Genomic DNA, 112,291 nt, shown 5'->3' with positions numbered 1-112,291 from the left:
ACATCCTGGACACGAACATGGGGGCGGTGTACCAGGCGACCGGGCAGACCGCGCGGGCCCTGGCGTGCTTCCAGCGGGCGTTGACGTCCCACCGAGGCCACGGTGACGCCCTGGGGGAGGCCAACGCGCTGATCAGCATGGGGACGTTGTACGCGGAGACGGGACGTACCGGCGATGCGCTCACCCACTTCCGGACGGCCGGGGAGGTGGCCCGCCGGATCGACAGCGGTTACGAGTACATGCGGGCCCTGCTCGGTGCGGCGGACGCCCTTCGCGTGTCGGGGCAGTTCGCCGCGGCCGGCGCGAGTTTTGAGCTGGGCCTGGCGGAGGCCAGACGCATCGGGTCACTGCTCGGTGCGGCGCAGTCCCTCGCGGGTCTGGCCCGCGCGGCGCTGGGCGCACACCACTGGGGCCCGGTCCGGCGCTACGGCACCCGGGCGGTGGCGCTGTACCGGAGGCTGGAGGCATGGGAGGAGGCGGACGACCTGCGCCGCCTGCTCCTCGAACACCCCGAGGTGGCCGGCTCCTGAGCACCTCGTGCTCAGGAGCCGGCCATCGTCAGGCATCTACCACATCCACTGCTGCGCCCACATCCACTGTCCCGGCTCCGCGCGCGCCGTCACGACGAACGCGTCTTCGGTCCTCGGCTGTTCGGCCACGGACCGGAGACCGGACATCGCGTCGCCCTGCGCATGGGTGAGGCCGAAGGTGACGGCGGCTACGGCGGTGACAGACACCGCGAGGGCACGGAACCGGCTCTGCTTCATTGCAGTAACGTCCTTGGTGTTTACATGAGTTGAAGGCTTCCCAGCCGTTTTGACCGGGATGCGGTTCGAGACGTTACCGCGATCACGGCGGGACACACCAATACATTTGTTTGGGCTTTCAGTACGTGCTAGCGAATGCCGTCCCTGAGGGACGTCACTCCACCGGCAGCCCCGGCGCCGGGTACCTGTCCATCAGCTCCTTCACCTCTGCGCGCACTTGCGCGATCGCGGACTCGCCCCTGGTGCGGGCGCCTCGACGGCCCGGGTGATCCACTGTGCGACCGCTGCCATCTCCGGCCGGCGTGCAGGCGTTGGTGACCACCTGGTGGGCATAGGTGCGGAACTCGGGGCTCGCGGCTTCCTTGAGCGCGACGGCGATCGCGGCCGTGGTCTGGTTGTGCGGGTCGCCCTGGAGGCCGGGGAAGACGGCCCGGTCGATGGCGCGGGCGCGTTCCGCCCGGCTCAGCAGCATCGCGCCGCGCGGTCCGCGCAGGGTCTCGCGGGTGGCGGTGGAGACGACGTCGGCGTACGTGGCGGGCGAGGGGTGTGCGCCGCCCGCGATCAGGCCGACGATATGGGCGACGTCGGCGACCAGCACCGCACCGACCTCGCGGGCGATCTCGGCGAAGCCCGCGAAGTCGACGGTCCTGGGCACGGCCGTGCCGCCGCAGAAGATCAGCCGGGGGCGCTCCGCACAGGCCAGGTCGCGCACCTCGTCCAGGTCGACCCGGCCGGTGTCGCGGCGTACGCCGTACCGCACGCCGCGGAACCAGGTGCCCGTCGCGGAGACGCCCCAGCCATGCGTGAGGTGTCCGCCTGGAGCTGCTCCTCGGCGGCCGCCAGGGCGGCGTGGCGGGGGTGCGTGCTTGCGGGTGCGGTCACGGGATCCTTCCGGGTCGGTCGCATCGCTGCGACGTGGACCCGGATGCCCAGGCGGACGGCCCTCCGGCGATGACGCCCTCGGGTGGGCCCGGGGGCGTGCCGTTCCCTGGTGGCCGATTCCACGGAGCACCCGTTGCCGGGTACGCGCCAGTCGCGGCACCGGTCACTTCATCGGGTGCGGGATCGCCCCGATGAAGGCTCGGCAACGGCGCATTTCGTGGGTTTCCCGGCGAACTGCCCCGAGCATTGGTCCACTTGGTCGATTCTTGGTCAGTACATGCCCCCTACATGAGGCGTTCCTCGCCAGAGTGGCGCATTACATGTGCACATCATCCGGCACGTGTAATCCACACGCGTAGACCCACATCGCAGGGGGTTGTATGAGAACCAGCCGCGCGAGAAGTCGCGCCGCGCTGAGCATGGCAGCGACGCTGCCGCTGCTGGCCGGCGCGCTCGCCCTCGGGATACCGAACGCCAGCGCCGACTCCGCGCCGGGCGGGCGGGACGCGCTGCAGGGCACCAAGCCCGCCTGGGCCACCGCCGGGGCGGATCTGGGAGCCACGTCCGACAGCGGCAAGGTAAGCGTCCGGGTCCATCTGGCCGGACGGGACGCGAAGGGGCTGGCCGCCTACGCCGCCGCCGTCTCCGACCCGCAGTCCGCTTCGTACGGCAAGTATCTGAGCGCCGGTCAGGCACAGGCCCGGTTCGGGGCGACGCAGCAGCAGATCGACCAGGTCAGCCAGTGGCTGAAGTCGAACGGGCTGACCGTCACCGGCACCAACCGGCACTACGTCTCGGCCACCGGTGAGGTCGCCGCCGCCGAGAAGGCGTTCGGCACCCAGCTGCGCAACTACCGCAAGGGCAGCCGCACCTACCGCGCCCCGGCCTCCACCGCCTCCGTGCCCGCCGCGCTGAGCGACGCCGTGCTCGCCGTCTCCGGCCTGGACAACGCGCCGCACAAGTCGAGCCACGACGAGGCCCTGCCGCCGCCGGACGGGGTGTTCCGCAACTCCGGTCCCTTCTCCACGTACTACGGCTCGAAGACCGCGTCGTCGCTGCCCGACGCCTACGGGTCCAAGGCGCCGTACGCCGTGAAGGGGTACACCGGCAAGCAGCTGCGCGCCGCCTACGGTGCGGGACGCTGGACCGGCAAGGGCGTCACCGTCGCGATCACCGACGCGTACGCTTCGCCGACCATCGCGAAGGACGCCGCCGAGTACGCCGAGCGCAACGGCGACGCGCCCTACCGTCGCGGCCAGCTCACCCAGGTGCTGCCGGACGACTACACGAGGACCGAGGAGTGCGGGGCCTCCGGCTGGTACGGCGAGGAGACCCTCGACGTGGAGGCCGTGCACGCGGTCGCACCCGCCGCCGACATCGTCTACGTGGGCGGCGCCTCCTGCTACGACGCCGATCTGCTGGACTCATTGAACAAGATCGTCGACAACCGGCTCGCCGACATCGTCTCCAACTCCTGGGGCGACATCGAGGCCAACGAGACGCCGGACGTCGCCGCCGCGTACGACCAGGTCTTCAAGATGGGCGCGGTCGAGGGCATCGGCTTCTACTTCTCCTCCGGCGACGACGGCGACAACGTCGCGTCGACGGGCACGAAGCAGATCGACGTGCCGTCCAACTCCGCCTGGGTGACCTCCGTCGGCGGAACCGCGCTGGCGGTCGGCAAGAACGACACGTACCAGTGGGAGACCGGCTGGGGCACTCTCAAGTCGAGCCTCTCCGACGACGGGAAGAGCTGGGCCGGCTTCCCCGGCGCGTACACCTCCGGCGCGGGCGGCGGCACCAGCTCGTCCGTGAAGCAGCCGTTCTACCAGCGCGGCATCGTGCCCGACTCGCTCGCGCAGGCCAACGGCAGGCAGCGGATGCGCACGGCCCCGGACATCGCGGCCGTCGCCGACCCGAACACCGGCTTCCTCGTCGGCCAGACCCAGACGATGCCCGACGGCTCGCTCGGCTACGACGAGTACCGCATCGGCGGTACGTCGCTGGCCGCGCCGGTCATCGCCGGTGTCCAGGCGCTCGCGCAGCAGGCCCGGCACGGGCTGCCGATCGGCTTCGCCAACCCGTCGATCTACGCCCGGTACGGCTCGAAGGCGTACCACGACGTCACGGACCACCCGCTGGGCCCGAACCGCGATCTCGCGGTGGTCCGGGTCGACTACGCCAACGGCGTGGACGCGGCGGACGGTCTGCTGACCTCGGTGCGCAGCCTCGGCAAGGACGCCTCGCTGAAGGCGGTCGGGGGATACGACGACGTGACGGGGGTCGGGACTCCGGCGGCCGGTTACGTGGACTCGTACCGCTTCCCGTTCCGCAGGCGCTGAGCCACCACCGGTCCGGTGCCGACGGCACCGGACCGGTACCCGCGGCCGCGTACGCGAAGGGGGTTCAGGCCGAGGCCCGTTTGCGGGGGGCCGCCTTCTTCGCCGCCGGTTTCGGGTCCGACTTCGCGGTGGCCTTCTTCGCCGTCGACTTGGCGGTCTTCTTCGCCGTCGACCGCGCGGCGGTCTTCTTGGCGGGCGCCCTGCCCGACGCGGACTTCTTCTTCGTGGTCGCGGCCGTCTTCTTGGTGGCGGCCGCGGCCTTCTTCTTCGCCCCGGTGCCGCCGGACTTCCTGCGGCCGCTGAGGGAGGTGACCTCGGCGACGGGGCCGTCCGCCTTCTCCTCCCCTGCTTCCGGCTCCTCGCCGCGGGCCTCCTTCGCCGCCCGGACGCTGCTCTCCAGGGCCGCGATCAGGTCGATGACCTTGCCGCCCGAGTCCTCCGCCGGTGCGGGCTCCAGGGCCCGGCCCTCGGCCTTCGCGGCGATGAGCTCCTCGACCGCCTCGCGGTAGTCGTCGTGGAGCGAGTCCATGTCGACCTCGCCGAGGGTGTCCATCAGCGCGTCGGCCAGATCGAGTTCGGCGTCCCGGACCGTGACGTCGATCTCCGGGGCGACGCCTTCCGGGCTGCGGATCTCGTCCGGCCAGAGCAGGCCGTGCATGGCGATCACGTCGTCGACCACGCGCAGCATGCCCAGCCGCTCGCGGCCGCGCAGCGCGTACTTGGCCAGGGCCACCTTCTGGCTCCGCTTCAGCGCCTCGCGGAGCAGGGTGTACGGCTTGGCCGCCGGAACCCCGTTGGCGGAGAGGTAGTACGCCGCGTCCATCTGGAGCGGGTCGATCGAGGCGGCCGGTACGAAGGCCACGATCTCGATCGTCCTGGCCGTGGGCAGGGGCAGCGAGCCGAGGTCCTCGTCGGTGATCGGGATCATCGAACCGTCGGGCTCCTCGTACGCCTTCCCGATCTCGGCGGCGGTGACCTCCTCCTCGTCGATCTCGCAGACCTTCCGGTAGCGGATCCGGCCACCGTCGGCGAGGTGGATCTGACGGAAGGAGATCGAGTGGCTCTCTGTGGCGTTGACCAGCTTGATGGGGATGCTGACCAGCCCGAAGGAGATGGCGCCGTTCCAGATGGACCTCACCGTTCACCCCTTGCGTCCGCATGGATACGGGTACGTTCCTAAATCATGTGATTCTTATCGTATGACGCCGATCACAGAGGTGGAGGGGCGACGGCTGGCGCTCAGCAATCTCGACAAGGTGTTGTATCCGGCCACCGGGACCACCAAGGGCGAGGTGCTGCACTACTACGCGGCCACCGTCCCGGGGGCCCTGCTCGCCCAGCTGCGTGACCGGCCCGTCTCCTTCCTGCGCTACCCGGACGGGCCGGACGGGCAGCGCTTCTTCACCAAGAATCCGCCGCCCGGTACGCCGTCCTGGGTACGGACCGCTCCGGTGCCGCACCGCGAGGACAAGAGGGCCCGACAGGTGGTCGTGGAGGATCTGGCCTCGCTGATGTGGGCGGCCAATCTGGTGGTGGAGTTCCACACCCCGCAGTGGCGGGCCGGGGCTCCGGGGATCGCCGACCGGATGGTGTTCGACCTGGACCCGGGCCCGCCCGCGACGGTCGTGGAGTGCTGTGCGGTCGCGCTGTGGCTGCGCGAGCGGCTGGCGGCGGACGGGCTGTGCGCGTACGGGAAGACGTCCGGGTCGAAGGGGCTGCATCTGCTCGTACCGCTGGAGCCGACGCCCTCCGACCGGGTGTCCGCGTACGCGAAGGGGCTGGCCCTGCGCGCGGAGCGGGAGCTCGGGGACCTGGTCGTGCACCGGATGAAGCGGGCACTGCGGCCGGGGAAGGTCTTCGTCGACTTCAGCCAGAACGCGGCGGCGAAGACCACCGCCACCCCCTACACGCTGCGGGCCCGGCCCGAACCGACCGTGTCCGCGCCCGTCACCTGGGCGGAGATCGAGCAGTGCCGGACCCCCGGGGAGCTGGTCTTCCTGCTGGACGGGATGGGGGCGCGGCTGGAGCGGTACGGGGATCTGCTCGGCCCCCTGGCCGACCCGGACCGGGCCGGCCGCCTGCCTGTCGCCCCGTAGCCGTCCCCCGGCCCGACGCCCCGTAGCCGTCCCCCGGCCCGACGCCCCGTGGCCTTCCCGGCCGGCCTGTCGCCCCGGCACCCGAAGCGGCCGGTTCTCGCCGGTCCGCCGATAGCGCATGGCACAGACCTTTGTCATGCTCGCCAGGAAAAGACCGCATGTGGAGGGCGGATCGTCCGACCCGTGGTGCACACTCCTCGCAGACACTGCTTCGTTGAAATGCGTGGGGAGGCGATGGGGTGTTCGCAGGGATCGACGAGGTCGACTGGGCCTCGATGGAGCATGCCTATGGGCCGGCCGGTGATGTGCCTGCGATGCTGCGGGGTCTCGCGTCCACCGATCCGGCGGAGCGCGAGGCGGCCCTGGACGGGATGTACGGGGCGGTTCACCACCAGGGTGACGTCTACGCCTGCACGCTGGCCAGTATTCCGTTCCTCTTCGAACTGGTCGTGGATCCGGGCATCCAGGACCGGGGCAGCATCGTCGAACTGCTCACCAGCATCGGCGGTATCGATCTGGACGAGGACGACGAGGACGAGATCGACGAGGACGAGATCGAGGGCGCGGCCAACTACGCGATGGCGGCGACCGCCGTCACCGCCGGCGCCGGGGTCTTCTTCGAGCTGATGGCCGACGAGGACCCGGGGGTACGGCTCAGCGCGCCCCTGGCACTCGCCGCGCTCCACGGCCATCCGGACAGGGTTCTCGCGTTACTGCGGGAACGCCTGCCGATCGAGCCGGACGAGGAGGTGCGGCTCGCCCTGGTCGAGGCCGCGGGACGGGTCGCCCTGCGCCACCGGCTGCTGGCCGCGGAGGCGGCGGCCTGGCTGAGCCGGCTGACCGGCGAGGGATTCCCGCCGGGGCTGCGGCTGGCCGCGCTGGCCCAGCTGGCCCGGTGCGCACCGGACGCGCTGCCCGGCGATGTCGTACGGGTGGTCACGGGGCTGCTGCGGCAGCTGCGCTCGGTGCCCGGACGCCGGTCCGGGACGGCCCCCGTCCTCGACGCCCCGGCCGGTGCGGCTGCCGCCGCCGAGGCGGTCGCGGCCGTCGACGCGTACCCGGACGCGGCCGGGGAGCCGCCCGCCGAGGAGCGGGTCCAGCCGGTGGCCCGGCTGGGCCAGTTGCGGGCGCTGTCCGACGAGGAGGCGCCGGTGCGCCCCGGGCCCTGGACGGGTGACCTGCTGCGCACGCTGCACGTCGGGCTCGACGACCGGGTCGCCGAGCGGACGGCGCTGCTGACGGACCAGCTGCGCAGCCCGGACCACTGCCAGCGGCTCGAAGCGCTGCGGATGTGCGGCGGGCTGATCCGGACCTGGCGGGGATCGTACGAGGAGCTCGTCCGGCTGGTCGGTGAGCAGCTCGCCACCCCCGACCCACGGCTGGCCGAGGCCGCCGCGCACGTACTGGAGGAGCTCTTCGGGCTCGCCGCGCCCGCCGCGGACGCGCTGGCGGCCCGGGTGGCGGCGGATCCCGGGGCCTGGGTGCGGGACTGGCCGAGCGGGCCGCCGGCGCTGGGCAGTGCGGTGAAGGCGCTGGCCAGGCTGGGCGACGCCCGTGCCGTGCCCGCGCTGGCCGCCGCGCTGGAGCGGCCCGAGGTGCCGCACGACGTGGGGTTCGCGATCGGCTGCCTGGGGGCGGCGGCGGCCCCGCTGGCCGGGGTACTGCGCCGCCGGCTCGGCGAGGTCCCGCTCGACGAGCGGGTGCACGACCGGGCGGGCCCGCTGCTCACCGGCCTGGCCGCGCTGCGGGCGGACGAGGCGCTGCCCGAGGTGCTGCGGGTGCTGCACGGCGCGCCGGAGTACCGGGGCGAGTGGGTGCGTACCGAGGCGCTGCGGGCGCTCGGCTCGTTCGGGCCGGCGGCGCGCGGCGTCCTGCCGGAGCTGCGTGCGCTGCTGCGGAGCCCCGGGGCAACTTCGGCGACCGAGGCCGCGAAGGCCCTGTGGGCGGTGGAGGGGGACGCCGGGGCCGTGCTGCCGGTACTCATCGAGGGCCTGCGGGCCGAGCGCGTGCACGAGCTGCGGTCGGCGGTCGAGGCGCTGGGCGGGCTCGGGGCGCGGGCCTCGGTGGTCGCGCCGAGGCTGCGCGCGCTGCTGGCCCACGACGAGCTGTGGCTGCGGGTGGACGCGGCGATCGCGCTGTGGGAGGTGTCCGGGCGGGCCGACGAGTGCGTGCCGGTGCTCCTGGCGGCCTGGGAGCAGAACCGTCATGCGCGCGTCCGGGTGGCGGAAGGCCTGGCGCGGATGGGTGCCGCTGGTGCAGGGTCGGACGCGGCACATGCGCTGCGCGCCGAACTCACCTCCGTACGCCGTCACAACGCGATGGACGGCGGGTACGGCAGCCATGACACATACGAGGACGAGAAGCTGCTGGCGCTCTGCCGGCGCGCGCTTCAGGGACATACGGGGAAGGGACCCGCAACGTGATCATTTTCGGTACGCGAGGCTATCTGTACCAATTGGCGATACTGACGCTGGTCTGCGGGTGGTGCGGCAACCCGGCCGCGCACACGCTGCGCAAGAGGGTCACGAAGTTCACGCTGTTCTTCGTGCCGCTCTTCCCGTTCTCGACGAAGTACGCGACCCAGTGCACGTTCTGCGGCGGTGAGCAGCAGATCCCCAAGGAGCAGGCCGAGCAGCTGCTGGCCCAGCACGCGGCCTCGCAGCAGGGCAATCCGTACGGGCAGCAGCAGGGGCAGCTCGGGTACGCACCGAACGGGCAGGGTCAGAACCCGTACCAGAGCTGACCGGAGCCGATACGCCCCTTGCCCGTACGAAAACGCACGCTCTTTGCCCGTATTAAATAGGCATTACGGACTTCCTTCCGAATAAGGTCTTGAGACCTGGGTCTCGGGAAGGGAGGGAGTCATGCGTCCGCGTCACGGGGTGCGGTGCCGCACGGCGGCGGCCCTCGGGGCCGTCGCCGGTATGGCGCTGCTGACCGGCTGCGGCAACGGCGGCGGGCTGCGGAGTGCCGGACCGACCCCGACCGCCGTCGGCCCCGCCCGGCTCTGGCCCGAACTGCCGCCCGCCTCCGCCGCGCCGTACGACTACGGCGAGGGCGAGACCGCGCGCATCCCCGGGATCCGGGTGCCGGACGGCGATGTGCACCGGCTGGATCCGGTGGCGGTGGTGCGGGCCGGTCTGCAGGCCCGGCCCAACCGGTCCAGCGGCACGGCCGACCTGCCCGCCGACACCGTACGGAAGATCAACGCCTGCCGGACCGAACCGGCCTCCTGTCCCGTGCTCCGGCCCTACTACCGCGATCTGACGGGCGACGGCAGGGACGAGCTGGTGCTCGGCATCCGGCTGGCCGACCACCAGCTCTCGGTGCGGGTCTACATGCCGGAGGCGGGCGGGCTGACCCGCATCCTGTCGACCTCGGACGCCGTGATCAGCGTCGAGCTGGCCGGGCGGGACCTGATCATGCGGGCGCCGTCGGCGATCACCGGGTACGAGTACCGCACCGCCTGGTCCTGGGACGCCCGGCAGCGGGCGATGCTGCCGACGCAGGACGAGATCCTGCGGATCCCGCCGTCCCGGGCGCCGCGCCCGCAGCTCACGACCGCCCCGCCCAGCGCCGCGCCCGTCGCGCCCACCGGCCCCGCCAGCCCCGCCAGCCCTGTCGGCCCCACCGCGACGCCTTCCGACGGTGTCTCCGCGGAGCGCCGGTGAGCCGGCCCGGCGCGGACGGGCCGCACACGCGGCGGCGTCCGCGTCCGCATCGCCTCCGGGTGCCTTCCTGGGCCGCGACGCTCACCTGGAAATCGACCGTCTTCCTCACCGTGATGTGCTGTGCGCTCGCCGCGCTGCTGGGCACGCTGGTCCACACCGAGGTGACCCGGCAGACCGTCGGCGGGGCCCGCGAGAAGGCCCTGTCCCGGCTGGCGGACGTCACCGCCGCGTACGAGACCGGCGAGGCGCTGCCGCCGGGTGCCGGGATCGACCCCCCGGGACTGCCCGCCGAGCTGCGCACCCTGGCCGCCGGCGGCGATCGCGGCACGCTCGTCGGCGAGCACGACGGGCGTCCGGCCATGTGGGCGGCGGGCCCGGCGGACGGCCGCGCGCTGGCCACGCAGGTGGACTACACCCAGAGCGCCCGCACCATCGACAGCCTCGACGGGGCGATCCTCGGCTCCTCCCTGCTGGCCATCGGCGCCACCCTGCTGGTCGGCGCCTTCTCGGTCACCCGGGTCACCCGGCGGCTGCACCAGACGGCCCGGGTGGCCCGCCGGATCAGCGCCGGCGACCTGGACGCCCGCGTCGGCGACCCGCGCACGGCGGACCCCTCACGCCCGCAGGACGAGGTCGCGATCGTCGCCGGGGCACTGGACACGATGGCGTCCACGCTCCAGCGCAAGCTCCAGACCGAGCAGCGGTTCACCGCCGATGTGGCGCACGAGCTGCGCACCCCGCTGACCGGTCTCTCGGCCGCCGCCGAACTGCTGCCGCCGGGGCGGCCGTCCGAGCTGGTGCGGGACCGGGTCCGGGCGATGCGGGCGCTGACGGAGGATCTGCTGGAGATCTCCCGGCTCGACGCCCGCACGGAAGCCGTCGATCTCGACGTGTACGAACTGGTGCCGCTCGTGGAGCGGGTGGTGCACGCGTCCGGAACGGCGACCGCGATCCGCGTCGAACACCCGGAGGGCTCCGCGCACCTGCGCACCGTGACCGACCGGCGGCGCCTGGAACGGGTGCTGGGCAACCTGATCGCCAACGCGCACAAGCACGGCCGACCCCCGGTGGTGCTGACGGTCGACGGACCGGTGGTGACCGTACGCGATCACGGCCCGGGTTTCCCGGACTATCTGCCCGCCGACGGCCCGCAGCGGTTCCGCACCGAGGCCGGCGGCAAGGGGCACGGCCTCGGGCTGACCATCGCCGCCGGGCAGGCCGCGGTGATCGGCGCCGGCCTGGAGTTCCGCAACGCCCCGGACGGCGGGGCGGTGGCCCGGGTGACACTGCCCGAGTACACCGGACCGGACGACGGGACACCGGACGAGGGGACCGGCACGAAGTCCGCGCCCCGTCGCGAGGAATGACCGCCACCGCCCGCCGAGCGGCCGTCCACCACTGCACCTTCGGACATACCTACTACGACATAAGGGAAATACTCACCAGCTCTTGCTACGTTGCCTGGCATGACCGCAACGACGGCGGACGCACCCCCGCCCGATCTACGGCTGCCCAAGCGGCGCGGAGTCGAGCTGCTGCTCCTCATCGGGGCCGTCCTCATCTCCGTCTACGGCTACGCCGCCGTCGGCCTGGCCAAGAACGGCGCGGTCCCGCCCGATGTGGCCGGTTACGGCGCGGGGCTGGGGCTGCTCGCCCTCCTCGCCCATCTCGCGGTCCGCTTCCGTGCCCCGTACGCCGATCCGCTGCTGCTGCCCATCGCCGTGCTGCTCAACGGGCTCGGCCTGGTGCTGATCTACCGGCTCGACCTGGAGACGCCGAAGGACCAGGCGGCCCCCACCCAGCTGATCTGGTCCACGCTCGGGGTGGCGCTGTTCATCGCGGTGGTCGTCCTGCTGCGCGACCACCGGGTGCTCCAGCGATACGCGTACCTCTCGGTCGCCACCGCGCTGGTCCTGATGATCGTGCCGATCTTCTTCCCCGCGGTGAACGGTGCCAAGATCTGGATCCGGGTCGGCGGACTCTCCTTCCAGCCGGGCGAGTTCGCCAAGATCCTGCTCGCGGTGTTCTTCGCCGCGTACCTCGCCGCGAACCGCAACGCGCTCGCCTACACCGGCCGCCGGATCTGGAAGCTCCAGCTCCCCACCGGCCGGGTGCTCGGCCCGATCGTGGCGATCTGGCTGCTGAGCGTCGGCGTGCTGGTCCTGGAACGCGACCTGGGCACCTCGCTGCTCTTCTTCGGCCTCTTCGTGATCATGCTGTACGTGGCCACCGGCCGGACCGGGTGGATCGCGGTGGGTCTGCTGCTCGCCGCGGTCGGCGCGTTCGTCGTCGGCTCCTTCGAGCCGCACGTGCACAGCCGGGTCCAGGACTGGCTCGACCCGTTCGCCTCCATCGACGCCGGCCAGGGGCCCGGCCAGCTGGCCCAGTCGCTGTTCGCGTTCGCCGCGGGCGGGATGCTGGGCACCGGGCTCGGCCTCGGCCACTCCATCCTGATCGGCTTCGCCGCCAAGTCCGACTTCATCCTGGCGACCGCGGGCGAGGAGCTCGGACTGACCGGGCTGACCGCGATCTTCCTGCTGTACGCGCTGCTGGTGGCGCGCGGTTACCGGGCCGGCCTCGCCCTGCGCGACCCCTTCGGGCGCCTGCTCGCGATCGGTCTCGCCTCGATCCTGGCGCTCCAGGTGTTCGTGATCGCGGGCGGGGTGATGGGGCTGATCCCGCTGACCGGCATGGCGATGCCGTTCCTCGCCCAGGGCGGTTCGTCCGTCGTCACCAACTGGATCATCGTGGCGCTGCTGATCCGGCTCAGCGATCAGGCCCGCAGACCCCAGCCCGGCCGGACGGAGACCGGGATCATCGCACCGGTCGCGCGGGACGAGCGGTGATCCGCTACATCCGGCGGGCCGCCGGACTCCTTCTGCTGCTGCTCGTGGCGCTGCTGCTGAACGCCGCCCGCATCCAGGTCCTCGACGCCGACAGCCTGGACAACAACCCCGCCAACCGCCGTCTCACCATCGCCCGTTACGCCCAGCCGCGCGGCAACATCCTGATCGGCGGCAGGTCCGTGACCGGCTCGAAGAACACCGGCGAACAGCTCAAGTACGAGCGCACCTACGTCGACGGCCCGCTGTACGCGCCGGTGACGGGCTACGCCTCGCAGACGTACGGCACGACCCTGATCGAGAACGCCGAGGACTCCGTCCTCTCCGGCACCGACTCGATGCTCGCCCCGTTCCCGCTGTGGAACGAGATCACCCGCAGCCAGCAGCCCGGCGGAAACGTCGTCACGACCATCAAGGACTCGATGCAGCGCGCCGCGTACCAGGGGCTCGGCGGCCGGCGGGGCGCGGTCGCCGCCGTCGAGCCGTCCACCGGGAGGATCCTGGCGCTGGTCTCGACCCCCTCGTACGATCCCGGGCAGATCTCGGGCACCGGTTCGTCCGTCACCGACGCCTGGGCGCGGCTGAACTCGGCGAAGAGCCTGCCGATGCTCAACCGGGCGATCCGGCAGACCTATCCGCCGGGCTCCACCTTCAAGATCGTGACCGCGGCGGCGGCGCTCGACGCGGAGGTCGTCACCGATCCGGACGCGGACACCGGCACCCCGTCCCCGTATGTCCTGCCGGGTACGTCGACCACGCTGCCCAACGAGGCACGGGGCTGCGAGAACGCCTCGCTCGCCGAGGCGATCCGGGTCTCCTGCAACACCGTGATGGCGGACCTGGGGGTGCGGGTCGGGCTCGACGGCATGGTGGACGCGGTACGGAAGTTCGGCTTCAACGACACCGGGCTGAGGATCCCCTCGGGCGTGGCGAAGAGCAACTTCGACACCGACATGACCAAGGACCAGCTGGCGCTGTCGTCGATCGGGCAGTTCGACACGACGGCGACCCCGCTCCAGATGGCGATGGTGGCCTCCGCCGTGGCCAACGGCGGTGATCTCAGGTACCCCTACCTGGTCGACCGTACGACCACCCGCAGCGGATCGACCGTCCACCAGAACGGTCCGCGCACCTACCACCGGGCGATGAACCCGCGCACGTCCATGCAGCTGCGGGAGATGATGGTGGACGTCGTGGAGAACGGCACCGGGTCCAACGCCGCGATCGACGGGGTGACGGTCGGCGGCAAGACCGGCACCGCACAGCACGGCGTCGACAACTCGGGCCTGCCGTACGCCTGGTTCATCTCCTGGGCGCAGGCGCCGGATTCCTCGCAGCCCGCCGTCGCGGTCGCGGTGGTCGTCGAGGACGCGGCGGCGAACCGGGCGGACATCAGCGGCGGCGGCAGCGCGGCCCCGATCGCCCGTTCCGTCATGGAGGCGGCCCTGCGAGACTGACCGGATGGACGATGCCGGGGCCGTGGGCCGGGCGCTGGAGCGCATCGCGCGGGAGGATCCCCGCCTGAGCGCCTTCATCGAGGTGTGGCCCGAGCGGGCGCTCGCCGACGCCGGGCGGGCCCGTGAACTGCCGCTGGCCGGGATGCCGTTCGCGGTCAAGGGGCGCACCGGCATCCGGTCGTACGCGGCCCGGCGGCTGATCGCGGCCGGTGCGGTGCCGGTCGGCGCGACGTCGGTGCCCGGACCCGGCACGGCCTGGCAGACCTGGGGCCTGGGCGCCCACGGCCGTACGGTCAACCCCTGGCGCCCCGACCGCACCCCCGGCGGCTCGTCGGCGGGTTCGGCGGTCGCGGTCGCGGCGGGCCTCGTGGGGCTGGCGACCGGCAGCGACGGGGCGGGCTCGGTGCGGATCCCGGCGGCGTGGTGCGGGGTGTTCGGCCTGAAGACGACGAACGGCCTGCTGCCCTCCCCCGACCGCACCGGGCTGGCCTCCGCCGGGGTGCTGACCCGGTCGGTGGCCGGGGCCCGGACCTATCTGCGCACCGTCCTGGACGAGTACGAGCCGGTGCCGCCGCCCGACCTCCCCGTACCGGCGGTCTTCAGCCCCGGTCTGGGGTTCGCGGAGGTCGACCCGCAGGTCGCGGCGGTCGTCCGGGGGGCGGTGGAGCGGCTGGTGGCGGCCGGGGTGGTGCGGCTGGTGGACCGTACGTGCGAGCTGCTCGACCCGTGCGAGGCGTGGCTGTCGGTCCGGGGCGGGGCGCCGTCCCCGCGCGGCGAGGAGATCAGGCACGCGAACGACACGGTGCTGGACGCCCTGTTCGCCCGTACGCCGCTGCTGCTCACGCCGGCCACGCCCAACCGCCCGCACGGCCACGATGGTCCGGGCGAGCTCTACTCGACCGCGCTGACCTGGGCGTTCAACCTGAGCGGCCACCCGGCGGCCAGTGTGCCCGCCGGGTTCACCGCGGACGGCTGCCCGGTCGGGCTCCAGCTGGTCGCGGAGCGCGGGGCCGATGTCCGGCTGCTGGGGGTGGCCGGTGCGGTGGAGGACGCGCTGGCCGCGAAGGGCTGAGCGGGGCGTGCGCGGGGGCGCGGCCTCAGTCCAGCGGTTCGCGGCGCTTCAGCCACGACTCGGGCACCCCGTCGACCCCGGTGGCCGCGCCGACGACGCCGCCGGTGATGGCGCAGGTGGTGTCGACGTCGCCGAGGCCCTCGGCCGTCGCCCAGAGCGCCGCCTCCAGGCCGTCCGGGTGCCGGGCCGCCGTCCACAGGGCGAACGGGACGGTGTCGTCGGCGCGGATCCGCTGCCCGTTGCCCAGCAGATCGGCCGCCTTCCACGGCTCGGTGGCGAAGGGCACGTCCACGGCCCGGCGCAGCCCGTCCCGTACCGGCCCTTCCGGGGTCCGGTCGGCGACGGCGGCCAGGTTGAACTCGCCGCGCACCGAGAGCGCCGCCGCCACGGCGACCGCCACCGCGCCCGCGATCCCCTCCGGGTGCGCGTGGGTGACGGCCGCCTGGAGTGCGGCCTGCGCGGCGGCGAGTCGGACGTCCTGGTGGAAGTGGGCGCCGAGCGGTGCGACCCGCATCGCCGCGCCGTTGCCGAGGCTGCCGCCCTCGAAGAGCTCGGGCGCCAGGGTGCGCCAGTCGGCCGGCGAGGTCAGCAGTTCGGGCAGCAGGATGTGCATGCCGTGGCCGTAGCCGCGGGCCGGGTCCGCCTCGAAGGCGAGCGCGAAGCAGAGCGCGAGGCGGTCCTGCTCGACCCGGCCGTGCTCCGCTACGACGCGCATCAGGGCCCGTGCCAGCGCGGTGTCGTCGGTCCAGTGCCAGACCGGCTCCTCGGGGGTGCGGCGCGCCTTGATCTCATTGAACGCCCGGCGGGGCTCGCGGAAGAGCGGGAACCACCGCTCGCCGAACGCGTCGCCCAGGGACAGTCCTTCGAGGCTCCGGCGGGCGGCCGCGGGGCCGGCGGCGGGAGGCGGGGTCGAGGTCGTCATGCCCGCCATGCTCCCCCGCACCGGCCGCCGGCGTACATGCGTTTTACCCCCTGGCGGCGCTGTTTCCGGTCACTCGCCGGGTGCGCCCTGGGCTATCGCCTCCTCGACCTCGGCGACCCTGGCCTGCTCCTCCGCCGCGAAGCGGTCCCGGTCCAGCTGCTCGGCTATCTCCTCGTCCTGGGCCATCAGCAGGTCCAGGTTGGAGTCGCCGAGGTCGAAGACGCCCATGTCGACGTACGCCTTCTGGAGCCGTTCGCCCCAGAGGCCGATGTCCTTGACGCACGGCACTATCCGGCTGAACAGCAGCTTCCGGAAGAGCTGGAGGAACTCCGAGTGCTCGGAGAGGTCCTTGGCCTCCTGCTTGGCGATGCCGAAGTTCTCCAGCACCTCGACGCCGCTGAGCCGGTCCCGCATCAGGTAGCAGCCCTCGATGACGAACTCCTCGCGCTCGCGCAGTTCGGCGTCGCTCAGCTGCTTGTAGTAGTCGCGCAGCGCCATCCGCCCGAACGCGACGTGCCGGGCCTCGTCCTGCATGACGTACGCGAGGATCTGCTTGGGCAGCGGCTTGGTCGTGGTGTCACGGATCATGCCGAACGCGGCCAGCGCCAGGCCCTCGATGAGGACCTGCATGCCGAGGTAGGGCATGTCCCAGCGGGAGTCGCGCAGGGTGTCGCCGAGCAGGCCCTGGAGGTTGTCGTTGATCGGGTAGAGCATCCCGACCTTCTCGTGCAGGAACCGGCCGTATATCTCCGCGTGCCGCGCCTCGTCCATGGTCTGGGTCGCGGAGTAGAACTTCGCGTCCATGTCGGGGACGGACTCCACGATCCTGGCCGCGCAGATCATGGCGCCCTGCTCGCCGTGGAGGAACTGGCTGAACTGCCAGGAGGTGTAGTGCTTGCGCAGCTCGCCCCGGTCCTTCTCGGTCATCTTCGCCCAGTGCGGGGTGCCGTACAGGGTGAGGACCTCGTCGGGGGTGCCGAGCGGGTCGGTGGGGTCGACCTCCAGGGACCAGTCGATGCGCTTGTTGCCGTCCCACTGCTTGTCCTTGCCCTTCTGGTAGAGGGCGAGCAGGCGTTCGCGGCCGTCGTCGTAGTCCCAGCTGAAGCGGGCGGCGCCGGAGGCGGGCACCTGCCACGACGGTGTTGCGGGGGCGGTGGTGTAGAGGTCGTGTGTCGACACGGACGGCTCCTTCGCCTGGCGTGTTCCGGTAATTCCCTTGGCGGTTGCGTCAGTTGGCAGGTTCACACGTTGGTAGACACCGGGTCAACAAGTCGCGCGCAAGGGATTGACGGCCCTGCTGACGAGGAGTCTCATAAGGAGTGACCGCCGGTAACCCATGTGCGAGGTGCCCCCAGCATGACCACAGTGAGCGAACGCGACGTCCAGCTGCTTCGCGACGCACTCGGCCCGCTCCGGGACCGCGAACAGATCGCCGAACGGCTGCTCGACTCCTCGGCCAAGCACTCCTTCGACCCGGACAAGGAACTCGACTGGGACGCGCCGGTCGAGGACGGCAAGTGGTTCTGGCCGCCCGAGCTGGTCTCGCTCTACGACACCCCGCTGTGGCGGAAGATGTCCGAGGAGCAGCGGATGGAGCTGTCCCGGCACGAGGCGGCCTCGCTCGCCTCGCTGGGCATCTGGTTCGAGATCATCCTCATGCAGCTGCTGGTCCGGCACATCTACGACCGGCCGGTGACCAGCAATCACGTCCGCTACGCGCTCACCGAGATCGCCGACGAGTGCCGGCACTCGATGATGTTCGGCCGCATGATCAAGTGGGGCGGTTCGCCCGACTACCCGGTGCCGCGCGTCTATCACAACCTCGCGCGGGTGCTGAAGACCATCTCCACCACCCCCGGTTCGTTCGCCGCGACCCTGCTCGGCGAGGAGATCCTGGACTGGATGCAGCGGCTGACCTTCCCGGACGAGCGTGTCCAGACGCTGATCCGCGGCGTCACCCGCATCCATGTGGTCGAGGAGGCGCGGCACGTCCGCTACGCCCGCGAGGAGCTGCGCCGCCAGATGGTGACCGCCCCGCGCTGGGAGCGCGAGCTGACCCGGCTGAGCTGCGGCGAGGCGGCCCGCGTCTTCTCCGTCTGCTTCGTCAACCCCCGGGTGTACGAGAACGTCGGCCTGGACCGCCACGAGGCGGTCGCCCAGGTGAAGGCGAGCGGCCACCGGGCGGAGGTCATGCAGTCCGGCGCGAAGCGGCTGACGGACTTCTTCGACGACATCGGGGTGCTGAACGGGGTGGGACGCAGGCTGTGGAAGAGCTCCGGTCTGCTGGCCTGACCCGGTCCGGTACGAGGGAAAGGGCCTAGGCTTCGGCATATGACCCCTGCTGCCGCCACCGCGCCGCCGGCCCGCGCGTACCGAAGGCTCGGCGTCGAGGAGCGCCGCGCCCAGCTCCTCGGCGCGGCCCTCACCCTCTTCGCCCACCGGGCCCCCGACGAGGTCTCGCTCGACGAGGTCGCGACGGTCGCCGGGGTGTCCCGCCCACTCGTCTACCGCTACTTCCCGGGCGGACGGCAGCAGTTGTACGAGGCGGCGCTGAGGTCCGCCGCCGAGCAGCTGATCCTGTGCTTCACCGAGCCGCCGGTGGGTCCGCCCACCGAGCGGGTGACCCGGGTGCTCGACCGCTACCTCGCCTTCGTCGACGAGCACGACACCGGTTTCAGCGCGCTGCTGCGCGGCGGCTGCGTCGTCGAGACCTCCCGTACGTCGGCGATCGTCGACGAGGTGCGGCGGGCGGCGGCCGAGCAGATCCTGCTGCACCTGGGCAGCGGCGAGGCGGCCGGCCCGAGGCTGCGGATGATGGTGCGCACCTGGATCGCGGCCGTCGAGGCGGCTTCGCTGATCTGGCTCGACGAGGGGAAGCAGCCCGCCGCGGCCGAGCTGCGCGACTGGCTGGTCGACCAGTTGATGGTGCTGCTGGCGGCCACCTCGGCGACGGACCCGGAGACCGCGTCGGCGGTGGCGACGCTGCTGCCGCTGGAGACCGCCGCGGGCCCGGCCGGACGGCTGGCCCAGCGACTGGTACCGGTCCTCGGCGAGGCCGCCCATCTGCTGCCCTGAGGGCTGATCGGTCAGACTGGAGCGGTGCGAAGCGAGAACACCGCCTTCACGGGCGGCCCCCTGGACGGCCGGGTACTGCCCGTGCTCGTCGGCCCGACCGGCCATCCGCCCAAGTGGTACGAGGTCCCGGTGCCGGCCGCCGACGGCGGTCCCGCCACCGTGTACGCGTACCGCAGGGTGCCGGCCGGTCACAGCAGGCGGCTGGGGCTGCCGCGCGGCTGGGTGTACGAGTACGCCCCCGGCGGCCGTGAGCGGCACAGCCCCAAGTGGCCCTGGTCCAAGCCGGACTGAGGGCATGCGGCCCGTCGGGGCACCGGTCGCTCGGTCTAAGATCGACGCTCTGGTGCCCAGGCACGGTCAGCGAGGGGGTGCGCCATGGAGGCGCTGCGTCAGGACGATCCACGCCGCTTCGGCCCGTACACCGTGCTTGCGCGGGTACGCGAGACCGCGAGCGCCGTGCAGTACCTAGCGCATGTCGCGGCGTCGCAGGACGCGGTGGTGATCACCGCCGCACGCCCCGGACTCGCCGCGCTGCCCGCCTTCCGGCGCCGTTTCCAGGCGGAGGCCCGCACCGCGGACCGGCTGACCGGCGGCTGGGTCCAGCCCCAGCTGGGCCCGGAGGACGCCACGGACCACGCCGCGGACGGGGACCTGCTGTGGACGGCGGGACCGTACGTGCCCGCGCTGACGCTCGCCGAGGCGATCGAGGCCACCGGGCCGCTTCCCGAGCGTGCCGTGCGGATACTGGGCGCGGGGATCGCCGAGACCCTCTCCCGGGTGCACGCCACCGGAGCCGTGCTCCAGGGCCTGGCCCCCCGGACGGTGCTGCTGGCCGGGGACGGGCCGCGTCTCACCGCGTTCGGCCCGCTGGGCGCGGCGGCCGCCGCCGAGGCCCGGTCCGGCGGCCAGCTGTCCGTACGGCTCGGTTATCTGACCCCGGAACAGGTCGCGGGCGAGGAGCCCGGACCGGCTTCCGACCTGTTCGTACTGGGCCTGCTGCTGGCGTACGCGGCGACCGGCACGACCCCGCTCGCCGACGGCCCGGCCGCCGAGGGCGCCGAGCGGATCGCCCGCACCGCACCCGAACTCGGCGCGGTTCCGGAGGAGTTGCGCGACCTGATCGCCCGCTGCCTGGAGAAGGACCCGGCCGACCGGCCGAGCGCCGGGACGGTGGCGGCCGAACTCGCCCTGGAGGGGGCGGCGGGCCTGGCGAAGGGCGGCTGGCTGCCGGACGTGCTGGCGGCCGCGGTGGCGGAGCAGGGAGCGTGGGCCCGGGAGACCGTCGCGGCCGGCCAAGCGGTGGACGGACCGGCGGCCGGACCGGCAGCCGAATCGGCCGAAGGCCCCGTGGACACCCCGGTCGACGCCCCGGTCGACGCCCCGCCCCGCGAGCCGGTCGACACCCCGCCGGGCGCACCGGCCGACGGGGCCGAGGCCGTCGAGCCGCTCCCGCTGCCGGACACGCGGACCGCCCAGTTCGGGAACCTCGCGCGCCGGGCCCCCGAGGCCGACCGGCCCACGACCCAGCTCTCCGTCCCGCCCGAGCTCACCGGCCGCCCGGCCACCCCCGCCCCGGCACCCCTCCCCTCGGGACCCTCCGGATCCGCCGGACCCTCCGGACCTGCCCCGGCGCTCCCCGGCGGGGTGCCCGCCGTACCCCCGCCGATGGCCGCCGCACCGGCCCCGCTTCCGATCCCCGCAGGCCGCTCCACGCCCTCCGCCGCACGGCCTTCCTCCCCCGCCGCCGACCGGCGCACCCTGCTCATCGGGCTCGCCGCCGGGGCCGCCGGACTGGTCGTCGGCACAGGCGGCGCCCTCGCCCTGGGCGGCGGCGACGGGACGAGCGACGACCCCAAGCCCGCGCCGAGCCACAGCGGCCCCACCGTCGCGGGCCTGCCGCCGCGGCCCCGCTGGGTGTACACGCACCCGACGGCGGAACCGGCCCCGCTCACCGCCGCCGTCTGGAACGACCGGCTGCTCGTGCTGACCGGCAAGAACGGCGCGACCGCCGTCGACCTGCGCACCGGACGCCGTGCCTGGCAGAACGCGGACGCCGCCGACGGGCAGGCCGCCCTCCCCGCCGGCAAGGACCTCTGCTTCGTCGCCACCCCCTCCGGCTTCCTCTGGCTGTCGCCGAAGGACGGGAGGACCGCGCACCGGGTGGAGCATGCGGCGCTGTCCCCCGAGATGCCGAAGCTGTCCGCCCCGGCGTTCGTCGGCGCGTCCGGGCCGGTGATCTGGTTCACCGGATCCGAGACGGTCACCGTCAAGGCCCCGCCGCCGAAGAAGGGCAAGAAGCGCGGCAAGGACAAGCAGGTGGTCAGGGCCTACCTCTTCGCGTACGACATCGTGCGGCGCGAGCAGTTGTGGCGGGCCCCGGTGCCCGCCGGACGAGCCCCCGGCACCCCCGTCCACCGGCTGATCGCGGTCGGCCGGAACGAAGTGGTGGTACGCCAGAGCCCGGCCAGCCTCACGCCCGGCGACGTCAGGGCCGCCAAGGGCAAGGCCGTCTTCCGGAGCTTCGACCGCAGCACCGGCAAGGCGCTGTGGACCAAGCAGTTCGGCGCCGTCGCCCCGGACGCGGCGGCCATGGGCGACGAGCAGGGCCTCCTGTACGCGGCGGTGGGCGACGACCTCCAGGCGTTCGAGACCCCGGCCGGCAAGCCGAAGTGGACGCTGAACGGCGCCGGCGGGACCCCGTACGGCACCCCCGTCGCCACCGGCACCGTGCTGCACACCACCAACCGCAACCAGGAAGTGGGCACGGTCGAGCGCGAGACCGGGCGGCTGCGCTGGCGCCGCTCCACGGAGGCCGCGATCGGCACCGCCGCGCCCGCCGTCACCCTCAGCACGACCGGCCGCACGCTGCTGGCCGCGGACGGCTCCCAGGTCACCGCGTTCGCGGCCGAGGACGGCCGGCGGCTGTGGAAGTTCCAGGACATCGGCACCCAGGACCCGAAGGGCCCCACGGTCACCGCCCCGTACCGGGTACTGGCCTCCGGTCCGACCGCCGTCGTACAACGCGACCGGATCTTCTACGCGTTCCCGGTCGCCTGACGGCTGTCCCGGTGCGGCATCCGGGCGAACCCGGCCGCCGCCACGCCACGCGGTTCTTGCATTTCCCGACATCGAGTGAACGTATTGTCCCGTTGCGCTCACTTATGGGGTAGTCCCATGATCGCCCCGTCATCGGAGGTGATGTCGTGTCGGGCGGAGTCCTGCGTACGGTCTGCACCGCGGCCCTGGCCGCGTTCGTCGTGGCCTCGCCGACGGCCGCCGCGGCCCCGGACCCGGAGCCGGCCGCGGGCGCGAACAGGAGCGTCGCGCAGCTCCTGTCCGAGCTGAGGAAGCTGTACCAGCAGGCCGAGGAGGCCACCGAGACGTACAACGGGACCAACGCGGAGCTGAAGAAGCGCGCGGCGCAGGCGAAGAAGCTGGACGCCGAGCTCGTCGCCGCCCGGACCGCGCTGGCCGACAGCCACGGTGAGGCCGGGCAGCTGGCCCGGGAGCAGTATCAGGGGCGCTCCGACTTCTCCGCGTACATGCGGCTCCTGCTGTCCCGGAATCCCGAACACCTGCTGGACCAGGAACATGTGATCCGGCGTGCGGCGACCGCACGGGCCGCGACGGTGAAGCGGCTCACCGGGGCCGAGAAGCGTGCCGACGAACTGGCCACCAAGTCCCGCAAGGTGCTCGACCGGCAGCAGGTCCTGGCCAAGAAGCAGAAGAAGCAGCGGGACACGGTCCGGGCACGGCTGAAGGCCGTCGAGTCGATGCTGGCCAAGCTCACCGCCTCGCAGCTCACCGAGGTGTCCCGGCTGGAGAACCGGGACGTGGACAAGGCGCAGGGCGCCCTGGCCGCCTCGGGGGCGCTGTCCTCGACCCGGTCGCCGTCCGAAGCGGGCGGGGAGGCGGTGAAGTACGCGATCGCGCAGGTCGGCAAGCCGTACGTGTGGGGCGCGGAGGGGCCCGACTCGTTCGACTGCTCGGGGCTCACCTCGCGGGCCTGGGCGAAGGCCGGCCAGGTCATTCCGCGGACCTCGCAGGAGCAGTGGCGGCAGCTGCGGAAGGTGCCGGTGAACGCGCTGCGCCCCGGTGACCTGGTGATCTACTTCCCGAAGGCCACCCATGTGGCGCTGTACATCGGCAACGGCCAAGTGGTGCAGGCGCCCCGGCCGGGCACGAAGGTGAAGGTCTCACCACTCGCGTCGAATCCGCTGCTCGGCGCCGTACGGCCCGACCCGCGGAGCGCGGCGCTGTCCTCGTACCAGCCGCCACGGCTCCCGCAGGGGGCCTCGGCGGGCTCGGACGCGGGATACAGCTCCTCGTCGGCCCCCTCCTCCGCCAGGAAGTAGGCGACGGCCGGGCCGTCCGCGGGCCGTCAGGACGGCCCGCGGACGCCGACGTCGACCAATGTCGAGCCGCTGCTCGGGAGACCGGGCGCTTACGCCGCGCCGGTGACCTCGGCGAGGTACGCGTTGGTCTTCTCCGGGTCGAAGAAGAAGTTCTCGAAGTCCGCCGGGTTGTTGAAGCCGTTGGCGAAGCGGTCGGCGACCGGCTGGAGCTGGCCGGCGGCGCCGATCAGGTTCAGCACGTGCTCCGGCGGCACGCCGAGCATGGCGTTCGTCCACTTCGTGACGTGCTGGGCGGTGTCCCAGTAGCGGTCGAAGGTGGCCTGCATCCAGTCCGCGTCGAACTCCCGGTCACCGTGCTCGATGATCGAGTCCAGGTACGCGTTGGCGCACTTGGAGGCCGAGTTGGAGCCCTGGCCGGTGATCGGGTCGTTGGCGACGACGACATCCGCGACGCCGAGGACCAGACCGCCGCCGGGCAGCCGGCCGATCGGCTTGCGGACGGTCGGTGCGTAGCGGCCCGCCAGGGTGCCGTTGGCGTCGGTCAGTTCGACCTTCGTGGCACGGGCGTACTCCCACGGCGTGAACCGCTCCATGAGCTCCAGCGTCTTCGCCAGGTGCTCGGACGGGTCCTTGATGCCCTGGAAGACGTCGAGCGGGCCGCCCGGGACGCCCTCCCAGAACAGGATGTCGGCGCGGCCGGACGTGGTCAGGGTCGGCATCACGAAGAGCTCGCCGACGCCGGGGACCAGGTTGCAGCGGACCGCGTCGAAGTCGGGGTGCTCCGGGCGCTGGCCCATGCCGTGGACGTAGGCGACGGCCAGGGCGCGCTGCGGGGCGTCGAACGGCGAACGGGAGGCGTCCCGGCCGAACATGGAGACCAGCTCGCCCTTGCCCGCGGAGACCATCACCAGGTCGTAGGTGCGGGAGAAGTAGTCCAGGTCGGAGACGGCCGCGCCGTGGATGACGAGCTGTCCGCCGCGCTGGGCGAACGTCTCCATCCAGCCGGCCATCTTCACGCGCTGGTCGACGGACTGGGCGAAGCCGTCCAGCTTGCCGACCCAGTCGACGGCGCGCGAGGAGTCCGGCGCCGCGACGGAGACGCCGAGCCCCTCGATGCGCGGGGCCTGGGACTCCCAGAAGTTGAGCTGGTAGTCACGCTCGTGCTGGAGCGCGGTGTGGAACATGCACTGCGTCGACATGACCCGGCCGGAGCGGACCTCGTCGGCGGTGCGGTTGGACATCAGGGTGACTTCGTAACCCTTGGACTGCAGCCCGAGGGCCAGCTGGAGCCCGGACTGGCCGGCTCCGACTATGAGTATCTTCCGCATCGCGGTTCTCCGTTGTATGTGATCCAGGGCCTGTCCGGCGGACAGGGCCTACGCGGGGGTGGCGTCCAGGGCGTGGCCGACCAGGGCCAGCAGCGACTCGACGACGGTGATCCTGTTACGCGCGTCCATGATCACAACGGGCACGTGCGAGGGGACGGTCAGGGCCTCCCGTACGTCCTCGACCTCGAATCCGGGCGTTCCCTCGAACTGGTTGACGGCCACGATGTACGGCAGCCCGCAGCTCTCGAAGTAGTCGAGTGCGGGGAAGCAGTCGGCGAGCCGGCGGGTGTCGGCCATCACCACGGCGCCGATCGCGCCGCGCACCAGGTCGTCCCACATGAACCAGAAGCGCTGCTGGCCCGGTGTGCCGAACACGTACAGCACGAGGTCGTCGTCGAGCGTGAGCCGGCCGAAGTCCATCGCGACGGTCGTGGTGACCTTGTCGGGCGTCGCGGAGAGATCGTCGGTCTCCTCGCTGGCCTGGGTCATCATCGCTTCGGTCTGCAGCGGGGTGATCTCGGAGACCGAGCCCACGAAGGTCGTCTTGCCCACGCCGAAGCCGCCCGCGACCACGATCTTCGTGGCGATCGGGGCCCGGGTGTGGTCCAACTGCCAGGCCTGGAGCGATTCATCGGCCTGGTCCCTGGCGCCCGGCTGACGCGGGGCGAAGAGCGGCGACTCAGAGACGGCGGAGTCCATTGAGCACCCTTTCGAGCAGTGCGCGGTCGGGCTGACCGGTGCCGTGACCGGTTCCGTACACGCGGATCTTTCCTTGATCGGCCAAGTCGCTGAGCAGCACCCGGACCACGCCGAGCGGCATCTTCAACAGGGCCGAGATCTCCGCGACGGTACGCATCCGGCGGCAGATTTCGACGATGGCCTGGAGCTCCGGCATGATGCGGCCCAGGTTGCCCTTGGTCAGCTCGCGGCGCTCCTCGGGCGCTTCGAGCGCGGCGACGAACGTCTCGACGAGCAGGACGTGGCCGAAGCGGGTGCGTCCGCCGGTGAGCGAGTACGGACGGACCCGTGCGGGCCTTCGGTCGGCCCCGCGGACGGGGAGCCTGCGGGCGGTTTCAGCAGCGGGCTTCACTGGGTGCTCTCCATCGATTTGCGCAGTTCACTGCGGAGTTCGGGGGTGAGTACGTGTCCGGCCCGGCCGACGAAGAGCGCCATGTGGTAGGCGATGACGCTCATGTCGCAGTCCGGGGTGGCGTGCACGCCGAGGAGCGAGCCGTCGCTGATCGACATGACGAAGACGCTGCCTTCGTCCATGGCGACCATCGTCTGCTTGACGCCTCCGCCGTCCATCAGCTTGGCGGCGCCGATGGTGAGGCTGCCGATGCCGGAGACGATGGTCGCCAGGTCGGCGCTGGAGCCCCTGGGGCCGCCCTGGCCGCCGGTCCGGGCGATCAGATGGCCGGGGTCGGAGGAGAGCAGCATCAGTCCGTCGGACGAGACGACGGTGACCGAGTGGACCCCTGGCACCTCCTCCACGAGATTGCTCAGCAACCAGTGAAGGTTACGGGCCTCGGTGCTCAGCCCGAATGTGCTGGGCGCAGTCAACTGCGTGCCTCCTCGACTGTGTCCCCCGTCTCGTCCGTCCGATCGGTCCGGCCGCCATCGAGGCCGGCCGCCTCTCTGTGTTCGGTCCGTGCGGGGCGTGCGCCGGGTACGGCGACTCCCGGGAACGTCCCGGTGGCCGTGCTTTCGGCGATCTCCGCCTCGACGTCCCGGCGGCCGTCCTTCGCGCCCTGGTGGAAGCCGCCGAGCCGCCGGCGCAGCGCCTCCTTGTCCAGGCTGCCCGTGCGCTCGGCCGTGGGTGCCGTGGCGGGCTTGACGACCTTGGGGGTGCGCTTGGGCAGCCCCTTGTCGGTGATGCGTTCGGCGGGCTGCCGGGGCTCGGCCTGGGGCTGGAGCTGCTGTTCCGGCTGCCGGGGGCCGGGCAGGGCGTCGGCCACGGGGGTGTGCGCCGGGGCGGCCGGGTGCGGCTCCGGGGTGCCGTCCGCGGCGCGCTCGTGGCGGTCGGGGCCGATGGCGTACGGGTCGGGGGCCTCGGCCCGGGGGGCGTCCGCGGACTCCGGCACCACCGGGAGCCGGACCTGCATCGTGACCTCGGCCTCCGTCTCGGCCGGGGCCGGGGCGGGGGCGGGGGCCTGCGCCCGGGCCGGCTCGGGCTCGGGGACGACGGCGGGTTCGGGGGCGGCGGCGGGGGCCGGTTCGGCCTGCGCCTCGCGGATCGTCTGCTCGGCGGCGGCGATCAGCGGGTCGCCGGACGGCGCGAGGGTCCGGCTCGGCAGCGCGTTGGAGTTGGCCTCGGCGACCGACCCCGGCAGGTTCAGCGAAGGGGCGTCCCCGGGGACCTTCACCGGCGGCGGGGCGGCGGCCGGGGGCGCCTTCGGCAGCAGGGCCTGCGGAAGCACGACGACCGCAGTGACCCCGCTGCCCTTGTGCTCGCGCAGCTCGACCCGGACGCCGTGGCGCGCGGCCAGCAGGGAGGTGACCTGGAGGCCCAGGCCCGCCCCGTCCGCGCCCTGGTCCCCCACCTCGAAGAGCTTGGGGTCGGCGAGGCGGGTGTTGAGCTCGCCCATCCGTACGGTCGACATCCCGATGCCCTCGTCCTGGACGGAGAGCATCACCTCGCCGCTCTCCAGCAGCCAGCCGGAGAGCTGGACGTGGGAGTCGGGCGGGGAGAAGGAGGTGGCGTTCTCCAGGAGTTCGGCGACCAGGTGGCTGAGGTCGTCGGCGGCGAAGCCGGCGATCTGGGCGTGCGGCGGCAGGGACTGGATGGTGACCCGCTCGTACCGCTCGATCTCCGACACGGCCGCGCGCAACACGTCGACCAGCGGGATCGGCCCCGCGTGCCCGTGGCCGTGCTCGGCGCCCGCGAGGACCAGCATGTTCTCGCTGTGCCTGCGCATGACGGTGGCCATGTGGTCGAGCTTGAAGAGGGTGGCGAGCCGCTCCGGGTCGTGCTCGCGCTCCTCCAGGCTCTCGATGACCCCGAGCTGGCGCTCGACGAGGCCGAGGGTGCGCAGCGAGAGGTTGACGAAGGTGTGGTGGACCGTGTTCTTCAGCCGCTCCAGCTGGGCGGTCAGGTCGGAGGCCACGACCTGGAGCTCGGCGCGCTGGAGGGTGAGGGCCTCGCGACCGGCGAGCAGCTCCCCGTGCTCGGCCCGGAGGGTCTCGTAGCGGCCGTTGAACTCGCTCAGGAGCCCCTGGAGCCTGCCGTGCAGGCCGTTGAGGGACCGTACGACCTGGGCGAACTCGTCGTTGCGGCCGGTGTAGCGGATCGGCTCGGCGGTGTCGGGCTCGGTGGCGAGGCGGGCGGCGCCGATCCGCAGCACGGCGAGCGGCTGGGTGAGGGTGCGGGCCACCGCGGTGGAGACGCCGACGGCGATCAGCAGGCAGCCGCCGAGCAGCGCGATGCGCAGTTCGAGCGCGGTGACGTCGTCGTCGCGCAGCTGCTCCAGGCTCTGGATCTGTTCGGTGCCGAGCGCGGATTCGACGCTCCGCATCCGGTCGATCCGTGCGGAGAGCGCCGCGTCGGCCTTCTTGCTGCTGGTCCGCTGGTCGGAGTCGGACAGCTCGGGGCGGTCGGTGAGGGTGTTGAGGTACTTCTCCGCGCTGTTGACCTCGGGCCCGGTGACGGTGGACGACAGCTTGTCGCGGGCGGTGGAGCCGGCGGCCTGGTCGAAGTCGGCGAGGGCGGCGAGTTCGCGGACCCGGGACTGCTGGGCGGCGGCGCTCAGCTCGTCACGGGTGCGGTCGTCCTTGTCGCTGCCGCCGTCCTGGGTCGGCACCGGCAGCCCGGTCACCGGGTCGAGCTGCGGGACGGCGACCTTGCGGGGTACCGAGAGCGCGGCGATCAGCAGTCCGCGGGTGGCGGAGGCCTGCTCGGTGGCCTGGCCGAGGGCGAGCGGGGCGCGGGTGGCCTCGGCCGCGCGCGGCGGGGTCTTCTCGGCGAGTTCGTCCGCGAGTGCGTGGAGCTTGGCGATGACCTCGGAGTAGGCCTGGTGGGCCTCCAGGGCCGTGCCCTTGCCGCTGAGCGCGTCGCGGCGCAGGGACGGGATGGCGGAGAGGTCCCGGCGCAGTGCGGCCGGGGCCGTGGGCCGGATCTCGTCGACCTGCTGGTCGACGCGGGCGCTGCGGCTGCGGGAGTCGCCCTTGCCGCCGGACGCCTCGTCACTTCCGGACGCGATCCGGGCGGTGACCTCGTCGCGCTCGTCCGCGAGGGCGTGGGCGAGGGCGATGGCCTGCTGGTTCAGCTCGGCGAGGGTGACCAGCCGCTGCGATTCGTTCAGTTCGGAGGAGGCGGCGAGGATCGCGGGGGTGCCCGCGCCGATGACCGTGATGCCGACCACCGCGACACCGGCGACCAGCCGGCTCCGCACCCGCACGGGGCGCCGGGTGCTCCCGCTCTCGGCAGGTGCCGGTGGCGTCACCCCGGAACCGCTCTGCTTGCCGCCCTTGCTCCGAGGCCGCTTCTTCTGCACCGGTGCTCGCAATCTTGACTCGTTCGCCCTTGAAGCAGAGGTGACGCACGGTCACATGTAACGAGCGCCCCGACCCCTGGTACGGCTTCTGACCATTCCAGTGCTTTTGAGAGGGGGGCGTGCATCAACCACTCCGCCACCTGAACGAGTGAACATCACTCCAGAGTTGGCGAACAAGTTTGCCCTGGAGGCACCTCGGCCACACCTGGCACTTGGGCTGGAACTTCCGCGCAGGCTTTGGCAGGATGCCCGCCCGCACACCCAACGGAGCCGCTCCTTCCGCTCCAGCCGCTCACGTGACCTGCTGGTACAGGCCAATACCGGCCGAGTGCAGGGCTCGTGAAGGCGCCGTGCAGACTGGTCGCATGCGCATCGAACTGGCCACCGTCGCCGGCAGCCCGGAACGCCCGAACGAGGACTGGGCCGCCACCTCGCTCCCCGCTTCCGGCCGAGGTGGAGTACTGGTCGTGCTCGACGGGGTGACACCGCCCCGGGGTGATGATGGTTGTGTGCACTCGGTCACCTGGTTCACCGCCCGGCTGGGCGGCGCACTGATCGAACTGTCCGGTTCGCGACGGGATCTGACTCTTCAGGAGATCCTGGAGACGTCCATCCGGCGCACCGCCGACACGCACCGTTCCCTGTGTGACCTTTCTCACGTGCGTACGCCTCAGGCGACGGTCGTCATGGCGCGCTGGGACGACCACGGGGTCGAGCATCTGGTGCTCTCCGATTCCGTACTCCTGTTCGAGGCGCATGACGGGAGCGTGCGCCCCCTGCTCGACGACCGGCTCGACCGCCTGCCGCCCGGTTCGCTGCGCACCGAGGCCCTCGCCGACTCCTTCCGGAACAAGGAGGGCGGCTTCTTCACCGCCGCCGCCGACCCTTCCGTGGCGGCCCGCGCGATCACCGGGCACACCCCGCGCGACCGGGTGCGGGCGATCGCCGCGCTGACCGACGGGGCGGCCCGCTGGACCGAGATGTTCCACGAGGGCGACTGGGCGGACTGCCTCGGAATCCTCCACAAGGACGGGACGCAGGGGCTGATCGACCGGGTCAGGGCCCTGGAGGACGCGGACACCGGGCGCACACACCTGCGCCGCGGCAAGACCCATGACGACGCGACGGCGGTCTACGCGGTGCTGTGACGAGCGACTGCGCGGTGCTGCGACAGCGGTGCTGCACAGCGACTCTTCGACAGCGGCGCCGTGACGGCGCACCGCAGGGCCGCGCCCCGGCACGCTTCAGCCCTCGGCCCGCTCGTTCAAGTGGTGCAGCAGCCGGGCCAGTTCGGCCACCTCGGCCCGGTCCCAGTCGTCGAGCTTGCGGACATAGCGCTCACGGCGGGCGTCGCGCACGCTGCGGTAGCGGGCCAGCCCCTCGGCGGTGAGGCGGACCAGGAAGGCGCGGCCGTCGGCCGGATCGGGTTCGCGGGCCACCAGTCCGAGGTCCTCCAGGGCGCGCAGCTGACGGCTCATGGTCGCCTTGCCCACCCCGAAGTAGGCCGCCAGATCGGTGGCCCGCTGCTGCCCGGCCGACTCCAGCCGGACGAGCAGTCCGTACGCGGCTGCCTCCAGATCCGGATGGACCTCGCGCGCCATCTCGCCGGAATTGGACCGCGCCCGGCGCAGAAAGACGGCCAACTCCCGCTCCAGAGCGAGGAATGCGTGGTCCACACCACTTCCGCCGGTCGCGCCGGGTTCACTACCGCTTTCGCTCCCGTGCACGTCAACACCCCTCGTGAGCTTTCCTGTCGCTGAAAATTTCTTTCGCCGCTGGTCATCGCCGCAGCTCCGCCAGTATTTCGTAGGCGTAGACCAACGGCAGCTACCAGGCCCCCTTCCCCGCACGGGTCTACGTGCGTAGCGTCAGTCCTGGCATGTTCACACCATTACATGCCGGCAGGGGTGCGCTCCGCGTCCCCCTGGGATCAGCACGTCCCCCCACCACGTCCTCGGAGGCACTCCCATGCCGGTGCTCAGATCCACTTCCAAGACGTCCCGCCGCTCCCGCTTCGCAGCGGCCGGGACCCTGCTCGCAGCCCTCTCGCTCCTCCTCACCCTGCCCGGCGCGGCGAGCGCCGCCGCCGGCCAGGACGCGGCGGCCGCCAAGAAGCCCGCCCGCGGCACGGCCACGATGGGCATGGGCGTCATCGCCCATGACGGCCAGGGCGGACTGCCGCGGGACACCCGCGCCGTCCAGACCGAAGGCGTCGACGTCTCCGGCCACCAGGGCAACGTCGCCTGGTCGACGCTCTGGAACAGCGGGGTGAAGTGGGCCTACACCAAGGCCACCGAGGGCACTTACTACAAGAACGAGTACTTCGCCCAGCAGTACAACGGTTCCTACAACGTGGGCATGATCCGGGGCGCGTACCACTTCGCCACCCCGAACACCACGAGCGGCGCCACCCAGGCCAACTACTTCGTGGACAACGGCGGCGGCTGGTCGCGGGACGGCAAGACGCTGCCCGGCGTGCTCGACATCGAGTGGAACCCGTACGGCGACCAGTGCTTCGGCAAGACCGCGGCCGGCATGGTCTCGTGGATCCGCGACTTCGTGAACACGTACAAGGCGCGCACCGGACGCGACGCGGTCATCTACACCGCGACCAGCTGGTGGAAGACCTGCACCGGCAACAACGCGAGCTTCGGCACCACCAACCCGCTGTGGGTGGCCCGCTACGCCTCCACGGTCGGCGAGCTCCCGGCCGGCTGGGGCTTCTACACGATGTGGCAGTACACCTCGTCCGGCCCCACCGTCGGCGACCACGACCGCTTCAACGGCGCCCTCGACCGCGTACAGGCCCTCGCCAACGGCTGAGTCCGCCCGCCGCGCCCTCGCGGCCCACCGCTTCGCACCGCAGAGCCCCGGTCGGTCACCCGCCGGGGCTCTCGCCTTCCCCCACCCTCGCGACTCCGCCCCCGCGACCAGGGATTGCCGCCCGCCGCCCCGGGAGCGACCCCTCTATAAACGCGATGTATACACGCTGTGTATAGTCCTTCTCTGCCGCACAGGCCGTGCGCCGTGACCAGCTGTTCAGCAACGGAGGAGTGACCCGCCTTGCCCATCAAGATGAAGTCCATCGGTACGGGGTTGGCCGCCGCCCTTGTGACGGCGCTCACCCTCACGCTGAGCGGGTGCTCCATGCAGACCACGGCGCCCGCCTCGGCGCGCGGCGACGCCGGCTCCGACGCCAAGGGCTCCTTCGGCCCGGTGGACTGCCGCAAGGCGAAGTGCATAGCGCTGACCTTCGACGCGGGACCGGGCGAGGACACCCCGCACCTGCTGGACATACTCAAGGAGAAGAAGGTGCACGCGACCTTCTTCCTGCTGGGCAAGAACCACGTCAAGAAGCACCCCGACACCGTGCGCAGGATCGCCGCCGAGGGGCACGAGGTGGCCAACCACACCTGGACCCACCAGGTCCTGACGGACCGCAAGCCGGCCGAGATACGGGCCGAGCTGGAGAAGACGCAGAACGCGATAGCGGACGTCACCGGCAAGAAGCCGCGCCTGATGCGCCCGCCGCAGGGCCGCACCGACGACACGGTCTCGGACATCAGCAAGGACCTGGGGCTCTCCCAGATCCTGTGGAGCGCCACGGCGAAGGACTATTCCACGACCGACTCGGCGCTGATCAAGAAGCGCATCCTGGACCAGGCGAGCAAGGACGGCGTCATCCTGCTGCACGACATCTACAAGGGCACGGTGCCCGCGGTGCCGGGCATCATCGACGAGCTGAAGAAGCAGGGCTACACCTTCGTCACCGTCCCGCAGCTGATGGCGCCCGCCGAGCCGGTCCCGGGGACCATCTACCGCCCCTGAGCAGGCACCGATGCACCGGCAGGGCCCCTGGCGCGCGGTGCGCCGCCAGGAACCAGCGTTCCCGCCGCTGCTCCTCGGTGAGGCGGGCGTCGGCGAGATGGTGGCGGGTGTTCAGGAGGCGTCTGCCGCCCCGCACCACCCGGACCCGGAACGGCCCGCCCACCCGTTGCCGGGGAGGCGGGCCGTCCGTACCGGTCGCGTACGTGGTGCCACGTCCGTCACGCCGTGGCGATCACGCCGCGGCCGGGATCCTCTCCTCGGGCCTGGCCGCGGCAGCCGGGGCGAGGGCGATCTCCAGGACCTGGCGGACATCGGTCACCGGGTGGACCTCCAGCGTGTCCAGGACCTCGGCGGGGACATCGTCCAGGTCGGCCTCGTTCCGCTTCGGGATCACCACGGTGGTGATTCCGGCGCGGTGCGCGGCCAGCAGCTTCTGCTTCAGGCCGCCGATCGGCAGCACCCGTCCGGTCAGCGAGACCTCACCGGTCATCGCCACGTCCGTACGGACCAGCCGCCCGGAGAGCAGCGAGGCCAGCGCCGTCGTCATGGTGATGCCGGCGCTCGGGCCGTCCTTCGGGACCGCGCCCGCCGGGAAGTGGATGTGCACGCCGCGGTCCTTCAGGTCCGCGACCGGCAGCTCCAGCTCCGCGCCGTGCGACCGCAGGAAGCTCAGCGCGATCTGCGCGGACTCCTTCATGACGTCGCCGAGCTGGCCGGTGAGGGTCAGTCCGGACGCCCCGGTCTCCGGGTCGGCCAGCGACGCCTCCACGAACAGCACGTCGCCGCCCGCGCCGGTCACCGCGAGTCCGGTGGCCACACCGGGCACCGAGGTACGGCGCTCGGCCGGGTCCTGGGCGGACTCGGGCACATGGTGCGGCCGTCCGATCAGCGCGCGCAGATCCGCCTCGGTGACCGTGAACGGCAGCTCGCGGTCGCCCAGTTCGTGCTGGGCCGCGACCTTGCGCAGCAGCCGGGCGACGGCCCGTTCCAGGTTCCGCACGCCCGCCTCGCGGGTGTACTCGCCGGCCAGCTTGCGCAGCGCGGACTCGTCCAGCGTCACCTCGTCCTTCTCCAGACCGGCCCGCTCCAGCTGACGCGGGAGCAGGTGGTCCCGGGCGATGACGACCTTCTCGTCCTCGGTGTAGCCGTCGAGCCTGACCAGCTCCATGCGGTCGAGCAGGGCCTCCGGGATGGCTTCGAGCACATTGGCCGTGGCCAGGAAGACGACGTCGCTGAGGTCGAGCTCGACCTCCAGGTAGTGGTCGCGGAAGGTGTGGTTCTGCGCCGGGTCGAGGACTTCGAGGAGGGCGGCGGCCGGGTCGCCCCGGAAGTCGGAGCCCACCTTGTCGATCTCATCGAGCAGGACGACCGGGTTCATCGAACCGGCCTCCTTGACGGCCCGCACGATGCGTCCGGGAAGGGCACCCACGTACGTACGCCGGTGGCCCCGGATCTCCGCCTCGTCCCGCACACCGCCGAGGGCGACGCGGACGAACTTGCGGCCCATGGCGTGCGCGACGGACTCGCCGAGCGAGGTCTTGCCCACGCCCGGAGGCCCCACCAGCGCCAGCACGGCACCGCCGCGCCGCCCGCCGACCACGCCGAGCCCCCGGTCGGAGCGCCGCTTGCGGACGGCCAGGTACTCGGTGATGCGTTCCTTCACGTCCTGGAGCCCGGCGTGCTCGGCGTCGAGCACCTGCTGCGCGCCCCGGATGTCGTACGCGTCCTCGGTCCGCTCGTTCCACGGCAGTTCGAGGACGGTGTCGAGCCAGGTCCTGATCCAGGAGCCCTCGGGGCTCTGGTCGGAGGAGCGCTCCAGCTTGTCGACCTCCTTGAGCGCGGCCTCGCGGACATGCCCGGGAAGGTCGGCGGCCTCGACGCGGGCCCGGTAGTCGTCGGACTCGTCTGCGCCGGAACCAGGCCCACCGTTGAGCTCGGAGAGCTCCTTGCGGACGGCTTCGAGCTGGCGCCGCAGCAGGAATTCGCGCTGCTGCTTGTCGACGCCCTCCTGGACGTCCTTGGCGATGGACTCGGCGACGTCCTGCTCGGCGAGGTGTTCGCCGAGCCACTGGATGGCGAGCTTCAGCCGGGCGACCGGGTCCGTGGTCTCCAGGAGCTGCACCTTCTGGGCGGTGGTGAGGAAGGGCGAGTAACCGGAATTGTCGGCGAGCGCGGAGATGTCCTCGATCTGCTGGACCCGGTCCACGACCTGCCAGGCGCCGCGCTTCTTCAGCCAGCTGGTGGCGAGCGCCTTGTACTCCTTGACCAGCTCGGCGGCGGCTCCGGGAAGCGGATCGGGGACGATCGCGTCGACCCGGGTCCCCTCCACCCAGAGCGCTCCGCCCGGCCCACTGGTCCCGGCCCCGATCCGCACCCGGCCCCGGCCGCGGATGAGCGCGCCCGGATCCCCGTCCGAAAGCCGTCCGACCTGCTCGACGGTGCCGATGACACCGGTGCCGGTGTACGTACCGTCGATCCGCGGCACCAGAAGCACCTCGGGCTTGCCGCCGCCGTCCCGGGCCGCGGCCTGCGCGGCCTCCACGGCAGCACGTACATCGGTGTCGGACAGGTCCAGAGGCACCACCATCCCGGGCAGCACGACCTCGTCGTCGAGCGGCAGCACGGGCAGGGCGAGCGGAGTGACCGCATTGGAATCGGTAGCCATGATCTCCCCTTCGGCAGTCAAGTTGAGCTATGCAGACTCAATGCTCCTGAGCCGTCCATTGTTCCCCGAGGCGTGTTCGCCGTGAGCGATCAAGACGCAATGTCCTGTGACGTGGATCTCTTCGCTTTGCAGCTTCATGTTTCGCCTGACCTTTCGTTGCGGGCTCGGGTTAGTGGGTCATGGCAGGTTCGTTAGGGGTATTGCCGGGTGGGGTCTCCGGGCCTCCGGCGGAGGGGTTCGAGGTCGCGTCCGCACACGCCGACCGACAAGGCGATCGTGGAGGCCACCTTTTCCTCGATCAACAGCCTGTTCACCCAGCACCTGGCCGGCTGCACCGGCCGGGATGTCTCCCGCCGCGGCGAGCGGGTGGAGGACCGGGCCGTCTGGACGGTTCCGGAGCTTCAGGACCTGCTGGACGAATGGCTGCTGGCCGGGTGGCAGTCCAGGCCGCACAGCGCTCTGCGGGACCCGTTCCGCCCGAAGAAGGCGATGTCGCCGAACGACAAGTACGCCTCACTGGTGGCGGCCTGCGGCTATCTGCCGCTGGTGCTGCGCGGCGAGGACTACCTGGAGTTGATGCCGGTGGCCTGGCGGGCGATCAACGACTACGGAATTCAGATCAGCTACCGCACCTACGACAGCCCCTACCTGGGGCCGCATCGACGCGAGCACTCCGGGATCACCGCCAAGCGCGGTCTGTGGGAAGTGCACTACGACCCTTACGACCTGTCTCAGGTGTTCGTCCGCACACCGGGCGGCTGGGTCACCGCGCCCTGGACGCAGTGGCCGCTGGTGAACGCGCCGTTCGCGGACTTCACCTGGCAGCACGCGCGCCGCCTGGCGGCCGAGGCCGGACTGGACGACACCAACGAGACGGCTGTCGCGCGCGTCCTGGACAGCCTGCTCACCCGCGCCGAGCACGGCCCGGACACCCGGTCGGCCAAGGTGGCGGCCCGAACCCGCACAGCCCGAGCCGTCCCCGCGCCCGCTGCGGCGCCCGATACCGACATCGACACCGCGTCCGAACCGGAGCCCGAGGCCCAGCCGCCTGCGGCGGCGGTGGAGTTCGGGATCTTCGACGCCCACGCCGAGGCCGAAAGGTGGCTATGAACAAGCCCTCCCTGCCCGCGCCTGACATGGCGGCAGAGGTTCCGCCGGACAACCCGTTGACCACCAAGGAGGGCTGGCGTCACTTCATCGGCCATGAGCCGGTTCCGCCCCGGCTGCTGACGGCCGGTGGACGCGCGGCACTGAGCCCGCAGGAACGGATGCGCGAGGACGAACGGCGCCGCGAGTATCACGCCGACCTGCCAATGGTGAACACCCCGGTCATCCGCAAAGTGACGGCCACCTCCAGGCTGCTGATCCAGCTCAACCGCAACCAGATCTCCGCCCGCCGCGGCGTAATCCTCTCTGGCGGCTCCGGCACCGGCAAGACGACCGCGCTGACGCAACTCGGGCGGGCCCACGAGCTGGCAGTCCGCAAACGACACCCGCGCGATGCGAACCGCCTGCCGGTCGTCTATGTCACCGTTCCTCCGGCGGCCACCCCGAAGATGCTCGCGATGGAGTTCGCCCGCTTCTTCGGGCTGACCTTCCCATCCCGGGCCGACATCACCGACGTCGTCGACGCCGTCTGCGCCACCGCCGCACACGTCCGTGTTGACCTGGTACTCGTCGACGAGATCCACAACCTGACCCTCACCACCCGCTCCGGAGCCGAAGCCTCCGATCAGCTGAAGTACTTCGCCGAACGACTCCCTGCGACCTTCGCCTACGCAGGCATGGAGGTCGAGTCCAAGGGCCTGTTCGCAGGCACCCGGGGACGGCAGATCGCCGGACGCTTCGTCGTCATCCCCGCCACACCGTTCACGCACGCCACCACCGAGGACCAGGAATCCTGGCGGGCATTGGTGGGCACCTTGGAATCCACGCTCCGGCTGAACCACCACACCCCCGGCACGCTGGCAGGGTTGAGCGAGTATCTCTTCCATCGCACCGGCGGCATGATCGGCAGTCTTTCCCAACTCATCCGTGGCGGCGCCGTCCTCGCTGTCGAGGACGGGACCGAGCGCATCACCGAGGAATTGCTGGACATCGTCCCCGTCGACTACGCGGCCGAGCAGTCGAACAAGCGCACCGCACCCGCCAAGCCCGCAAGGAAGCGCAGGCGGGCAGCCTGTTGCACGTCCGCCGGCTGCCCGATCCGGTCCCGCCCGCCCGGCACGAGATTCCCGCCTCCTACATCAGCCGCCTGGCCACCCTCCACGGCCTCGACATCAACGACCTCTGGACACAGGTCACCGAGCGCGAGAAGTCCGGCGGCATGCGCCGCGTCGTCGTCCCCGAACGCCTCGCAGCACTCACCGGACGCACCATCCACGCCCTCGCCGGCGCGATGCCCGAGCTCCGCAGCCCCCAGCCCGATTGGGCGATGTTCCGGCACCAGCCACAGACCGGCTGCCACCGCTGCGACGCCCGGCACCCCGGCGGCAAAGTGACCCGGCTCCTGCCCCACCACCTCTACGTCTGCCTGCGCCACCGCACCTGGATCGGCCCGCCCGACATCGACCACCCCGCCGTCGACCTCACCCGGCTCCCCGAAGTCGTCGACGCCCAGCGCTAGCACCTGCGCATCCTGAGCCGATACGGCTGGGCCGCCGCCTACGACGCCGTGCTGAGCGGCCTCATGCTCTGCGCACACATCTGGGCCGTGGACGGCCGCCCGGCCCCATTCGGCAGCTGGGACACCTGGGACGACCGCATCGACCTGCTCATCCTGTTCGACCAGGAGAAGCAGGACCACATCAACTACAGCACCTCGCGGATGTTCGCAGCGGTCTATCCCGAGGCCGTTGCCCTGGCACCCCTGATCGCCTCACCCCACTGGCGGCAACTGGCCGACGGCACCAAGGCCGAGCAAGCCCGCTTCTTCACGGAGGTCAGCAACCAGGTCACCTACCCCTACAGCCCACCCGATCGCCGCGGCGACGCCATCGCGCACTGGTCCCTCGCCGACTCCTGGCGCCCGCCCAGCCGGCCCCTGACGACCTACACGCCCAGCCGGATGCACGGCAGGCTCTCGGGCCTCGCCGCAAACCGGCTCGCCCGCCACGAAAGAAGCGCGATGTGGTTCAGCCGCAGCCGACGGGAACAGGGCCGCACACTCCTCTTCCACAGTCACCTCAAACCGGTCCTCCTACGTGACCGCGAGCACCAGTACGAGAAGTGGGAAGGCACCATCTGGCACAGCACACGCACCGACGACCTCATGCGCGAAGAAGTCACAAAGAAGCGCCGGGCTCCCGAAACAACCGATTAAGAGCTGGTTTCCACGGGGAAGAGGACATCGAGCCGAGGTGTCCCAGCCGTCACCGTGACCTCCACGGTGTCGATCTCTTCCTCAGACTCCGCGCATGTCTCCTGAACGGCTTCCAGAGCCTCGCAGAACGCCTCCCCGCAGTCGTCCTCCTGGCCCGTCAGCTCGTCGAATACCTCCTGGGCCACATAGTCGAGCTCCTCCCATTCCGGCCACTCGTCGTCGCACCACTCCCGCCGGTGCCGTCCCACCAGGGCCCGCACCCCAGCAACGTCAGCGAGGGCGTCCGGATCAGCAAGCACCGCTTGATACGTTTCCTGCCCCTGGGCCACCAACCAGAGCGCGAAGTAGTCGAAGCCGTCATCAGAGCACCAGCCGCCCTCAATCCGGCCCACTGCCCGCCACAGTGCACCCGCGGTGACCGCCGCGCACGCGGCTTCCAGACGCGCCTGAAACTCCACTCCCTCCGCGGCTGGCCGGCGCCGCAACTCCCCGCGCAGCCACTCCAGCCGTTCGTGCCGGTCACCGGGGCGACAACTCAGCCCATCCATAAGTGCCCAGAAAGTCCCGTCGTCCATGCGGCACAGCATCGCAACCGCCACTGACAAACCCCGAAAGCCCCTTGCCAGAGCGGACGGAAAACGAAGAGTAGTCCTGCACAAAACCTCACGCCTCTGCGCGACCCAACTCTTCGCCCCGCAGCTAGGACATCGGAGCCGACGCAATACGAAACGGCACCCGACACGCAATACTTCATCGAGCCGACGGGGGCACGCATCGCCCTCCGAGCGATCCCGCGGGCCGGTGACCGTCGGCCGTACGCTGGAATTCCATGCGCGATGGGCAGGAGGCCGGGGTGACCGGGACGACGACGGTGGCGCAGGTCATGGCCGAGCTGGCCGAGCTCGACGACCCGAAGACGCGCAGGGTGAACGAGAAGCACGGCGACGATCACGGGGTGAACCTCGGCAAGCTGCGCGCGCTCGCCAAGCGGCTCAAGACGCAGCAGGAGCTCGCGGGCGGGCTCTGGGCGACGGGCGACAGCGCGGCCAGGCTTCTGGCGATCCTGGTCTGCCGCCCGAAGGCGTTCGGGCGGCAGGAGCTGGACGCCATGCTGCGCGAGGCGCGTGCCCCCAAGGTGCACGACTGGCTCGTCAACTACGTGGTCAAGAAGAGCCCGCACGCCGAGGAGCTGCGTCTGGCCTGGTCCGCCGACCCGGATCCGGTGGTCGCGAGTGCCGGCTGGGCGCTGACCACCGAGCGGGTGGCGAAGAAGCCCGACGGGCTCGACCTCGCGGGGCTGCTCGATGTCATCGAGGCGGAGATGAAGGACGCCCCGGACCGTCTGCAGTGGGCGATGAACCACTGTCTGGCGCAGATCGGGATCGAGCACGCCGAGTACCGCGCCCGCGCGATCGGCATCGGCGAGCGCCTGGAAGTGCTCAAGGACTACCCGACTCCCCCGAACTGCACGTCCCCGTACGCGCCGGTCTGGATCACCGAGCTGGTGCGCCGCCGGGAGGAGCAGAAGAGCTGAGGGGGCGCCCTGTGGTCCCCGGCAGGCGCGTAAATCGTTCGGTTCGTCGCGCAGGTGCGGGCACAGTGCCCCCATGGACGACGACAGCGGTGGCCGAGGGCTGAACGAGGACGGGACGATCCGGCGGGAGGGCTCGCTGAGCCGGGTGCCCTCGGCGTTCGCGCCCGTGGTGGCGGCGGCCCGGTCCCGGATCGCCGGGGCGTTCGACGGGACGCGGCTGCACAGCGCGTACGTCTACGGCAGCATTCCGCGCGGCACGGCCGTTCCCGGTGTCTCCGATCTGGATCTGCTGCTGGTTCTGCGTACCTGGCCGACCGCGGCCGACGAGGCGGCGGCCCGTGCCGTCGAAGCCGGTCTGGACGCCGAATTCGGGCAGATCGACGGGGTCGGCGCCCTCCTCACCAGTACCGACGTCGTCACCAGCGAGCTCGAACGGCACGACCTCGGCTTCTTCCTCGCCTGCCTCTGCACCCCGCTGCTGGGCGAGGACCTCGCCGGGCGGCTGCCGCACTACCGCCCGACCCCGCTGCTCGCCCGCGAGACCAACGGGGACCTGGTCCTGGCCCTGCCCCGCTGGCGGCGCAGGGCCGCCGAGGCGGCCACGGACGCCGAACGCCGCGGCCTGTGCCGTGTGGTCGCCCGCCGGATCGTCCGGTCCGGCTTCACCCTGGTGATGCCGAGGTGGCGGGGCTGGACCAGTGACCTGGCCGAGTCCGCCGAGGTGTTCGCCCTTTACTACCCGGACGCCCCGGAGCGGATCGGGCAGATGCGGCTGGCCGCCCGCGCCGGCCGGATTCCCTCCGCCGATCCGGCCGTCCTCGCCACGCTCATCGAGGACCTCGCACCCTGGCTGGCGGCCGAGTACCTCGCGGTGCACGGCGAGAAGGCACCGCGCCCCTGATCACCTCGCCCCGCTCCGTCATGCCCCTGCTCACCGCATCCCTGACCGCGCCGGCCCGGCGCAGCAGCGGCCAGCAGGCCACGCCGAGCAGCAGCGCCAGCGGATGGCCCCAGTCGGTGAGCGGGCTGCTCAGGTCGACCAGGTCGCTCGCCAGCATCACGCCCAGACCGCCGAGCACCAGCGTCCGGACCAGCGGGGTGAACAGCCCGGTGAGCGCGCCCACGCTCGCCATCAGCCCGAAGCTGATGCCGTAGTCGAGGCGGTGCAGCGACGACTCCGGCAGATGCCCGACGACCACGGAGATCCCGACCGGGATCTCCGTGGCGAGCGTCGCCACGACATGGCCGAGCACGAACACCGCGGCGGTCCGCCATCCTCCGATGCGGCGTTCCAGCGCGGTCAGCACGAGCGCGAGGACGAAGACCATCGGGGAGCCGAGCCCGCCGACGGCCCACAGGGCGCTGGCGGTCAGAACGAGCAGCGGGGTCTCACCGAGGTGCGCGACGTCCGTGCTCGATTCGCGCAGCACGGCGGCGACGGTGGCGGGATCGGCGAACTCCATGAAGAGGGACGTGCCGACCAGCACCAGCAGATACCCGAAGGTGAACGGGGTACCGGTGGGTGTCGGCAGCAGCCGCAGCCATCGGCGGGCCCCGCTGTCCGGAGGCGAGGAGGGCGGCGGGGCGGCCGGGCCGGGCTGGCGCGGGACGGCGTCGAGCAGCGGAGCCGCGAAGGATTCTTCGCGGACCGCCCGGTCCGTACGCTGATGCACCGCGCGAGGCCCCTTTCCCCGACAAGCCCCCCAGAGCAACGTCCTACCCTCGGTGATCATCCCCCGTGCCGTCTATGGCGTGAGCCACACACGCCGCCCGTGAACCGGTCGGGGCGCGTCGCCCGATAGAAGAGGTGTGAAGCTGTTGCGCCCCTCGGGGGAGGACCCGGACGACGACGCCCTGCTGCGTGCCGTCGCGAGGGGCGATACGCAGGCCCTGGCGACGCTCTACGACCGGCACGCCGGCTGGCTGCTGGCCAGGCTGAGCAGACGGTGCGCGGATGCCGAGACCGTACGGGAGGTCCTTCAGGACACCTTCGTGACGGTCTGGCGCTCCGCCGCGTCGCACCGCGGGTCCAGGGTCGGCGGCTGGCTGTGGGTGATCGCCTCGCGCCGGCTGGTGGACGCCCAGCGGGCCCGTGCCCGTACCGATCTCGCCGACCGGGCGGAGCGGACCGGGGGCAGCGAATGGGCGGCCACCGCGCCGTCCGCCGAGGAGCGGGTGCTCGCCGGGCTGGAGTACGGGGATGTGGGCGCCGCGCTCGGCCGGATCTCGCCCGAGCTGCGCGAGGTCCTGCGCGCCACGGTCATCGACGGGCTGACGACCCGCGAGACGGCCCGGCTCCTCGGCATACCCGAGGGCACGGTCAAGACCCGGGCGATGCGGGCCAGACGCGAGCTGCGGGCCGCGCTGGAGCTGCCGGCCCCGGCGGCCCGGCCACTGGGAGGAACGGCATGACGACGACGGGAGGCGGCGGCATGCCCCACTGGCACGTGAGCGAGGAGCTGGCCGGGCGGTACGCCGCCGGTTCGGTGCCGGAGACGGACGCCTGGTCCGTGGAGAAGCACGTGGAGGCGTGCGGGGGGTGCGCGGCCCGGCTCTCGGCGGCGGTACGGACGGCACGGCCGGAGGCGGGGGCGGCACTGGACGCGGTACGCGCGGGGGTGCTGGCCGCGGTGGTGGCGCGGGAGGTGTCGGCGGACGGGGCCTCGGCCGCGGTGACGGCGCCGGGGACGACAGCGGGAGCGCCCGCCCGCGGGGCCCGGCGCCGCTCCCCCGGGGCCGTCACCCGCGCCGGGCGGCTGCTGTGGGCCGCCGGGCCCGCGCTGCGGGGGCCGTGGCTGCTGGCGCTGGTGCTGGTCGCCGTCGGGGCCGTCGCGCTGGCGTACGGGGCGGGGGCCGGGGCCGGGGCCGGTGAGGCCGCCCGTCCGCTGCTCCTCGTCGTCGCGCCGGTGCTGCCGCTCGCCGGGGTGGCCCTCTCCTACGGCCGGCACGCGGACCCGATGCACGAGATCACCGCAGCCACCCCGTCCGGCGGGGTGCGGCTGCTGCTGACCAGGACCGCCGCGGTGCTCGCCGTGAGCATCCCGGCCCTCACTCTCGCCGGGGCGGCGCTGCCCGCGTCCGCCGGGCGGCCCGGCGCGGCGGCCTGGCTGCTGCCCGGACTCGCGATGACGCTGGCGGCGCTGGCCCTCGGTTCGTACGTCGGCTGCCGCACCGGTGCGACGTCCGTCGCCCTGGCCTGGGCGGCCGCCGTCGTCCTGCCCGCCTTCGCCGCGTCGCCCCCGGCCTCCGTCACGGCGGCGGCCTCGGCCGCCCGGTACTTCTCGGGCCCCGCCGCACAGGCCGGCTGGGCGGCGGGCGCGCTGGTGTGCGCCGCGCTGCTCGCCGTACGCCGTAGATCCTTCGACCATCTGGAGACCTTGTGAGCGTGAACGCATGAGCAGCACCGAGGCCGTGAACACGGTCGAGGTCAGGGCACTGACCGTCCGGCACCGCAGGACGACCGCGCTCGACGCCGTCGACCTGGACTTCGCACCCGGTGTGCACGGGCTGCTCGGGCCGAACGGGGCGGGCAAGACCTCGCTGATCCGGGTGCTCGCCACCGTCGCCGCGCCCTCCGGCGGCCGGGTGGAGCTGCTCGGCAGCGAGGTCGGCGCCGGGTCGGACCACCGCAGCCGGGCGGCGGTCCGGCGCAGGCTCGGCTATCTGCCGCAGGAGTTCGGCTACTACCCGGGCTTCACGGTCCGCGAGTTCGTCTCGTACGTGGCGTGGCTCAAGGAGATGGACGCGGCGGCGGTCCCGGAGGCGGTGGAACGCGCGGTGGACCGGGTGGGTCTGACGGACCGGATCGACGCCCGGGTCAAAACCCTGTCGGGCGGCATGGTGCGGCGCGTCGGCATCGCCCAGGCGATCGTCAACGATCCGGACCTGCTGCTGCTCGACGAGCCGACCGCCGGTCTCGACCCGGAGCAAAGGGTCGAATTCCGGGCGCTGATACGGGAGCTGGGCCGCACCACCACCGTGATCGTCTCGACCCACCTGGTCGAGGACGTCGCCGCCGCCTGCATCGATGTCACGCTGATCGAGGCGGGCCGGATCGCGTACCGGGGCACGACACGGGAGCTGACGGAGCTCGGGGACGCCGGGGACGGCGGGGACGGCGGGGACGGCGGGGCGGAGCGGCCGGACGGAAACCCGATCGAGCGCGGCTACACCTCCGCGCTGCGGGCGCACCGGGCGGCGGTGGCGAACCGATGACGGCCTCCGCCACGCCGAGGAAGGCCCCGGCCGGAAAGGCCGAGGCCGGAAAGCCCCTGCCCGGTAAGCCCGCGGCCCGCACCGCCCTGCGCACCGAACTCCGGCGCGGGATCGCCCCCTGGACGGGTCTCGCCGTCGCCGTCACCCTCCTCGTTCCGCTCTGGAGCAAGGCGGCCCAGTGGCAGGGCAGCTGGGGCGAGACCCAGACCCAACTGCACGCGGCAACGGCGCTGCTCGGCGGCCCGCTCGTCGCCGCGGCCGCCTGCTGGCAGGGCGGCCGGGAGCACCGCCGGCGCACCGCCGAACTGCTGCTCTCGGTCCCGCGCAGCCGGTTGGCGCAGGTGACGACGGCCGCGACGCCGATCGTGCTGTGGGCGGCGGCCGGGTACCTGCTCGCGCTGGCCGTGGTGTTCGCGACGACGGCTCCGTACACCGGGGCGGGCGGTCCGTCCCTCTCGGTCGCCGTCGCGGATCTCGGTCTCCTGCCGTCCATCGGCTTCGTCGGCTTCGTGGTCGGGCGGCTGGTGCGGTGGCGGCTGACCGCCCCGGTGCTCGCGGTCGTTCTGTACGTGCTCCTGGGGGCCCCGGGCTACATGGAGGCGGATGCCCGGTTCCTGAGCCCCGGCGAGCAGTACGCGCTGTGGGGGTGGGTCCCTGTGTGGTGGTTCGCTCCTGTCCTGCTGGCCTGGACGGGCGGCATCGCCGCCACGGTGCTGCTCGCGTACGCGTCCCGACGGCGCCTGTCGGCCGTCGTACCGCTCGCGCTGGCGGTCGCGGCCGGAGCGGTGATCCTGCACACGGGCGCCGACCTGTTCCGGGACGACCCGACCGCCACGCGCAAGGTCTGCTCGGTACCTGAACCCGGCGTACCTCAGCTCTGTGTGAAGGCGCCCGACGCCCCGGTGCTGCCCAGCGTGTCCGCCGCCCTGTCCGGCCTGTTCTCGCGCCTGGAGGAAGTACCGGGCGCACCGGTCAGGTACGTGGACTCCGAATTCGACCCGAAGGGCGGCGAAGCCGCCCTGGCCCATGTCATGCGCGGCTGGAGCGTCACGCGCAACAAGTTGACCGACCCTCGCGAGTACGTCCGGGAAACCGCCCTGGGCCTGACGTCGCGTGGCTGTCCGAACGATTCGCACTGGAGCAGCCGCGAGGGGGCGAAGCAGGCGGACCTCACGGACGACGCCGTACGCGCCTGGCTGGCCGGCGACGACTCCACCTGGAACCCGCAGGCCCGCCCCCTCGTCGCCCGCCTCCGGGCCATGCCCGCCACCGACCGCAGGGCCTGGCTCGGCCGCTACCTGGCCACCCTGGAGAGCTGCACGCCCGCGGAGGTGCCTGCGCTGTGAGCGCCCAGCCGGCCCGCGCCGCTCTCCCTCTCCTCTACATCCGCTCCCGCGCCCTCCCCCTCACCGCCGCCACCCTGACGTGCGTCGCGCTCGTCGCGGCCTGGGCCGCCCACTGGCTGGAGAGCCGGCCGTACTTCGACCACACCGCCCGCGTCCCGGTCGTCGTGCTGGCCCCGCTGCTCGCCTCCGCCGCGATCGGCACCGGCCTGCACTCGCACAGCGACGAGCTGGACCGGACCGCCGTGGGCCGGTGGTGGCCGCGCCGGCTGCTGCACCTGCTGGCGCTGACCGCCGTGACGGTGGGGGCGCTCGCGGCGGCGGTCCCGGGGCACCCGGAGGAGTTCGGCGCACCGGCCATGGTGCGCAACGTGCTCGGTGCGACGGGGGTGGCCGCGGCCTCCGTCGCGCTGCTCGGTGCCCGGCTGAGCTGGCTGCCGATGACGGTCCACGGCGGCGCCGTCTATCTGGCGGCGCCCCGCACCCCGGGCGGCGCCGCGGCGGTGTGGGCCTGGCCCATGCAGCCGGGCCCGCAGGGTGCGGCGTGGGCGGTGGCCGTGGCCGCGTACGTGGCCGGGGCGGCGCTCCTCGCGGTGCGCGGCGCGCGCCCGGAGCGCGGGTGACCGCCGTCGTCCTCCCGGCACTCGGGGCGAATCCGGCAATCCACTGGCCCGGGCCGCGCCGGCGGGACAGGATGGCGGGGAACCCGCCCGCCACGCACCGGAGACCCGCGCCATGCCCGACACGTACCACTCCGACACCCTCGCCCCCGTCACGCTCGACCGCCGCGAAGGACCGTACGGCGAGGTCGTGCTGCGGGGGCGGGGTGACGACTTCGAGATCATCGCCAACGGGTGCTTCCTGATGGACACCTCGGACGGGCGCTCCGAGCGGCTGCTGATCGACGCGGCGCTGGCCGCACTGCCGGCCGGCCGGACCGCCCCGTCGGTGCTCATCGGCGGTCTCGGCGTCGGTTTCTCGCTCGTCCGGGCCGCCGCCGAGCCGAGGTGGGGGCGGATCGTCGTGGCCGAGCGGGAGCAGGCGATCGTGGACTGGCACCTCCGGGGGCCGCTGGCCGCGATCTCCGGTGCGGCGCTCGCCGATCCGCGGACCGGGATCCTGACGACGGATCTCGTCGAGTACCTGCGTACGACTACGGACCGTTACGACGCTCTGTGTCTGGACATCGACAACGGGCCGGACTGGACCGTCACCGAGGGCAACACGAGCCTGTACTCCCCCGCCGGTCTGGCGGGCTGCCGGGAGCGGCTGACGCCGGGCGGCGTTCTCGCAGTGTGGTCCGCACAGCCGTCCGCCGACTTCGAACAGGCCCTGCGGAATGCCGGATTCGAGGGGGTAAGAACCGAAGAGGTCAGCGTTGCCCGAGGTGTGCCCGACGTGGTGCATCTCGCACTTCGGACAGGCTGAGACCCCCCACCGGGTATCCCCGGCCCCCGGAAGTCCGGGGGCCAAGCGCCACAAGACCGACACTCCGCCACCTCTTTGCGTCCGAGGCGTTACACCCTGCGTAGCCGAGAGGAGTCCGCTGCCTTTACGCTGCTGACCGGTAACGGGATCACCGACGAAATCCACAAGCGAAGACCGTGCGTCCGGGGGAATGGCCCCCGCGAGAACGGGCAGGGGCGGGGCGATGGAACAGACACACACCACCCACAACGGTGTCGCGGCCACCCCGGGCGCGCAGCGCCGGGTGCTGGTGGTCGAGGACGACCCCACGATCGTCGATGCCATTTCCGCCCGGCTGCGGGCCGAGGGCTTTCTGGTGCAGACGGCACTCGACGGCCCCGCGGCGGTGGACGCGGCCGAGGCGTGGCAGCCCGATCTGATGGTGCTCGACATCATGCTTCCCGGCTTCGACGGCCTGGAGGTCTGCCGCCGCGTGCAGGCCCAGCGGCCGGTGCCGGTGCTGATGCTGACCGCCAGGGACGACGAGACGGACATGCTGGTCGGCCTCGGGGTCGGCGCCGACGACTACATGACCAAGCCGTTCTCGATGCGCGAGCTGGCGGCCCGGGTCCATGTCCTGCTGCGCCGGGTCGAGCGCGCGGCGCTGGCCGCGGTGACGCCGCGCAGCGGGATACTGCGCCTCGGCGAGCTGGAGATCGATCACGCGCAGCGCCGGGTCCGGGTCCGCGCCGACGACGTCCACCTCACGCCGACCGAGTTCGACCTGCTGGTCTGTCTGGCCAACACGCCGCGGGCGGTGCTCTCCCGGGAGCAGCTGCTGGCAGAGGTCTGGGACTGGGCGGACGCCTCCGGCACCCGTACGGTCGACAGCCACATCAAGGCGCTGCGCCGGAAGATCGGCGCGGAGCGGATCCGTACCGTGCACGGTGTCGGTTACGCCCTGGAGACGCCGGCGCCATGACCCGGCCCGGTTCCGGACTGCGTCCCTTCTCGGTCAAGGCCAAGATGAGCACGCTCGTCGTGGTCTCGGTGTTCATCACCACCGGGCTGCTGATGGTGGCCGTGCGCACCAGGACCGAGTTGCGGTTCATCACGGTGTTCTCGGTGATCGCGACCCTGCTCATAACCCAGTTCGTGGCGCACGGTCTGACCTCGCCGCTGGACGAGATGACCACGGTGGCCCGGTCGATATCGCACGGCGACTACACCAGACGGGTGAGCGGCGCCGACCGGCGCGACGAGCTCGGCGACCTGGCCCAGACGATCAACCGCATGGCGGACGATCTGGAGGCCGTGGACCGGCACCGCAAGGAGCTGGTCGCCAATGTGTCGCACGAGCTGCGAACACCCATCGCGGCGCTGAGAGCCGTGCTGGAGAACGTCGTGGACGGGGTGTCCACCGCCGATCCCGAGACGATGCGCACGGCGCTGAAGCAGACCGAGCGGCTCGGCAGGCTGGTGGAGACGCTGCTGGACCTGTCCCGGCTGGACAACGGGGTGGTCACGCTCAAGGCCCGCCGTTTCGAGGTGTGGCCGTATCTGTCGGGTGTGCTGAAGGAGGCGAACCTCGCCGCCGGGCACCGCCGGCTGCCGTCCGGTTCCGGGAACCACACCCGCAAGGACGTCCATCTGCACCTGGACGTGTCGCCGCCGGAGCTGACCGCGCACGCGGACGCGGAGCGGCTGCACCAGGTGGTGGCCAATCTGATCGACAACGCGGTCAAGCACAGCCCGCCGCACGGCCGGGTCACCGTGCTGGCCCGGCGCGGGGCCGCCCCGGAGTCCCTGACGCTCGAAGTCATGGACGAGGGACCCGGCATTCCGGAGTCCGAGCGGCACCGGGTCTTCGAGCGCTTCAACCGCGGCGAGGTGCCCTCCCCGCACGGTCCGGGCAGCGACGGCGGCACGGGCCTCGGGCTGGCGATCGCCCGCTGGGCGGTGGATCTGCACGGCGGACGCATCGGCGTGGCCGAATCCGTTCGCGGCTGCCGGATTCAGGTCACTCTTCCGGGGATCCCTCAGCAGCGAGGTTGACATAGGGTTCGAACCGGAAGGACACGTTCTGCGTGTTCCATTCAGGGGGTGCGGTCCAGGGGGCCGCAGCCGCGGTCCCACGTACCCAAAACGCAGCGGAACCGTGCTTGTTTCCCGCCAATTCCCGCACCGAAACCCGTCTTCCGATGTGACTTGCGCGACGAAGAGCGGCCCGGCCTGCGGGGAACGGCTGGGGAGGCGTAGCCTTGATTTCCGCTGTCCATCACCTTGTGAAGCGGAAGAGGGCGGTTCGCGCCGTGTCGTCTCAGTCCCCCAGTAACTCGAGCATCTCGACCGACCAAGCCAGCCCGGGTTCGAACCCGGCCGCTGCTTTCGGGCCCAATGAGTGGCTCGTCGACGAGATCTACCAGCAGTACCTCCAGGATCCCAATTCGGTCGATCGCGCCTGGTGGGACTTCTTCGCCGACTACAAGCCGGGTACGTCCGGCACGGCGGACAAGCCCGTTCCCGGCGCCCCGGCCGCAGCGGCCGCGGTGACCCCGACCGCGCCCGCGCCGGCCGCCCCCGCCAAGGCCCCGGCCGCACCCGCTCCGGCCCCCGCGGCCCCGGCCCCGGCCCCCGCGGCCCCGGCCCCGGCCCCCGCACAGGCCGCCCCCGCCGCCGCCGCTCCGGCAGCCCCGGCGAAGGCCGCCCCGGCCCCGGCCGCGAAGGCCGCCGAGCCCGCCCCGGCCAAGGCCGCGCCGGCCACCGAGGCCCCGGCCGGACCCGAGTACGTCACGCTGCGTGGCCCCTCGGCCGCCGTCGCGAAGAACATGAACGCCTCGCTGGAGCTGCCGACGGCCACGTCCGTCCGTGCCGTCCCGGTGAAGCTGCTCTTCGACAACCGCATCGTCATCAACAACCACCTCAAGCGCGCCCGGGGCGGGAAGATCTCCTTCACGCACCTCATCGGGTACGCGATGGTGCAGGCCCTCAAGGCCATGCCGGCGATGAACCACTCCTTCGCGGTGAAGGACGGCAAGCCGACCCTGGTCAAGCCGGACCACGTCAACCTCGGTCTCGCCATCGACCTGGTGAAGCCGAACGGCGACCGCCAGCTGGTCGTCGCGGCCATCAAGAAGGCCGAGACGCTCAACTTCTTCGAGTTCTGGCAGGCCTACGAGGACATCGTCCGCCGCGCCCGCAACGGCAAGCTCGGCATGGACGACTTCACCGGCGTCACCGCCTCGCTGACCAACCCCGGCGGCATCGGCACCGTCCACTCGGTGCCCCGCCTGATGCCCGGTCAGGGCCTCATCATGGGCGTCGGCGCGATGGACTACCCGGCGGAGTTCCAGGGCACCTCCCAGGACACCCTGAACAAGCTGGGCATCTCCAAGGTCATGACGCTGACCTCGACGTACGACCACCGGGTCATCCAGGGCGCCGCCTCCGGCGAGTTCCTGCGGATCGTCGCCCAGCTGCTGCTCGGCGAGAACGAGTTCTACGACGAGATCTTCAAGTCGCTGCGCATCCCGTACGAGCCGGTCCGCTGGCTGACGGACATCGACGCCTCGCACGACAGCGACGTCACCAAGGCCGCGCGGGTCTTCGAGCTGATCCACTCCTACCGGGTCCGCGGCCACGTCATGGCCGACACCGACCCGCTGGAGTACCGCCAGCGCAAGCACCCCGACCTGGACATCACCGAGCACGGCCTCACCCTGTGGGACCTGGAGCGGGACTTCGCGGTCGGCGGTTTCGCCGGCAAGTCGATGATGAAGCTCCGCGACATCCTCGGTGTGCTGCGCGAGTCGTACTGCCGCACCACCGGCATCGAGTTCATGCACATCCAGGACCCGAAGCAGCGCAAGTGGCTCCAGGACCGGGTGGAGCGCCCGCGCGCCCAGCAGCCCGAGCGCGAGGAGCAGCTGCGGATCCTGCGCCGGCTGAACGCCGCCGAGGCGTTCGAGACGTTCCTGCAGACCAAGTACGTCGGCCAGAAGCGGTTCTCGCTGGAGGGCGGCGAGTCCGTCATCCCGCTGCTCGACGCGGTCATCGACTCCGCCGCCGAGGCCCGCCTCGACGAGGTCGTCATCGGCATGGCCCACCGCGGCCGGCTCAACGTCCTCGCCAACATCGTGGGCAAGTCGTACGCCCAGATCTTCCGCGAGTTCGAGGGCAACCTCGACCCCCGGTCGATGCACGGCTCCGGCGACGTCAAGTACCACTTGGGCGCCGAGGGCACGTTCACCGGTCTGGACGGCGAGCAGATCAAGGTCTCGCTGGCCGCCAACCCCTCGCACCTGGAGGCGGTCGACCCGGTCCTGGAGGGCATCGCCCGCGCCAAGCAGGACATCATCAACAAGGGCGGCACGGACTTCACCGTCCTGCCCATCGCGCTCCACGGCGACGCGGCCTTCGCGGGCCAGGGCGTCGTCGCCGAGACGCTCAACATGTCGCAGCTGCGCGGCTACCGCACCGGTGGCACCGTGCACGTGGTGATCAACAACCAGGTCGGCTTCACCGCCGCCCCGGAGTCCTCGCGCTCCTCGATGTACGCCACCGACGTGGCGCGCATGATCGAGGCGCCGATCATCCACGTCAACGGCGACGACCCCGAGGCCGTCGTCCGGGTCGCGCGGCTCGCCTTCGAGTTCCGCCAGGCGTTCAACAAGGACGTCGTGATCGACCTCATCTGCTACCGCCGCCGCGGTCACAACGAGGGCGACAACCCGGAGTTCACCAACCCGCAGATGTACACCCTGATCGACAAGAAGCGCTCGGTGCGCAAGCTCTACACCGAGTCCCTCATCGGTCGCGGCGACATCACGCTGGAAGAGGCCGAGCAGGCGCTCCAGGACTTCCAGGGCCAGCTGGAGAAGGTCTTCGCGGAGGTCCGCGAGGCCACCTCGCTGCCGGCCCCGGCGCACACCCCCGAGGTCCAGCCGGAGTTCCCGGTCGCCGTGACCACCGCGATCTCCGCGGAGGTCGTCAAGGTCATCGCGGAGTCCCAGGTCAACATCCCCGACCGGATCACCGTCCACCCCCGCCTGATGCCGCAGATGCAGCGCCGCGCGGCCTCGGTGGAGAACGGCACGATCGACTGGGGCATGGGCGAGACCCTGGCCATCGGTTCGCTGCTGATGGAGGGCACCCCGGTCCGGCTCGCCGGCCAGGACACCCGCCGCGGCACCTTCGGCCAGCGCCACGCGGTCCTCGTCGACCAGGTGACCGGCGAGGACTACACCCCGCTGCTCTACCTCTCCGAGGACCAGGCCCGATACAACGTCTACGACTCGCTGCTCAGCGAGTACGCGGCGATGGGCTTCGAGTACGGCTACTCGCTGGCCCGCCCGGAGTCGCTGGTCGTCTGGGAGGCCCAGTTCGGTGACTTCGTCAACGGCGCGCAGACCGTCGTCGACGAGTTCATCTCCTCGGCCGAGCAGAAGTGGGGCCAGACCTCCGGCGTCACGCTGCTGCTGCCGCACGGCTACGAGGGCCAGGGCCCGGACCACTCGTCCGCCCGCCCGGAGCGCTTCCTCACGCTGTGCGCGCAGAACAACATGACGGTCGCCATGCCGACCCTGCCGTCGAACTACTTCCACCTCCTGCGGTGGCAGGTGCACAACCCGCACCACAAGCCGCTGATCGTCTTCACCCCGAAGTCGATGCTCCGCCTCAAGGCGGCCGCGTCGAAGGTGGAGGAGTTCACCACCGGCGGCTTCCGCCCGGTGATCGGCGACGACTCGGTGAACCCGGCCGAGGTCCGCAAGGTCGTCTTCTGCGCCGGCAAGGTCTACTACGACCTGGAGGCCGAGCGTACGAAGCGCGGCGTCACGGACACCGCGATCATCCGTCTGGAGCGCCTGTACCCGCTGCCGGGTGCCGAGCTCCAGGCCGAGATCGCCAAGTACCCGAACGCCGAGAAGTACCTCTGGACCCAGGAGGAGCCGGCCAACCAGGGCGCCTGGCCGTTCATCGCCCTGAACCTGATCGACCACCTGGACCTGGCCGTCGGCGCCGACGTCCCGCACGGTGAGCGCCTGCGCCGCATCTCGCGTCCGCACAGCTCGTCCCCGGCGGTCGGCTCGGCCAAGCGCCACCAGGCCGAGCAGGCACAGCTGGTCGCCGAGGTCTTCGAGGCCTGACCCGCTGCCGTACGAGCCGAAGGGCCCGGCCCCGCGAGTTGCTCGCGGGGCCGGGCCCTTCGGTCCGTCCGGCCGGCTCTCAGACGATCGGGGGCTCGAAGTCCCAGTACGGGCGGTTGCGCGAGCGGGCCGAGACCGTATGGACGTGCTGGGCGCCGAGGGTGGCCGCCAGGTCGCCCAGCGCCTCGTTCTCGACCTTCTCGGCCCGCTGCCGCTCCCGTAGGCCACGCAGGTCCGCGGCGTGGGCGATCCGGGCGGAGAGGGTCAGCGGGTGGGTCCGTCCGAGAGTCTCGGTGGCCCTGGCGATGACCGCGTCCGTCAGCGCGGCCGCTGATTCCGGATCCCCCACCAGGTTGCGCAGAGCCGAGGCGTTGACGGCGACCCCCAGGGTCCAGGGGTGGTACTCGCCGACAGCCTGCGTCAACGCGGCGAGGGCCCCTTCCAGGAGGGTGTGGGCCTGGTCGCGCTCGCCCACGTTGCGCAGGATCAGGGCGTGGTTGCCCCGCGTTCCCGCCACGAAGGGGTGCTCCTCGCCGAGCATGTTCAGGTAGCCGTCGACGACCTTCTCGCTTATGCCCCTGGCCTGGTCGATGTCCGCGTGCTCGCGGGCGAAGCAGCTCTGCCCGGCCGCGAACATCATGGTCAGCGGGTCGTCCTCGCCCAGCACACGCTCGCACCGCTCCAGGACCCGGGTGAACAGGGCCGAGGCCCTGGCGCGCTCTCCCGAGCGGTAGTGGCACAGCGCGAGGTTGTACTCGGCCCGCAGCGTCTGCGGGTTGTCGTTGCCGAGGACCCTTCGGTGCACCCCGGCGCTCTGGCTCTGGAGCGACAGCCCGTCGCTGTAGCGGCCGAGCAGGCGCAGGTCGGTGGCGTAGTTGGTCTGGGAGGCCAGGGTCCAGTTGTGCCGCTGGCCCAGGAACTGCCGACGGGCCTCCAGGGTCCGCCGGTTGAGCTCCAGGGACTCCTGGTACCGGCCGAGGAGCCGCAGCGAGACGGCCAGGTTGTTCTGCGCGTTGAGCGTGCGCGAGTCCTGGTCGCCCAGCAGTTCGCGGTAGGCGGCGAGGACCCAGCCGGACATCTCCAGCGCCTCTTCGTACCGTCCGAGCCCGCGCAGGTCGGCGGCGAGGCCGCCGGCGGCGCGCAGATGCTCCAGGTCCTGCACGCCGCGCTCGGCGCGCAGATGGTCCACCGCGGCGCGTTCGATCACTTCCGTGCCAGCGTAGTCGCCGACGGCCCGCAGCAGGTTGGCGTAGTGGTAGCTGAGGTCCCAGATCCTGGGGTGGTCCTCGCCGAGCAGTTCCCGCCAGGCCTTCATGGCGCGTTCGCCCAGCTTGATGCCGGCCCGGTATTCCCCCGAGAGGTACATGTAGCGCAGGCAGTTGAGCACCAGGGACTGCACCGCCGGGTCGGTGCTCCGGAGCACGTCGGCCCATTTCAGGTGCGGGGTGATCTCGGCGTAGGCGGGCCACAGGCGGGTGTCGGTGGGCCTGCCCGGGTCCGCGGCGGCGAGGGCCCGGCGGACCACGTCGATGAACTCCCTGCGGTCCCGCTCCGTCATGTCGTGACCGACGATCTGGTGGACCATGCGGTGCATGTAGAGGGATTCGCCGGCCGACGCCTCTTCGACGGCCGACTCGTGGGACTCCAGCCGGACCACGGAGTACTGGCGGAGCTGGGCGATCGCCTTGTTCCACAGCAGGGGGTCGTTCATCAGGCCGGAGACCTGTTCCGGCAGCTCGCCCGCGGGCATTTCCTTCAGCAGCCGTACCGGGATGGAGCCGGGCGCGAAGAAGCTGCACAGGCGGAGCAGGTCGACGGACTCGGGGACGGTGTCCTTGAGCTTGTTCAGCAGTATCGACCAGGCGGTCTGGAAGGCGAGCGGGAAGTCGGCGGAGACCTTGACGACGTCCTGGTCGATGCCGCCTTCGAGGAGCTCGATGTACTCCTCGACCGACAGGTCGGAGTCGTTCAGCCAGCCCGCGGTCTGGTCGAGGAGGAGCGGGAGGTCTTCCAGCGCCTCGGCGAGCCGGTTCGCCTCGGCGGGGTTCAGCCGCGGTGCGCGGCGCCGGACGAAGGCGACCGACTCGTCCCGGTTGTAGACGGGCACCTCGACGAGGTTGCTGTTGTGCTCGCCCCACTCCGGGTTGCGCGAGGTGATGAGGACGTGCCCGGGGCCGGTCGGCACCAGGTCCCAGATGTTCTCCGGCTCGTCGGCTCCGTCGAGCACGAGGAGCCAGTGGGAGTGCGGTTCGCCGCGGCGCAGCGCGTCCCGCACCGCGCGCAGCCGCTCGCCGTACTCGACACCGGTGGACAGGCCCAGTTCGGGGGCGAGTTCGGCGAGCCGCTGGCGGTAGAGCGCACGCCGGTCGGCGGGCACCCACCAGACCACGTCGTACTCGGAACCGAAGCGGTAGACGTACTCCGCGGCCAGCTGGGTCTTGCCGACGCCGGACATGCCGTACAGCGCCACGACCCCGGCGCCCGACCCGGCCTCCTGGAGGGCCTGGTACGCCTTGTTGAGCAGTTCCTCACGGCCGGTGAACCGGGTGTTGCGCCGCGGGACGCCGCCCCACACCTCGGGGGTGTCGGCCGGGTAGCGGGGGCCCGGCCGGTGCTCGGCCTGCTCGGGCAGCGGGTCGGTGGGCAGGCCGAGGCGGACGAGGAGCCGTCGCTCGGCCTCCTCCGCGCCGACGTTGGTGAGGTCGGCGGCGCCGAGGACCGAGGTGGCGCCGGGCAGTGCCGACGTGGTGAGGCAGACGGCGGCGAAGCGGTCGGGGTCGGGGGCGACGACCTGACGCAGGGCCCTGTTCCACTCGTCGTGCGTGCGCGGGCCGAGCTGGAAGTACCAGTCGCTGAGGACCAGCAGGACGCGCCCCCTGGAGAGCGCGAGGTCGCGCAGCGACTCCTCCAGCGGCACCTCCACCGGGGGGTCCCAGCGCTGCTGGACGACCGTCACTCCGCGTCGCTCCAGGCGGTCCCCGATCCACGTCGCCCAGGCTCGGTTGAAACCGGCGAAACTGATGGTGACGGTGTGCGCCCCGGTTGCTCCAACTTGCTTACGCGTTCCGGGCATTCAACCGTCTCCCTGCGTCGATTCGAGCCTTGTCAACATACACCGGAGCATGGTCGTCCCGGCGGACGATCCCGGGGGTCTCCCACGGCTGGTGCGAGCCGTTCCTCTGCTGCCATATCACCTTGGCGGTGGCCACGTAGGCCCGCGCGCGCGCGAGGTGCCCCGCAGGAGGCGGACAATCGTCCAGACGGTGGTAGAGCGCGATCATCTCGTTGACCAGTATTCGGCCTTCGCGGGTCAGCGCCGCCGATCCGGCCAGCGCGGGCAGCACCGCTGCGACCTGTTCGCGGCAGCGGGCGTGCTCGGCCCAGGCCAGGTCGCGGTGGGTGACACGGCGCGCGAAGAGCGCGTTCCGCTGCCAGTGGTCGGCGAGCGCGAGGTGCGAGTAGGCGCCCTGGAGAAGGCCGTCGAAGGGGCGGGGGTCGGGGCGCCAGGGGGCGAAGTGGCGTGGGGTCGCGTCCTCGTGGTGCAGCGGTACGAGGGCGGCGAGCGCGGCCAGTTTGGTGTGCTGGAGTTCGTGGACGAGGGTGGCGGCGAAGGAGGCGGGGGTGGCCGGTTCGCTGCTGAGGACGGCGCCGAAGGCCTCCCGCCTGGTGCCGCTGCAGTGTGCCGCGCCCTCACCGGCGGGCCCGGAACCGGGTGGCGGGCCGAGCGGGACGAGGCAGCGCAGCAGGACCGTCACTTCGGTGAGGCGGTGCTCGCCGCCGATGCGGAGCAGGGGCGGCACCCCGGCCCAGGACTCGGTCCAGGACTTGCGTGCGTGGTCGTCGATGGCGGTGGCGGTGCTCAGCCCGTGCCGCCCGAGTCCCGGGCCGTCGGTGCGGTACGGGTCGATGTCGTCCAGGGGCAACGGGCCGATGCCGTGCCGGACGGCCGGCAGGACGTGCACCGGCAGCCAGCGCGGGTCGGCCGATCCGGTCGCTCCGTCCGGCTGCGTGTGCACGACGACGGGCGGCCCGGCTGCGATATGACGTAACGTCAGTTCGGTTCCGGAGAAGGCCACATCGACCGTTCCGGGGGCATCGGGATCCGTGCGCAGGGCGCCGAGGGTGGGCAGCGGCAGGAGACCGTCGCGCCCGGCGAGCCGGGTCGTGAACGGGACTCCGGCCCGGATCGCGGCCGCGGCCGCCAGCGCGCTCAAGTGGTCCAGGTCCGCCCGGAGTCCGGGGCCGGGGGCGGTCGCGGACGTGGGGCCGTGACCGGAGAGGCCGTGCAGGCAGCGCTGTATCCAGGGGCCCACGAGGGGGTGCAGCAGCACGGTGCGTACGGCGGTCCGGTCGGCGCGTTCGGCCGTCTCCAGCAGTGCCCAGTCCTGGCGGAGGCGGTCGAGCGCGTGGGGCGCAAGGACGTGGGCGGGTGCCTCCCCGGCCGCGTCGAGCAGGGCCCGCAGCAGCAGGAGCCGTCGGGTGTCCTGATCGCGTACGAGCACGCCGAGGGTGTCGGCATCGCCCTCGGTGCGGCCGAGTTGACGCAGCATGTGGTCCGGAAGTGGGGGGATCATCGGCGTTCTCCTGCGGTTGCGTCGGACAGCCGGGCGGCGACATGGCGTACCAGCCGTTCGAGGTCGGCGCAGTAGACGGACGGGTTGGCGAAGCCGTTCTCTGCGCGGTAGCGGTGTGCGTAGTGGCCGCCGCCGCAGACGGTCAGCAGCGGGCAGGCACGGCAGGTGGCGGCGAGCGCGTCGGCGCCCGCCCGGCGGGCGGCGACGCCGGGGTGGCGCAGGGCGTCGTCGAAGGTGTGGCGGAAGACGTCGAGCCCGGTGGCGGCGGCCGTGTCGTAGGCGGACTTGAGCGAGTCGACCTGTTCGATCGACCCGTCCGTCTCGACCACGATCGCGTCGACGGGATCGAGGCCGAGGGATTCGGTGGCGCCGGGCAGCCCCAGCAGCAGGGCGACGCACTCCTCGAAGAGCCGGACCCGGGTCTCCCGCCGCCCGGTGCGCCACCAGCGGTCGAAGACGGTGGTCAGCCAGTCGCCGTACGGGGTCGGGCGGCCGGACGCGGAGGCCGTGCGCGGCAGGCCCGGTGGGGGGGTCGTCCAGTTTCCGTGCGGGAGCAGCAGATCGATGGCCGGGGGGTGCAGGTCGAGCAGCGACTCGTACAGCTCGACGGGGTCGGTGCGGGGGTCGACGACGGTGAGGATGCCGGCGTACGCCTCCGGATGCCGGTCGGCGAGGAGCCGGGCGCCGCGCGAGGCGGCGGGCCAGGAGGGTCGTCCGGCGTGGTCGGTGCGCTGGGTGTTGTGGGCGGCCAGTCCGCCGTCGAGGCTGATGCCGATGCGTATGCCGTGCCGGGCGAGCGTGGCGGTGCGGGCCTCGGTGAGCAGGGTCGCGTTGGTCTGGACGGTGGTGTGGACGGTGCAGCCCGCGGGTGCCAGGCCGCGTACCCGGTCGGCGAAGGCGGCCAGCCGGTGGGCGCCCGCGAGCAGGGGTTCGCCGCCGTGCAGGACGAGCGCGACGTGGCGCAGCCCGTGGGCCGCCGCGTGTTCGGCGATGCGGTGCGCGGTGCGGTCCAGGACGGCGGGTGCGGCGGCGGCCGGGCGGTCGCGCCAGGTGCGGTCAGGGCCTGCGTAGAGGTAGCAGTAGCGGCAGGCGAGATTGCAGCGGCCGTGCACCTTGACGATGAACTGCCCGAAGGAGGGCCTCGGTCGGCTCTGCCCGGCACGTGGGGGTGTTTTCGGCGTCGCCTGTCGAGACACTCCCGCACCCCCGTGCCGTTCGCATCCGCCGGCACGGCCCCCGTCGCCGCCCCGAGGCGAGTATCCCTGGCTCGCCACGGGGACAAACCCGTGCCCTGTCACGATGTCCTGTTCGTCCGGCCACCGGACCGAAATCGTGCGGCCCCGGCACCTGCGCCGTCCTCGGCGCAGGGGCCGTCCTCGGCGCAGGGGCCGTCCTCGGCGCCGCCCCGGGCGTCAGAAGGAGTTGTTGAACCCCCACAGCATCTCCCGCGGCTGCTCGACCCGCCCGCGCAGATCCGCGACCACCTCGGCGAGCACCGGATGGTCCAGCGTCCGCAGTGACTCCAGATCGAGCGCCAGCAGGTCCGGCAGCGCGTCCGGTCCGCCGGACGGGCCGTCCGGCGGACCGCCGTCCGGGACGTCCTGGTCCATCGCGTGCACCTCGTGCACCGTCTCGTTCATCACGCCTCCCCGTAACACCCCTCGCGCCCGCACCGGTGCGCTCGCCCTTGAACGCACCGGCCGGGCCCGTGTCCCTGATGTCCTGTGCGCCGGCACGGATCCCGCGTACCGGCCGCCAATGTACGGATGCCCCGCAGAACCGGGGCTACGCCTCGGCGAAGACGCAGTCGGGCGACGACGGTCGTGCGCCGGTCGCACGGCGGCGGCCCGCCCCGCAGGGCCCCGCGCCGCCCGCCCCGCGACGTGCCTCGCCGCCCGCCTCCCCGTCAGCGCTCCAGCTCCGCCAGCCGCTCGGCGGTCGCCCCGGCCGCCGATCCGCCGCCGTCCGGCAGCTTGCGCCATTCCTGGCGGGCCGAGCGGTACGCGTCGCGTGCGGCCCGGGGCCGCCCCGCCCGCTCGTACGTCATGCCCCGCCAGTGGTGGGCCGTGGCCCCCAGCTCGACCGCTCGCCAGACCTGTTGCGGGCCGTCCAGCTCCTCCTCCGCCGTGCGCGCCGCCTCCGCCGCGCCCCGGAACGCCTCGGCCGCGTCGTCGAGCCGGGCGGGGCGCTGGAGCACCCGGGCGGCGTCCAGGTGGGAGCGGCCCAGCTCCAGCCAGCAGCCCGCCTCGGTGAGCGGGTCGGCCGCCTCCTGGGCCGCGAGGCCGAAGAGGTGCTCGGCCTCGCGGAGGTCGACCCGGTCCTCGGTGGCGCGGTGCCGGAGCATCAGTGCGCGGCCCAGCATCAGCAGCCGCTCGGCCTGGCGGGTGCTGCCCGCCGGCGTCTCCGTACGGCAGTCGCGCAGCACCCGGATCGCGGCGCCGATGTGCGGGCGGCCGTCCGGCAGCCGGGCCCGGCGCAGCAGGGTGCCGCCCCATTCGGCGAGCAGGTCGGTGTGGGCGCGCGAGTCGCGGGGGACGTCCCGGGCGGCGCGGGCGAACCAGTCGGCGGCGGCCACGAGTTCGTCGGGCTCGCCGGTGTGCTCGTACCGGGCGACGCGGACCCGGCCGGCCCTGATCCGCAGCGCGGCGCGCTGCCGCTGATCGCGTACGGTCGCCAGGGCCTGCTCGACGAGTGTCGCGGCCTCGTCCGGTTCCTCGCCGGAGCCGAGCAGGGCGTCCACCAGGTCCAGCAGGACGCGTACCCCGGTGCCCAGGGTGTGCCGGCCGCCGCCCTGTTCGAAGGCGGTGCGCAGGGAGCGCGCGGCCTGGCCCGCGTACACCCGGGACTGTTCGGTGTCGGCGGTGGCGCCGGCCAGCTTCAGCATGGTCCGGCCGTGCGCCAGGGGCAGGGTGGTGGGGCGGTTCTCCTGGTCGGGCCAGACGTCGGCGAACGCCTCCAGCATCCCGCACGCGGCCTGGAGCAGGGCGGTGTCGCCGTCGAGCCGCCACTGCGCCTCCAGGGCCCTCACCCGTTCCAGGGTCAGCCGGAGGGCCTCGGCGGGGTCCAGGCCGGGGGCGGAGCAGGCGGCCGTGTACTCGCGGTCGGCGCGGCGCAGCAGCTCCAGCGCACCGCGCCGGTCACCGCGCCGCCGCCGGTCGTCGGCCGCGGCGTGCAACACCTTGGCCAGTACGGCCCGTTCGCGTACCGCTGCGGGCTGCGCGGCGGCCCGTTCGGCGGCGTACTCCGCCTCGCGGAGCAGTTCGGTGTCGCCCTGGACCTCCCACAGCCGCAGCACGCAGCGGGCGTACTCCGCCCACAGTCCGGGGTCCGTGTCCGGCTGCTCCTCGCGTACGGCGGCGCCGCGCAGCAGCTGCACGGCGTCGATGAGGTACTGCACCATGCTGTCCGACTCGAACTGCCGCAGGAGGGCACGGGCGCTCTCCACCGCGGTGTTCGGGTTCCGTACGGGGCTCGGGTGGCCCTCGCGTCCGGTCTGCATCACGAACTGCTCGGGCAGGGGCATGAAACGCTCCAGTACGCGGACCGCGACCTCGGCGAAGGGGTGGGGGACGCGCGACCCGCCGCTTGCGCCGCTCTCCCCATTCTCGCCACCCTCCTCGATCTCCCCGTCGGGCGTGCCGTCCTCCAGGGGGTCCGTACCGGCGGTGGCCGGCGTGGACGGGTATCTGCGTTCGTGCCGGCGTTCGCCGAGCTGGGCGAAGGCCAGGGCCGGGAAGTTCGGCCCGCCCCTGCCGTACCGCTGCTCGATGTACTGCGAACAGTGCTTGAGCACGAGCAGCGCCTCGTCGCGGCCCAGCGGGCCGAGCAGCGCCTCCCGGACGCCGGGCACGAATGCGTACCACTGGCCGTCGTGCTCACCGCCGTCCTCGTCCCTGCTCCGCGTCAGCAGCCCGCTGAGCAGCACCTCGGCGAGTTCGGAAGGGCCCGAGTGGGGCAGCATCGTGCGCTGCACCAGCTGCATCACCGGGAGGTGCAGCGGGGCCGCCGCGAGGTAGACGGCCAGTTGCCCGGCGGCGGGCGAGGCCGCCGAGCGGAAGCGGCTGACCAGCTGGAGCGAGGAGAGTGCGTCGCCCGCGCGCTGCGCGGCCGCCGCCGGCTGATCGGCGCGCACCCAGCCGACCGCGCCGGAGATCTGTCCCGAGCCGGTGCCGGAGAGCAGCTTCGCCCAGGCCGCCAGCGCCCCTTCCACCGGCGGGAGAACGGGTACGGCAAGGGCCCCCGGGTACACGGCGGGGCCCGTGCCCGGCTGCTCCACGACCTTGAGCACGGCCGCTCCGCCGGGTCCGTCGCCCCGGGACAGTGAACCGTAGGTGACCGGCAGTCTGGTGCGGTTCCACATCCGCTGCGGCAGCGGCTGGAGCACGGCGGCCGGGGCCTGCGCGGCCAGCTGGTGCAGCAGCCGGTGGGCCCGGCCGCTGTGCCAGAGCGGACCGGCGCAGTCGCTGACCAGGACGGTGACCCGGCGGCCGGTCGGATCGCTCAGCCGGTCCGCGGAGTTCAGCGGCGCCGCGGCCGGGTCCGGGCTGCGGCTCACCGCGGCCGCGCCGTCGGGGCCCTGGTGCAGATAGCGGACCTGTACGTCCCGGAAGGCACCCAACTGGCCGAATATCTGCTGGAGTTCACCGAACATCCGGTCCCAGACCAGCATCGAGGACGAGGCGTCCATGACGCACTGCAGGACCGCCTCGCCCTTGGATACGCCGCGGAACACCGGGATGATCAACCCGCCCGCGCGGGCGCTGAGTTCGGCGGTCGCCGTCTCGTCGAGGGTGCTGCGCAGCGGCGGCGAAGCGGGGTGGTAGCGCTGCAACGGTCTGAGCGCGCGCTGGAGTTCGAGGGGTGCGGGCAGCGCCGGGGCGGCGGGCACACCGAAGGTGAGGGCGGCCGTACGCCCCTTCCGGGCGGCTCCGGCGCCCGACGGGCCGCCGGGGTGGGCACGGTCCGAGGGGCCGGTACGCGGTACGGGGTAGAGCGTGATCCGCCGGTCGGGGTCGCCGGGGTCCGCCCGCGGCGAGGGTTCGTCGCCCGGCCCCTCGTGCGCGGGCTTCGCGGCGTCCGGCCCCAGGGCCTCGGACCGGCCGTTCGACGACGGCTCCGGGGGCAGGTGGGCACCCGGGGCGCGTCCCTGCTCCCAGGCGCCGGCAACGGCGTCGGGATCGGCGTCGGCAGGTGGTGCGTCCGGGTGGCGGGCCCAGCGGGCCAGCCAGAGCGCGTCGCGCAGCTGCTCGACGTCGGGGTCGAGCCCCGCCTCGCGCAGCCGCGCCACGAAGGCGGGGAAGAGTCCCGCGTCGTCGGGGCCCGCACCGCCCGGCACCGCGGCACCGTCGCCGGGGTGGTGTTCGCCGTCCGGTCCGGGTCGCGCACCGGCGCCCGCCATCAGCCCATCACCTCGGCCGGTCGAGTCGCTGGATGAGCAGGTCGGCGAGGCGGTCGCGGCCGGCCGGGGCGGCGGCGTCGGTGAGGTAGATGGCATTCAACAGCTGGTCCGTGGCGAGGAGTTCGCTTCGGGACCGCTCCAGGAAGTGGGCGATCAGGTCGTCCCCGGAGCGCGCCGCCTCGTCGCCGAGGTGGGCGCGTACGAAGGTGGCGAGGCGCTGGTGGTCGGGGCGCCCCAGCTCCAGATGGATGCAGCGGCGCATCAGGGGTGCCGGGAAGTCCCGCTCCCCGTTGCTGGTGAGCACCACGAACGGGAAGGCGGTGCACTGCACCCGGCCGCCGCGCACCGTGACCTTGTTGCCGTCGTCGTCGAGGACCCGCGCCTCGCCGTCGGGCAGCCGGTCGGCGATCCGCTCCAGCTCGGGAATGCCGAACTCGCCCTCCTCCAGCACGTTGAGCAGGTCGTTCGGCAGGTCGATGTCGCTCTTGTCGAGCTCGTCGATGAGCAGTACGCGCGGCCGGTCCGAGGGAAGCAGCGCGGTGCCGAGCGGTCCGAGCCTGATGTAACTGCCCACATCGTCCGTGGCCGGGCCGGCACCCGTGCCGGCCGCCGCGCTGTGCGCGGCGATCTGTACGTCCTGGAGCCGGGCGATCGCATCGTAGTGGTAGAGGCCGTCCAGCAGCGTCGTCCGGCTCACGATCGGCCAGCGCAGCACCCGGCCGAGCCCCAGCTCGTGGGCGACCGAGTGGGCCAGCGTGCTCTTTCCCGCGCCGGGGGTACCGGTGACCAGCAGCGGACGCCGCAGATAGAGCGCCGCGTTGATCATTTCGAGTTCCTCGGCGCCCGGCCGGTGGAGTTCGGCGACGTGCCGGTGGCCGCCGAGGCGCCGGTCCGCGGAGCCGTCCCCGTCCGGCTCGTCGGGGTCCGGGGTGCCACGGCTCGCGAAGTCGCGCCAGGGCGGCGGCGGTGGCAACTGCTCGATGCCTTCGTGCGGTTCGCCGGCCCCTCGGTAGATGAGCCACTCGCTGGGTTCACTCATAACGCGTTCCTCGTCATCACTCGTCCGCCAGGGGCAGCAGTCGAACGTGGTTCACCGTAGTCATCCGGGACACCGCTCGAAAGAGGGTTCACGGAGCCTGCAACAACGGGCCGGGCGGGGGCGGTTGGGGGTTTCCGTAGACCAGGGCGATGCCGTCCGACCAGAACGTGTCGGGGCGGCCCTCACACACCCCTTTTCTCAGTTCCTGGATCTTCCGCGGAAGCCGGTCGGCCACACCCGCCCCGTCGACCGTGTCCACGACCCGGAGGTGGAACTCGGTGCAGGACGCGGCCCGTTCGGCCCTCGGGCGCCGCCACAGGACCACGCCGAAGCCGCCGTCGAGCACCCGCGCGAACCCCGCGACGCTCTGGGCGTCGCCCCGTCCGCCGTACCGGCAGAACACCGGGACGGTCTCGTACGGCAGTCCGCGCAGCTTCGCCGTCACGGGCACGGGTACCCGCATTCCGTCGTCGCAGTCCAGGACGGCGGCCCGGGTCGGGCCGGTGTGGATGCGGTTCCAGCGCGCTTCGCGGTCCCGGACGGCGTCGTCGGACGGGTCGGGTCCGTCGGGGCCCTCGTCCGAGCACCGGACGACCACCGGCCGCTGGACCCCGAGGGGCAGGCTGTCCGCGGGCAGTTGCCACTTCTCGACCTCCAGGTCGAGAAGTGACGGCGGTACCACGACCTGGAGGATCGCGGGGCTGTCGGGTTCGTCGCACATCCGGAACGCCTTCCCGAGGGAGGCGGCGAGCCTGGCCGGGAGTTCGTCGGCCCTGGTGCCCTGGTAGTTCTCGGTGACGGGCAGGTCGTCGGCGGTCAGCCGGGCGACGACCCGCCAGTCGAACTGGTCCGGCTCCCAGGCGCGGGGCTCCAGATACAGCACGACGAACGTGGGGGCCCGCGTCGGCCGGACCGGCTCGTCGGCCGGTTCGGGCGTCCGCACGTGCTCGGTACCCCGGTCGTATTGGCCCTGGTACCGGAGCCTGGCCATCTCGCGGCGGAACGGCTGCTTGAGCCGGTCCTTCGCGGTCTCGCGCACCCAGTCCCACAGGGCGTCCTCGGCCCGCTGGGTGGAGGGCACCACGTAGGGGCGTTCGGCGGCGATGGCGCTCATGCAGTAGCGCAGGATCCGCTCCAGCGCCTCGTCGCCCTCGCGTGCGTCGTACAGGACGCCCAGCCCGTCGCGCCAGCCCCGGGGGGCCGGGACGCCGACGGTCCGGTACCCGTACCCGAGGCCGCCGAGGATGTCGAGCAGGCTGCGGGTGCTGACCGGGGGCGGGAGCTTGGCGAGCCGGCCCAGCAGGTCGACGCGCTGCTGCGGGGTGAGCGCCGGGCCCGCCACCGTGCCCAGGTCCCGCTGGACGTCCGCCCAGGTCTCCTCGTCGTCGCCGGGGTTGTTGTGCCGGTCGGCGTGGTAGCGGTCGTGGGCGTGGAACACGGCCTGGTACGGATCGTCGGACTCGGCCGTGGCGGCCCCGGCCGGCACGGGCAGCGTGCGCAGCCGCTCCACGCCGATCGCCGTACCGCCGTTCGTATCCATGGAGCGTGATTTGAGTACGCCGACGACCTCGCCCCTGGCCAGGTCGACGACGGGTCCGCCGGACATGCCCGCGTACAGCTGGCTCGCCTCGATCAGCACCTGTTCGTCGCCGTCGGCCCAGTCGTCGACGGTGCCCACCACCCGGCACTCCCGGCCGAGCCGCTTGAGCGCTCCGGCTCCGCCGTCCGCCCAGCCCGCGAAGTAGTACGCGCCGCGGTTCATGCCCGTGGAGCGCTCGCTGAGGTACACACAGGGGTGTTCGACGGGCCGCAGCAGCTGGATGAGCGCGAGGTCGGGGGCCGGCCAGCCGCCCGTGCCGGGCCGCTCCTCGGGCAGGGCCGCCACGACCGTGCCCCCGACCCTGACGGCATCGCCGCCACGAGCGGTCTTGTAGACCACGTTCACCTGACGCCCCCTCCCCTCCATCGCCACGTGCGCGCACGTGAGGACCCAGCTCGGAGCGATGAAGAAGCCGCTCCCCAGGAAGTCGCCGTCGGATCCTTCAGGGGCATACCCGGGCTCCGGACGATGGATGCGCACCGTGGCGTCCTTCACGAGGCTCATCAGCGCGGATTCGGCGCCGCTCGGCCCCTGCCACGCGCCCCCGCCCGGCGGCTGCGTCACGATCCGCTTCCGTCGTCCGGCCCGGTGCCGCCCGCGTGCGCCGGTGCGCCGGTGGGTGCCCCGGCGGACGGACCGGAGGGGGAAGAAGAGGGAGAAGAGGAAGAAGAGGGAGAAGACGGATCGGAGGGCGTGGCCGGCTGCTGTCCCGGCGACTGCGCGGGCACCTGCGGGTCGAGGGGCGGCCCGCCGCCGTTCCACGTCAGCGTGACCTTGATCGATCCCTTGGCCTCGCCGTCGGCGAGCAGCCCGACGACCTTGCCGGCCTTCGCGGTGAGCTCGATCCCGAACTCGACGCTGACCTCGTCGGGCCGCACGGCCCGCAGCGGCTCGGCGAGCGAACGCGCCACGCTGGTCACGACCCCTTGCAGGCTCTCGACCCGGGCCTGCACCCGGTCCGCGATGTTCCCGGCGCCGATGTCCGCGAACGACGGGCCCGAGCCGGGCTGCGCCAGTTCCTCGGCGCCGGAGATCCGCGCCCAGACCTCCGTACCGTCGGGCATCTCAATGCGCGTAATACGGGCGTCACTGTCACCCATGAAACCCCCCGTTCCCCAACTACCCGCAGGCTAACGGCAGTACGCGTCCGATGCGAGGCAGATGGCCGGGTACGCGGGCGGCTGCACGGACCAGGACGCGGGGGTGGCGCGGGGCGGTTCCCGGCGGGGCGGCGGGGGCGGCGGGGGCTTGTCGCGACGGGGCGTGGAAGTGCCGGAGCGCGCGGCCCGGGGACCGGCTCCCGGCCTTCGCGGGGCTGTCACCAGGCATTAGGCTTGCCGCATGTACTTCACCGACCGCGGTATCGAGGAGCTGGAGAAGCGGCGAGGCGAGGAAGAGGTCACCTTCGAGTGGCTCGCCGAGCAGCTCCGTACGTTCGTCGATCTCAATCCCGACTTCGAGGTGCCGGTCGAGCGCCTCGCGACCTGGCTGGCCCGGCTCGACGACGACGAGGACTAGGGCCAGGGCCAGGGCCAGGGCCAGGGCCAGGGCCAGGGCCAGGGCCAGGGCCAGGGCCAGGGCCAGGGCCAGGGCCAGGGCCGGCGTGTTCCGTTCGGATCATGCCGGTCGCCCGCGCCCGTCCGCGGGCTCCTCGGTGCCCCTGATCCGGTCGTAGGCGAGCCCGAGCGCCCCGTGCGCCAGCAGCAGCGCCCCCGCGAGCACCCATCCGCCGCCCCGGCGCCTGAGCCCCCAGAGGGCCAGCGGCAGCCCGACGGCGAACTGGGCACCGGCCAGCGCACGGGCCCTGGGGCCGCGCATCCACGGCCCGAGACCGCTGCCCTCGACCACGTCGAGTCCGGCCTTCACCGCCTCCCGCCGGCCGGTCCGGGCGACCGGTTGCGCTTCGGGCCGGTCGTCGGCCGCCGCGTACAACCGGTCGCCGGGCGTGTCCGGGTCCAGTCCTGGCGGCAGGACCAGCCCGATCCGGGTCAGTACGGCGAGCAGCCCGCGCAGCCGGATGCGCGCGTCGACGTCCGGGTCCGGGCGGATCAGCTCTTCGAGCGCCTGGACGTCCAGCACGGGGTCGAGGCCGAGGCGTTCGGCGAACGTGCGCATGGCCTCGTCCTCACCGGCCGGGGTGCCGTCCGCGAGCCAGACGTAGCCGACCGGGCGGCGGAATCCGGAGGCGAGCGTGCAGCCGGCCCGGTTGCCGTCCCACCACAGGGCGAGCACGGGCCAGGTCGAGCCGACCGCGAGCGCGGCGGCCCAGCCGGCCACGACCCGGTCGACCGGCTCCACCGCGTCCGCGCCACCGGCCTGCGCGAGCGCGCCCTGCCAGGGCTTTCCCTCGGGCACGAGGACGGACCATCCGTCTCCGGCGGGGGCGAGCAGCATCCGCTCACGCAGCAGATGGGCCACCGGCCGTACGGTCTCCGGTTCGGCTCGGCACAGCAGCAGCGCCCCCGCGGGAGATGTCGCATTCATGCCTCACACGCTAGGGCAATTTGCCCAGATATGGCGCTCTTTGGCCTTCCGTTGGCCCGCCGACGGCATCGTGACACGCCTTGACTTCCCCGATCCGCGATATATCGTGTTCACCAAGAGATGCGATATATTGCGTCACGCCGTGCTCCTCAGGAGGTCAGATCCATGCCTGTGTCGACATGGGCCATCGCCGAGCCCCAGAAGCTGACCTTCGACGACCCCGTGACGTCGCTCAACGTGCGCATCGTCGGAGGCACCGTCAACGTCGTCGGCACCGAGGAGCCGGCCGCCCGGCTGGAGGTCTCCAGGATCGAGGGACCGCCACTGGTCGTGACGCTGGAGGACGGCGCGCTCACGGTCGCCTACGAGGACCTGCCCTGGCAGAACTTCCTCAAGTGGTTCGACCGCAAGGGCTGGCACCGCAGCGCGGTCGTCTCGCTCGCGGTCCCGGCCGGGTCGGCGGTGGAGGTCGGCGTCGTCGGCGCGGGCGCCGTCGTCTCCGGGATCCGCGGGCGTACGGACGTGAGGGGCGTCACCGGCGACACCACGCTCGTCGGGCTCGCCGGGCCGGTGCTCGCCGACACGGTCTCGGGCAGCGTGGAGGCCCAGTCGGTCACCGGCGAACTCCGCTTCCACTCGGTCTCGGGCGATCTGACGGTCGTCGAGGGCGCCGGGGCCTCGGTGCGGGCCGAATCGGTCAGCGGCAACATGGTGCTCGACCTGGACCCGACCGGGAAGCCCACCGACATCCGGCTGACCACGGTCTCCGGCGAGGTCGCCATCCGGCTGCCGCACCCGGCGGACGCGACGGTCGAGGCCAACACCGCGAGCGGCGCCGTCTCCAACGGGTTCGAGGACCTGCGGGTCAGCGGCCAGTGGGGCGCGAAGAAGATCACCGGCACGCTCGGCGCCGGGACCGGGAAGCTGCGCGCGACGACCGTCTCGGGATCGATCGCCCTGCTGCGCCGCCCGCCGGCCGAGGACGGTCCGTACGATGCCGAGCCGACCGGAAAGGTGCTCTGACATGCCCCCCGTATTCGCCCACGGCCGTCTCCGCCTCTACCTGCTGAAGCTCCTCGACGAGGCCCCTCGCCACGGATACGAGGTGATCCGGCTCCTGGAGGAGCGCTTCCACGGGCTGTACGCCCCCTCGGCGGGCACGGTCTATCCGCGCCTCGCCAAACTGGAGGCCGAGGGCCTCGTCACCCATGCCACCGAGGGCGGCCGCAAGGTCTACTCGATCACCGACGCGGGCCGGGCCGAGCTGGCCGGCCGCACGGGCGAACTGGCCGATCTGGAGCTGGAGATCCGGGATTCGGTCTCCGAGCTGGCCGCCGAGATACGGGACGACGTGCGCGGCGCCGCCGGCAAGCTGCGCAGCGAGATGCGGGCCGCCGCACACGAGACCAGGCACACCGGCTCGGGCGCGGGATCGGACGCCGGCTCGGGCTCCGGCCGCAAGGGCGACTGGGAGTCCGCCTTCGGCGACCTCGGGGACTTCGGCGACAAGGATGCCTGGCGCGCCGCCAAGGAGGAGCTGCGCAAGGCCAAGCAGGAGTGGAAGGAGCAGGCCCGCCGGGCGAAGGACGAGTCCCGCCGCGCCCGCGAGGACGCCCAGCAGGCCCGCCGCCAGGCCAAGGAGGCCCAGGACCGGGCGCGCGAGCAGATGCAGAACGCCGCCCGGCAGGTCCAGGAGCACTTCGCGCGGGGCGACTGGCCCTCGGGCGTACGGGAGGGGCTGGCCGAGATCACCGGCCAGCTCGGCGGCTTCGCCAGGACGGGCGCCTGGCCCCCCTACGTCAAGCCGGAGCCGGCCGGTGCCGACGCCGACTGGGGCAAGGACACCCCCCGCACCGGCGACCCGGCCCGCGACCTGGACCGGCTGCTCGACCGCTTCCGCGACGACATCCGCGACACGGCCCGGGACAGGGGCGTCACGCAGGAGCAGCTCACGGAGGCCCGCCGCCACCTGTCGACGGCGGCGGCCCACATCGAAGCGCTGCTGAGGAAGGGCGACGACGGGCAGAAGTGACGGGGCGGGCGGTTCGAGGCCCCGGGTTCAGCCCGCCTCCTCGAACCGCAGCGCCCCCGCCTGTCGACCGTGATTGACAGGCAGAGGTGTACGGGCGTGCCGTAAGGGCCGCTCAGCCGCGCTCCGCCCCGGCCCCGGTCCCGGTCACCGTCACCGTGATGCGCGCCCCCTTGCGGGCCTGGACGCGCACCTCTCCGCCGTGCCGGCGGACCTCGGCGCGGCCGTCGACCGAGACCCGCCACCGCCCCGCGGTCGGTGGCAGCGAGATCTCCGTGGTGCCGTGACGGCCCGCCGTATAGCTGAGCCGGTAGACGCGGGCGCTGTCGTCGTACGTGTCGGAGTGGACGGTTCCGGCGACGGCGGGTGCGTACGGTGTGGCGGTCCGGTCCTTGTTGGCGGCGAAGTCGCCGTTCTCGTCCAGGGCGCAGTACCCACCGCCGTAGCACCACACCCAGCCCGCCCAGCCCGAGCTGTAACGGCTCAGGGAGGCCATCGCGTCCCGGTAGAAGCGGCCCATCTGCGGGAGCTTGTTGTTCAGCGGGCCCCATTCGCCCACGACGACCGGGATCTTCTGCTCTTTCGGGTACGCGGTGACGGCGGCCTCGTACGACTCGATCCAGCCGGCCGCCGGGTCGTAGTCGGCCCCGGCCTCCATGGCGGTGTTGTAGAAGTGCGGGGCGTAGACGGTGCGGTGGTCCTTGATCTCCCCCAGCCCGGTCGGCACGCCCTCCCCGACGATGGGGGTGGGCTCGACGAACAGCCAGTTGTCGCGGTCGACCGAACGGACCGCGCGGGCCAGCCGGTTGTACATCGGGGTGATCTGCTGGGCCTCGATGCGGCGGGCGGCCGTCGCCAGGTCCTCGCCCTCGCGGAGCTCCCCCATCGGCTCGTTGATCAGGTCGTAGCCGAGGACGGCGGGGTGGTGCCCGAAGCGCTTGGCCACGACCTGCCACATGCGTGCCTGGGCGCGCTGGAGGTCGGCGTCCTCGTAGAGGTGGGTGAAGGCGCGCTGTACGGCGGGTTCGAAGTACTCCGAGAACCAGTCGTCGGGATGCGGGGTGAAGGGCAGACCGTCGGTGCGGGTCGCCCACGCCGGGATGCCCCGGGCGTTGAACGCCGGGCCGAACACGTCCTGGTGGGCGTCGAGCAGCACCTGGATGTCGTACTTCTGCGCCCAGCCCAGGACCCGGTCGATCCGGCGCAGATACTCGGCGCTGTAGTGGCCCCGGCTCGGCTCCAGGTCGTCCCAGAAGAAGAGCAGCCGGGCGAAGTTGAAGCCCTTGGCCCGCAGATCGCGGAAGTGCTTCTCGGTGATGGCGTTCAGCGCCTGGTCACCGCTGTTCGCCTTGTCCGCGAAGCTCCATCCGCGCAGGGTGAGCGTGCGGCCCTGGTCGTCGGTGAGGCTGGGTATGCCGGCCCGTTCCGGTGGTGCCGGGTGTGCTGGGCGTGCCGGGTGTGCGTCGGCGGCGGGGGCGAGGGCCCCCGCCGCGAGCACGAACGAAGTGACGATCGAGGTGAGTACGCTGCCCATCCGTATCCGCATCCGTATTCGCATGGCGCAGATCAGAGCAGCTCACCCCGTACGTCTCAAGAGCAGGTGAGCACAATCTTTCCGAACTGGTCGCCCGCCGCGAGCCGTTCGAACCCTTCGCGGGCCCGGTCCAGCGGCAGCACCTCGTCGATGACGGGCCGTACGCCGGTGGTCGCGCAGAACGCCAGCAGGTCCTCCAGCTCGTCCTTGGAGCCCATGGTCGAGCCGACGACCCTCAGTTCGAGGAAGAAGATCCGGGTCAGCTCGGCGTGCGAGGGCCGGTCGCCGCTGGTCGCGCCGGAGATGACGAGCGTGCCGCCGGGGCGCAGCGACTTCACGGAGTGGGACCAGGTGGCCGCGCCGACCGTCTCGATGACCGCGTCGACGCGCTGCGGCAGCCGAGCCCCCGGCTCGAACGCCTCGATCGCGCCGAGCTCGACGGCCCGCTTGCGCTTGGCCTCGTCGCGGCTGGTGGCGTAGATCCGCAGCCCGGCCGCCCGGCCGAGCACGATCGCGGCGGTGGCGACGCCGCCGCCCGCCCCCTGGACGAGGACCGAGTCGCCGGGGCGCACCCCGGCGTTGGTGAAGAGCATCCGGTACGCGGTGAGCCAGGCGGTCGGCAGGCAGGCAGCCTGCTCGAAGCTGAGTTCCTTCGGCTTGGGCAGCACGTTCCAGCTGGGGACGGTGACCTGCTCGGCGAAGGTGCCCTGGTATCGCTCGGTGAGGATGGAGCGGGGTTCGTCCGGGCCGACGCCGTGACCGGTCTGGCCGATGACGGAGTGCAGGACGACCTCGTTGCCGTCCTGGTCGGTTCCGGCCGCGTCGCAGCCGAGGATCATCGGCAGCTTGTCCTCGGCGAGGCCGACGCCGCGCAGGGACCAGAGGTCGTGGTGGTTGAGGGAGGCTGCCCGGACGTTGACGGTGGTCCAGCCGGGGCGCGCCTCGGGGGCGGGGCGTTCGCCCAGCTCAAGGCCGTTGAGAGGCTGGTCGCGGTCGATGCGGGATGCGTAGGCGGCGAACATGGCCCCGACGATAGGCCGGGCGCGGTCCGGGCGTAACCGGCCACGGGTGTGACGCGCACCGCGCGGGGTGGGCGGCACACCACGCATCCCAGCCCCTCCGGCGATCGAGGAGCGGGAGTCCGGGGGGCACAGCCCCCGGTTACGGGAAGGGGCGGGGCGGGGAACAAGCCCGCCGCAGGCGCACCCCGCACCCGGGAACCCGTCCCCCGCCCCGCCCCTCACTCAGCCGGCTCAGCGCCGGGCCACACCCTCGGACCGCGCGGCGGCCGCCACCGCGGCCGTGACCGCAGGCGCCACCCGCTCGTCGAACGGCGACGGGATCACGTAGTCCGCCGCGAGCTCGTCGCCCACGACGTCGGCCAGCGCGTTCGCCGCGGCGATCTTCATGCCCTCGGTGATCCGGGAGGCCCGGACCTGGAGGGCACCGGCGAAGATGCCGGGGAAGGCCAGCACGTTGTTGATCTGGTTCGGGTAGTCGGACCGCCCGGTCGCCACGACGGACGCGTACTTGTGCGCGATGTCGGGGTGGACCTCGGGGTTCGGGTTCGCCATGGCGAAGACGAACGCGCCGGGCGCCATCGAGGCGACGGCCGCCTCGGGCACCGTACCGCCGGAGACGCCGATGAAGACGTCGGCGCCCGCCAGCGCGCTCTCCAGCGAACCGGAGATCCCGGCCCGGTTCGTGAGCTCGGCCAGCTCGCGCTTGACCTCGGTGAGGTCCTCGCGGTCCCGGCTCACGATGCCCTTGCGGTCGGCCACGGCGACATCGCCGAGCCCTGCCTCCAGCAGGAACTTCGCGATGGCGACGCCCGCGGCGCCGGCGCCGGAGATGACGGCGCGCAGGTCGCCCAGGCTCCGGCCGGACAGCTTCGCGGCGTTCCGCAGGGCCGCGAGCGTCACGACGGCGGTGCCGTGCTGGTCGTCGTGGAAGACCGGGATGTCGAGCCGCTCCTGGAGCTTGCGCTCGATCTCGAAGCAGCGCGGCGCCGAGATGTCCTCCAGGTTCACGCCCCCGAAGGACGGCGCGAGCCGGACGACGGTCTCGACGATCTCGTCCGCGTCGGTGGTCGCGAGCGCGATCGGCACCGCGTCGACGCCGCCGAACTGCTTGAACAGGATCGCCTTGCCCTCCATCACGGGGAGGGACGCCTCGGGTCCGATGTCACCGAGGCCGAGAACCGCGGTGCCGTCCGTCACGACGGCGACGACCTGCGATTTCCAGGTGTAGTCGTGGACCAGGTCCGGGTTCTCCGCGATGGCGCTGCACACCTTGGCGACGCCGGGTGTGTACGCGAGGGACAGGTCGTCCTTGTCACGGATGGGGACGGTGGCCTGCACGGCCATCTTCCCTCCGCGGTGGAGAGCGAAGGCCGGATCGAACGGCTCATCGGTGGTGCTGCTGTCAGTGGTGCTGTCGCTGCGAGGATTGACGATCTCCGCTGCCATGGTGTTGACCCCTTAAGTCTTCATCGTTTGAGGGTGGCCACTCCTGGTTGAGGAGGGGTGGGCGGGCACCGCGTACGTGCCCCACGTCGGCGGTTGGCCCGCCCCGGCAGGGGGAAATACATACGCGCGGGCGCGCCGCACACGCGCCCTGAGCCCCGGATGAGGGGTGTAAAGGTCTTTCTTACCGGACGAACCGCGTCATCGACGAGTCCATATCGGTTCGGTGACGTGACTCATAGTCGAATATCTGGACAAGTCCGCCAAGCGACAAAAGCGTCCACTAGTCGAGACGCGCCGCAGATCTTCCGGCGTGATGGTGGAAACCCCAGAGATGGTCCGGCCTCGTGTACCGGCCTCGTGAGGTTCGGGGATCGCCCGTTATCCGATTTTGACACGAGCGGCGACCGGTTTGAGCCAGTCCGAATGGCAAGATGCCCTAATCCCACAGGGGGGCGACATCCGAAGTCGTGTGTCCATACCGCCTGGTAACACCACCCTCACCTGCCGGAGGCAACCCGATCATGACCGCAAGCACCACTCGTCGCACGGCCGCGAAATCCAGGATCGCAGCGGTTTGCGCCATCGCGGTCGCCGGCACCATGCTGCTGGCCGCCTGTGGCGACCAGACCAAGAACAACCCGCGGAACAACTCGGCATCGGCCCAGGCCCCACTGGCTGACCTCCTGCCCAAGGAGATCAAGGACAAGGGCGTCATCAGGGTCGGTTCGGACATCGCGTACCCGCCGGTCGAGTTCAAGGACAAGTCCGGCAACACGGTCGGCATCGACCCCGACATCGGCGCCGCGCTCGGCAAGCAGCTCGGCGTGACCTTCGAGTTCCAGAACGGCACGTTCGACACGCTGATCACCGGTCTGCGCTCCAAGCGCTACGACCTGGCGATGTCGTCGATGACCGACACCAAGGACCGCCAGGAGGGCATCGACTCCGAGACGAAGAAGAAGGTCGGCGAGGGCGTCGACTTCGTCGACTACTTCACCGCGGGAGTCTCGATCTACACCCGGAAGGGCGACGACCAGGGAATCAAGACCTGGGCGGACCTCTGCGGCAAGAAGATCGCCGTCCAGCGCGGCACCGTCTCGCACAACCTCGCCAAGGACGAGTCGAAGAAGTGCGCGGGCGGCGAGAAGATCGCGATCGAGACCTTCGACAACGACCTGGAGGCCCAGACCCGGCTGCGCAGCGGTGGCGCCGACGCCGGCTCCTCCGACTTCCCGGTGGCCGCATACGCGGTGAAGACCTCGGGCGGCGGCAAGGACTTCCAGATCGTCGGCGAGCAGGTCGAGGCCGCCCCGTACGGCATCGCCGTCGCCAAGGGCAACGACCAGCTGACCAAGGCCGTGCAGGCGGCACTGGACGCGATCATCAAGAACGGCGAGTACGGCAAGATCATCTCCAAGTGGGGTGTCGAGGCCGGTGCGGTCACCGAGGCCAAGGTGAACGGCGGATCCTGAGCAGGGATCGGCGCAGAAAGGTTCTTCCTGTGACTGACATCAAGAAGACGGGCCCGGCCGACCAGCCGCCCATACCCCCCACCCCGCCCTCCGGTCCCGAGGCGATCCGGGCCATTCCGGTCCGGCACTACGGCCGGTACGTCTCGGCCGTCATCGCCATCGGCGCACTCGTCGCGATCGTCTACGCCTTCAGCCAGGGCAAGATCAACTGGGGTGCGGTCCCGGACTACTTCTTCGACGACCGCATCCTCAAGGGCGTCACCCAGACCCTGCTGCTGACCGCGCTGTCCATGGTCATCGGCATCGTCGGCGGCGTTCTGCTGGCCGTGATGCGGCTGTCGAGGAACCCGGTGACCTCGTCGATCGCCTGGTTCTACATCTGGTTCTTCCGCGGCACCCCGGTCCTGGTCCAGCTGTTCGTCTGGTTCAACCTGGGCCTGGTCTTCGAGTACATCAACCTGATGCCGATCTACAAGGACTACTGGTCGAGCTTCATGACGCCGCTGCTGACGGCGCTGCTCGGCCTGGGTCTCAACGAGGCCGCCTACATGGCCGAGATCTGCCGTGCGGGTCTGCTCTCGGTCGACGAGGGCCAGACGGAGGCGTCGCACGCGCTGGGCATGAGCCACGGCAAGACCCTGCGCCGCGTCGTGATCCCGCAGGCGATGCGGGTGATCGTGCCGCCGACGGGCAACGAAGTGATCAACATGCTCAAGACGACGTCGCTGGTGGCGGCCGTGCAGTTCTACGAGCTGTTCAAGTACGCCCAGGACATCGGGCAGGCGTCCGGAGCCCCGGTCGAGATGTACTTCCTGGCCGCGGCCTGGTACTTGATCATGACGTCGGTGCTGAGCGTCGGCCAGTACTACCTGGAGCGGTACTACGCGCGCGGTTCGAGCCGCAACCTGCCGCCCACCCCGTTCCAGAAGGTCAGGGCCAACCTCCTGTCCCTCGGCCGCCCGAAGGGAGGCATGGCATGACCGCTACCGCCATGGTGAAGGCCGAGGGCGTCCACAAGTCCTTCGGCGCCGCGCACATCCTCAAGGGCATCGACCTGGAGGTCGCGCCCAGGGAGGTCTTCTGCCTGATCGGCCCGTCCGGTTCCGGCAAGTCGACGTTCCTGCGGTGCATCAACCACCTGGAGCAGATCAACGCCGGCCGGCTGTACGTCGACGGCGAGCTGGTGGGCTACCGCCAGAAGGGCGACAAGCTCTACGAGCTCAAGGACAGCGAGGTCGCACTGAAGCGCCGGGACATCGGCATGGTCTTCCAGCGCTTCAACCTCTTCCCGCACATGACGGCGATCGAGAACGTCATGGAGGCCCCCGTCCAGGTCAAGCGCGAGTCCAAGGCCGTCGCGAGGGCACGGGCCGAGCGGCTGCTGGACCGGGTCGGCCTCGGCGACAAGGCGAAGAACTACCCCTCCCAGCTCTCCGGCGGACAGCAGCAGCGGGTGGCCATCGCCCGTGCCCTGGCCATGGAGCCGAAGCTGATGCTCTTCGACGAGCCGACGTCGGCGCTCGACCCGGAGCTGGTGGGCGACGTCCTGGACGTCATGCGCGGTCTCGCGGAGGACGGCATGACGATGGTCGTCGTGACCCACGAGATGGGCTTCGCCCGTGAGGTCGGCGACGCGCTGGTCTTCATGGACGACGGCGTGGTGGTCGAGTCCGGCCACCCGCGCGACGTGCTGACCAACCCGCAGCACGACCGCACGAAGTCGTTCCTGTCGAAGGTTCTGTAGCAGCAGGGGGAGGGGCGGTACGGAGCCGAGAACTCCGTACCGCCCCTCCCCCGTCCGTTCCCTACTTCACCGGCAGCATCTCCGGCCTGAGCAGCAGCTCCCGCAGCTGGGCGCGGGTCAGCGGCGGCGTCTTCAGGAGCGGGCCCTGCGCCCGCTCGCCCTTGAAGCCGGTGCTGTCACGGACGGACAGCACCGCGCCGTCCTTGGAGACGAGCCGGCCGACCAGCTCCCGGCCCCACTGCGGCGCGCCGTCGTAGTTCATCGGGTCGCTCCAGATCGTCAGCACCCGTCCGTCCGGCAGCTTCTCGTTCACGCAGTCCGGCATGGCCGGCACCCCGGGGACGGCCTCGCACGGGTTGTCCCCCGCGGCAGAGCCGCCGGTCTTCATGTAGCCGATGACGAGGTAGCCGACACCGCCGTCCTTGCGTACCGAGAAGTGCCCGTCCAACGGTCCCTGCAGGTGCGGCATCTCCCGCTCGGAGGTGGCGCCCTTGATGACGACCGACAGCGAGACCTGATCGATCTCCCCGACGTCCTTGGGCAGCACCTTGGCGAGGTCCTTCGCCCGACCGCTGTTCCCCGCGAGCTCCACCGGCGCCGCCACCGCGGTCTCCTGCGCCCCGCCGCCCTCCGACGCCAGGTTCGGCACCACGACGGCTCCGCCCGCGACCACGGCGGCCGCCGCGACCGAGACGGTGACCCGCCGCCGCAACCGCACCCGGGCGGCCCCGGCGTACACCGTCCGGGTGGTGGTGGCCGGCGCTCCCGCGTCGTCCGCGGCCCGCCCCAGCAGCTCGTGCACGTCGTTGTTCATACCAATTCCTCCGCCATCTCGGCGCGCAGCGCCGCCAACCCCCGAGCCGCGTGGCTCTTGACTGTGTTCTCCCGCATCCCGAGCAGCCCGGCCGTGGCCTCGACGCTCAGGTCCTCCCAGTAGCGCAGGACCAGTACGGCCCGCTGCTTGTCCGTGAGCCGGGCGAGCGCCGCCCGCACCGCCAGCCCGGTGTCCGTGTCCGGCGCCCGGTCGGCGCGGTCGGGCAGTTCGCCGTAGGACTGTTCACGCCGCCAGAACCTGCGGCGGGACGCGATGAAGGTGTTGATCAGCGTCTTGCGCGCGTACGCCTCGATGTTGTCGAGCCGTCCGTACCGCCGCCCCCCGAGCACCACCTTGACCAGCGTCGCCTGAACCAGGTCATCGGCTTCGTGCCGGTCGCCGCAGAGCAGATACGCGCTGCGGAACAGCGCGGTGCGTCTGTCTTCGACGAAGGCGTGCAGCGCGGCATCGTCTTCGATCCGCATCGTCGGCGCCCCTCTCCGGGTCCGCGGGTGCGGACCGTCTCACCCTTCCAGTGCGGTGGGGTGCACAGCGGGTTGCAGCGACGTCAGGAAATGAATCACGGCCTGGGTACCCGGAAACGGATCACCGGCGACAGGTCCGGAAACGGATCGCGGGCGGCACGGCCCCCGGCCGCACCGCCCGCCCCTCCCCCTCGTCCCGCTCCTTCTCGTCCCGCTACTTCACGGCGAGCACCAGGGTGTCCGAGGGCGAGGCCCACACGGTCCGCGCCTCCCCGAATCCCGCCTCGCGCAGGGTGTCGACGTGCCACCGCACGGGGGGCATGTCGCCGTCCGCGTGCTCGCCGTAGATCTCGTACCGCTCGGCGGTCGGTCCGGCGAGGACCGGGTCCTTGGCGGCCAGCGCCCACCAGTCGGCCCAGTCGAGAGCACCCGCGGCCTTGGCCCGGTCCATGACGGCGTGCCGGTGAGCGCGTTCGGCCGCGTTGATCCGGGGCGTCGCGGTGTCGATCATGTGGTCCGCGTTCATGAACACCCCGCCGTCCCGGACCAGCCCGCCGAGGTGCCCGTAGAGCGCGGTGAGCGGTTCGGTGTGCAGCCAGTGCAGGGCGGTGGCGGTGAGGACGGCGTCGTACGAGTCGTACGGCAGCCGCCGGGCCCACTCGGGGTCCTTGAGGTCGGCGGTGACGAAGGTGACGCGCTCGTCGCCGGCGAAGTAGCCGCGCGCGATGGCGAGCAGCGCCGGGTCGAGATCCACTCCGGTACTGGTGGCTTCCGGGAACCGCTTGAGCAGCCGGTCCGTAATACTTCCCGTACCGCATGCGAGATCGAGCACCCTCGGCCGCGGCCCGACGAGGGCCTCGACCATGTCCAGCATCACCCGGAACCGCTCCTCGCGGTCGGGCATGTACCACTCCTGCTGCCGGTCCCAGCTCTCCTGCCAGGCCCGCCAGTCCGCACCTGTCGATGTCTCAGTCACCAGGAACCTCCATGTAATACCCTGGACCTGAAAAGGCCCATTACATCGTTCGCTGCACCGACCATAGACCCACGCCGTAAGGACTACAAGTGGAACTGGCCTATTACTCGGACTATGCCGTGTGTCTGGTCAACACCGAGGAGCCGGCCCGCAACAAGGACTCCCTCACCTCCGTGGAGGCGGTCCGCGAGTTGTTCGGCGCCAACGGCCAGGCGGCCCGGCGGGCGACCGACGCGGACGTGACCCGCTTCAGGTCGGTACGGGCGCGGCTGCGCTCGGTCTTCGAGGCGGCCGACGGCGGGGACGAGACACTCGCCGTCGACCTGCTCAACTCACTGCTGCTGGAGTTCCCGGTCAGCCCGCAGATCTCCGGCCACGAGACCCGGGACGAGGACGGAAAGCCGGACTGGCACATGCACCTGGCCGACCATCCGTCGAACGCGACGGCCGGGTACGCCGCGATCGCGGCGATGGGCCTCGCCTTCCACCTCACCTCGTACGGGGTCGACCGGCTCGGCCTGTGCCAGGCAGCGCCGTGCCGCAACGCCTACCTCGACACCTCCACCAACCGTTCGCGCCGCTACTGCTCCGACCGCTGCGCGACCCGCGCCAATGTGGCCGCCTACCGGGCCCGCAAGCGCCTGGAGACGGAACGGGCGGCCGACACCGGCCGCAGCGCGGAGACCGCCCAGGTCACCACGCCCAGCACCGACCGCTGATCCTTCTTCAGCGGCCGGTAGCGCGCCCGGACCCTGGCCAGTACGAACTCCTCGGGCACCGTCCCGTAGTCCGTGCTGTCACCGCCCGCGAAGCTGTTGTCGGCCAGCACCCACCAGCCGCCCCGACGGCGCTCGGCGGCCCGCTTGACGACCAGCAGGTCCTGCTGGAACGGATGCCGCAGAATCACCACGTCCCCGGGGCGCACCGCCGCCCCGTAATGCACCAGCAGCCAGTCCCCGTGATGGAGCGTCGGCACCATCGACGGCCCGGTCACCTCCACCACCTGGAACGGCACCCGCGCCGACAGCCCGCGCCCACCCTGTTCCCGCGTCAGCTCAGGCACCTCCGGCACCTCCCGCATCTCTCCGGCACCTCCCCGGTCCGTCCAGTACACCGTCCCGTACAGCGTTACGTACATTCGGCCACTGGTCCCATCCTCGCCCTGGACTTTTGGCCTAAGCCCATGGGGGCACCCACGAAATCACGTCTCTCACCGAGTAATGTCCCACCTGAGAAGACGATCACGAGGAAGGACAGCTCAATGCTTTCCCGCCTGTTTGCCCCCAAGGTGAAGGTCAGCGCCCACTGCGACCTGCCCTGCGGCGTGTACGACCCGGCCCAGGCCCGCATCGAGGCGGAGTCCGTCAAGGCCGTCCAGGAGAAGTACCAGGCCAACGAGGACCCGCACTTCCGGGCCCGCGCGGTGGTCATCAAGGAGCAGCGCGCCGAGCTCGCCAAGCACCACGTCTCGGTGCTGTGGAGCGACTACTTCAAGCCCCCGCACTTCGAGAAGTACCCGGAGCTGCACCAGCTGGTCAACGACGCCCTGAAGGCCCTGTCGGCCGCGAAGGCCTCCACGGACCCGGCGACGGGCCAGAAGGCACTGGACTACATCGCCCAGATCGACAAGATCTTCTGGGAGACGAAGAAGGCCTGACCTTCGGTCATGCCGCTTGACCTGCGATTTCTTCGATCGTCTGGTCTACCTGTCCGCACCCGGTCCGCAGGCCGCCGAGCACGGCGTCCATGACGGCCCGGGTGCGGTCGTCTTCCCCCGGCCACAGGTGGGCGTAGATCCGCAGTGTGATGACGGCGGATGCGTGGCCGAGGACCAACTGCACCTGCTTGACGCCCGCGCCGCCGGCGATGAGCGCGGAGGCGTAGCAGTGCCGCAGGCCGTGGGTGACCACGTGCGACAGCTCGACGGGCTTGCGCCCCTCGCGCTCGGCGGCCTCGTTCTCCTCTGCCTGGAGCGCTCTACGGGCGCAGTTCCACTCGTTCTTCCAGCGCCGGTGGTTGAGCGGCTCCCCCTCCTCCATCGTGAACAGCCACTCCCTGGACGGAGTGCGGCAAGATGCGCGAGGAGCGCGTCGGTGACGACCTCGCCGACTCCTGTCCCAGGCTGCCGCCGAACGCGGCCTGGACACCGCCGAGCACCCGTCCCAGGTCCCGATCCGGCACATCACGACCCAGCCCGCCAAGCAGGCATGGAACGCGCCTTGACGAAGTCCGCTCGACGACCTGATGCCCACGTCCTCCGCGCCCGTGGACGCTCGCACGTCTCGGGTTCGTCGCTGATCTTGTGACGCGCCGATGGACGCGATGAGCGCAGCTCTACTCGTAGGCGGTGGCCGCACGGAGGGCTCGGGCCATGAAGGTCCAGTCCCCGTCGGGCGGGATGTGTTCTCCTGCGTGGCGGTACGCGCCTGGAGAGTCGTGCACCCATGCGGCAAGCGCCTCAAGGAACCCGTCCAGGGTGTTGTTCTCCCACTCGTCGCCGCGGGCACGGAACTCCTGGTGCAGGTCCTGGAGAAAGGAGACCAGCTCTTCACGGCTGCGTGGTTCAGGAGACATCACGCCAACGTACCCGGTGCGATTTTGTGGGATCCATGACCGTCACGAGATCAACCCTGGAGCCTGCGATTCCCCAGGGCGGTCGTCGCGTCATGCGCCAGCAACGGGCCGCCTGAGGTTGCCCCTACCGATTCGAGTTCCTGCGCGGCGAAGGACCCGATCCAGAGGTGTGGACCTACTCCGACGGTGACGCCGAACCGTCTCGGGTCTACATCCGCTTCACGGACTGGTTGGAAGCAAACGTCCGTCGGCAAAGGGAAGCGTGGGCCCGCCTGGTTCCCTGGTACGAAGCCGAACAGCAAAAGCCCTCGGACGAGCGCCGCATGTACTTCTACCGCCACCACCCCGATGGCAGTGTGACCGACGAGCTGTAGCGACTCGCCCCGTCACCGGCTGCAGACGAGGATGCCTCCCAGGCATGTGATCTCGTACACGCCATGGCGGACGATGTGATCGGCGACGAGGGTACGGGCACGGTGCACACTGCCGCTATGAGATCCTTCTCGTCCGTCGCTGCCGGGACGTCACATGCCCCCTTCAACTGGGTGGAGTCGATGGGCGGTCCCTTGATCCTGATCCCCGTCTCCGCGCTTGATGCATGGCACGGATGCACCGACGGTGGGATGACCGTGGGGGATGGTGTGGATCCGGACGACTACGACAGAGCCTGTGCGGTAGACGGTTTGGCCGGCGCGATCGCCGTCGGCGAGGGCAGGCCACAAGCGCTGGTACTGGGGGACGAGCCCGCCACGACCTGCTACATGCCCGAGCATCACGCCTTCCTCCGCTGGCTCGCCGCCGACTCCGAAACCGGGCTCAAGGCCGCGGCCGAAGCTGTCCTCACTGATCCCGCCACTCAGTGGGAGGAATGCGGGATGTGGATCACGGACGGTCCCGCTGTGCTCATGGACTCCGCCGAAGCAGGCACTGATCTGAACGTGGAGTATCCGGATGGGGGACTCCCCGCTCACGCAGCGGTGTCCCTGGCTGCCGGCCACTGGAGGGTCCGCGCCACCCACACCAGGGCCGACGAGGACAACTGGGTCGGCCTGGTGCAGCTCCTGGCCGTCGCAGGCCAAAGGTTGTCCCGGAACGGCGGGGTGCAAGTGAGATGAGCTCCTGCCGTCCGTGTGCTCGCGACCGCTGACAGCGCCCGAGGGGCCCCATAACGTCCATCTGGACCCGCCCCGGGCGGGCGACGGCCACTGGCGGGTGCTGAGATCCCTGAAGGAAAGGGCCGGCCCCGCGGGCGCTCGCCGAGGGCCCGGCCGACACCGGGCGGCAAAAAGGTTGGCGGGCGGGGCCGACGGAACCGGGTAACGTCCTTGTCATGTTCTTCCAGACGCCGATTCACGAGTGAGAGCGTGATGGGTCTCTGCTGACGTTCTTCGACGTCGCCACCCGTCCCCCACCGACGAATCCGTAGATCACTTCACATCATTACTGGGGAGAACCCGTGACCGACAGCAAGAACATCAACAATCCCGTGGGCCAGGGCGGCGGCCAGCGCAAGAAGCTGTCCCGCACCGAACGGCAGAACAACGGTCCGCACCGCAACCTCGACCGCCGGAACGCAGCGGACAAGAAGGCGGAGCTGGTACGGAAGATGCGCGAGAAGACAGGCGCAGCCGAGGGCGCCGGGCAGGCGGGCGACGAACCCGCACAGAGCTGACGCACCGCCTCAGCAGGGCGGCACCGCACAGGGGCAGGGTCCGGACCGTGACACGCGGTCCGGACCCTGCTGCCGTACACGCGGCTGTGCCCGACCCGCCGATTTCGCGCCTGCCGGTCAGGCCGCAGCGACGGGGCCCGGTGGCAGGTGGACCGTCATGATCAGGTGGCAGGGCCCGGTGCCGGAGCCGCGGTACGCGTGGGGGGCGTCGCCCTCGAAGGTGGCGGTCTGGCCGGTCTCGACGGGGTGTTCCTCGCCGTCGACGAGCAGGGTCATCCGGCCGGCGGTGACGCTGATGGTCTCGGTGACTCCGGCCTGGTGGGGGTGGCTGGGGTACTCCTCGCCGGGTTCCAGGCGCCAGCGCCAGATCTCGACCGGGGCCGGGCCCGAGGTCGTGAGCATGAGCCGGGCCTCGCCGCCCCGCGGCCCGGTCCACAGGGGTGCGACGGTTTCGGCGGTCACGACGCGGACGCGACCCTCGGACGGGCCCTGCATCAGGGCGGAGACCGAGATGCCGAGGGTGTCGGCCAGCCGGACCAGGGTGGCCAGGTTGGGGTTGCCCTGGGCCTTCTCCAGTGCCACCAGGGCCCCCTTGCTGACCTGGGCGCGCCGGCTCAGCTCGTCCAGGGTCAGGCCCGCGCGGGTCCGGGCCGCCCTCACGTTGTACGCGACCGTCCGCAGGGCTGCGGCCGTCTCGGCCATCTGATCTCCATCCCCGTCACGGATTACTGGATTGAACCGTGCGGTCATTTGGTTGACACCGACCGGTCGATCCGTTGTACGGTGCGGTCGTTTCAATGATGGTAAGGGATGTGCTGTGCTCGCTCTGCTCCTGGCTCTGGGCAGCTCGCTCGCATACGGGTGCGCCGACTTCCTCGGCGGTCTCGGTGCCCGCAAGGCCCATGTGCTGCGTACGGTGATGATCGCCGCCCCGGCCTCGCTCGCGGTCGAGCTGCTGCTGTGGCCGGTGCTCGGGGCCTCGTTCAGCCTCGGTGCCCTGGGCTGGGGTGCCGCGTCGGGGGTCGTCTCCGCCGCCGCGTTCGCCCTGCTCTACCGCACCCTGGCGATCGGCCCGATGAACGTGCTCTCGCCGGTGACCGCCCTGGTCTCCGCCGCACTGCCCGTCGGGGTGGGCCTGCTGCAGGGCGAGCATCTGGGCGCCGCCGGACTGGTGGGCCTGCCGCTCGCGCTGTTCGCGGTGGTACTGGTCAGCGCCGGGCGCGGAGCCGGGATCGCGCGCCCGTCCCGTACCGCGCTGCTGCTGGCCCTCGGCGCGGGCGCCGCCATAGCCCTCCAGCTGATCTTCCTGCACCAGGCGCCCTCCGACAGCGGGGTGGCGCCGCTGATCATCGGCCGGGCGGTCTCCTCCGCCATCACCCTGGCCCTCGCCGGGCTGATGTATCGCAGGCTCGGCCCCGAGCGGCCCGCCTACGCGATGTCGGCCGCCGCGGGCGTCCTGGACTCGATGGCGAACCTGATGTTCCTGCTCGCCGCCCGCAGCGGGGACCTGACCGTCGTCGCCGTGATCACCGCCCTCTACCCGGCCGGCACCGTCCTGCTCGCCCGCGGTGTGCTCGCCGAGCGCATCCACCGCGGCCAGCTCGTCGGCCTGGGCACCGCCGCCGTCGCCGTCGGCCTCCTCGCCCTGACCTGAACGAATCCCCCGCTCCACCCAGGAAACGGAAACACCCGCTCATGACCGCCATCCGCATCACCCCCGACGTCACGGACGCCTTCCCCGACACCCTCATCGCCCTGGTGACCGCCACCGGCCTGCGCGGCCGCGAACCCTGGCCCGACACCGCCGCCGCCCTGGAGGGCCTGGAGCGGGGGCTCGCCAACGGTGCCTGGCAGCCCGCCGACGAGACCGATCCGCGCATCGCGGCGTGGCACACCGCCTACCGCTCCTTCGGCACCAACCCGCGTCGTGTCCGGCCCAGCGTCGACGCGCTCGGCCGCCGCTTCGCGAAGCGCGGGACGCTGCCGCGCATCAACCCGGCCGTCGACTCGTACAACGCCGTCTCCGTCCGTCACGGTCTGCCCGCCGGCGCCTTCGACCTGGACCACGTCACCGGCGACGTCGACATCCGGTACGCGGACGGCAGCGAGGAGTTCACTCCGCTCGGCGAGCCCGAGGCCATCGAGAGCCCGGAGCCCGGCGAGATCGTCTACGCGGACGCCGGCGGCGTCCTGACCCGGCACTGGAACCACCGCGACGCCCACCGCACCCGTGTCACCGAGGACTCCGACCGCGTCGTCTTCCTACTCGAAACCCTCCGCGCCACCCACGACGGCAACCTCGTCGAGGTCGCGGCGGAGGAGTTGAGGAGCCTGCTCGCACCGCACTGCGAACGGGCCGACGTGCGGTACCTCGGGCCGGCGGACCCCAAGGTCACCGTCTGAGGCCGTCGCGTCCGCGGGCGTCGACCAGACCGGTCTCGTAGGCGACGATGGCGAGTTGGGCACGGTCGCGCGCCCGGAGCTTGGCGAGCAGGCGGCCGATGTGCGTCTTGACCGTGGCCGGGCTCAGCCGGAGGTGCTGCGCGAGCTCCGTGTTGGACAGGCCGCGCGCGATCAGCCCGAGCACCCCGGTGCGCCAGGCCCCGAGCGCGAGGACGATCCAGCCCGCGACCACGGCGAGGTTGAGCGCGGAGAAGACGTGGAAGGCGCCGTAGCCGACGGACACGGCCTCGGTGGCGGCCCCGGCGCCGCGCGAGCGCACCAACTGGAAGGCCAGGTGGTCCACTCCCGCGTGGAAGGTGCGGGCGAACAGCCCGAAGACGGCCACGACTCCGCCCCACAGCCCCCATCCAGGGCTGCGGACGCCGATCCGGGCGGCGAGCACGGCCACGGCGGGCCAGAGCAGCACGGTCCCGGCGGCGAACAGGCCGTACGCCGTGGCCATCAGCGTGGAGTGCCGTTCGTACGCGGCGAGTTGGTCCGGGTAGAAGAAGTGGAAGCGGACGCGCAGCAGCGCCCCGGCCAGCATCAGGGCCGGGCCGAGCACCATGGCGGTGCCGCCGGCCCAGCGTCCGGTGAATCCGGCTGTGCCCATCCGCTCCACCGGCAGTGCGACGCGCAGCCGGGCGCCGATGGCGGTCGCCGGTGTGCCCGTGGGGGCGGTTCGGTTCGTCATGCCCTGACGATGCCGCCACTCCCCCGGCCGGGGCATCGGACCGGGGCCCGGACCTCGGGGTCGGACCTGGGTATGATCCGCGCGCCCGCCGCTCGGCCACGGAACCCTCCGGGCCCGTCGTCGGATGTGGGGTTCAGCCGTGTCGCCGAGGCGTTTTCGAGCCAACCACAGGGACCATATGAAGTCGGCCGATACCTGTCCCCCTCGGGTCACCCCCAGCGCGACGGTGAGTTTTCGGGACGGGACCAGTCGGTATGGGTGTACCTGCGCAGGCGTCGGGGCTGCGTGATGAGGGGAGACAGCGATGACCACCGAGGGCTTCACCACATGTCTGTGGTTCGACGGACAGGCCGAGGAGGCGGCGGAGTACTACGTCTCGGTCTTCAAGAACTCCCGCCTCGGGGCGATCGGCCGCTACAGCGAGGCGGGGCCGGGGCCCGCCGGATCGGTGATGACGGTCGAGTTCGAGCTCAACGGCCAGAAGTTCGTGGGGGTGAACGGCGGCCCGGAGTTCACGTTCGACGAGGCCATCTCGTTCCAGATCCGCTGCGCGGACCAGGCCGAGGTGGACTACTACTGGGGCACTCTCACGGACGGGGGCGAGGAGGGGCCCTGCGGCTGGCTGAAGGACAGGTACGGGCTCTCCTGGCAGGTCGTGCCGGAGGTGCTGCTGGGGATGGTCACCGATCCGGACGGGGCGAGGGCCGCCAGGACCACCAGGGCGATGATGGCCATGAAGAAGCTGGACATCGCCGCGCTGCGCAAGGCCCACGGCGAGGGCTGAGACGCCTCCAGGACCGGGAAGCGGCGATGCCGGGCAGGGGATCCATCGGATCGCCTGCCCGGCATCGCCGCTTCCTCCCCCTCACCGCCGCGTGTCGCTCCCCGTCCGCCGCGGCCCGAGGAAGGCGCCCGCGAGCAGCGCCCCGGCAAGCACCAGCGCCGAGTTGACCAGGATCGCGACCGAGACCCCCGAGAGAACGCCCTCGGGACCGGCGTCGCCGAGTGCGGACATCCGGGCGGTGGCGACCGCGCTCATGACCGGGATGCCCAGGGTGATGCCGACCTGCTGGGTCATGGTGGCGAGGCCGGTGGCCAGGCCCTGTTCCTCGTCGGGGAGACCGGAGGTCGCGGTGACCATGAAGCCGACGATCATCAGCATGTTGCCGACGCCGCCGACGAAGGTGGCCGCCAGCAGAAGCGTGATCCAGCCCCCCGAGGTCCCGAGCGCCACCAGGGAGAGGGTGGCGACGGCCTGGACGGCCCCGCCGGTGACGATGGTCCGGCGGCTCCCGAACCGGCCGACGGCGCGGCCGCCGAGGGTGCCGCCGATCACGGTGCCGATGCCCAGGACTCCGAAGGCGAGACCGGTGGCGAGCGGCGAGTAGCCGAGGACTTCCTGGAGGTAGAGGGTGAGCAGGAAGACCAGCGAGGTCTCCGTGACGAAGGCGGTCAGACCGGCGGCGTTGCCCCAGATGACGCTGCGCCGCTTCAGGATGTGTACGGGGACCAGCGGTGCCGTGGCCTTCTGCTCGACGGCCCGGAAGGCGACGAGGAGCACGAGCCCGGCGAGGAGTGCGGCCAGGGTGGTGGGCCGGGTCCAGCCGGACTCGCCGGCCTGTGTCAGCCCGTAGACGAGCAGGAGCAGACCGCCGGTGACGGTCACGGCGCCGGGGACGTCGAGCCGGGGGCGCGCGGCGGGCCGCGAGTCGGTGATGACGGCCGGGGCGAGGGCGACCACCAGGACGGCCACCGGCACGTTGATGAAGAACGCCCAGCGCCAGGAGAGCAGATCGGTGAGCAGGCCGCCGAGGATGGCCCCGGCGGTGAATCCGGCCGACATCAGCGCCCCGTTGAGCCCCAGGGCACGTTCGCGCAGTGGGCCCTCCTTGAAGGCGGTGGTCAGCAGCGCGAGCCCGGCCGGGGTGACGGCTGCCGTGGCGAGCCCCTGCAACACCCTTGCCACGAGCAGCACTTCGGGCGAGGTGGCGAGCCCGCCGAGGGCGGAGGAGAGGCCGAGGACGACCATGCCGGCGAGGAACAGCCGCTTGCGGCCGACGAGGTCGGCGACGCGGCCGAAGAGCAGTGTGAAGCCGGCGGCGGCGAGCGCGAACGCGGTGGCGATCCACTGGAGACGGGAGAGGGGGAAGCCGAGCCCCTCGCCGACGACCGGCAGCGCCACGTTCAGGATCGAGAAGTCCACGGCGATCATGAACTGGGCGCCGAGGAGGAGTACGAGGACGAGCTTCTGCCGTCCGGTCATACGGATCTTCGACGGAACGGCGGAGGGAGCGGGAGAAGCGGAGGGGGCGGAGGGGGGCGTGGTGGCGCCGGTCGTGCCGGACGGGGCCTGGCTGGGTGCGGACATGATGGGACTCCTCAACGGAGCGGAGACGGAGAGGTTCGAAGTTTTAACGGGACCGGAGTTCCGTTAAGATGGACGCCACCGTAGCAGAGGAAGAGCCGCTAATGGAACTGGAGACCCGTTATGACTTCTGAGGGTGTGGAGCCCGGCAGCGTCCGGCCCGGTGGCCGTACCGCCCGGGTCCGGGAGTCGGTCCTGCGGGCGGCGGGCGACGCCCTGGCCGAGCACGGCTTCGACCGACTGGATCTCGCCGATGTCGCGCGCCGCGCGGAGGTCGGGAAGACGACCGTCTACCGGCGCTGGTCCACCCCCACCGGGCTGATCGCGGACCTGCTCGACGACATGGCCGAACAGTCCTCGCCCCGCACGGCCACGGGTTCGCTGGCCGAGGACCTCAGGGCCAACGCCCGGCTGGTGGCCACGACCCTCGCCGACCCGCGGCAGGGGGCGCTCTTCAGGTCCGTGATCGCCGCCGCCACCTGCGACCCGCGCACCGCCGAGGCGCTGCACCGGTTCTACGCGATCCGGATCAAGGAGTGGTCCGGCTGTGTCACCGAGGCCGTGGAGCGCGGGGAACTGCCCGCGGGCACGGACGCGGACGAGGTGATCCGCGCCGTGTCGGCGCCGCTCTACTACCGGCTGCTGGCCAGCGGCGACCCGCTCGACGAGGCGGCGGCAGACCGGGCCGCCGCAGCCGCCGAGGCGGCGGCCCGGGCGGGCGCGTACGTGGGCTGAGGGCCGACAGCGCCTTCGCGAAGTCCTGCTCGTCCTCGGAGCGCGGAGAACCGGCCGAGCCGGCCGAGCCGGCAGCCGGATGCGGGGGTCGCGGCGGAGCAGCAGCACATCGATGTCGGCGTGGTCCCGGAAGGCATGGCCCACGGCGAATCCGACCGCGTGTCCCCCGGCGATCCACCGGGGGACACGCAAGGGTGCGAAGAGGCGTGCGGCCTCGTCCGGCGGGGGCGGATCCCAGGGGCCCACGGGGTCTCCGTACGCATGACCGCAGGTCTCTCCCCCTCTCCGGTGCCGCCCGGGGCGAGGCCGGCCGGTCCGGCTTCGTCCGACGCCGGGTCAGTCCGTCCGCAACAGGTGCCGGTAGCTGTCCGGATGCTCCCGCAGGAACGTGGCCAGGCTCGTCGCCGGATGCCCGGTGAGGTCCGGTACTGCGTCCGAGACCGTGGCCATCTCGCCGGTGGCGATGGCCTCGTACGAGGTCACCCAGCCGGCCACCTCCCAGTCCTCGGCGCCGTACCGCGCCCGGGAGGCGTAGGCCTCCTCCCGGGTCTCCGGGAGGTAGGTGATGGTCCGGCCGGTGACCCTGGTGAGCTCCTCGGCCGCCTCGGCGAGGGTGAACGCCTCCGGGCCCGTGAGGTCGTAGGTGATCCCGTCGTGGCGGGTGTCGGCGCTCTCGGTGTCGGCCAGTAGGACCGCGACCGCGGCGTCCGCGATGTCGTCGTGGGCCACCGCCGCCACCCGGCCGTCCCCGGCCGGTCCGCGCAGCACCCCGTCGGCGCCGGTCATGGCCGGGATTCCGGTGAGGTACAGGCTGTCGCGCAGGAAGGTGTGGCGGATGTCGGCGGCCCGGATGTGCGCCTCGGTGTGCCAGTGGTCCCGGGCGAAGGTGAACGTGGCGTACGGCGCCGCGCCCAGGAACGAGACGTACACGATGCGTTCCACGCCCACGGCGACCGCCGCGTCCACGGCCGTCGTGTGCTCGCGCACCCGGTACGGGCTCTCGTGCGCCGAGACGAGGAACAGCGTGTGCGCCCCGGCCAGGGCGCGGCGCATCGCCTCGCCGTCGCCGTACCGGGCGGGCGGCGCGGCCACGGCGCCGGGGAGTTCGGGCAGCCGCGAGGGGTCGCGCCCGAGCAGCCGCACGGGCACGCCGGCCCGGGCCAGGCGCCGTGCGACCCGGCCGCCGACGGCTCCGCCCGCGCCGGTGACGGCGACGATCGGGGCGTCCGGGTTCGCCGGGCCGGTGGGGGGTGGGTTGTTCATGCGAGGTCACCTTCCTTGCGCGGCCAGGGGCGCACCTCCACGACCGCGTCCACCGGGACGGGGCCGTAGATGTGCGGGAACTCCTCGCCGCCGGGCGCGACGGACTCGTACCGTACGGGCGCCGGGAGCCGGTCGGGATCGATGACGAGGACCACGAGTTCCTGGTCGCCGGTCCCGGCCCCGCTCCCGGCGCCGTACAGCATCTCGGCCACGCCGGGGAGCTGGTGCGGCAGCGAGCAGTGGATGAAGCCCTCTTCGTGCAGGGTGCGGCCGCGGGTGGACATCTCGTACGTCCCGATCCCGCGGGCCGCCTCCCACAGGGGCCCTTCGGTGAGGTGCAGCAGCAGTTCGGCCATGGGCCAAAACTAGCCGCGTCGACGCGCCCTCCGGGCCATCAGCGTGGCCGCCGATCCGGCCGTGAGCAGAGCGGCGGCGATTCCGCCGAGAATCGCCGTGGCCACCGCCGCCCGGATACCGTTGCCGCGCGTACGCACACGTGTTGCCATACAGGGCAATATGCAGCTTTGACTACAAATGGTACGAGTGCCACGCCCGGCCCAACTCCGATGGATCCCAGTCCCCGGGCCGCACCCAGTCGGCTCGTCAGGGCCCTGGCGGTGCGTCAGGCCCCTTCCGCCAGCAGTCCGGCCTCCACGTCCGGGTCCAGGCCGACCGTGGGCCGGTCCGGTCGCTGTGGCGCCGCCCCGCCCAGCTCCTCCAGCCACTTCCAGGTGTCGGCGACCGTCTCCTCGACCGGGCGGCAGCGCAGCCCGGTCGCGTACGCCTTGCCGACGTCCCCGCGGTGCAGGGTGTCGTACAGTTCGCCCGGCGGCAGCCAGACCGGCAGATCGGTCCATGGCTCCACACCGGCCGCGAGGATCCTCTCGGTGGGCGTCCAGCGCAGTTCCGCGTCGGAGCCGGTGACCCGCACACAGGCCTCCAGCAGTTGCCCCATCGTGGCGTGCCCCGGCCGGCTGACCAGGTTGTACGCCCCGTGCAGACCGCTGCCGGCCGCGTCCAGCAGCCAGTTCGCGAGGTCGCGGGCGTCGATGTACTGGAGCCCCAGATCCGGTGTGCCCGGGGCCAGTACGGGTCCGCCGCGGGCGATCCGCCCCAGCCACCAGGGCAGTCTGCCGATGTTCTCCCAGGGCCCCAGGATCAGTCCCGCGCGGGCGAACAGGGCCCGGTCGCCGAAGGCGTCGAGCGCGGCCAGTTCACCGCCCCGCTTGGCCAGCGGGTACGAGACGTCCCCGCCCGCGTCGGGCGAGGCACCGGCCACCAGCGGGCCCTCCTCCGACAGGCCGGCCGGGGCCGGGTAGTCGTACACGGAGCGGCTGGAGACGTACGCGTACCGGGCGGCCCGGTCCGCCAGCAGACGGGCCGCGTCCCGTACGGCCGAGGGGGCGCCGCTCCACGTGTCGACCACCAGGTCCCAGGTGTACCCGCCGCCGGAACCCTCGCCGTCGCCCGCCAGGGCGGCGAGGCCGTCCTCGGTGGTGCGGTCGCCGAGGAGCTCCGCCACACCCGGCGGGGGCGCGTGCCGGCCGCGGTGGAACACCGTGACGTCCCAGCCCCGCGCCAGCGCCGCCTCGGTGACGGCGCGCCCCACGAATTCCGTACCGCCCAGCATCAGAAGCCTCATGTGTCCGACTCTGCCTGCCGGGTGGCCCGCTGGGAACCGGTCCTCGCTCTCGGCGGAATCCGCGAACGGTCCGTCACGGCGTACGGGCGAGCGGGCTGCGGTTGCGCAGCAGCCACTGGTGGTACCCGGCGGCACGCCTGGCCGCCTCCCGGTAGGCCGCCTCCAGTTCCCCGTACACCGCCCCCATGTCGGCGCCCCGCCGGGACACCAGCAGCAGCCGGACGGCGAGGGGGTCGTCGCGCAGTGGGCGGATCGCCATGTCGTCGCGCGGCCCGGAGGTGGGCTGGCAGGGGGCGACCGCCTCGCCGAGCACGACGAGGGAGGCGGCGGTGAGGTAGTCGCCGTGCAGGACGGTCGGCGCGAGCCCCGCCTCGCCTAACACCCGGCGCAGCCCGTCCCATTCACCGTCCACCGTGGGGTCGACCATCCACCGGTCACCGGCCAGATCGACGAGGTCGACCACGGGCCGGGCGGCGGCCGGATGATCCCTGGCCATGCAGATGAACTGCGGTTCGCGGTCCAGGAGTACGCGTTGTTCCAGGCCGTCGGGGACGGCCAGCGGGCAGCCCTCGACCTCGTGGACGAAGGCGACGTCGAGCCCGCCCGTCGCGATGTCACGCAGCAGTGCGCGGGCCGATACGTCGACCCGCAGCGAGATGTCCGTGTCGGGCAGCCGGAGCCGCAGCCTGCGCAGCCAGCCGCCGATGACGCGGCTCGCGGTGCAGCCGATGCGCAGCCTCGGCCCGGAGGCCCGGACCGCGTCGGCCTCCGCCTTCGCGTCGCTGACCAGGGCGGTCATCCCGTCGACCAGGGGGCGGGCCCGGCTGAGGACGGCGCGGCCCAGCAACGTCGGGCGGCAGCCGGTCCGTTCGCGGCTGAACAACTCGGCACCCAGGGTGTTCTCGATCCGGCGCAGCTGGGTGGTCAAGGAGGGCTGGCTCACGCCCAGTCGGCGGGCGGCTTGGTGCAGGCTGCCCGTGTCCGCGATGGCGCACAGCGCCCTGAGGTGTCTCACCTCAAGCTCCATACGGTCGAGCGTAGGGCGGCGGGCGATGGTCGCACCAGACTCCCCAATCGCATCAAAACCCTTTAATTCACCTGGAGTTGGGGAATGCTTCGACGGCAGTACCCGAGGTGACGACAGCCCGGCGGAAGTACACCGGCAAGGCAGCTCAAGGCGGCTGCAGGGCAGCGATAGGGAGGTGTTATCGCCGGTTGACATCATCCGCACGGGCTCCCGCTCCCCGACACTCTCTGCGTACCGCACCCGTCCGGGTCCGATCATCGGACGGGTTCATCGGACCGGTAACCGGTAGGAGACCCCCCATGAGACACCCCAGGACCGTCATGTCGGCCGTGGTCGGCCTCGGCTTCGGCCTCGCGGCCGCGCTCGGCACGGCACCCGCCATCGCCGCCTCCTCGGCCCCCGCAGCAGCACCCGCCGACACCGCTTCGCAGGCCCGCGCGGGCTACACCGCCTACGCCGAGTCGCACGAGAACGCCGCCGCCAACAAGGCGTTCTTCGAGGCGGTCGCCAAGTCCGTGGCGAAGAAGCGGGCGGCGAACCCCGGCGCCCAGTCGGTCACCGTCGTCTACAGCGCGTCCAACGCGCCGAGTTTCCGCAGCTCGATTGCCAACAGCACGCAGATCTGGAACAGCTCCGTCTCCAACGTCCGGCTGCAGGAAGGCTCGAACGCCGACTTCGCCTACTACGAGGGCAATGACTCCAGGGGCTCGTACGCGAGCACCGACGGTCACGGCAACGGGTACATCTTCCTGGACTACGCGCAGAACCAGCAGTACGACTCGACCCGCGTCACCACGCACGAGACCGGGCACGTGCTCGGTCTTCCGGACCACTACTCCGGCCCGTGCAGCGAGCTGATGTCGGGCGGTGGCCCCGGCCCGTCCTGCACCAACCCGTACCCCGACGCGAACGAGCGCAGCCAGGTCAACTACCTGTGGCAGTACGGCTTCGCGGCCGAACTCGCACGCAGCGCCTCCTGACCCCGTACGGTCCGGACGCATCTCGCAGCACCGCACAGCACAGCACCGCGCCTCACCCGCACAGCACCGCGCCTCACCGGCCCGAAGCGGCCACCTCGCAGGACGGGGTGGCCGCTTCGGGCCGGTCGCGCCTCCTCGCCTCAGGCGTGTTCCAGCGGGAACGCGCCCCGGTGTCCGGTGCCCGCGCCGGTGTCCGGGCGGGGCTCGTACTCGCGGCAGCTCCAGATCTCCTGGACGAATCCGGTACGCCGGTCCCACAGGTCCCGGACATCGCCCTCACCGGCCGCCCCGCGGTAGGCGTCCTTGGCGCCCCGGAAGCAGGCGAGGCCGCCGGACAGTCCGCGCACCGCGGCCGGGGCCGGGAAGTAGTCGGAGAAGGCGCAGGCGATGCAGGTCTGGAGTCGCACCCCGGGCGGCAGCGCGCGCTGGATGGTGGCGAGCGCGGACGCGAAGTCGCTCTCGGCGCGATGGGACGCGTAGGCCGCACCGCCGAACTGCAATTCGAGACTGAGGTGCGAATCGGGCCGGCGCAGCGACAACAGGCAGCTGAGCGTGGCCTGGTGGACCGCTCCGTCCCAGATGACCGGGAGCGGCAGGTCCCACTCCAGGACACAGTCGCTCAGCGCACCGTCCACCAGGACGAACCGGTCGTCGGCCGGTGGCGCGCCGGCGGCCGGGGTGAGGCCGTCGAAGCTCGCGCCCTCGAAGTCGATGCCCCTCGTCCGGAGGCGTAGTTGCTGTCCGTCGGTGGTGAGGACGACCGCGTCGGAACCCTGTCGGTCCCGGTACCACCCCGCCCATGACTCATCTGTCATGGGCACGGACTGTAGCCCGTGCCCCTGACAGTCGCCCGATCGCCCTCCGTTTCCCGTCACGGGCCTTGTGACCTCGGCGCCTTGCTCCGCTCTCCCCGGTTCCGCTCTCCCCGGTTCCGCTCTGCTTCGTTCCGCTCTGCTTCGTTCCGCTCGCCTTCGTTCCGGTCTCCCGCGCTCCGGTCTTCCGCGTTCCGTTCTCCCCGGGTCAGTTCGTCCGGCGGGTGACGAACTCCGCCAGGGCCAGGAGGTCTCCGGCGCGGGCCAGGTCGGGGACCGCCCGGGACAGGTGGTGGACGGCGCGGGCCATCCGGTCCGCCGCGGCGATCTGCGCCCAGTCCCGGCCGCCGGCCCGGTCGACGGCGTCGGCGGCCCGGCTCACTTCGCCCGGGGTGTTCATCGATCCCCGGTAGAGCGCGGCGAGTTCGGCCGCGGCCGGGGTGCCGGAGGTCAGCGCGGCGACGACGGGCAGCGACTTCTTGTGGGCGACGAGATCCGCCCCGACCGGCTTCCCGGTGCGCGCCGGGTCCCCCCAGATGCCGATCAGGTCGTCGATGAGCTGGAAGGCGAGGCCCGCCTCCCGGCCGAAGCCGTCCATCCCGCGGACCGCCCGCTCCTCGGCGCCCGCGTACAGCGCCCCCAGGGCGCACGCGCAGCCGAGCAGGGCTCCGGTCTTGGCGGTGGCCATGGTCAGGCACTCGTCCAGCGTGACCTCGTCGGGGCCCCGGTCCTCGAAGGCGCAGTCGGCCTGCTGGCCCGCGCACAGCTCGATGACACAGGTCGAGAGCCGCGCCGAGGCAGGGGCCGAGGCAGGGTCCGGGTCCTCGGCCAGCAGCCGCTGGGCGAGGGCGATCATCGCGTCGCCCGCGATCACGGCGTCGGGGATGCCGAAGACCGCCCAGGCCGTGGGCCGGTGCCGGCGGGTCCGGTCCTCGTCGATGACGTCGTCGTGCAGCAGCGTGAAGTTGTGCGCCAGCTCCACGGCGACGGCCGCCCGTACCGCCCGTTCCGGATCGCCGCCCAGCGCACGGGCGGCGGCGAGGACCAGGGCGGGCCGGATCGCTTTGCCGGCCGACCCCGAGGACGGGGTGCCGTCGGCCTCCTGCCAGCCGAAGTGGTACATCGCGACGCGACGGATCGATCCGGGTAAGGACTCGACGGCGGCGCGCAGTCGGGGATCGACCAGGGCCCGGGTCTCCTCCAGGAGAGCCACGGCCTCCTGGCCCTGCGCCACGGGGGCGGCCCGGGTGTCGTCGCCCGGGGCCCGGGGTGTGGGTGATTGGGGTACGTGGTGGGTCTTCACTGGGCGTCCTCCCGAGGCCGCCCCGGGCACCGCTGCCCGGTGGCGGAGGTTGACGGGGCCCGGACATCGTCGTCCGGGCCCCCGCGGGGCTACCGCCAGCGGCTGACCTCGACGTTCTCCAGTACGCCCAGGGCGTCCGGTACGAGGACGGCCGCGGAGTAGTAGGCCGTCACCAGGTAGGAGATGATCGCCTGCTCGTCGATCCCCATGAAGCGGACCGAGAGGCTGGGCTCGATCTCGTCGGGGATGCCGGACTGCTGGAGTCCGATGACGCCCTGCTCGTCCTCACCCGTCCTCATGCAGATGATCGACGTGGTCCGGGCGTCGGTGACCGGGATCTTGTTGCACGGGAGGATCGGCACCCCTCGCCAGGCCGGCACATGCTGTCCGCCGAGGTCGACGCTCTGCGGTACCAGACCGCGCTTGTTGCACTCGCGGCCGAACGCGGCGATGGCCCTCGGGTGGGCGAGGAAGAGCTTCGACCCACGGCGGCGCGAGAGCAGTTCGTCCATGTCGTCGGGGCTGGGCACGCCGTCGTGCGGCTGGAGGCGCTGCCCGTAGTCGCAGTTGTTGAGCAGCCCGAACTCTCGGTTGTTGATCAGCTCGTGCTCCTGGCGCTCGCGCAGCGCCTCGACCGTGAGCCGCAACTGCTGCTCGGTCTGGTTCATCGGCTGGTTGTAGAGGTCGGCGACCCGGCTGTGGACCTTCAGCACGGTCTGGGCGACGCTCAGTTCGTACTCGCGGGGCGCCGCGTCGTAGTCGACGTACGTGTGCGGGACGACGGCCTCGCCGACATGGCCGGCGGAGAGGTCGATCGCGGCCTCGCCGTACTTGTTGGTGCGCTGCTGCGGGATGCTGAGCAGTCCGGCGAGATGGTCGCGGAGCGGCTGCGCCCGCTCGGCGAGGTTCAGCACATCGGCCCGGCTCAGCTTCAGCACCGTACAGGCGGTGACGGCACGGGCGGTGTACTCCCAGACGGCGTCGCCGTCGACCAGGGCCTGGTCCCCGAAGTAGGCCCCGTCGGCGTGGACCCCGAGCACCGTCTCGTCCCCGTACGGACCCGTGCCGATCTTCTCGACCTTGCCGTGCGCCAGCAGGTAGACGCTGTCCGCCGCGTCCCCCGACGCGGCCAGCACCTGCCCCGCCGCGATCTCGCGCTGCTCGCAGCGCCGGGCGAGCTCGCCCAGCACCTCCTCGTCGCCGAAGTCCCGCAGGGCGGGGAGCTCACCGAGCTCGGCCGGGATGACCGCGACCCGGTCGCCGGTCTGCACAAAGGTCACCCTGCCGTCCCCGACCGAGTAGCTCAGCCTGCGGTTCACCCGGTAGGTACCACCTTGCACCTGCACCCACGGAAGCATCTTCAGCAGCCACCGCGAGGTGATCTCCTGCATCTGCGGGGCGGACTTGGTGGTCGTCGCGAGGTTCCGCGCCGCTGCCGTCCCCAGGCTCTGCTGCGGCGGCAACGACGCGTTCTGAACCTCTTCACCAACGGACATCTGTCGTCCTCTCGATTCTTCGGCTGACCTGCGCGAAGAAGCCTTTCAGCACGGAGAGCGGTCGCGCCATTACACAAAAGAGTGTGACTAATCGGCTTTGGGCTGGGCACGACGCACAGCGACGTCCGCGTGCCGACTTAAGTTGCATCCTCGATGCAACTTATCTACGGTGGCTGTCATGCGGCTGACGAGATTCACCGACGTGGCGCTGCGCGTACTGATGCGCCTCGCCGTCGTGGAGAACGAGGATCCGCCGACCACCCGGGAGGTGGCGGCCACCATGCAGGTGCCGTACACCCACGCCGCGAAGGTCGTCGCCAAGCTCCAGCACCTCGGCCTGATCGAGGCGCGACGGGGCCGCGGCGGCGGACTCAGCCTCACCGGAGCGGGCCGCTCCGCCTCGATCGGCGGGCTTGTCCGGGAGCTGGAGGGACCGGGCGACGTCGTCGACTGCGAGGGCGCCACCCCGTGCCCCCTGCGCTCGGCCTGCCGGCTGCGCGGCGCCCTGCGCCAGGCGGAGGAGGCCTTCTACGCCTCGCTCGACCCGCTCACCATCACCGAACTCGTCGCATCCCCCACCGGACCGCTGCTGATCGGCATCAGCAGCGGCCGCCCGGACACCGGCTGACCCCCCACGCGCCGCACACCCCGAGCCGCACGCCGGACATCACACGCCGCACGCCACACGGCGCACCACGGGCCCATCACCCGGCCTCGCGCTGCCCAAAAATACGCATCTCACATACCAATTCACACACAAGGAGTCCCGATGCTCTCCGAGACGTCGACCGCCACCGTCCGCGCCACCCTGCCCGCCGTGGGCGCGGCCGTCGGAGACATCGCCGATCTCTTCTACCGCAAGCTCTTCGACGCCCACCCCGAGCTGCTGCGCGACCTCTTCAACCGCGGCAACCAGGCCTCCGGCGCCCAGCGGCAGGCCCTCGCGGGCTCCATCGCCGCCTTCGCGACGCAGCTGATCGAGCACCCGGACACCCGCCCCGACGTGATGCTCGGCCGGATCGCCCACAAGCACGCCTCGCTCGGCGTCACCCCCGCCCAGTACGACGTCGTGCACACCCATCTCTTCGCCGCCATCGCCGAGGTGCTCGGCGACGCGGTCACCCCGGAGGTCGCCGCCGCCTGGGACGAGGTCTACTGGCTGATGGCCGGCGCCCTGATCTCGATCGAGGAGCGGCTGTACGCACAGCAGGGCGTCGTCGCCGGCGACGTGTGGCGCGACTGGGAGGTGGTCGCCCGGATCGAGGAGACCCCCGACGTCGCCACCTTCCAGCTCCGCCCCGCCGACGGATCGCCCGCGCCCGCCTTCCGGCCCGGCCAGTACGTCTCCGTACAGGTGGAACTGCCCGACGGGGCCCGCCAGATACGCCAGTACAGCCTCTCCTGCGCCCCCGGCTCCCGGCTCCGCTCGATCACCGTCAAGCGGGTGCGGGGCGGCGGCTCGCCCGACGGCGAGGTCTCCCGCCACCTGCACACCGAGGTGGAGGCCGGTGACGTGCTGCGCGTCTCCGCCCCGTACGGGGATCTCGTGCTCGACTCCGCCGACGCACCGCTCCTGCTCGCCTCCGCGGGCATCGGCTGCACCCCGATGCTCTCGATGCTGGAGCACCTCGCGGCGACCGGCCACCGCGCCCCGGTCACCGTCGTGCACGGCGACCGCTCCCCCGCCACCCACGCGCTGCGCACCGACCACGCCCAGCTCACCGCCAAACTCCCCGACGCCGCCGCCCACTTCTGGTACGAGGACCCCGAGCCCGGCCACCCCGCCGACCGCACCGGCCTGGTCGACCTGAGCGACCTCGCCGTCGCTCCCGGCACCCACGCCTACCTCTGCGGCCCGCTGCCCTTCATGCGCGCCGTACGCACCCAGCTGCTGGCCAAGGGCATCCCGGCGTCCGACATCCACTACGAGGTGTTCGGCCCCGACATGTGGCTGGCACAGGGCTGAATCCGGCCCACTGCTCGCGGATGTGACCGGTTCGGATCGCACACGGTCCGAACAGCCACCGAAGGCATGGCCCGGAGGGCGGCGTTCCGGTAAAAGCGGATCAAGGCTGTTCAAGGCTGGTTCCCCCCACGCACGAAGGAGACGGCCATGTCCTCGCCCATGTCCGCGAGCAAGTTCCTGGAAGTCCTGATGAACGAGGGGCTCACCGTCGTCCAGGTCGGCGACTGGCGCACCCACAACCGCAACCACAAGGGCCCCTGGGGCCCGGTCAACGGCGTGATGATCCACCACACCGTCACCAGGGGCACCGAGGCCACCGTGCGCGTCTGCCGGGACGGCTACCCGGATCTGCCCGGCCCGCTCTGCCACGGCGTGATCGCCAAGGACGGCCGGGTCCACCTGGTCGGCCACGGCCGCGCCAACCACGCCGGACTCGGCGACAGCGATGTACTGCGTGCCGTCGTCGCCGAGAAGCGCCTCCCCGGCGACAACGAGGCCGACACCGACGGGAACAGGCACTTCTACGGCTTCGAGTGCGAGAACCTCGGCGACGGCAAGGACCCCTGGCCCGACGCCCAGCTCGAAGCCGTCGAGAAGGCCGCCGCCGCCGTCTGCCGTCACCACGGCTGGAACTCCCGCTCGGTGATCGGGCACAAGGAGTGGCAGCCGGGCAAGGTCGACCCGCGCGGCTTCACGATGGACTCCATGCGGGCCCGCATCCACGACCGGCTCAAGTGACCGGCACCCGCCCGGCACGGTGCCGTACGGCGACAATTGCGGCATGACCTCCGAAGCGCTCGACCTCTCCCGGCTGCGTCCGGTGCTCCCCTCGCCCCTGCAGCCGGTCGAGGACGAGCGCTTCGCCCGCCACGGCGTCCGGCTGCTGCTCAAGCGGGACGATCTGATCCACCCGGATCTGCCCGGCAACAAATGGCGCAAGCTCTCCCTCAATCTGCGGGCCGCCGCCGGGCGCACCGTGCTGACCTTCGGCGGCGCCTACTCCAACCATCTGCGGGCCACCGCCGCCGCCGGGCGGCTGCTCGGCTTTCCCACCGTGGGAGTGGTGCGCGGCGACGAGCTGGCCGGCCGGCCGCTGAACCCCTCGCTCGCCCGGTGCGCCGCCGACGGGATGACCCTGCACTTCGTGGACCGCGCGACGTACCGCGCGAAGGGGGATCCGGAGGTCCTGGCGGGGCTGCTGAGCCTCTTCGGGGAGTGCTGTGTCGTCCCGGAGGGCGGCAGCAACGCCCTGGCCGCACAGGGGTGCGCGGAGCTGGGGCGCGAGCTGCGCGGAGAGGCCGATGCCGTCGCGGTGGCCTGCGGCACCGGGGGCACCCTCGCCGGGCTCGCCGCCGGGCTCGCGCCGGGGCAGCGCGCCCTCGGCGTCCCGGTGCTGCGCGGCGGCTTCCTGGGGGACGCGGTGCGCCGGCTCCAGGCGGAGGCGTTCGGCGGTCCCGCCGGGGCGTGGTCGCTGGACGAGCGGTTCCACTTCGGCGGCTACGCCCGTACGACCCCGGCACTGCACGCCTTCGCCGACGACTTCGAGCAGCGGCACGGCCTGCCCGTCGAGCGGCTCTACGTGGCCAAGCTGCTGTACGCGCTCACCGAACTGGCCGGGGAGGGCGCGTTCCCCCCGGGAACCGCGGTGGCGGCGGTCGTCACGGGCAGCCCTCAGGGGGCGTCGGACTCCTCCCGGTAGGCCGCCGCCTCCTCCAGGTCGAGCCGCCGGAGCAGCGTCCGCAGCATCTCGTCGTCGATCCGCCGCTCGTCCCGCAGCGTCACGAAGACCTCGCGTTCGGCGTCGATCATCTCCCGGGCCAGCCGCCGGTAGGTGTCGTCCGCGGACTCGCCGGTCAGCGGATTGGCCGCGCCCAGCCGCTCCCACACGGCGTTGCGGCGGCGTTCCAGCACGGTGCGCAGCCGGTCGGCGAGGGGGCCCGGCAGCTGGTTGCGGCGATCGGTGAGCAACTCGTCCAGGCGCGCCTCGGCGGCCGCGGAGGCCTCGCTCTGGGCCTGCGCCTCGGCCAGCGTCTGTGCCTTCGCGTCGCGTCCGGGGAGCTTCAGGACCCGCACCAGCAGCGGCAGGGTGAGCCCCTGGACGACCAGGGTGCCGATGACCGTGGTGAACGTCAGGAAGAGCACCAGGTTGCGGGCCGGGAAGGGGCTCCCGTCGGAGACGGCGTACGGGATGGAGAAGGCGATGGCGAGCGAGACGACACCGCGCATCCCGGCCCAGCCGACGATCAGCGGCGCCGTCCAGTCGGTGTCGGGCTCGCGTTCCCTGATCCGTCTCGACAGCCACCGGGGGAGGTACGTCGCCGGATAGACCCAGACGAAGCGCACCACGACGACGACGAGGAAGACGATCACCGCGTACCGGACGGCCTCGCCGACCGTGTACGTGCCGAGCTCCTTCAGCACGAAGGGCAGCTGGAGCCCGATCAGCGCGAAGACCGCCGACTCCAGGATGAACGCGACCATCTTCCAGACGGCCGCCTCCTGGAGCCGGGTCGCGAAGTCGACCTGCCAGGACCGGTGGCCCAGATAGAGCGCCACCACGACCACGGCGAGCACCCCGGAGGCGTGGACGCGTTCGGCCGCCGCGTACGCCACGAAGGGGATCAGCAGCGACAGCGTGTTCTGCAGCAGCGCCTCCTTGAGGTGGGTACGGAGCCAGTGCAGCGGCACCATCAGCGCCAGGCCGACCACGACACCGCCCACCGCGGCCAGGAAGAACTCGCCGATCCCCGCGCCCCAGCTCATGCCCTCGCCCACGGCGGCGGCGATCGCCACCTTGTAGGCGGTGATCGCCGTGGCGTCGTTGACCAGGGACTCCCCCTGCAGGATCGTCGTGACCCGGCCGGGCAGCCCGACCCGGCGCGCGATCGCGGCGGCCGTGACCGCGTCCGGCGGGGCGACGACCGCGCCGAGCACCAGCGCGGCGGTCAGCGGCAGGCCGGGCACCAGCCGGTACGCCAGCCAGCCGACCGCGATGGTCGCGAACAGGACGTAGCCGATCGAGAGCAGCGCGACCGGCCGGAGATTGGCCCGCAGATCGAGGTACGAGCTGTCGACGGCCGCCGTGTAGAGCAGCGGAGGCAGCAGCAGCGGCAGCACGATGTGCGCGTCCAGGGTGTAGGCGGGCACCCCGGGCAGATAGGAGGCGATCAGACCCACCGTGACGAGCAGCAGCGGCGCCGGCACGGGGGTGCGACGGGCCGCCCCCGCCACCGCCGCACTGGCCGCGACCAGCCCCACCAGCGGCAATACGTCCATTCCACGGTCCTCGCATCCGCAATTCACGAGCCACGCATCCGTCGTAACCTGACAATCATGAGTGACTGCCCTCACGTGTCCGCACTGCCGCGCCCCGAACCGGCCCCGCTCAGCGCGACCTGCCCGGGATGCCTAGCGGCGGGCACCCACCCCGTGCAGCTGCGGCTCTGTCTGGTCTGCGGCCATGTCGGCTGCTGCGACTCGTCGCCCCTCCAGCACGCCACGGGACACTTCGAGGAGACCGGTCATCCGGTGATGCGGAGCTTCGAACCCGGCGAGAGCTGGCGATGGTGCTTCGAGGACGGTTCGATCGTCTGACGTCTGGGTACGTCAAACCGGCGCCGGTTGTTCGTAATTGACCACCGCAGACCCCTAGCCACTGTGTGTACTCATGGGCTTACCATGAGTGACAGCCATGGGCTGGGGCTCTGGCGACACGGCATCATGGATCGCGATAGCGTCGCGGACCAGAACCGAAGACGTACCACATGGCTCCGGGGCACCCTTCCCGGATCCTCGAAAGAGTTTGTGCCACCTTGGAGGTGAGGGTGTCCCAGATCGCAGGCGAGCCCGGGAATCAGGACTTCGTAGAGGTCCGGCTGCCCGCTGCGGGTGCCTACCTGTCGGTGCTGCGTACGGCCACGGCCGGTCTCGCAGCGCGCTTGGACTTCACTCTCGACGAGATCGAGGATCTTCGCATCGCGGTCGACGAGGCCTGCGCGATCCTGCTTCAGCAGGCCGTGCCGGGCTCCGTCCTCAGCTGCGTCTTCCGGCTCATCGAGGATTCTCTTGAGGTGACGGTGTCCGCCCCGACGACGGACGGCCGGGCGCCGGAGCGCGACACCTTCGCCTGGACGGTGCTCTCCGCACTGGCCGGCAAGGTCGACTCCTCGGTGGCCGACGACCGTACGGTCAGCATCAGCCTCTACAAACAGCGCGGCGCGGGACCCGGGCCGGCGTGAGCAACGGGAACGGGGACGGTCCTGTGCGGGACGAGACGATGCGACCAGGGGTGGTGCGCGCAGCAGGCATCCCGGAGCAGCAGGCCCTGCCCCATCCGGTGGACGGGGCGGACGGGCCTTCGGGCCGTACGGTCGCGGTGGAGCAGTCGCAGGCGGAGCGGGCAGGCCAGATGAGCGAGCACGGGCACCACGATCCACACGACCGCAGCGGGGCGCGGGCGCTGTTCATCGAACTGCGCGCGCTTCCCGACGGGTCGCCCGAGAAGGCGGAGCTGCGCAACCGGCTGGTGCGGATGCATCTGCCGCTCGTGGAGCACCTGGCCCGCCGGTTCCGCAACCGCGGCGAGCCGCTGGACGACCTGACGCAGGTCGCCACCATCGGCCTGATCAAATCGGTGGACCGGTTCGACCCGGACCGCGGCGTCGAGTTCTCGACGTACGCGACCCCCACGGTCGTGGGCGAGATCAAGCGCCACTTCCGTGACAAGGGCTGGGCGGTCCGGGTGCCGCGCCGACTCCAGGAGCTGCGGTTGTCGCTGACCACGGCCACCGCCGAGCTCTCCCAGCAGCACGGCCGCTCGCCGACGGTCCACGAGCTGGCGGAGCGGCTGGGCATCTCCGAGGAAGAGGTCCTGGAGGGCCTGGAATCGGCCAATGCGTACAGCACGCTCTCGCTGGACGTGCCGGACACGGACGACGAGTCCCCCGCGGTCGCGGACACGCTGGGCTCCGAGGACGAGGCGCTGGAGGGCGTCGAGTACCGGGAGTCGCTCAAGCCGCTGCTGGAGGACCTGCCACCGCGCGAGAAGCGGATCCTGCTGCTGCGTTTCTTCGGCAACATGACCCAGTCGCAGATCGCGCAGGAGGTCGGCATCTCGCAGATGCACGTCTCGCGGCTGCTGGCCCGCACGCTGGCGCAGCTGCGGGAACGGCTGCTCGTCGAGGAGTGAGGAGCAGCGGGCGGGGCCACGCGCAGGCGGGGCCCTTCACGTGCCCGCGCAGGCGTGGCCCTCGTGCGCGCCCCCGGCCGTTCGGTGCCGTCGTTCCGCCCCGCCAGGTCTTCCGGCGGGGCGGTTCAGTTCTCCGGGGTGGTGCCGGTCTCCGGGGTGGTGCCGGGGCGGCGGATGCCGAGCGCCTCGACCGTCGTCGGCCTGACCAGCTGGTAGAGCGCCGTCAGGGTCACCGCGGCGAGGACGATCCCGGCCGGGATCAGCACCCCCTGCGACCTCAGCAGCGTCCACGCCACCGGGAGCGCGATGATCTGCGTGATGAGCGCGGGACCGCGGCTCCAGCTGCGCCGCCGCAGCAGACCACGGGCGGCGGCCAGCGGGATCAGGGCCAGCGCGATCAGCGTCAGCCCGCCCATCTCCGCCTGCTGCGGGCTCTCGGGGTGCCCGAGCAGACCCATGACCAGCATGTAGATCCCGCCGATGGCGAGCGCCGCCCCTTCCAGGGCGGTGAGTCCGGCAACGAGAGTGATCCTGCTCGGCTTCGCCGGTTCGAGCCTCGGCGCGGGCGACGAGTCGGGCGTGTTCTGCTGAGTACTCACCCTTGCAGGTTGGCATCCCGGCGCCGCGAAAGCGAAGCCGGGGTCGGAATCTGCCTCGCGTCGTCACCGTGCGTGAAGGTCATGGGGCAGGACTTCAGAGTGATACCACGCGGTAGGTAGTCTGACGGTCATGCGCGCACTCCTCGTGGTCAATCCAGCTGCTACCACCACCAGTGCGCGGACCCGTGATGTGCTCATCCATGCGCTGGCCAGCGAGATGAAGCTGGAGGCCGTGACCACCGAATACCGCGGTCACGCCCGGGACCTGGGGCGACGGGCCGCGGACGCCGACGACATCGATCTGGTGGTCGCCCTGGGCGGCGACGGCACGGTCAACGAGGTCGTCAACGGTCTGCTCCACAACGGCCCCGACCTGGACAACCTGCCGAGCCTCGCAGTGGTTCCCGGCGGCTCCACCAATGTGTTCGCGCGCGCCCTGGGGCTGCCCAACGACGCGGTGGAGGCGACCGGGGCGATCCTGGACGCGCTCGCCAACCGGACCGAACGGACGGTCGGCCTCGGGCTGGCGGCCGGCACTCCCGGCACCGAGGACGAGTCGGTCCCGGAGCGCTGGTTCACCTTCTGCGCCGGACTCGGGTTCGACGCGGGCGTGGTCGGCCGGGTCGAACAGCAGCGCGAACGCGGAAAGCGCTCGACGCACGCGCTGTACGTGCGCCAGGTGGTCCGGCAGTTCATCGACGAGCCGCACCGCAGGCAGGGCGTGATGACCCTGGAAACCCCGGGGCAGGAGCCGGTCACCGATCTGGCGCTGTCCATAATCTCCAACACCGCCCCCTGGTCCTACCTGGGCAATCGTCCGCTGTACGCGTCCCCGAAGGCCACCTTCGACACCGGGCTGGACGTGCTCGGGCTGAAGCGGCTCTCCACCCCGGCGGTCGCCCGGTACGGCACCCAGCTGCTCACTTCGAGCCCGGAGAAGGGTCCCTCCGGCAAGCATGCCGTTTCACTTCATGACCTCACGGACTTCACCTTGCATTCAAAGGTCCCGCTGCCCTTCCAGATGGACGGCGACCACCTGGGAGTGCGCACCAGTGTGACGTTCACAGGCGTACGCCGTGCACTGCGTGTGATTGTGTGAGTGGAAGAGACCAAAGTCCTTTAACTCGAACGTTTGGGCTGGGCTCCACCCCATAGAAGTACGGCTGTGACCTAGTCGACACCGAGGAATCAAAAAAAAGTTTCCAGAAGGGGTTGTATCCGCCGCCGAGGTTTGCGAATCTCTACATGGCGATCGGGACGGCCCGCAACACCGGCCTCCACTGAGAGCCAGAACCCCTCCTCACTGCACAGGACCACAACCAGTTCATCTGGGCGTCGGCCCGTCACCTGCGGGGGGATTCGTGAAAGCGTTCACATTCACAAGCAACAGTATGTAATACCAAGGAGAGGTAGCAGCCATGGACTGGCGTCACAACGCCGTTTGTCGTGAGGAAGACCCCGAGCTGTTCTTCCCCATCGGCAACACCGGTCCTGCGCTGCTGCAGATCGAGGAAGCCAAGGCCGTCTGCCGTCGCTGCCCCGTCATGGAGCAGTGCCTGCAGTGGGCGCTTGAGTCCGGCCAGGACTCCGGCGTCTGGGGTGGCCTCAGCGAGGACGAGCGCCGCGCGATGAAGCGCCGCGCCGCTCGCAACCGGGCGCGTAACGCCAGCGCCTGACCGACGCCACCGCTACGAGCCTCAGCCAGGCGGCGCGTACAGAGCGTACGCACAACCCCGCCCCCCGAGTCGCAGCGCGCAGTACCCCCGAAGCGCATGCATGAACAGTGAGCCCGGACCGTGAACAACGGTCCGGGCTCACTGCTGTGTTCGGGCCGTCGCCGCCGAAGCGGCGGGCGGGTTCACTTCTCAGAACGGACCGGGATGTCGAGCACGACCTGGGTACCGCGTTCGGGGCCCGGGACCATGCCGAAGGTTCCGCCCAACTCGCCCTCCACCAGCGTCCTGACGATCTGGAGCCCCAGATTGCCGGCGCGCTGCGGGTCGAACCCCTCCGGCAGGCCGCACCCGTCGTCCTTGACCGTGATCAGCAGCCGCGTCTCGACGGTGGAACCGCCGCGCACCGCGGACACCTCCACCGTGCCGGACTCGGCGAGGGTGAAGGCGTGCTCCAGGGCGTTCTGCAGGACTTCCGTGAGCACCATCGCCAGCGGGGTGGCCACTTCCGCGTCCAGGATGCCGAAGCGACCCGTCCGGCGGCAGATGACCTTGCCCGGTGAGATCTCGGCGACCATCGCGATGACGCGGTCGGCGATCTCGTCGAACTCCACCCGCTCGTCCAGATTCTGGGACAGCGTCTCATGGACGATGGCGATCGAACCGACGCGCCGTACCGCCTCGTTGAGCGCCTCGCGGCCCCGTACCGAGTCCATCCGCCGGGCCTGGAGCCGCAACAGGGCGGCCACGGTCTGGAGGTTGTTCTTCACCCGGTGATGGATCTCCCGGATGGTGGCGTCCTTGGTGATCAACTCGCGTTCGCGGCGACGGAGTTCGGTGACGTCCCGGAGCAGGACGAGGGAGCCGATGCGGACACCCTTGGGCTTGAGCGGGATCGCCCGGAGCTGGATCACCCCACCGGCGCACTCGACCTCGAACTCCCGGGGCGCGTAGCCGCTGGCCAGTTTGACCAGGGCCTCGTCCACCGGGCCCCGGGAGGGGGCGAGTTCGGCGGTGATGCCGCCCAGGTGCTGGCCGACCAGATCGGAGGCGAGGCCGAGGCGGTGGTACGCGGAGAGGCCGTTGGGGCTGGCGTACTGGACGACCCCGTCGGCGTCCAGTCTGATCAGGCCGTCACCCACCCGCGGCGACGCGTCCATGTCGACCTGCTGGCCCGGGAAGGGGAAGGACCCCGCGGCGATCATCTGGGCCAGGTCGGAGGCCGACTGGAGGTAGGTGAGCTCCAGCCTGGACGGGGTGCGGACGGTGAGCAGGTTGGTGTTGCGGGCGATCACGCCGAGGACCCGCCCCTCCCTGCGTACGGGGATCGACTCGACCCGTACGGGCACCTCCTCGCGCCACTCCGGGTCGCCCTCGCGCACGATCCGGCCCTCGTCCAGCGCCGCGTCCAGCAGCGGGCGGCGGCCACGCGGAACCAGGTGTCCGACCATGTCGTCCTGGTACGAGGTGGGGCCGGTGTTGGGGCGCATCTGGGCCACCGACACATAGCGGGTACCGTCGCGGGTGGGAACCCAGAGCACCAGGTCGGCGAAGGACAGGTCGGAGAGCAGCTGCCACTCCGAGACCAGCAGATGCAGCCACTCCAGATCGGTGTCACCGAGGGCTGTGTGCTGGCGGACGAGGTCGTTCATGGAGGGCACGTGTGCGAGCGTACCCGCGGACGGGCAATGGTTCCGAACCGGACGTCCGGACGGTACGTGCAAGGGGGAAGGTAAAAAGAAGAAGGTAAGGAGTGCGGAAAATTTCGGCGCTCCGATGGATGGACACGGGCGAATGGTCTAGTCCACAATGCTGAAGACAGAGCTTCCGCTCTCCCCGCACAGGAGGGCGGATCGAGGTACCGCGCTCTCTGCCCTGACCGCGCCGGTACCTCTCCCCGGCCGGGGGCACCGCACACCGCCGGCCGACCGGTCCGGCCGTGATGGCCGGCCTTGCTCCGGGCTGCGGTGCCGGACGGGCTGAGGGTCCCGTCCCGGCGCCGTGGCCCGCGGGTGTTTCCGGGGCCTTCTCCTGCGTCCGGCCGGTGCCTTTCCGGGCCGCTCCCCCGTACTCGGCCGGCCCCGGCCCGCTCCGGGCGGTCAGCGGGTCCCGGTGACCTCGGCCAGGGCGGGCGGCGCATCCGGGTCCTGGCCCCGGACGATGGCCACCTCGTACACCGGCATCTGCAGCGGAAGGATCTCCAGCACCGGCTGGAGCTCCTCCGCCACCCCGGCCGTCGGCAGCACGAAGTCCGCGGAGGCCGCCGCGACCTGGGCCTCGGGGCCGACCGCGAAGAGGTCCGCGCCCCGGCCGCGCAGCCGGTCCAGGACCGGCTGGAGCCCCTCCACCGCCCCGGCCGTCGGTGACCACGGCGATCACCGGGGAGAAGTTGTCGACCATGGCGAGCGGGCCGTGCAGCCAGTCGGCCACGGAGCCCCGGACGGCCGCCGGCGGACCGCGGCCGGGACGGTACGACCGCCGTGCCCGGGTCGGCCGGGTCTGCTAGATTGGGAGACGATTGGTCTATACCACCTGACTTCACTCTTCAGATCGGCAGGCCCCGCGTGGAAGTTGTCATCGTCCCGGACGCCAAGGCAGGCGGCGAACTCATCGCGGAGGCCATCGGCGCCCTGCTGAGCCGCAAGCCCGACGCCCTTCTCGGCGTTGCCACCGGCTCGACCCCGCTGCCCATCTACCAGGCGCTGGCGGCCAAGGTCCGCTCCGGTGCCGTCGACGCCTCCCGTGCCCGCATCTGCCAGCTCGACGAGTACGTCGGGCTGCCCGCGGGCCACCCCGAGTCCTACCGCTCGGTGGTGCTGCGCGAGGTCGTCGAACCGCTCGGCCTGTCCGAGGCGTCCTTCATGGGCCCGGACGGCAGCGCCGAGGACGTCCAGGCGGCCTGCCTGGCGTACGACAAGGCGCTCGCCGAGGCCGGCGGCGTGGACCTCCAGCTCCTCGGCATCGGCACCGACGGGCACATCGGCTTCAACGAGCCGTGCTCCTCGCTCGCCTCCCGCACCCGGATCAAGACGCTCACCGAGCAGACCCGGATCGACAACGCGCGCTTCTTCGACGACGACATCTCGCAGGTGCCGCACCACGTGATCACCCAGGGCATCGGCACCATCCTGGAGTCCCGCCACCCGATCCTGCTCGCCACCGGAGAGGGCAAGGCGGACGCCGTGGCGCAGACGGTGGAGGGACCGGTCGCCGCGGTCGTGCCCGCCTCGGCGCTCCAGCTGCACCCGCACGCGACGGTGGTGGTCGACGAGGCCGCCGCGTCGAAGCTGAAGCTGGCGGACTACTTCCGCGCCACGTACGCGGCCAAGCCGGCGTGGCAGGGGCTGTAGGACTTCCGGACGCATACGAGAGGGCCGGGGCACCCACGCTGGGTGCCCCGGCCCTCTCGTATGCCGCCATGGGCCTGTCCGGGCGTGGTGCGGCCCCCCGGCCCCGCATCACGCCCGGCGCTCAGGCCGT

The 112,291-nt window shown here is 71.9% G+C and carries 104 protein-coding genes and 3 pseudogenes (2 of these 107 running past the window's edge); 59 read left to right on the top strand and 48 right to left on the bottom strand.

Annotated elements, in window-relative coordinates; translation table 11 throughout:
* Positions 1-530: the 3' portion of a BTAD domain-containing putative transcriptional regulator gene (locus ACFYY1_RS10260; RefSeq protein WP_388583084.1), read on the top strand. The gene continues 2,629 nt to the left of window position 1, outside the view; the window shows 530 of its 3,159 coding nt (coding positions 2,630-3,159); its start codon lies off the left edge, out of view; its stop codon occupies positions 528-530.
* Between the two features lie 36 nt (positions 531-566).
* Here ACFYY1_RS10260 and ACFYY1_RS10255 read toward each other — a convergent pair whose 3' ends face one another.
* Positions 567-767: a hypothetical protein gene (locus ACFYY1_RS10255; RefSeq protein WP_388583082.1), complete on the bottom strand. Its 201-nt coding sequence runs from the start codon at positions 765-767 to the stop codon at positions 567-569.
* Positions 768-921: 154 nt separating this feature from the next.
* Positions 922-1,584 (bottom strand): annotated as a pseudogene (locus ACFYY1_RS10250) (hypothetical protein); the annotation flags it as partial.
* A gap of 445 nt (positions 1,585-2,029) precedes the next feature.
* On the opposite strand from ACFYY1_RS10250, the gene ACFYY1_RS10245 reads away from it, so the two are divergent.
* Positions 2,030-3,991, top strand: coding sequence for a protease pro-enzyme activation domain-containing protein (locus ACFYY1_RS10245; protein ID WP_388583080.1), 1,962 nt, complete (start codon positions 2,030-2,032; stop codon positions 3,989-3,991).
* Positions 3,992-4,055: 64 nt separating this feature from the next.
* On the opposite strand, the gene ACFYY1_RS10240 is transcribed toward ACFYY1_RS10245, so the two are convergent.
* On the bottom strand, positions 4,056-5,129 hold the full coding sequence (locus tag ACFYY1_RS10240; protein ID WP_388583078.1) for a Ku protein: 1,074 nt from the start codon (positions 5,127-5,129) through the stop codon (positions 4,056-4,058).
* A gap of 61 nt (positions 5,130-5,190) precedes the next feature.
* Between ACFYY1_RS10240 and ligD the strand changes: the two genes are divergently transcribed.
* The 8 genes from ligD to ACFYY1_RS10200 all read left to right on the top strand — a co-directional run bounded on the left by ligD (position 5,191) and on the right by ACFYY1_RS10200 (position 15,130).
* Positions 5,191-6,087: a non-homologous end-joining DNA ligase gene (gene ligD, locus ACFYY1_RS10235; protein WP_388583076.1), complete on the top strand. Its 897-nt coding sequence runs from the start codon at positions 5,191-5,193 to the stop codon at positions 6,085-6,087.
* 239 nt (positions 6,088-6,326) lie between these two features.
* Positions 6,327-8,510, top strand: a complete 2,184-nt coding sequence (locus ACFYY1_RS10230; protein ID WP_388583074.1) for a HEAT repeat domain-containing protein — start codon at positions 6,327-6,329, stop codon at positions 8,508-8,510.
* Positions 8,507-8,830: a zinc-ribbon domain-containing protein gene (locus ACFYY1_RS10225; RefSeq protein ID WP_388583072.1), complete on the top strand. Its 324-nt coding sequence runs from the start codon at positions 8,507-8,509 to the stop codon at positions 8,828-8,830. The genes ACFYY1_RS10230 and ACFYY1_RS10225 overlap by 4 nt, the downstream gene beginning before the upstream one ends.
* A 121-nt stretch (positions 8,831-8,951) precedes the next feature.
* On the top strand, positions 8,952-9,758 hold the full coding sequence (locus ACFYY1_RS10220) for a hypothetical protein (protein ID WP_388583070.1): 807 nt from the start codon (positions 8,952-8,954) through the stop codon (positions 9,756-9,758).
* Between the two features lie 113 nt (positions 9,759-9,871).
* On the top strand, positions 9,872-11,125 hold the full coding sequence (locus tag ACFYY1_RS10215; protein ID WP_388583491.1) for an ATP-binding protein: 1,254 nt from the start codon (positions 9,872-9,874) through the stop codon (positions 11,123-11,125).
* 99 nt (positions 11,126-11,224) lie between these two features.
* On the top strand, positions 11,225-12,604 hold the full coding sequence (locus tag ACFYY1_RS10210; RefSeq protein ID WP_388583068.1) for an FtsW/RodA/SpoVE family cell cycle protein: 1,380 nt from the start codon (positions 11,225-11,227) through the stop codon (positions 12,602-12,604).
* Positions 12,601-14,058 (top strand): penicillin-binding transpeptidase domain-containing protein, encoded by a 1,458-nt coding sequence (locus ACFYY1_RS10205; protein WP_388583066.1) that lies wholly within the window; start codon positions 12,601-12,603, stop codon positions 14,056-14,058. Before ACFYY1_RS10210 ends, ACFYY1_RS10205 begins: the two co-directional genes overlap by 4 nt.
* A 4-nt stretch (positions 14,059-14,062) precedes the next feature.
* The gene (locus tag ACFYY1_RS10200; RefSeq protein ID WP_388583064.1) at positions 14,063-15,130 is read left to right on the top strand and encodes an amidase family protein; all 1,068 of its coding nucleotides are present in this window, start codon (positions 14,063-14,065) and stop codon (positions 15,128-15,130) included.
* 25 nt (positions 15,131-15,155) lie between these two features.
* Here the strand turns inward: ACFYY1_RS10200 and ACFYY1_RS10195 are convergent, their stop codons facing one another.
* Together ACFYY1_RS10195 and ACFYY1_RS10190 are read right to left on the bottom strand one after the other, a co-directional pair.
* Complete coding sequence (locus ACFYY1_RS10195) at positions 15,156-16,052, bottom strand: ADP-ribosylglycohydrolase family protein (RefSeq protein ID WP_388583062.1); 897 nt, start codon at positions 16,050-16,052, stop codon at positions 15,156-15,158.
* Positions 16,053-16,121: 69 nt separating this feature from the next.
* Entirely contained in the window at positions 16,122-17,231 is a 1,110-nt protein-coding gene (locus ACFYY1_RS10190; RefSeq protein WP_388583060.1) for a ferritin-like domain-containing protein, read from the bottom strand.
* Between the two features lie 177 nt (positions 17,232-17,408).
* On the opposite strand from ACFYY1_RS10190, the gene ACFYY1_RS10185 reads away from it, so the two are divergent.
* The 5 genes from ACFYY1_RS10185 (at position 17,409) to ACFYY1_RS10165 (ending at position 23,482) form a co-directional block, all read left to right on the top strand.
* Positions 17,409-18,344 (top strand): diiron oxygenase, encoded by a 936-nt coding sequence (locus ACFYY1_RS10185; RefSeq protein WP_388583058.1) that lies wholly within the window; start codon positions 17,409-17,411, stop codon positions 18,342-18,344.
* A gap of 39 nt (positions 18,345-18,383) precedes the next feature.
* Positions 18,384-19,127, top strand: coding sequence for a TetR/AcrR family transcriptional regulator (locus tag ACFYY1_RS10180; protein ID WP_388583056.1), 744 nt, complete (start codon positions 18,384-18,386; stop codon positions 19,125-19,127).
* A 24-nt stretch (positions 19,128-19,151) separates the two neighbouring features.
* Positions 19,152-19,418 carry a hypothetical protein gene (locus ACFYY1_RS10175; protein WP_388583055.1) on the top strand — a complete coding sequence of 89 codons (267 nt, stop codon included), beginning with the start codon at positions 19,152-19,154 and terminating at the stop codon, positions 19,416-19,418.
* 84 nt (positions 19,419-19,502) lie between these two features.
* A complete protein-coding gene (locus ACFYY1_RS10170; RefSeq protein WP_388583053.1) occupies positions 19,503-22,184 on the top strand; it encodes a PQQ-binding-like beta-propeller repeat protein in 2,682 nt (893 codons plus the stop codon).
* A 146-nt stretch (positions 22,185-22,330) separates the two neighbouring features.
* Entirely contained in the window at positions 22,331-23,482 is a 1,152-nt protein-coding gene (locus ACFYY1_RS10165) for an NlpC/P60 family protein (protein WP_388583051.1), read from the top strand.
* A gap of 89 nt (positions 23,483-23,571) precedes the next feature.
* Here the strand turns inward: ACFYY1_RS10165 and ACFYY1_RS10160 are convergent, their stop codons facing one another.
* From ACFYY1_RS10160 to ACFYY1_RS10140, 5 genes are read right to left on the bottom strand one after another with little or no spacing between them, the layout of a single operon-like run.
* Positions 23,572-24,810, bottom strand: coding sequence for a styrene monooxygenase/indole monooxygenase family protein (locus ACFYY1_RS10160; protein WP_388583049.1), 1,239 nt, complete (start codon positions 24,808-24,810; stop codon positions 23,572-23,574).
* Between the two features lie 48 nt (positions 24,811-24,858).
* On the bottom strand, positions 24,859-25,509 hold the full coding sequence (locus tag ACFYY1_RS10155) for an ATP/GTP-binding protein (protein WP_388583047.1): 651 nt from the start codon (positions 25,507-25,509) through the stop codon (positions 24,859-24,861).
* The gene (locus ACFYY1_RS10150; RefSeq protein WP_388583045.1) at positions 25,490-25,900 is read right to left on the bottom strand and encodes a DUF742 domain-containing protein; all 411 of its coding nucleotides are present in this window, start codon (positions 25,898-25,900) and stop codon (positions 25,490-25,492) included. Before ACFYY1_RS10150 ends, ACFYY1_RS10155 begins: the two co-directional genes overlap by 20 nt.
* Positions 25,897-26,373: a roadblock/LC7 domain-containing protein gene (locus ACFYY1_RS10145; RefSeq protein WP_383715133.1), complete on the bottom strand. Its 477-nt coding sequence runs from the start codon at positions 26,371-26,373 to the stop codon at positions 25,897-25,899. The genes ACFYY1_RS10150 and ACFYY1_RS10145 overlap by 4 nt, the downstream gene beginning before the upstream one ends.
* Positions 26,370-29,303, bottom strand: a complete 2,934-nt coding sequence (locus tag ACFYY1_RS10140) for a nitrate- and nitrite sensing domain-containing protein (protein ID WP_388583043.1) — start codon at positions 29,301-29,303, stop codon at positions 26,370-26,372. Before ACFYY1_RS10140 ends, ACFYY1_RS10145 begins: the two co-directional genes overlap by 4 nt.
* 365 nt (positions 29,304-29,668) lie before the next feature.
* On the opposite strand from ACFYY1_RS10140, the gene ACFYY1_RS10135 reads away from it, so the two are divergent.
* Positions 29,669-30,451, top strand: a complete 783-nt coding sequence (locus ACFYY1_RS10135; protein ID WP_388583042.1) for a protein phosphatase 2C domain-containing protein — start codon at positions 29,669-29,671, stop codon at positions 30,449-30,451.
* Positions 30,452-30,547: 96 nt separating this feature from the next.
* Here ACFYY1_RS10135 and ACFYY1_RS10130 read toward each other — a convergent pair whose 3' ends face one another.
* The gene (locus ACFYY1_RS10130; RefSeq protein ID WP_266729725.1) at positions 30,548-31,030 is read right to left on the bottom strand and encodes a MarR family winged helix-turn-helix transcriptional regulator; all 483 of its coding nucleotides are present in this window, start codon (positions 31,028-31,030) and stop codon (positions 30,548-30,550) included.
* Between the two features lie 241 nt (positions 31,031-31,271).
* On the opposite strand from ACFYY1_RS10130, the gene ACFYY1_RS10125 reads away from it, so the two are divergent.
* Together ACFYY1_RS10125 and ACFYY1_RS10120 are read left to right on the top strand one after the other, a co-directional pair.
* Complete coding sequence (locus ACFYY1_RS10125; RefSeq protein ID WP_388583040.1) at positions 31,272-32,126, top strand: lysozyme; 855 nt, start codon at positions 31,272-31,274, stop codon at positions 32,124-32,126.
* 252 nt (positions 32,127-32,378) lie between these two features.
* Positions 32,379-33,131, top strand: a complete 753-nt coding sequence (locus ACFYY1_RS10120) for a polysaccharide deacetylase family protein (protein ID WP_388583490.1) — start codon at positions 32,379-32,381, stop codon at positions 33,129-33,131.
* 232 nt (positions 33,132-33,363) lie between these two features.
* Here the strand turns inward: ACFYY1_RS10120 and lon are convergent, their stop codons facing one another.
* The gene (gene lon / locus ACFYY1_RS10115; protein WP_388583038.1) at positions 33,364-35,796 is read right to left on the bottom strand and encodes an endopeptidase La; all 2,433 of its coding nucleotides are present in this window, start codon (positions 35,794-35,796) and stop codon (positions 33,364-33,366) included.
* Between the two features lie 276 nt (positions 35,797-36,072).
* On the opposite strand from lon, the gene ACFYY1_RS10110 reads away from it, so the two are divergent.
* The 4 genes from ACFYY1_RS10110 to ACFYY1_RS10095 all read left to right on the top strand — a co-directional run bounded on the left by ACFYY1_RS10110 (position 36,073) and on the right by ACFYY1_RS10095 (position 39,118).
* On the top strand, positions 36,073-36,906 hold the full coding sequence (locus ACFYY1_RS10110; RefSeq protein ID WP_388583036.1) for a Mu transposase C-terminal domain-containing protein: 834 nt from the start codon (positions 36,073-36,075) through the stop codon (positions 36,904-36,906).
* A complete protein-coding gene (locus ACFYY1_RS10105; RefSeq protein WP_388583034.1) occupies positions 36,903-38,297 on the top strand; it encodes a TniB family NTP-binding protein in 1,395 nt (464 codons plus the stop codon). The genes ACFYY1_RS10110 and ACFYY1_RS10105 overlap by 4 nt, the downstream gene beginning before the upstream one ends.
* Entirely contained in the window at positions 38,294-38,422 is a 129-nt protein-coding gene (locus ACFYY1_RS10100) for a hypothetical protein (RefSeq protein ID WP_388583032.1), read from the top strand. Before ACFYY1_RS10105 ends, ACFYY1_RS10100 begins: the two co-directional genes overlap by 4 nt.
* Positions 38,423-38,485: 63 nt before the next feature.
* Positions 38,486-39,118, top strand: a complete 633-nt coding sequence (locus ACFYY1_RS10095) for a hypothetical protein (RefSeq protein WP_388583031.1) — start codon at positions 38,486-38,488, stop codon at positions 39,116-39,118.
* On the opposite strand, the gene ACFYY1_RS10090 is transcribed toward ACFYY1_RS10095, so the two are convergent.
* Entirely contained in the window at positions 39,115-39,693 is a 579-nt protein-coding gene (locus ACFYY1_RS10090; RefSeq protein ID WP_388583030.1) for a DUF4240 domain-containing protein, read from the bottom strand. The genes ACFYY1_RS10095 and ACFYY1_RS10090 overlap by 4 nt on opposite strands.
* A 254-nt stretch (positions 39,694-39,947) precedes the next feature.
* On the opposite strand from ACFYY1_RS10090, the gene ACFYY1_RS10085 reads away from it, so the two are divergent.
* Both ACFYY1_RS10085 and ACFYY1_RS10080 read left to right on the top strand, forming a co-directional pair.
* The gene (locus ACFYY1_RS10085; protein WP_388583028.1) at positions 39,948-40,652 is read left to right on the top strand and encodes a DNA alkylation repair protein; all 705 of its coding nucleotides are present in this window, start codon (positions 39,948-39,950) and stop codon (positions 40,650-40,652) included.
* Positions 40,653-40,725: 73 nt separating this feature from the next.
* Positions 40,726-41,553 carry a nucleotidyltransferase domain-containing protein gene (locus ACFYY1_RS10080; protein ID WP_388583026.1) on the top strand — a complete coding sequence of 276 codons (828 nt, stop codon included), beginning with the start codon at positions 40,726-40,728 and terminating at the stop codon, positions 41,551-41,553.
* On the opposite strand, the gene ACFYY1_RS10075 is transcribed toward ACFYY1_RS10080, so the two are convergent.
* A complete protein-coding gene (locus ACFYY1_RS10075) occupies positions 41,480-42,325 on the bottom strand; it encodes a rhomboid-like protein (RefSeq protein ID WP_388583024.1) in 846 nt (281 codons plus the stop codon). The two genes, ACFYY1_RS10080 and ACFYY1_RS10075, sit on opposite strands and share 74 nt — an antisense overlap.
* Positions 42,326-42,461: 136 nt before the next feature.
* Here ACFYY1_RS10075 and ACFYY1_RS10070 point away from each other — a divergent pair, with 136 nt between their 5' ends.
* From ACFYY1_RS10070 to ACFYY1_RS10030, 9 genes are all read left to right on the top strand, one after another.
* Complete coding sequence (locus ACFYY1_RS10070; protein ID WP_388583022.1) at positions 42,462-43,064, top strand: RNA polymerase sigma factor; 603 nt, start codon at positions 42,462-42,464, stop codon at positions 43,062-43,064.
* Entirely contained in the window at positions 43,061-44,035 is a 975-nt protein-coding gene (locus ACFYY1_RS10065) for a zf-HC2 domain-containing protein (RefSeq protein WP_388583020.1), read from the top strand. The genes ACFYY1_RS10070 and ACFYY1_RS10065 overlap by 4 nt, the downstream gene beginning before the upstream one ends.
* Before the next feature lie 10 nt (positions 44,036-44,045).
* Positions 44,046-44,867 carry an ABC transporter ATP-binding protein gene (locus ACFYY1_RS10060; protein WP_388583019.1) on the top strand — a complete coding sequence of 274 codons (822 nt, stop codon included), beginning with the start codon at positions 44,046-44,048 and terminating at the stop codon, positions 44,865-44,867.
* The gene (locus ACFYY1_RS10055; RefSeq protein ID WP_388583017.1) at positions 44,864-46,213 is read left to right on the top strand and encodes a hypothetical protein; all 1,350 of its coding nucleotides are present in this window, start codon (positions 44,864-44,866) and stop codon (positions 46,211-46,213) included. Before ACFYY1_RS10060 ends, ACFYY1_RS10055 begins: the two co-directional genes overlap by 4 nt.
* Positions 46,210-46,833 (top strand): hypothetical protein, encoded by a 624-nt coding sequence (locus tag ACFYY1_RS10050; protein WP_388583016.1) that lies wholly within the window; start codon positions 46,210-46,212, stop codon positions 46,831-46,833. Before ACFYY1_RS10055 ends, ACFYY1_RS10050 begins: the two co-directional genes overlap by 4 nt.
* A gap of 112 nt (positions 46,834-46,945) precedes the next feature.
* On the top strand, positions 46,946-47,638 hold the full coding sequence (locus tag ACFYY1_RS10045; RefSeq protein ID WP_388583014.1) for a spermidine synthase: 693 nt from the start codon (positions 46,946-46,948) through the stop codon (positions 47,636-47,638).
* A 223-nt stretch (positions 47,639-47,861) separates the two neighbouring features.
* Positions 47,862-48,599: a response regulator transcription factor gene (locus tag ACFYY1_RS10040; RefSeq protein ID WP_056794186.1), complete on the top strand. Its 738-nt coding sequence runs from the start codon at positions 47,862-47,864 to the stop codon at positions 48,597-48,599.
* A complete protein-coding gene (locus ACFYY1_RS10035; RefSeq protein WP_266729743.1) occupies positions 48,596-49,672 on the top strand; it encodes a HAMP domain-containing sensor histidine kinase in 1,077 nt (358 codons plus the stop codon). The genes ACFYY1_RS10040 and ACFYY1_RS10035 overlap by 4 nt, the downstream gene beginning before the upstream one ends.
* A gap of 257 nt (positions 49,673-49,929) precedes the next feature.
* Positions 49,930-53,763 (top strand): multifunctional oxoglutarate decarboxylase/oxoglutarate dehydrogenase thiamine pyrophosphate-binding subunit/dihydrolipoyllysine-residue succinyltransferase subunit, encoded by a 3,834-nt coding sequence (locus ACFYY1_RS10030; protein ID WP_388583012.1) that lies wholly within the window; start codon positions 49,930-49,932, stop codon positions 53,761-53,763.
* 79 nt (positions 53,764-53,842) lie between these two features.
* Here ACFYY1_RS10030 and fxsT read toward each other — a convergent pair whose 3' ends face one another.
* The 8 genes from fxsT to ACFYY1_RS09990 all read right to left on the bottom strand — a co-directional run bounded on the left by fxsT (position 53,843) and on the right by ACFYY1_RS09990 (position 67,474).
* Positions 53,843-56,836, bottom strand: a complete 2,994-nt coding sequence (gene fxsT, locus ACFYY1_RS10025) for an FxSxx-COOH system tetratricopeptide repeat protein (protein WP_388583010.1) — start codon at positions 56,834-56,836, stop codon at positions 53,843-53,845.
* A complete protein-coding gene (locus ACFYY1_RS10020) occupies positions 56,820-58,337 on the bottom strand; it encodes an aKG-HExxH-type peptide beta-hydroxylase (protein WP_388583008.1) in 1,518 nt (505 codons plus the stop codon). The genes fxsT and ACFYY1_RS10020 overlap by 17 nt, the downstream gene beginning before the upstream one ends.
* The gene (locus ACFYY1_RS10015; RefSeq protein WP_388583488.1) at positions 58,334-59,458 is read right to left on the bottom strand and encodes an FxsB family cyclophane-forming radical SAM/SPASM peptide maturase; all 1,125 of its coding nucleotides are present in this window, start codon (positions 59,456-59,458) and stop codon (positions 58,334-58,336) included. Before ACFYY1_RS10015 ends, ACFYY1_RS10020 begins: the two co-directional genes overlap by 4 nt.
* A gap of 291 nt (positions 59,459-59,749) precedes the next feature.
* The gene (fxsA, locus tag ACFYY1_RS10010; RefSeq protein WP_388583006.1) at positions 59,750-59,977 is read right to left on the bottom strand and encodes an FxSxx-COOH cyclophane-containing RiPP peptide; all 228 of its coding nucleotides are present in this window, start codon (positions 59,975-59,977) and stop codon (positions 59,750-59,752) included.
* Between the two features lie 266 nt (positions 59,978-60,243).
* The gene (locus ACFYY1_RS10005) at positions 60,244-63,735 is read right to left on the bottom strand and encodes an SAV_2336 N-terminal domain-related protein (RefSeq protein ID WP_388583004.1); all 3,492 of its coding nucleotides are present in this window, start codon (positions 63,733-63,735) and stop codon (positions 60,244-60,246) included.
* Between the two features lie 7 nt (positions 63,736-63,742).
* Complete coding sequence (locus tag ACFYY1_RS10000) at positions 63,743-64,774, bottom strand: AAA family ATPase (RefSeq protein WP_388583002.1); 1,032 nt, start codon at positions 64,772-64,774, stop codon at positions 63,743-63,745.
* Positions 64,775-64,862: 88 nt separating this feature from the next.
* Positions 64,863-66,938: a trypsin-like peptidase domain-containing protein gene (locus ACFYY1_RS09995; protein ID WP_388583000.1), complete on the bottom strand. Its 2,076-nt coding sequence runs from the start codon at positions 66,936-66,938 to the stop codon at positions 64,863-64,865.
* Positions 66,935-67,474, bottom strand: coding sequence for a CU044_2847 family protein (locus tag ACFYY1_RS09990; protein WP_388582998.1), 540 nt, complete (start codon positions 67,472-67,474; stop codon positions 66,935-66,937). Before ACFYY1_RS09990 ends, ACFYY1_RS09995 begins: the two co-directional genes overlap by 4 nt.
* A gap of 241 nt (positions 67,475-67,715) precedes the next feature.
* On the opposite strand from ACFYY1_RS09990, the gene ACFYY1_RS09985 reads away from it, so the two are divergent.
* Positions 67,716-67,892: a DUF6104 family protein gene (locus ACFYY1_RS09985; protein ID WP_388582996.1), complete on the top strand. Its 177-nt coding sequence runs from the start codon at positions 67,716-67,718 to the stop codon at positions 67,890-67,892.
* Between the two features lie 99 nt (positions 67,893-67,991).
* Here ACFYY1_RS09985 and ACFYY1_RS09980 read toward each other — a convergent pair whose 3' ends face one another.
* On the bottom strand, positions 67,992-68,858 hold the full coding sequence (locus tag ACFYY1_RS09980; RefSeq protein ID WP_388582994.1) for a hypothetical protein: 867 nt from the start codon (positions 68,856-68,858) through the stop codon (positions 67,992-67,994).
* Positions 68,859-69,023: 165 nt separating this feature from the next.
* Between ACFYY1_RS09980 and ACFYY1_RS09975 the strand changes: the two genes are divergently transcribed.
* Together ACFYY1_RS09975 and ACFYY1_RS09970 are read left to right on the top strand one after the other, a co-directional pair.
* Positions 69,024-69,881, top strand: a complete 858-nt coding sequence (locus ACFYY1_RS09975) for a DUF4097 domain-containing protein (protein ID WP_388582992.1) — start codon at positions 69,024-69,026, stop codon at positions 69,879-69,881.
* A 1-nt stretch (position 69,882) separates the two neighbouring features.
* Positions 69,883-70,890, top strand: a complete 1,008-nt coding sequence (locus tag ACFYY1_RS09970; protein ID WP_388582990.1) for a helix-turn-helix transcriptional regulator — start codon at positions 69,883-69,885, stop codon at positions 70,888-70,890.
* Between the two features lie 112 nt (positions 70,891-71,002).
* On the opposite strand, the gene ACFYY1_RS09965 is transcribed toward ACFYY1_RS09970, so the two are convergent.
* The 3 genes from ACFYY1_RS09965 to ACFYY1_RS09955 form a co-directional block, all read right to left on the bottom strand.
* A complete protein-coding gene (locus ACFYY1_RS09965) occupies positions 71,003-72,421 on the bottom strand; it encodes a cellulase family glycosylhydrolase (protein WP_388582988.1) in 1,419 nt (472 codons plus the stop codon).
* Positions 72,422-72,477: 56 nt separating this feature from the next.
* Positions 72,478-73,443: a zinc-binding dehydrogenase gene (locus ACFYY1_RS09960; protein WP_388582986.1), complete on the bottom strand. Its 966-nt coding sequence runs from the start codon at positions 73,441-73,443 to the stop codon at positions 72,478-72,480.
* A gap of 231 nt (positions 73,444-73,674) precedes the next feature.
* The gene (locus tag ACFYY1_RS09955; protein ID WP_388582984.1) at positions 73,675-74,889 is read right to left on the bottom strand and encodes an NADP-dependent malic enzyme; all 1,215 of its coding nucleotides are present in this window, start codon (positions 74,887-74,889) and stop codon (positions 73,675-73,677) included.
* Positions 74,890-75,410: 521 nt separating this feature from the next.
* Here ACFYY1_RS09955 and ACFYY1_RS09950 point away from each other — a divergent pair.
* Genes ACFYY1_RS09950 through ACFYY1_RS09940 form a run of 3 tightly spaced genes read left to right on the top strand, consistent with a single transcriptional unit; the run spans position 75,411 to position 78,105 of the window.
* The gene (locus tag ACFYY1_RS09950) at positions 75,411-76,361 is read left to right on the top strand and encodes an ABC transporter substrate-binding protein (protein ID WP_388582982.1); all 951 of its coding nucleotides are present in this window, start codon (positions 75,411-75,413) and stop codon (positions 76,359-76,361) included.
* 29 nt (positions 76,362-76,390) lie between these two features.
* Positions 76,391-77,341, top strand: coding sequence for an amino acid ABC transporter permease (locus tag ACFYY1_RS09945; protein ID WP_388582980.1), 951 nt, complete (start codon positions 76,391-76,393; stop codon positions 77,339-77,341).
* Positions 77,338-78,105 carry an amino acid ABC transporter ATP-binding protein gene (locus tag ACFYY1_RS09940; RefSeq protein WP_388582979.1) on the top strand — a complete coding sequence of 256 codons (768 nt, stop codon included), beginning with the start codon at positions 77,338-77,340 and terminating at the stop codon, positions 78,103-78,105. Before ACFYY1_RS09945 ends, ACFYY1_RS09940 begins: the two co-directional genes overlap by 4 nt.
* Positions 78,106-78,166: 61 nt before the next feature.
* On the opposite strand, the gene ACFYY1_RS09935 is transcribed toward ACFYY1_RS09940, so the two are convergent.
* The 3 genes from ACFYY1_RS09935 to ACFYY1_RS09925 form a co-directional block, all read right to left on the bottom strand.
* A complete protein-coding gene (locus ACFYY1_RS09935) occupies positions 78,167-78,919 on the bottom strand; it encodes a hypothetical protein (protein WP_388582978.1) in 753 nt (250 codons plus the stop codon).
* Complete coding sequence (locus ACFYY1_RS09930; protein ID WP_189542321.1) at positions 78,916-79,404, bottom strand: SigE family RNA polymerase sigma factor; 489 nt, start codon at positions 79,402-79,404, stop codon at positions 78,916-78,918. Before ACFYY1_RS09930 ends, ACFYY1_RS09935 begins: the two co-directional genes overlap by 4 nt.
* 214 nt (positions 79,405-79,618) lie before the next feature.
* A complete protein-coding gene (locus ACFYY1_RS09925; RefSeq protein WP_388582977.1) occupies positions 79,619-80,380 on the bottom strand; it encodes a class I SAM-dependent methyltransferase in 762 nt (253 codons plus the stop codon).
* 89 nt (positions 80,381-80,469) lie between these two features.
* Between ACFYY1_RS09925 and ACFYY1_RS09920 the strand changes: the two genes are divergently transcribed.
* Positions 80,470-81,099 carry a CGNR zinc finger domain-containing protein gene (locus ACFYY1_RS09920; protein WP_388582976.1) on the top strand — a complete coding sequence of 210 codons (630 nt, stop codon included), beginning with the start codon at positions 80,470-80,472 and terminating at the stop codon, positions 81,097-81,099.
* Here the strand turns inward: ACFYY1_RS09920 and sodX are convergent.
* Positions 81,003-81,461 (bottom strand): nickel-type superoxide dismutase maturation protease, encoded by a 459-nt coding sequence (gene sodX / locus ACFYY1_RS09915; RefSeq protein ID WP_388583486.1) that lies wholly within the window; start codon positions 81,459-81,461, stop codon positions 81,003-81,005. The genes ACFYY1_RS09920 and sodX overlap by 97 nt on opposite strands.
* A 180-nt stretch (positions 81,462-81,641) precedes the next feature.
* On the opposite strand from sodX, the gene sodN reads away from it, so the two are divergent.
* On the top strand, positions 81,642-82,037 hold the full coding sequence (gene sodN / locus ACFYY1_RS09910) for a superoxide dismutase, Ni (protein WP_093899557.1): 396 nt from the start codon (positions 81,642-81,644) through the stop codon (positions 82,035-82,037).
* A 7-nt stretch (positions 82,038-82,044) separates the two neighbouring features.
* Here sodN and ACFYY1_RS09905 read toward each other — a convergent pair.
* Positions 82,045-82,490, bottom strand: a pseudogene (locus ACFYY1_RS09905) (tyrosine-type recombinase/integrase); the annotation flags it as partial.
* A gap of 224 nt (positions 82,491-82,714) precedes the next feature.
* Positions 82,715-82,954 (bottom strand): hypothetical protein, encoded by a 240-nt coding sequence (locus ACFYY1_RS09900; RefSeq protein WP_388582974.1) that lies wholly within the window; start codon positions 82,952-82,954, stop codon positions 82,715-82,717.
* A gap of 167 nt (positions 82,955-83,121) precedes the next feature.
* Here ACFYY1_RS09900 and ACFYY1_RS09895 point away from each other — a divergent pair, with 167 nt between their 5' ends.
* From ACFYY1_RS09895 to ACFYY1_RS09885, 3 genes are all read left to right on the top strand, one after another.
* On the top strand, positions 83,122-83,328 hold the full coding sequence (locus ACFYY1_RS09895) for a hypothetical protein (protein ID WP_388582973.1): 207 nt from the start codon (positions 83,122-83,124) through the stop codon (positions 83,326-83,328).
* Between the two features lie 117 nt (positions 83,329-83,445).
* Positions 83,446-84,069, top strand: a complete 624-nt coding sequence (locus ACFYY1_RS09890; RefSeq protein WP_388583484.1) for an immunity 21 family protein — start codon at positions 83,446-83,448, stop codon at positions 84,067-84,069.
* Positions 84,070-84,410: 341 nt separating this feature from the next.
* Positions 84,411-84,626 carry a DUF6243 family protein gene (locus ACFYY1_RS09885; RefSeq protein WP_388582972.1) on the top strand — a complete coding sequence of 72 codons (216 nt, stop codon included), beginning with the start codon at positions 84,411-84,413 and terminating at the stop codon, positions 84,624-84,626.
* A 117-nt stretch (positions 84,627-84,743) separates the two neighbouring features.
* Here ACFYY1_RS09885 and ACFYY1_RS09880 read toward each other — a convergent pair whose 3' ends face one another.
* Positions 84,744-85,328, bottom strand: a complete 585-nt coding sequence (locus ACFYY1_RS09880; RefSeq protein WP_388582970.1) for a helix-turn-helix domain-containing protein — start codon at positions 85,326-85,328, stop codon at positions 84,744-84,746.
* 115 nt (positions 85,329-85,443) lie between these two features.
* Here ACFYY1_RS09880 and ACFYY1_RS09875 point away from each other — a divergent pair, with 115 nt between their 5' ends.
* Both ACFYY1_RS09875 and ACFYY1_RS09870 read left to right on the top strand, forming a co-directional pair.
* Positions 85,444-86,280, top strand: coding sequence for an EamA family transporter (locus tag ACFYY1_RS09875; protein WP_388582969.1), 837 nt, complete (start codon positions 85,444-85,446; stop codon positions 86,278-86,280).
* 41 nt (positions 86,281-86,321) lie between these two features.
* A complete protein-coding gene (locus ACFYY1_RS09870; RefSeq protein WP_388582967.1) occupies positions 86,322-87,029 on the top strand; it encodes a B3/4 domain-containing protein in 708 nt (235 codons plus the stop codon).
* Here the strand turns inward: ACFYY1_RS09870 and ACFYY1_RS09865 are convergent.
* Positions 87,019-87,762: a response regulator transcription factor gene (locus ACFYY1_RS09865; protein WP_388582965.1), complete on the bottom strand. Its 744-nt coding sequence runs from the start codon at positions 87,760-87,762 to the stop codon at positions 87,019-87,021. The genes ACFYY1_RS09870 and ACFYY1_RS09865 overlap by 11 nt on opposite strands.
* A 304-nt stretch (positions 87,763-88,066) precedes the next feature.
* On the opposite strand from ACFYY1_RS09865, the gene ACFYY1_RS09860 reads away from it, so the two are divergent.
* Positions 88,067-88,546 carry a VOC family protein gene (locus tag ACFYY1_RS09860; RefSeq protein ID WP_388582964.1) on the top strand — a complete coding sequence of 160 codons (480 nt, stop codon included), beginning with the start codon at positions 88,067-88,069 and terminating at the stop codon, positions 88,544-88,546.
* A gap of 81 nt (positions 88,547-88,627) precedes the next feature.
* On the opposite strand, the gene ACFYY1_RS09855 is transcribed toward ACFYY1_RS09860, so the two are convergent.
* On the bottom strand, positions 88,628-90,130 hold the full coding sequence (locus ACFYY1_RS09855; protein WP_388582962.1) for an MFS transporter: 1,503 nt from the start codon (positions 90,128-90,130) through the stop codon (positions 88,628-88,630).
* A gap of 120 nt (positions 90,131-90,250) precedes the next feature.
* On the opposite strand from ACFYY1_RS09855, the gene ACFYY1_RS09850 reads away from it, so the two are divergent.
* The gene (locus ACFYY1_RS09850; RefSeq protein ID WP_388582960.1) at positions 90,251-90,862 is read left to right on the top strand and encodes a TetR/AcrR family transcriptional regulator; all 612 of its coding nucleotides are present in this window, start codon (positions 90,251-90,253) and stop codon (positions 90,860-90,862) included.
* Positions 90,863-91,198: 336 nt separating this feature from the next.
* Here ACFYY1_RS09850 and ACFYY1_RS09845 read toward each other — a convergent pair whose 3' ends face one another.
* The 5 genes from ACFYY1_RS09845 to ACFYY1_RS09825 form a co-directional block, all read right to left on the bottom strand.
* Positions 91,199-92,125: an NAD(P)H-binding protein gene (locus tag ACFYY1_RS09845; protein WP_388582959.1), complete on the bottom strand. Its 927-nt coding sequence runs from the start codon at positions 92,123-92,125 to the stop codon at positions 91,199-91,201.
* Positions 92,122-92,481: a DUF952 domain-containing protein gene (locus tag ACFYY1_RS09840; RefSeq protein ID WP_388582957.1), complete on the bottom strand. Its 360-nt coding sequence runs from the start codon at positions 92,479-92,481 to the stop codon at positions 92,122-92,124. Before ACFYY1_RS09840 ends, ACFYY1_RS09845 begins: the two co-directional genes overlap by 4 nt.
* Before the next feature lie 9 nt (positions 92,482-92,490).
* Complete coding sequence (locus tag ACFYY1_RS09835) at positions 92,491-92,631, bottom strand: hypothetical protein (protein WP_388582955.1); 141 nt, start codon at positions 92,629-92,631, stop codon at positions 92,491-92,493.
* Positions 92,632-92,747: 116 nt separating this feature from the next.
* On the bottom strand, positions 92,748-93,755 hold the full coding sequence (locus ACFYY1_RS09830) for an NAD-dependent epimerase/dehydratase family protein (protein ID WP_388583482.1): 1,008 nt from the start codon (positions 93,753-93,755) through the stop codon (positions 92,748-92,750).
* Between the two features lie 85 nt (positions 93,756-93,840).
* A complete protein-coding gene (locus ACFYY1_RS09825; protein WP_388582954.1) occupies positions 93,841-94,794 on the bottom strand; it encodes a LysR family transcriptional regulator in 954 nt (317 codons plus the stop codon).
* A gap of 299 nt (positions 94,795-95,093) precedes the next feature.
* Between ACFYY1_RS09825 and snpA the strand changes: the two genes are divergently transcribed.
* Positions 95,094-95,774, top strand: a complete 681-nt coding sequence (gene snpA, locus ACFYY1_RS09820) for a snapalysin (RefSeq protein ID WP_388582953.1) — start codon at positions 95,094-95,096, stop codon at positions 95,772-95,774.
* 140 nt (positions 95,775-95,914) lie between these two features.
* Here the strand turns inward: snpA and ACFYY1_RS09815 are convergent, their stop codons facing one another.
* The 3 genes from ACFYY1_RS09815 to ACFYY1_RS09805 form a co-directional block, all read right to left on the bottom strand.
* Entirely contained in the window at positions 95,915-96,589 is a 675-nt protein-coding gene (locus ACFYY1_RS09815; protein WP_388582951.1) for a DUF6304 family protein, read from the bottom strand.
* 205 nt (positions 96,590-96,794) lie between these two features.
* A complete protein-coding gene (locus tag ACFYY1_RS09810; RefSeq protein WP_388583480.1) occupies positions 96,795-97,820 on the bottom strand; it encodes a family 2 encapsulin nanocompartment cargo protein polyprenyl transferase in 1,026 nt (341 codons plus the stop codon).
* A gap of 158 nt (positions 97,821-97,978) precedes the next feature.
* Positions 97,979-99,385: a family 2B encapsulin nanocompartment shell protein gene (locus tag ACFYY1_RS09805; protein WP_388582950.1), complete on the bottom strand. Its 1,407-nt coding sequence runs from the start codon at positions 99,383-99,385 to the stop codon at positions 97,979-97,981.
* Positions 99,386-99,563: 178 nt separating this feature from the next.
* On the opposite strand from ACFYY1_RS09805, the gene ACFYY1_RS09800 reads away from it, so the two are divergent.
* The 4 genes from ACFYY1_RS09800 to ACFYY1_RS09785 all read left to right on the top strand — a co-directional run bounded on the left by ACFYY1_RS09800 (position 99,564) and on the right by ACFYY1_RS09785 (position 103,050).
* A complete protein-coding gene (locus ACFYY1_RS09800) occupies positions 99,564-100,013 on the top strand; it encodes an RrF2 family transcriptional regulator (RefSeq protein ID WP_388582948.1) in 450 nt (149 codons plus the stop codon).
* Positions 100,014-100,154: 141 nt separating this feature from the next.
* On the top strand, positions 100,155-101,351 hold the full coding sequence (locus ACFYY1_RS09795) for a globin domain-containing protein (RefSeq protein WP_388582946.1): 1,197 nt from the start codon (positions 100,155-100,157) through the stop codon (positions 101,349-101,351).
* Positions 101,352-101,498: 147 nt separating this feature from the next.
* Entirely contained in the window at positions 101,499-102,089 is a 591-nt protein-coding gene (locus ACFYY1_RS09790; protein ID WP_388582945.1) for an N-acetylmuramoyl-L-alanine amidase, read from the top strand.
* A 43-nt stretch (positions 102,090-102,132) separates the two neighbouring features.
* The gene (locus ACFYY1_RS09785) at positions 102,133-103,050 is read left to right on the top strand and encodes a 1-aminocyclopropane-1-carboxylate deaminase/D-cysteine desulfhydrase (protein ID WP_388582943.1); all 918 of its coding nucleotides are present in this window, start codon (positions 102,133-102,135) and stop codon (positions 103,048-103,050) included.
* Here the strand turns inward: ACFYY1_RS09785 and ACFYY1_RS09780 are convergent.
* Positions 103,023-104,627: a Na+/H+ antiporter gene (locus ACFYY1_RS09780; RefSeq protein ID WP_388582941.1), complete on the bottom strand. Its 1,605-nt coding sequence runs from the start codon at positions 104,625-104,627 to the stop codon at positions 103,023-103,025. The two genes, ACFYY1_RS09785 and ACFYY1_RS09780, sit on opposite strands and share 28 nt — an antisense overlap.
* A gap of 57 nt (positions 104,628-104,684) precedes the next feature.
* On the opposite strand from ACFYY1_RS09780, the gene ACFYY1_RS09775 reads away from it, so the two are divergent.
* The 3 genes from ACFYY1_RS09775 (at position 104,685) to ACFYY1_RS09765 (ending at position 106,539) form a co-directional block, all read left to right on the top strand.
* Positions 104,685-104,945 carry a UBP-type zinc finger domain-containing protein gene (locus tag ACFYY1_RS09775; RefSeq protein ID WP_388582939.1) on the top strand — a complete coding sequence of 87 codons (261 nt, stop codon included), beginning with the start codon at positions 104,685-104,687 and terminating at the stop codon, positions 104,943-104,945.
* A gap of 230 nt (positions 104,946-105,175) precedes the next feature.
* Positions 105,176-105,589 carry an anti-sigma regulatory factor gene (locus tag ACFYY1_RS09770; RefSeq protein WP_073781878.1) on the top strand — a complete coding sequence of 138 codons (414 nt, stop codon included), beginning with the start codon at positions 105,176-105,178 and terminating at the stop codon, positions 105,587-105,589.
* Entirely contained in the window at positions 105,586-106,539 is a 954-nt protein-coding gene (locus ACFYY1_RS09765; protein ID WP_382934735.1) for an RNA polymerase sigma factor SigF, read from the top strand. Before ACFYY1_RS09770 ends, ACFYY1_RS09765 begins: the two co-directional genes overlap by 4 nt.
* A 125-nt stretch (positions 106,540-106,664) precedes the next feature.
* On the opposite strand, the gene ACFYY1_RS09760 is transcribed toward ACFYY1_RS09765, so the two are convergent.
* Positions 106,665-107,138 carry a hypothetical protein gene (locus tag ACFYY1_RS09760; RefSeq protein WP_388582937.1) on the bottom strand — a complete coding sequence of 158 codons (474 nt, stop codon included), beginning with the start codon at positions 107,136-107,138 and terminating at the stop codon, positions 106,665-106,667.
* Positions 107,139-107,268: 130 nt separating this feature from the next.
* Here ACFYY1_RS09760 and ACFYY1_RS09755 point away from each other — a divergent pair, with 130 nt between their 5' ends.
* Both ACFYY1_RS09755 and ACFYY1_RS09750 read left to right on the top strand, forming a co-directional pair.
* Positions 107,269-108,237, top strand: coding sequence for a diacylglycerol/lipid kinase family protein (locus ACFYY1_RS09755; RefSeq protein ID WP_388582935.1), 969 nt, complete (start codon positions 107,269-107,271; stop codon positions 108,235-108,237).
* A 319-nt stretch (positions 108,238-108,556) separates the two neighbouring features.
* Positions 108,557-108,814, top strand: coding sequence for a WhiB family transcriptional regulator (locus ACFYY1_RS09750; RefSeq protein WP_003953983.1), 258 nt, complete (start codon positions 108,557-108,559; stop codon positions 108,812-108,814).
* Positions 108,815-108,996: 182 nt separating this feature from the next.
* Here ACFYY1_RS09750 and ACFYY1_RS09745 read toward each other — a convergent pair whose 3' ends face one another.
* Positions 108,997-110,463 (bottom strand): histidine kinase N-terminal domain-containing protein, encoded by a 1,467-nt coding sequence (locus tag ACFYY1_RS09745; RefSeq protein ID WP_388583478.1) that lies wholly within the window; start codon positions 110,461-110,463, stop codon positions 108,997-108,999.
* A 447-nt stretch (positions 110,464-110,910) separates the two neighbouring features.
* Positions 110,911-111,256: pseudogene (locus ACFYY1_RS09740) on the bottom strand (glucosamine-6-phosphate deaminase); the annotation flags it as partial.
* Between the two features lie 119 nt (positions 111,257-111,375).
* Here ACFYY1_RS09740 and nagB point away from each other — a divergent pair.
* Positions 111,376-112,161, top strand: coding sequence for a glucosamine-6-phosphate deaminase (gene nagB / locus ACFYY1_RS09735; RefSeq protein ID WP_388582934.1), 786 nt, complete (start codon positions 111,376-111,378; stop codon positions 112,159-112,161).
* A gap of 121 nt (positions 112,162-112,282) precedes the next feature.
* Here the strand turns inward: nagB and ACFYY1_RS09730 are convergent, their stop codons facing one another.
* Positions 112,283-112,291: the final stretch of a glycoside hydrolase family 3 protein gene (locus tag ACFYY1_RS09730; protein WP_388582932.1), read on the bottom strand. Its footprint extends 1,533 nt past the window's final position; the window shows 9 of its 1,542 coding nt (coding positions 1,534-1,542); its start codon lies off the right edge, out of view; its stop codon occupies positions 112,283-112,285.

It is taken from the genome of Streptomyces sp. NPDC001890, assembly GCF_042891445.1.
Classification (GTDB): domain Bacteria; phylum Actinomycetota; class Actinomycetes; order Streptomycetales; family Streptomycetaceae; genus Streptomyces.
This window is presented reverse-complemented; position numbering and strand designations above follow the sequence as displayed.

Coding starts and splice junctions, on each gene's coding strand:
- ACFYY1_RS10255 (WP_388583082.1), bottom strand. CDS start 767: ATGAAGCAGAGCCGGTTCCGTGCCCTCGCGGTGTCTGTCACCGCCGTA.
- ACFYY1_RS10245 (WP_388583080.1), top strand. CDS start 2,030: ATGAGAACCAGCCGCGCGAGAAGTCGCGCCGCGCTGAGCATGGCAGCG.
- ligD (WP_388583076.1), top strand. CDS start 5,191: ATGACGCCGATCACAGAGGTGGAGGGGCGACGGCTGGCGCTCAGCAAT.
- ACFYY1_RS10220 (WP_388583070.1), top strand. CDS start 8,952: ATGCGTCCGCGTCACGGGGTGCGGTGCCGCACGGCGGCGGCCCTCGGG.
- ACFYY1_RS10215 (WP_388583491.1), top strand. CDS start 9,872: ATGTGCTGTGCGCTCGCCGCGCTGCTGGGCACGCTGGTCCACACCGAG.
- ACFYY1_RS10210 (WP_388583068.1), top strand. CDS start 11,225: ATGACCGCAACGACGGCGGACGCACCCCCGCCCGATCTACGGCTGCCC.
- ACFYY1_RS10200 (WP_388583064.1), top strand. CDS start 14,063: ATGGACGATGCCGGGGCCGTGGGCCGGGCGCTGGAGCGCATCGCGCGG.
- ACFYY1_RS10195 (WP_388583062.1), bottom strand. CDS start 16,052: ATGACGACCTCGACCCCGCCTCCCGCCGCCGGCCCCGCGGCCGCCCGC.
- ACFYY1_RS10185 (WP_388583058.1), top strand. CDS start 17,409: ATGACCACAGTGAGCGAACGCGACGTCCAGCTGCTTCGCGACGCACTC.
- ACFYY1_RS10180 (WP_388583056.1), top strand. CDS start 18,384: ATGACCCCTGCTGCCGCCACCGCGCCGCCGGCCCGCGCGTACCGAAGG.
- ACFYY1_RS10170 (WP_388583053.1), top strand. CDS start 19,503: ATGGAGGCGCTGCGTCAGGACGATCCACGCCGCTTCGGCCCGTACACC.
- ACFYY1_RS10160 (WP_388583049.1), bottom strand. CDS start 24,810: ATGCGGAAGATACTCATAGTCGGAGCCGGCCAGTCCGGGCTCCAGCTG.
- ACFYY1_RS10155 (WP_388583047.1), bottom strand. CDS start 25,509: ATGGACTCCGCCGTCTCTGAGTCGCCGCTCTTCGCCCCGCGTCAGCCG.
- ACFYY1_RS10135 (WP_388583042.1), top strand. CDS start 29,669: ATGCGCATCGAACTGGCCACCGTCGCCGGCAGCCCGGAACGCCCGAAC.
- ACFYY1_RS10125 (WP_388583040.1), top strand. CDS start 31,272: ATGCCGGTGCTCAGATCCACTTCCAAGACGTCCCGCCGCTCCCGCTTC.
- ACFYY1_RS10120 (WP_388583490.1), top strand. CDS start 32,379: ATGAAGTCCATCGGTACGGGGTTGGCCGCCGCCCTTGTGACGGCGCTC.
- lon (WP_388583038.1), bottom strand. CDS start 35,796: ATGGCTACCGATTCCAATGCGGTCACTCCGCTCGCCCTGCCCGTGCTG.
- ACFYY1_RS10105 (WP_388583034.1), top strand. CDS start 36,903: ATGAACAAGCCCTCCCTGCCCGCGCCTGACATGGCGGCAGAGGTTCCG.
- ACFYY1_RS10095 (WP_388583031.1), top strand. CDS start 38,486: ATGCTCTGCGCACACATCTGGGCCGTGGACGGCCGCCCGGCCCCATTC.
- ACFYY1_RS10090 (WP_388583030.1), bottom strand. CDS start 39,693: ATGGACGACGGGACTTTCTGGGCACTTATGGATGGGCTGAGTTGTCGC.
- ACFYY1_RS10085 (WP_388583028.1), top strand. CDS start 39,948: ATGCGCGATGGGCAGGAGGCCGGGGTGACCGGGACGACGACGGTGGCG.
- ACFYY1_RS10080 (WP_388583026.1), top strand. CDS start 40,726: ATGGACGACGACAGCGGTGGCCGAGGGCTGAACGAGGACGGGACGATC.
- ACFYY1_RS10065 (WP_388583020.1), top strand. CDS start 43,061: ATGACGACGACGGGAGGCGGCGGCATGCCCCACTGGCACGTGAGCGAG.
- ACFYY1_RS10060 (WP_388583019.1), top strand. CDS start 44,046: ATGAGCAGCACCGAGGCCGTGAACACGGTCGAGGTCAGGGCACTGACC.
- ACFYY1_RS10055 (WP_388583017.1), top strand. CDS start 44,864: ATGACGGCCTCCGCCACGCCGAGGAAGGCCCCGGCCGGAAAGGCCGAG.
- ACFYY1_RS10045 (WP_388583014.1), top strand. CDS start 46,946: ATGCCCGACACGTACCACTCCGACACCCTCGCCCCCGTCACGCTCGAC.
- ACFYY1_RS10040 (WP_056794186.1), top strand. CDS start 47,862: ATGGAACAGACACACACCACCCACAACGGTGTCGCGGCCACCCCGGGC.
- ACFYY1_RS10035 (WP_266729743.1), top strand. CDS start 48,596: ATGACCCGGCCCGGTTCCGGACTGCGTCCCTTCTCGGTCAAGGCCAAG.
- fxsT (WP_388583010.1), bottom strand. CDS start 56,836: ATGCCCGGAACGCGTAAGCAAGTTGGAGCAACCGGGGCGCACACCGTC.
- ACFYY1_RS10020 (WP_388583008.1), bottom strand. CDS start 58,337: ATGATCCCCCCACTTCCGGACCACATGCTGCGTCAACTCGGCCGCACC.
- fxsA (WP_388583006.1), bottom strand. CDS start 59,977: ATGAACGAGACGGTGCACGAGGTGCACGCGATGGACCAGGACGTCCCG.
- ACFYY1_RS10005 (WP_388583004.1), bottom strand. CDS start 63,735: ATGGCGGGCGCCGGTGCGCGACCCGGACCGGACGGCGAACACCACCCC.
- ACFYY1_RS10000 (WP_388583002.1), bottom strand. CDS start 64,774: ATGAGTGAACCCAGCGAGTGGCTCATCTACCGAGGGGCCGGCGAACCG.
- ACFYY1_RS09990 (WP_388582998.1), bottom strand. CDS start 67,474: ATGGGTGACAGTGACGCCCGTATTACGCGCATTGAGATGCCCGACGGT.
- ACFYY1_RS09985 (WP_388582996.1), top strand. CDS start 67,716: ATGTACTTCACCGACCGCGGTATCGAGGAGCTGGAGAAGCGGCGAGGC.
- ACFYY1_RS09980 (WP_388582994.1), bottom strand. CDS start 68,858: ATGAATGCGACATCTCCCGCGGGGGCGCTGCTGCTGTGCCGAGCCGAA.
- ACFYY1_RS09975 (WP_388582992.1), top strand. CDS start 69,024: ATGCCTGTGTCGACATGGGCCATCGCCGAGCCCCAGAAGCTGACCTTC.
- ACFYY1_RS09970 (WP_388582990.1), top strand. CDS start 69,883: ATGCCCCCCGTATTCGCCCACGGCCGTCTCCGCCTCTACCTGCTGAAG.
- ACFYY1_RS09965 (WP_388582988.1), bottom strand. CDS start 72,421: ATGGGCAGCGTACTCACCTCGATCGTCACTTCGTTCGTGCTCGCGGCG.
- ACFYY1_RS09960 (WP_388582986.1), bottom strand. CDS start 73,443: ATGTTCGCCGCCTACGCATCCCGCATCGACCGCGACCAGCCTCTCAAC.
- ACFYY1_RS09955 (WP_388582984.1), bottom strand. CDS start 74,889: ATGGCAGCGGAGATCGTCAATCCTCGCAGCGACAGCACCACTGACAGC.
- ACFYY1_RS09950 (WP_388582982.1), top strand. CDS start 75,411: ATGACCGCAAGCACCACTCGTCGCACGGCCGCGAAATCCAGGATCGCA.
- ACFYY1_RS09940 (WP_388582979.1), top strand. CDS start 77,338: ATGACCGCTACCGCCATGGTGAAGGCCGAGGGCGTCCACAAGTCCTTC.
- ACFYY1_RS09935 (WP_388582978.1), bottom strand. CDS start 78,919: ATGAACAACGACGTGCACGAGCTGCTGGGGCGGGCCGCGGACGACGCG.
- ACFYY1_RS09930 (WP_189542321.1), bottom strand. CDS start 79,404: ATGCGGATCGAAGACGATGCCGCGCTGCACGCCTTCGTCGAAGACAGA.
- sodX (WP_388583486.1), bottom strand. CDS start 81,461: ATGCGGGAGGTGCCGGAGGTGCCTGAGCTGACGCGGGAACAGGGTGGG.
- sodN (WP_093899557.1), top strand. CDS start 81,642: ATGCTTTCCCGCCTGTTTGCCCCCAAGGTGAAGGTCAGCGCCCACTGC.
- ACFYY1_RS09900 (WP_388582974.1), bottom strand. CDS start 82,954: ATGTCTCCTGAACCACGCAGCCGTGAAGAGCTGGTCTCCTTTCTCCAG.
- ACFYY1_RS09890 (WP_388583484.1), top strand. CDS start 83,446: ATGAGATCCTTCTCGTCCGTCGCTGCCGGGACGTCACATGCCCCCTTC.
- ACFYY1_RS09880 (WP_388582970.1), bottom strand. CDS start 85,328: ATGGCCGAGACGGCCGCAGCCCTGCGGACGGTCGCGTACAACGTGAGG.
- ACFYY1_RS09870 (WP_388582967.1), top strand. CDS start 86,322: ATGACCGCCATCCGCATCACCCCCGACGTCACGGACGCCTTCCCCGAC.
- ACFYY1_RS09865 (WP_388582965.1), bottom strand. CDS start 87,762: ATGACGAACCGAACCGCCCCCACGGGCACACCGGCGACCGCCATCGGC.
- ACFYY1_RS09860 (WP_388582964.1), top strand. CDS start 88,067: ATGACCACCGAGGGCTTCACCACATGTCTGTGGTTCGACGGACAGGCC.
- ACFYY1_RS09855 (WP_388582962.1), bottom strand. CDS start 90,130: ATGTCCGCACCCAGCCAGGCCCCGTCCGGCACGACCGGCGCCACCACG.
- ACFYY1_RS09850 (WP_388582960.1), top strand. CDS start 90,251: ATGACTTCTGAGGGTGTGGAGCCCGGCAGCGTCCGGCCCGGTGGCCGT.
- ACFYY1_RS09845 (WP_388582959.1), bottom strand. CDS start 92,125: ATGAACAACCCACCCCCCACCGGCCCGGCGAACCCGGACGCCCCGATC.
- ACFYY1_RS09840 (WP_388582957.1), bottom strand. CDS start 92,481: ATGGCCGAACTGCTGCTGCACCTCACCGAAGGGCCCCTGTGGGAGGCG.
- ACFYY1_RS09835 (WP_388582955.1), bottom strand. CDS start 92,631: ATGGCAACACGTGTGCGTACGCGCGGCAACGGTATCCGGGCGGCGGTG.
- ACFYY1_RS09830 (WP_388583482.1), bottom strand. CDS start 93,755: ATGCTGGGCGGTACGGAATTCGTGGGGCGCGCCGTCACCGAGGCGGCG.
- ACFYY1_RS09825 (WP_388582954.1), bottom strand. CDS start 94,794: ATGGAGCTTGAGGTGAGACACCTCAGGGCGCTGTGCGCCATCGCGGAC.
- snpA (WP_388582953.1), top strand. CDS start 95,094: ATGAGACACCCCAGGACCGTCATGTCGGCCGTGGTCGGCCTCGGCTTC.
- ACFYY1_RS09815 (WP_388582951.1), bottom strand. CDS start 96,589: ATGACAGATGAGTCATGGGCGGGGTGGTACCGGGACCGACAGGGTTCC.
- ACFYY1_RS09805 (WP_388582950.1), bottom strand. CDS start 99,385: ATGTCCGTTGGTGAAGAGGTTCAGAACGCGTCGTTGCCGCCGCAGCAG.
- ACFYY1_RS09800 (WP_388582948.1), top strand. CDS start 99,564: ATGCGGCTGACGAGATTCACCGACGTGGCGCTGCGCGTACTGATGCGC.
- ACFYY1_RS09795 (WP_388582946.1), top strand. CDS start 100,155: ATGCTCTCCGAGACGTCGACCGCCACCGTCCGCGCCACCCTGCCCGCC.
- ACFYY1_RS09790 (WP_388582945.1), top strand. CDS start 101,499: ATGTCCTCGCCCATGTCCGCGAGCAAGTTCCTGGAAGTCCTGATGAAC.
- ACFYY1_RS09785 (WP_388582943.1), top strand. CDS start 102,133: ATGACCTCCGAAGCGCTCGACCTCTCCCGGCTGCGTCCGGTGCTCCCC.
- ACFYY1_RS09780 (WP_388582941.1), bottom strand. CDS start 104,627: ATGGACGTATTGCCGCTGGTGGGGCTGGTCGCGGCCAGTGCGGCGGTG.
- ACFYY1_RS09775 (WP_388582939.1), top strand. CDS start 104,685: ATGAGTGACTGCCCTCACGTGTCCGCACTGCCGCGCCCCGAACCGGCC.
- ACFYY1_RS09755 (WP_388582935.1), top strand. CDS start 107,269: ATGCGCGCACTCCTCGTGGTCAATCCAGCTGCTACCACCACCAGTGCG.
- ACFYY1_RS09750 (WP_003953983.1), top strand. CDS start 108,557: ATGGACTGGCGTCACAACGCCGTTTGTCGTGAGGAAGACCCCGAGCTG.
- ACFYY1_RS09745 (WP_388583478.1), bottom strand. CDS start 110,463: ATGAACGACCTCGTCCGCCAGCACACAGCCCTCGGTGACACCGATCTG.